The 104273-nt window shown below is 64.0% G+C and carries 104 protein-coding genes, 4 tRNA genes and 1 pseudogene (1 of these 109 cut by a window edge); 46 read left to right on the top strand and 63 right to left on the bottom strand.

Translation table 11 applies throughout. From position 1 onward, the window contains the following. Positions 1-613, bottom strand: the beginning of a protein-coding gene (gene tilS, locus AC1D02_RS13660) for a tRNA lysidine(34) synthetase TilS (protein WP_477317897.1). 704 nt of this gene lie to the left of the window's left edge; only the first 613 of its 1317 coding nucleotides appear in the window; the start codon lies at positions 611-613; its stop codon lies off the left edge, out of view. On the opposite strand from tilS, the gene AC1D02_RS13665 reads away from it, so the two are divergent. Further along, positions 512-721 (top strand): hypothetical protein, encoded by a 210-nt coding sequence (locus AC1D02_RS13665; protein WP_477317906.1) that lies wholly within the window; start codon positions 512-514, stop codon positions 719-721. The genes tilS and AC1D02_RS13665 overlap by 102 nt on opposite strands. Positions 722-840: 119 nt before the next feature. Here the strand turns inward: AC1D02_RS13665 and AC1D02_RS13670 are convergent, their stop codons facing one another. The 3 genes from AC1D02_RS13670 to cysS are packed head-to-tail and all read right to left on the bottom strand — an operon-like array spanning position 841 to position 3919. Continuing rightward, the gene (locus AC1D02_RS13670) at positions 841-1818 is read right to left on the bottom strand and encodes an acetyl-CoA carboxylase carboxyltransferase subunit alpha (protein ID WP_477317695.1); all 978 of its coding nucleotides are present in this window, start codon (positions 1816-1818) and stop codon (positions 841-843) included. Positions 1819-1877: 59 nt separating this feature from the next. Further along, positions 1878-2537, bottom strand: a complete 660-nt coding sequence (locus tag AC1D02_RS13675) for a DNA-3-methyladenine glycosylase family protein (protein ID WP_477317899.1) — start codon at positions 2535-2537, stop codon at positions 1878-1880. Beyond that, complete coding sequence (cysS, locus tag AC1D02_RS13680; RefSeq protein ID WP_477317697.1) at positions 2537-3919, bottom strand: cysteine--tRNA ligase; 1383 nt, start codon at positions 3917-3919, stop codon at positions 2537-2539. Before cysS ends, AC1D02_RS13675 begins: the two co-directional genes overlap by 1 nt. 261 nt (positions 3920-4180) lie before the next feature. On the opposite strand from cysS, the gene AC1D02_RS13685 reads away from it, so the two are divergent. Genes AC1D02_RS13685 through AC1D02_RS13695 form a run of 3 tightly spaced genes read left to right on the top strand, consistent with a single transcriptional unit; the run spans position 4181 to position 6063 of the window. Beyond that, positions 4181-4774: a peptidylprolyl isomerase gene (locus tag AC1D02_RS13685; protein ID WP_477317699.1), complete on the top strand. Its 594-nt coding sequence runs from the start codon at positions 4181-4183 to the stop codon at positions 4772-4774. A 50-nt stretch (positions 4775-4824) separates the two neighbouring features. Continuing rightward, entirely contained in the window at positions 4825-5316 is a 492-nt protein-coding gene (locus AC1D02_RS13690; RefSeq protein ID WP_477317702.1) for a peptidylprolyl isomerase, read from the top strand. Then, the gene (locus tag AC1D02_RS13695) at positions 5317-6063 is read left to right on the top strand and encodes a UDP-2,3-diacylglucosamine diphosphatase (protein ID WP_477317704.1); all 747 of its coding nucleotides are present in this window, start codon (positions 5317-5319) and stop codon (positions 6061-6063) included. It abuts the gene before it with no gap. A 61-nt stretch (positions 6064-6124) separates the two neighbouring features. On the opposite strand, the gene AC1D02_RS13700 is transcribed toward AC1D02_RS13695, so the two are convergent. Beyond that, positions 6125-6676, bottom strand: coding sequence for a DUF488 domain-containing protein (locus AC1D02_RS13700; RefSeq protein ID WP_477317706.1), 552 nt, complete (start codon positions 6674-6676; stop codon positions 6125-6127). A gap of 89 nt (positions 6677-6765) precedes the next feature. Here AC1D02_RS13700 and AC1D02_RS13705 point away from each other — a divergent pair, with 89 nt between their 5' ends. The 3 genes from AC1D02_RS13705 to AC1D02_RS13715 are packed head-to-tail and all read left to right on the top strand — an operon-like array spanning position 6766 to position 8977. Continuing rightward, complete coding sequence (locus AC1D02_RS13705; protein ID WP_477317708.1) at positions 6766-7134, top strand: GntR family transcriptional regulator; 369 nt, start codon at positions 6766-6768, stop codon at positions 7132-7134. Beyond that, the gene (locus AC1D02_RS13710; protein ID WP_477317710.1) at positions 7131-7988 is read left to right on the top strand and encodes an ABC transporter ATP-binding protein; all 858 of its coding nucleotides are present in this window, start codon (positions 7131-7133) and stop codon (positions 7986-7988) included. Before AC1D02_RS13705 ends, AC1D02_RS13710 begins: the two co-directional genes overlap by 4 nt. Further along, on the top strand, positions 7985-8977 hold the full coding sequence (locus AC1D02_RS13715; RefSeq protein ID WP_477317712.1) for a hypothetical protein: 993 nt from the start codon (positions 7985-7987) through the stop codon (positions 8975-8977). Before AC1D02_RS13710 ends, AC1D02_RS13715 begins: the two co-directional genes overlap by 4 nt. A 61-nt stretch (positions 8978-9038) precedes the next feature. Here AC1D02_RS13715 and AC1D02_RS13720 read toward each other — a convergent pair whose 3' ends face one another. The 4 genes from AC1D02_RS13720 to rnr all read right to left on the bottom strand — a co-directional run bounded on the left by AC1D02_RS13720 (position 9039) and on the right by rnr (position 13820). Further along, positions 9039-9713 (bottom strand): YceH family protein, encoded by a 675-nt coding sequence (locus AC1D02_RS13720; protein ID WP_477317714.1) that lies wholly within the window; start codon positions 9711-9713, stop codon positions 9039-9041. 10 nt (positions 9714-9723) lie between these two features. Further along, complete coding sequence (gene cysE / locus AC1D02_RS13725) at positions 9724-10461, bottom strand: serine O-acetyltransferase (RefSeq protein ID WP_477317716.1); 738 nt, start codon at positions 10459-10461, stop codon at positions 9724-9726. Positions 10462-10640: 179 nt separating this feature from the next. Beyond that, the gene (gene rlmB, locus AC1D02_RS13730) at positions 10641-11384 is read right to left on the bottom strand and encodes a 23S rRNA (guanosine(2251)-2'-O)-methyltransferase RlmB (RefSeq protein WP_477317718.1); all 744 of its coding nucleotides are present in this window, start codon (positions 11382-11384) and stop codon (positions 10641-10643) included. A gap of 3 nt (positions 11385-11387) precedes the next feature. Then, the gene (rnr, locus tag AC1D02_RS13735) at positions 11388-13820 is read right to left on the bottom strand and encodes a ribonuclease R (protein WP_477317720.1); all 2433 of its coding nucleotides are present in this window, start codon (positions 13818-13820) and stop codon (positions 11388-11390) included. 342 nt (positions 13821-14162) lie between these two features. Here rnr and AC1D02_RS13740 point away from each other — a divergent pair. From AC1D02_RS13740 to phaP, 6 genes are all read left to right on the top strand, one after another. Further along, positions 14163-14247: transfer RNA gene (locus tag AC1D02_RS13740), tRNA-Leu, on the top strand. A gap of 102 nt (positions 14248-14349) precedes the next feature. After that, a tRNA-Leu gene (locus AC1D02_RS13745) sits at positions 14350-14434 on the top strand. 122 nt (positions 14435-14556) lie between these two features. After that, positions 14557-14754, top strand: a complete 198-nt coding sequence (locus tag AC1D02_RS13750) for a heavy-metal-associated domain-containing protein (RefSeq protein ID WP_477317722.1) — start codon at positions 14557-14559, stop codon at positions 14752-14754. A 32-nt stretch (positions 14755-14786) separates the two neighbouring features. Then, entirely contained in the window at positions 14787-16586 is a 1800-nt protein-coding gene (locus AC1D02_RS13755; RefSeq protein WP_477317724.1) for an ATP-binding protein, read from the top strand. Next, a complete protein-coding gene (locus AC1D02_RS13760; protein WP_477317726.1) occupies positions 16579-16812 on the top strand; it encodes a hypothetical protein in 234 nt (77 codons plus the stop codon). The genes AC1D02_RS13755 and AC1D02_RS13760 overlap by 8 nt, the downstream gene beginning before the upstream one ends. Positions 16813-16876: 64 nt before the next feature. Further along, positions 16877-17416 (top strand): TIGR01841 family phasin, encoded by a 540-nt coding sequence (phaP, locus tag AC1D02_RS13765; RefSeq protein ID WP_477317728.1) that lies wholly within the window; start codon positions 16877-16879, stop codon positions 17414-17416. A 72-nt stretch (positions 17417-17488) separates the two neighbouring features. Here the strand turns inward: phaP and tssA are convergent, their stop codons facing one another. Together tssA and AC1D02_RS13775 are read right to left on the bottom strand one after the other, a co-directional pair. Next, a complete protein-coding gene (gene tssA / locus AC1D02_RS13770; protein WP_477317730.1) occupies positions 17489-18472 on the bottom strand; it encodes a type VI secretion system protein TssA in 984 nt (327 codons plus the stop codon). Positions 18473-18481: 9 nt separating this feature from the next. Then, positions 18482-19027: pseudogene (locus AC1D02_RS13775) on the bottom strand (AAA family ATPase); the annotation flags it as partial. Between the two features lie 108 nt (positions 19028-19135). Here AC1D02_RS13775 and AC1D02_RS13780 point away from each other — a divergent pair. The 3 genes from AC1D02_RS13780 to AC1D02_RS13790 all read left to right on the top strand — a co-directional run bounded on the left by AC1D02_RS13780 (position 19136) and on the right by AC1D02_RS13790 (position 23846). Then, positions 19136-19855, top strand: coding sequence for a hypothetical protein (locus tag AC1D02_RS13780; RefSeq protein WP_477317732.1), 720 nt, complete (start codon positions 19136-19138; stop codon positions 19853-19855). 92 nt (positions 19856-19947) lie between these two features. Then, positions 19948-21597 carry a VRR-NUC domain-containing protein gene (locus tag AC1D02_RS13785; protein ID WP_477317734.1) on the top strand — a complete coding sequence of 550 codons (1650 nt, stop codon included), beginning with the start codon at positions 19948-19950 and terminating at the stop codon, positions 21595-21597. Then, a complete protein-coding gene (locus tag AC1D02_RS13790) occupies positions 21576-23846 on the top strand; it encodes an ATP-dependent DNA helicase (RefSeq protein ID WP_477317736.1) in 2271 nt (756 codons plus the stop codon). The genes AC1D02_RS13785 and AC1D02_RS13790 overlap by 22 nt, the downstream gene beginning before the upstream one ends. Before the next feature lie 48 nt (positions 23847-23894). On the opposite strand, the gene AC1D02_RS13795 is transcribed toward AC1D02_RS13790, so the two are convergent. The 7 genes from AC1D02_RS13795 to AC1D02_RS13825 all read right to left on the bottom strand — a co-directional run bounded on the left by AC1D02_RS13795 (position 23895) and on the right by AC1D02_RS13825 (position 30572). Next, positions 23895-24617, bottom strand: a complete 723-nt coding sequence (locus AC1D02_RS13795; RefSeq protein ID WP_477317738.1) for a LytR/AlgR family response regulator transcription factor — start codon at positions 24615-24617, stop codon at positions 23895-23897. Then, a complete protein-coding gene (locus AC1D02_RS13800) occupies positions 24618-25685 on the bottom strand; it encodes a sensor histidine kinase (RefSeq protein WP_477317740.1) in 1068 nt (355 codons plus the stop codon). Then, positions 25685-26389, bottom strand: a complete 705-nt coding sequence (locus AC1D02_RS13805) for a LiaI-LiaF-like domain-containing protein (RefSeq protein WP_477317742.1) — start codon at positions 26387-26389, stop codon at positions 25685-25687. Before AC1D02_RS13805 ends, AC1D02_RS13800 begins: the two co-directional genes overlap by 1 nt. Then, entirely contained in the window at positions 26379-26762 is a 384-nt protein-coding gene (locus tag AC1D02_RS13810; protein WP_477317744.1) for a LiaI-LiaF-like domain-containing protein, read from the bottom strand. The genes AC1D02_RS13805 and AC1D02_RS13810 overlap by 11 nt, the downstream gene beginning before the upstream one ends. Before the next feature lie 166 nt (positions 26763-26928). Continuing rightward, positions 26929-27102, bottom strand: a complete 174-nt coding sequence (locus AC1D02_RS13815) for a hypothetical protein (RefSeq protein WP_477317746.1) — start codon at positions 27100-27102, stop codon at positions 26929-26931. A 107-nt stretch (positions 27103-27209) separates the two neighbouring features. Then, positions 27210-27368, bottom strand: a complete 159-nt coding sequence (locus AC1D02_RS13820; RefSeq protein ID WP_477317748.1) for a hypothetical protein — start codon at positions 27366-27368, stop codon at positions 27210-27212. A 222-nt stretch (positions 27369-27590) separates the two neighbouring features. Beyond that, positions 27591-30572, bottom strand: coding sequence for a TonB-dependent receptor (locus tag AC1D02_RS13825; RefSeq protein ID WP_477317750.1), 2982 nt, complete (start codon positions 30570-30572; stop codon positions 27591-27593). A gap of 227 nt (positions 30573-30799) precedes the next feature. Between AC1D02_RS13825 and AC1D02_RS13830 the strand changes: the two genes are divergently transcribed. After that, the gene (locus AC1D02_RS13830; protein ID WP_477317752.1) at positions 30800-31735 is read left to right on the top strand and encodes an N-acetylmuramoyl-L-alanine amidase-like domain-containing protein; all 936 of its coding nucleotides are present in this window, start codon (positions 30800-30802) and stop codon (positions 31733-31735) included. Between the two features lie 509 nt (positions 31736-32244). Continuing rightward, complete coding sequence (locus AC1D02_RS13835) at positions 32245-34158, top strand: polysaccharide biosynthesis protein (RefSeq protein ID WP_477317754.1); 1914 nt, start codon at positions 32245-32247, stop codon at positions 34156-34158. 122 nt (positions 34159-34280) lie between these two features. On the opposite strand, the gene AC1D02_RS13840 is transcribed toward AC1D02_RS13835, so the two are convergent. The 8 genes from AC1D02_RS13840 to AC1D02_RS13875 all read right to left on the bottom strand — a co-directional run bounded on the left by AC1D02_RS13840 (position 34281) and on the right by AC1D02_RS13875 (position 44645). Then, on the bottom strand, positions 34281-34802 hold the full coding sequence (locus tag AC1D02_RS13840; RefSeq protein WP_477317756.1) for a polysaccharide biosynthesis/export family protein: 522 nt from the start codon (positions 34800-34802) through the stop codon (positions 34281-34283). Positions 34803-35028: 226 nt separating this feature from the next. Beyond that, complete coding sequence (locus tag AC1D02_RS13845; RefSeq protein WP_477317757.1) at positions 35029-36696, bottom strand: TonB C-terminal domain-containing protein; 1668 nt, start codon at positions 36694-36696, stop codon at positions 35029-35031. A gap of 114 nt (positions 36697-36810) precedes the next feature. After that, positions 36811-37155, bottom strand: coding sequence for a hypothetical protein (locus AC1D02_RS13850; protein WP_477317759.1), 345 nt, complete (start codon positions 37153-37155; stop codon positions 36811-36813). Then, positions 37152-38753, bottom strand: a complete 1602-nt coding sequence (locus AC1D02_RS13855) for a MutS-related protein (RefSeq protein WP_477317761.1) — start codon at positions 38751-38753, stop codon at positions 37152-37154. The genes AC1D02_RS13850 and AC1D02_RS13855 overlap by 4 nt, the downstream gene beginning before the upstream one ends. Positions 38754-38846: 93 nt before the next feature. Next, positions 38847-41183: a putative bifunctional diguanylate cyclase/phosphodiesterase gene (locus AC1D02_RS13860; protein ID WP_477317763.1), complete on the bottom strand. Its 2337-nt coding sequence runs from the start codon at positions 41181-41183 to the stop codon at positions 38847-38849. Between the two features lie 149 nt (positions 41184-41332). Then, on the bottom strand, positions 41333-41710 hold the full coding sequence (locus AC1D02_RS13865) for a CHAP domain-containing protein (RefSeq protein ID WP_477317765.1): 378 nt from the start codon (positions 41708-41710) through the stop codon (positions 41333-41335). A 928-nt stretch (positions 41711-42638) separates the two neighbouring features. Continuing rightward, positions 42639-42902 (bottom strand): hypothetical protein, encoded by a 264-nt coding sequence (locus AC1D02_RS13870; RefSeq protein ID WP_477317767.1) that lies wholly within the window; start codon positions 42900-42902, stop codon positions 42639-42641. A gap of 54 nt (positions 42903-42956) precedes the next feature. After that, complete coding sequence (locus tag AC1D02_RS13875; RefSeq protein WP_477317769.1) at positions 42957-44645, bottom strand: ATP-binding protein; 1689 nt, start codon at positions 44643-44645, stop codon at positions 42957-42959. Positions 44646-44901: 256 nt separating this feature from the next. Between AC1D02_RS13875 and AC1D02_RS13880 the strand changes: the two genes are divergently transcribed. Both AC1D02_RS13880 and AC1D02_RS13885 read left to right on the top strand, forming a co-directional pair. Further along, positions 44902-45534 carry a DUF6088 family protein gene (locus AC1D02_RS13880; protein ID WP_477317771.1) on the top strand — a complete coding sequence of 211 codons (633 nt, stop codon included), beginning with the start codon at positions 44902-44904 and terminating at the stop codon, positions 45532-45534. A gap of 1 nt (position 45535) precedes the next feature. Continuing rightward, positions 45536-46555, top strand: a complete 1020-nt coding sequence (locus tag AC1D02_RS13885) for a nucleotidyl transferase AbiEii/AbiGii toxin family protein (RefSeq protein WP_477317773.1) — start codon at positions 45536-45538, stop codon at positions 46553-46555. Between the two features lie 64 nt (positions 46556-46619). On the opposite strand, the gene AC1D02_RS13890 is transcribed toward AC1D02_RS13885, so the two are convergent. Both AC1D02_RS13890 and mobQ read right to left on the bottom strand, forming a co-directional pair. Beyond that, positions 46620-47273: a hypothetical protein gene (locus AC1D02_RS13890; RefSeq protein ID WP_477317775.1), complete on the bottom strand. Its 654-nt coding sequence runs from the start codon at positions 47271-47273 to the stop codon at positions 46620-46622. Between the two features lie 49 nt (positions 47274-47322). Next, positions 47323-48588, bottom strand: a complete 1266-nt coding sequence (gene mobQ / locus AC1D02_RS13895) for a MobQ family relaxase (RefSeq protein WP_477317777.1) — start codon at positions 48586-48588, stop codon at positions 47323-47325. 117 nt (positions 48589-48705) lie between these two features. On the opposite strand from mobQ, the gene AC1D02_RS13900 reads away from it, so the two are divergent. The 4 genes from AC1D02_RS13900 to AC1D02_RS13915 all read left to right on the top strand — a co-directional run bounded on the left by AC1D02_RS13900 (position 48706) and on the right by AC1D02_RS13915 (position 51002). Beyond that, on the top strand, positions 48706-49044 hold the full coding sequence (locus AC1D02_RS13900) for a mobilization protein (RefSeq protein ID WP_477317779.1): 339 nt from the start codon (positions 48706-48708) through the stop codon (positions 49042-49044). Positions 49045-49089: 45 nt separating this feature from the next. After that, complete coding sequence (locus AC1D02_RS13905; protein WP_477317781.1) at positions 49090-49356, top strand: hypothetical protein; 267 nt, start codon at positions 49090-49092, stop codon at positions 49354-49356. A 371-nt stretch (positions 49357-49727) separates the two neighbouring features. Beyond that, positions 49728-49928 (top strand): DUF4224 domain-containing protein, encoded by a 201-nt coding sequence (locus tag AC1D02_RS13910; RefSeq protein WP_477317783.1) that lies wholly within the window; start codon positions 49728-49730, stop codon positions 49926-49928. Between the two features lie 45 nt (positions 49929-49973). Beyond that, positions 49974-51002 carry a tyrosine-type recombinase/integrase gene (locus AC1D02_RS13915; RefSeq protein WP_477317785.1) on the top strand — a complete coding sequence of 343 codons (1029 nt, stop codon included), beginning with the start codon at positions 49974-49976 and terminating at the stop codon, positions 51000-51002. 89 nt (positions 51003-51091) lie between these two features. On the opposite strand, the gene AC1D02_RS13920 is transcribed toward AC1D02_RS13915, so the two are convergent. The 6 genes from AC1D02_RS13920 to AC1D02_RS13945 form a co-directional block, all read right to left on the bottom strand. Further along, positions 51092-51168, bottom strand: a tRNA-Arg gene (locus AC1D02_RS13920). Between the two features lie 82 nt (positions 51169-51250). After that, positions 51251-51327: transfer RNA gene (locus AC1D02_RS13925), tRNA-Pro, on the bottom strand. Between the two features lie 56 nt (positions 51328-51383). Beyond that, positions 51384-52721, bottom strand: coding sequence for a phosphoglucosamine mutase (glmM, locus tag AC1D02_RS13930; RefSeq protein ID WP_477317787.1), 1338 nt, complete (start codon positions 52719-52721; stop codon positions 51384-51386). A 21-nt stretch (positions 52722-52742) separates the two neighbouring features. Then, positions 52743-53579 carry a dihydropteroate synthase gene (gene folP, locus AC1D02_RS13935; protein WP_477317789.1) on the bottom strand — a complete coding sequence of 279 codons (837 nt, stop codon included), beginning with the start codon at positions 53577-53579 and terminating at the stop codon, positions 52743-52745. A 151-nt stretch (positions 53580-53730) separates the two neighbouring features. After that, entirely contained in the window at positions 53731-55617 is a 1887-nt protein-coding gene (ftsH, locus tag AC1D02_RS13940) for an ATP-dependent zinc metalloprotease FtsH (RefSeq protein ID WP_477317791.1), read from the bottom strand. A 192-nt stretch (positions 55618-55809) separates the two neighbouring features. Beyond that, positions 55810-56496 carry an RlmE family RNA methyltransferase gene (locus AC1D02_RS13945; RefSeq protein ID WP_477317793.1) on the bottom strand — a complete coding sequence of 229 codons (687 nt, stop codon included), beginning with the start codon at positions 56494-56496 and terminating at the stop codon, positions 55810-55812. A 41-nt stretch (positions 56497-56537) separates the two neighbouring features. On the opposite strand from AC1D02_RS13945, the gene yhbY reads away from it, so the two are divergent. After that, entirely contained in the window at positions 56538-57008 is a 471-nt protein-coding gene (gene yhbY, locus AC1D02_RS13950; protein ID WP_477317795.1) for a ribosome assembly RNA-binding protein YhbY, read from the top strand. A gap of 60 nt (positions 57009-57068) precedes the next feature. Here yhbY and AC1D02_RS13955 read toward each other — a convergent pair whose 3' ends face one another. From AC1D02_RS13955 to carA, 4 genes are all read right to left on the bottom strand, one after another. Further along, positions 57069-57497: a DUF4149 domain-containing protein gene (locus AC1D02_RS13955; RefSeq protein WP_477317797.1), complete on the bottom strand. Its 429-nt coding sequence runs from the start codon at positions 57495-57497 to the stop codon at positions 57069-57071. After that, entirely contained in the window at positions 57497-57976 is a 480-nt protein-coding gene (gene greA, locus AC1D02_RS13960) for a transcription elongation factor GreA (RefSeq protein WP_477317799.1), read from the bottom strand. Before greA ends, AC1D02_RS13955 begins: the two co-directional genes overlap by 1 nt. 105 nt (positions 57977-58081) lie before the next feature. Further along, positions 58082-61312, bottom strand: coding sequence for a carbamoyl-phosphate synthase large subunit (gene carB, locus AC1D02_RS13965; protein ID WP_477317801.1), 3231 nt, complete (start codon positions 61310-61312; stop codon positions 58082-58084). A 1-nt stretch (position 61313) separates the two neighbouring features. Further along, entirely contained in the window at positions 61314-62477 is a 1164-nt protein-coding gene (gene carA / locus AC1D02_RS13970; RefSeq protein WP_477317803.1) for a glutamine-hydrolyzing carbamoyl-phosphate synthase small subunit, read from the bottom strand. 290 nt (positions 62478-62767) lie between these two features. Between carA and AC1D02_RS13975 the strand changes: the two genes are divergently transcribed. Continuing rightward, a complete protein-coding gene (locus tag AC1D02_RS13975; RefSeq protein ID WP_477317805.1) occupies positions 62768-63190 on the top strand; it encodes a hypothetical protein in 423 nt (140 codons plus the stop codon). A 138-nt stretch (positions 63191-63328) separates the two neighbouring features. Here the strand turns inward: AC1D02_RS13975 and AC1D02_RS13980 are convergent, their stop codons facing one another. From AC1D02_RS13980 to pstS, 9 genes are all read right to left on the bottom strand, one after another. Beyond that, complete coding sequence (locus AC1D02_RS13980; RefSeq protein WP_477317807.1) at positions 63329-63736, bottom strand: heme-binding protein; 408 nt, start codon at positions 63734-63736, stop codon at positions 63329-63331. A 27-nt stretch (positions 63737-63763) separates the two neighbouring features. Then, entirely contained in the window at positions 63764-64684 is a 921-nt protein-coding gene (locus AC1D02_RS13985; RefSeq protein ID WP_477317809.1) for a patatin-like phospholipase family protein, read from the bottom strand. Between the two features lie 160 nt (positions 64685-64844). Continuing rightward, positions 64845-66125, bottom strand: coding sequence for a phosphate regulon sensor histidine kinase PhoR (gene phoR, locus AC1D02_RS13990; RefSeq protein WP_477317811.1), 1281 nt, complete (start codon positions 66123-66125; stop codon positions 64845-64847). 4 nt (positions 66126-66129) lie between these two features. Further along, positions 66130-66819 carry a response regulator gene (locus tag AC1D02_RS13995; protein WP_477317813.1) on the bottom strand — a complete coding sequence of 230 codons (690 nt, stop codon included), beginning with the start codon at positions 66817-66819 and terminating at the stop codon, positions 66130-66132. After that, positions 66820-67518: a phosphate signaling complex protein PhoU gene (gene phoU, locus AC1D02_RS14000; RefSeq protein WP_477317815.1), complete on the bottom strand. Its 699-nt coding sequence runs from the start codon at positions 67516-67518 to the stop codon at positions 66820-66822. Between the two features lie 26 nt (positions 67519-67544). Then, the gene (pstB, locus tag AC1D02_RS14005) at positions 67545-68306 is read right to left on the bottom strand and encodes a phosphate ABC transporter ATP-binding protein PstB (protein ID WP_477317817.1); all 762 of its coding nucleotides are present in this window, start codon (positions 68304-68306) and stop codon (positions 67545-67547) included. 10 nt (positions 68307-68316) lie between these two features. Continuing rightward, positions 68317-69177, bottom strand: coding sequence for a phosphate ABC transporter permease PstA (gene pstA / locus AC1D02_RS14010; protein WP_477317819.1), 861 nt, complete (start codon positions 69175-69177; stop codon positions 68317-68319). Further along, entirely contained in the window at positions 69174-70163 is a 990-nt protein-coding gene (pstC, locus tag AC1D02_RS14015; protein WP_477317901.1) for a phosphate ABC transporter permease subunit PstC, read from the bottom strand. The genes pstA and pstC overlap by 4 nt, the downstream gene beginning before the upstream one ends. Before the next feature lie 120 nt (positions 70164-70283). Continuing rightward, positions 70284-71327, bottom strand: coding sequence for a phosphate ABC transporter substrate-binding protein PstS (pstS, locus tag AC1D02_RS14020; RefSeq protein WP_477317821.1), 1044 nt, complete (start codon positions 71325-71327; stop codon positions 70284-70286). Between the two features lie 229 nt (positions 71328-71556). Here pstS and ppk1 point away from each other — a divergent pair, with 229 nt between their 5' ends. Beyond that, positions 71557-73647, top strand: a complete 2091-nt coding sequence (gene ppk1, locus AC1D02_RS14025; protein WP_477317823.1) for a polyphosphate kinase 1 — start codon at positions 71557-71559, stop codon at positions 73645-73647. Between the two features lie 21 nt (positions 73648-73668). Continuing rightward, the gene (sixA, locus tag AC1D02_RS14030; RefSeq protein WP_477317825.1) at positions 73669-74127 is read left to right on the top strand and encodes a phosphohistidine phosphatase SixA; all 459 of its coding nucleotides are present in this window, start codon (positions 73669-73671) and stop codon (positions 74125-74127) included. Positions 74128-74522: 395 nt separating this feature from the next. On the opposite strand, the gene AC1D02_RS14035 is transcribed toward sixA, so the two are convergent. The 4 genes from AC1D02_RS14035 to alr form a co-directional block, all read right to left on the bottom strand. Continuing rightward, positions 74523-74816: a GIY-YIG nuclease family protein gene (locus tag AC1D02_RS14035; RefSeq protein WP_477317827.1), complete on the bottom strand. Its 294-nt coding sequence runs from the start codon at positions 74814-74816 to the stop codon at positions 74523-74525. A 39-nt stretch (positions 74817-74855) separates the two neighbouring features. Beyond that, a complete protein-coding gene (locus tag AC1D02_RS14040; RefSeq protein ID WP_477317829.1) occupies positions 74856-75182 on the bottom strand; it encodes a PilZ domain-containing protein in 327 nt (108 codons plus the stop codon). Between the two features lie 61 nt (positions 75183-75243). Further along, positions 75244-76620 carry a DNA repair protein RadA gene (gene radA / locus AC1D02_RS14045; RefSeq protein ID WP_477317831.1) on the bottom strand — a complete coding sequence of 459 codons (1377 nt, stop codon included), beginning with the start codon at positions 76618-76620 and terminating at the stop codon, positions 75244-75246. A 63-nt stretch (positions 76621-76683) separates the two neighbouring features. Continuing rightward, positions 76684-77790, bottom strand: coding sequence for an alanine racemase (gene alr / locus AC1D02_RS14050; RefSeq protein ID WP_477317833.1), 1107 nt, complete (start codon positions 77788-77790; stop codon positions 76684-76686). 128 nt (positions 77791-77918) lie between these two features. Between alr and lplT the strand changes: the two genes are divergently transcribed. Beyond that, positions 77919-79181, top strand: coding sequence for a lysophospholipid transporter LplT (lplT, locus tag AC1D02_RS14055; RefSeq protein WP_477317835.1), 1263 nt, complete (start codon positions 77919-77921; stop codon positions 79179-79181). Here lplT and AC1D02_RS14060 read toward each other — a convergent pair. Genes AC1D02_RS14060 through tsaB form a run of 4 tightly spaced genes read right to left on the bottom strand, consistent with a single transcriptional unit; the run spans position 79178 to position 82071 of the window. Next, complete coding sequence (locus tag AC1D02_RS14060; RefSeq protein ID WP_477317837.1) at positions 79178-80122, bottom strand: DUF1853 family protein; 945 nt, start codon at positions 80120-80122, stop codon at positions 79178-79180. The two genes, lplT and AC1D02_RS14060, sit on opposite strands and share 4 nt — an antisense overlap. Next, complete coding sequence (locus AC1D02_RS14065; protein WP_477317839.1) at positions 80106-80936, bottom strand: uracil-DNA glycosylase; 831 nt, start codon at positions 80934-80936, stop codon at positions 80106-80108. Before AC1D02_RS14065 ends, AC1D02_RS14060 begins: the two co-directional genes overlap by 17 nt. Next, positions 80933-81388: a ribosomal protein S18-alanine N-acetyltransferase gene (gene rimI, locus AC1D02_RS14070; RefSeq protein ID WP_477317841.1), complete on the bottom strand. Its 456-nt coding sequence runs from the start codon at positions 81386-81388 to the stop codon at positions 80933-80935. The genes AC1D02_RS14065 and rimI overlap by 4 nt, the downstream gene beginning before the upstream one ends. Then, the gene (gene tsaB, locus AC1D02_RS14075) at positions 81385-82071 is read right to left on the bottom strand and encodes a tRNA (adenosine(37)-N6)-threonylcarbamoyltransferase complex dimerization subunit type 1 TsaB (protein ID WP_477317843.1); all 687 of its coding nucleotides are present in this window, start codon (positions 82069-82071) and stop codon (positions 81385-81387) included. The genes rimI and tsaB overlap by 4 nt, the downstream gene beginning before the upstream one ends. A gap of 79 nt (positions 82072-82150) precedes the next feature. On the opposite strand from tsaB, the gene AC1D02_RS14080 reads away from it, so the two are divergent. Beyond that, positions 82151-82579 carry a thioredoxin family protein gene (locus AC1D02_RS14080; RefSeq protein ID WP_477317904.1) on the top strand — a complete coding sequence of 143 codons (429 nt, stop codon included), beginning with the start codon at positions 82151-82153 and terminating at the stop codon, positions 82577-82579. 59 nt (positions 82580-82638) lie between these two features. Here AC1D02_RS14080 and AC1D02_RS14085 read toward each other — a convergent pair whose 3' ends face one another. Next, positions 82639-85767, bottom strand: coding sequence for a bifunctional diguanylate cyclase/phosphodiesterase (locus AC1D02_RS14085; protein WP_477317845.1), 3129 nt, complete (start codon positions 85765-85767; stop codon positions 82639-82641). 229 nt (positions 85768-85996) lie between these two features. On the opposite strand from AC1D02_RS14085, the gene AC1D02_RS14090 reads away from it, so the two are divergent. After that, positions 85997-86503: a DUF1993 domain-containing protein gene (locus AC1D02_RS14090; RefSeq protein WP_477317847.1), complete on the top strand. Its 507-nt coding sequence runs from the start codon at positions 85997-85999 to the stop codon at positions 86501-86503. A gap of 87 nt (positions 86504-86590) precedes the next feature. On the opposite strand, the gene AC1D02_RS14095 is transcribed toward AC1D02_RS14090, so the two are convergent. Together AC1D02_RS14095 and AC1D02_RS14100 are read right to left on the bottom strand one after the other, a co-directional pair. Beyond that, entirely contained in the window at positions 86591-86803 is a 213-nt protein-coding gene (locus tag AC1D02_RS14095; RefSeq protein WP_477317849.1) for a DUF1289 domain-containing protein, read from the bottom strand. Next, entirely contained in the window at positions 86790-87359 is a 570-nt protein-coding gene (locus AC1D02_RS14100; protein ID WP_477317851.1) for a DUF1415 domain-containing protein, read from the bottom strand. Before AC1D02_RS14100 ends, AC1D02_RS14095 begins: the two co-directional genes overlap by 14 nt. 476 nt (positions 87360-87835) lie before the next feature. Here AC1D02_RS14100 and AC1D02_RS14105 point away from each other — a divergent pair, with 476 nt between their 5' ends. The 5 genes from AC1D02_RS14105 to AC1D02_RS14125 all read left to right on the top strand — a co-directional run bounded on the left by AC1D02_RS14105 (position 87836) and on the right by AC1D02_RS14125 (position 92598). Then, a complete protein-coding gene (locus tag AC1D02_RS14105; protein ID WP_477317853.1) occupies positions 87836-89218 on the top strand; it encodes a transglycosylase SLT domain-containing protein in 1383 nt (460 codons plus the stop codon). A 772-nt stretch (positions 89219-89990) separates the two neighbouring features. Continuing rightward, complete coding sequence (locus AC1D02_RS14110; RefSeq protein ID WP_477317855.1) at positions 89991-91388, top strand: DEAD/DEAH box helicase; 1398 nt, start codon at positions 89991-89993, stop codon at positions 91386-91388. Between the two features lie 120 nt (positions 91389-91508). Further along, on the top strand, positions 91509-91892 hold the full coding sequence (locus tag AC1D02_RS14115) for a nuclear transport factor 2 family protein (protein WP_477317857.1): 384 nt from the start codon (positions 91509-91511) through the stop codon (positions 91890-91892). 17 nt (positions 91893-91909) lie between these two features. Further along, a complete protein-coding gene (locus AC1D02_RS14120) occupies positions 91910-92323 on the top strand; it encodes a GFA family protein (protein ID WP_477317859.1) in 414 nt (137 codons plus the stop codon). Between the two features lie 26 nt (positions 92324-92349). Next, positions 92350-92598, top strand: a complete 249-nt coding sequence (locus AC1D02_RS14125; protein WP_305509942.1) for a DUF3297 family protein — start codon at positions 92350-92352, stop codon at positions 92596-92598. 48 nt (positions 92599-92646) lie between these two features. Here the strand turns inward: AC1D02_RS14125 and AC1D02_RS14130 are convergent, their stop codons facing one another. Next, positions 92647-92820: a hypothetical protein gene (locus tag AC1D02_RS14130; RefSeq protein WP_477317861.1), complete on the bottom strand. Its 174-nt coding sequence runs from the start codon at positions 92818-92820 to the stop codon at positions 92647-92649. Positions 92821-93041: 221 nt separating this feature from the next. On the opposite strand from AC1D02_RS14130, the gene AC1D02_RS14135 reads away from it, so the two are divergent. The 5 genes from AC1D02_RS14135 (at position 93042) to AC1D02_RS14155 (ending at position 97433) form a co-directional block, all read left to right on the top strand. Then, the gene (locus AC1D02_RS14135; protein WP_477317863.1) at positions 93042-93602 is read left to right on the top strand and encodes an RNA polymerase sigma factor; all 561 of its coding nucleotides are present in this window, start codon (positions 93042-93044) and stop codon (positions 93600-93602) included. Further along, positions 93599-94213: a zf-HC2 domain-containing protein gene (locus tag AC1D02_RS14140; RefSeq protein ID WP_477317865.1), complete on the top strand. Its 615-nt coding sequence runs from the start codon at positions 93599-93601 to the stop codon at positions 94211-94213. The genes AC1D02_RS14135 and AC1D02_RS14140 overlap by 4 nt, the downstream gene beginning before the upstream one ends. Positions 94214-94389: 176 nt before the next feature. Then, positions 94390-95607 carry a S8 family peptidase gene (locus AC1D02_RS14145; protein WP_477317867.1) on the top strand — a complete coding sequence of 406 codons (1218 nt, stop codon included), beginning with the start codon at positions 94390-94392 and terminating at the stop codon, positions 95605-95607. Continuing rightward, entirely contained in the window at positions 95568-96236 is a 669-nt protein-coding gene (locus AC1D02_RS14150) for a TorF family putative porin (protein ID WP_477317869.1), read from the top strand. The genes AC1D02_RS14145 and AC1D02_RS14150 overlap by 40 nt, the downstream gene beginning before the upstream one ends. 78 nt (positions 96237-96314) lie before the next feature. Continuing rightward, positions 96315-97433, top strand: coding sequence for a TIGR03118 family protein (locus AC1D02_RS14155; RefSeq protein ID WP_477317871.1), 1119 nt, complete (start codon positions 96315-96317; stop codon positions 97431-97433). Between the two features lie 16 nt (positions 97434-97449). On the opposite strand, the gene AC1D02_RS14160 is transcribed toward AC1D02_RS14155, so the two are convergent. Together AC1D02_RS14160 and AC1D02_RS14165 are read right to left on the bottom strand one after the other, a co-directional pair. Then, on the bottom strand, positions 97450-97677 hold the full coding sequence (locus tag AC1D02_RS14160) for a hypothetical protein (protein WP_477317873.1): 228 nt from the start codon (positions 97675-97677) through the stop codon (positions 97450-97452). 39 nt (positions 97678-97716) lie between these two features. Further along, positions 97717-98025 carry a hypothetical protein gene (locus AC1D02_RS14165; protein ID WP_477317875.1) on the bottom strand — a complete coding sequence of 103 codons (309 nt, stop codon included), beginning with the start codon at positions 98023-98025 and terminating at the stop codon, positions 97717-97719. Positions 98026-98181: 156 nt separating this feature from the next. Here AC1D02_RS14165 and AC1D02_RS14170 point away from each other — a divergent pair, with 156 nt between their 5' ends. Then, a complete protein-coding gene (locus AC1D02_RS14170; protein ID WP_477317877.1) occupies positions 98182-99312 on the top strand; it encodes an SLC13 family permease in 1131 nt (376 codons plus the stop codon). Here AC1D02_RS14170 and AC1D02_RS14175 read toward each other — a convergent pair. Beyond that, positions 99309-99452: a hypothetical protein gene (locus AC1D02_RS14175; RefSeq protein WP_477317879.1), complete on the bottom strand. Its 144-nt coding sequence runs from the start codon at positions 99450-99452 to the stop codon at positions 99309-99311. The two genes, AC1D02_RS14170 and AC1D02_RS14175, sit on opposite strands and share 4 nt — an antisense overlap. Before the next feature lie 81 nt (positions 99453-99533). Beyond that, positions 99534-100730 carry a selenoneine synthase SenA gene (gene senA, locus AC1D02_RS14180; RefSeq protein ID WP_477317881.1) on the bottom strand — a complete coding sequence of 399 codons (1197 nt, stop codon included), beginning with the start codon at positions 100728-100730 and terminating at the stop codon, positions 99534-99536. Between the two features lie 34 nt (positions 100731-100764). Here senA and senB point away from each other — a divergent pair, with 34 nt between their 5' ends. The 4 genes from senB to AC1D02_RS14200 all read left to right on the top strand — a co-directional run. After that, positions 100765-101739 carry a selenoneine biosynthesis selenosugar synthase SenB gene (senB, locus tag AC1D02_RS14185; protein ID WP_477317883.1) on the top strand — a complete coding sequence of 325 codons (975 nt, stop codon included), beginning with the start codon at positions 100765-100767 and terminating at the stop codon, positions 101737-101739. A gap of 16 nt (positions 101740-101755) precedes the next feature. Beyond that, on the top strand, positions 101756-102808 hold the full coding sequence (selD, locus tag AC1D02_RS14190) for a selenide, water dikinase SelD (RefSeq protein WP_477317885.1): 1053 nt from the start codon (positions 101756-101758) through the stop codon (positions 102806-102808). A 209-nt stretch (positions 102809-103017) separates the two neighbouring features. Next, on the top strand, positions 103018-104025 hold the full coding sequence (gene trpS / locus AC1D02_RS14195) for a tryptophan--tRNA ligase (protein WP_477317887.1): 1008 nt from the start codon (positions 103018-103020) through the stop codon (positions 104023-104025). Positions 104026-104092: 67 nt separating this feature from the next. Further along, positions 104093-104273 (top strand): transposase (locus AC1D02_RS14200; RefSeq protein ID WP_477317889.1); only part of this gene is annotated, 181 nt, incomplete at its 3' end.

Below are 104273 nucleotides of genomic sequence, written 5' to 3' on the forward strand. Positions count from 1 at the left end.
CGGCGCTGCGCGCGAAGCGTTCCTGGAAGCCGGGGAAAGCCTGCGCCAGCGCCGGCATCACCTGCAGGCGCAAGGCGTTGCGGGCGTAGCGCGGGTCGGTGTTCGATTCGTCGTCGATGTGGGCGATGCCGTACGCTTTCACGTACGCGTCGAGCGCCTCGCGCGACACCGGCAGTAACGGCCGCGCCATCACCAGATCGGGATTGTCGAGCAGCTCGGGCGCGCTGTTGGCCGCGTCCATGCCGGACAGGCCCGCGGTGCCCGAGCCGCGCAGCAATTGCAGCAGCACGGTTTCGGCCTGGTCATCCAGATGATGGGCGGTGAGCATCAGCTGCACGCCGTGCTGCGCGCACATGGCGCCGAGCGCGGCGTAGCGCAGCTTGCGGGCAGCCGCTTCGACGCCGGTCTTGCCTTTGGCGAGCGTGACGTGACGTTGGTCGAAGGTCACGCAGAGCGCGGCGCAGCTATCGCGGCAATGCGCCAGCCAGGCGTCTGCGTTCGGGCTCAGGCCGTGATGGACATGGAAGGCGAACAGCGCAAGGCCGTGCTCGCGCGCGTAGGCGTGCGCGAGGTGCAGCAGCGCGGAGGAATCCAGGCCGCCGCTGAGGGCAATTGCAATTGCCCGTCGCTCCTGCGGTGCGACTTCCAGCGCAGGCTGGAACCCATGCTGAGCCTGAGCAAAGTCAGCATGGGTTCCTGCCTTCGCGGGAACGACATCTGAAGCGCCAGTAGCTTTCTCGGTGGATGGGGTTCCTGCCTGCGAGGGAACGACAGCCGAACCGCGCAGGGCGTCAAGCGCCCGCGCGAACGTGTCCGGGAGACTCCCGGCTTGCTGCCGGCTCACTCTTCTGCCGGCGTGGTTTCTTTGAATTTACCGTAGCTCATCAGCTTCTGATGACGCGCTTCCAGCAAGTCCTTGGTCTTCATGCCCTGGAACTGGCGCAGCGAGTCGGCCAGCGCGCGCTTGAGCATGACGGCCATCGCCTTCGGATCGCGATGCGCGCCACCCAGCGGTTCGTTGATGATCTTGTCGATCAGTCCCATCGCCTTCAGGCGGTGCGCGGTCAGGCCCAGTGCGTCGGCGGCGTCGGAAGCGCGCTCGGCCGATTTCCACAGGATCGAAGCGCAGCCTTCCGGCGAAATCACCGAGTAGGTCGAGTATTGCAGCATCAGCACCGCGTCGCCGACGGCAATCGCCAGCGCGCCGCCGGAGCCGCCTTCGCCGATGATGGTGGCGATCAGCGGCACTTTGAGTTCCGCCATCACGTACAGGTTGTGGCCGATCGCTTCCGACTGGCCGCGCTCTTCGGCGTCGATGCCCGGGAACGCGCCTGGGGTGTCGACGAAGGTGAAGATCGGCAGGCCGAACTTCTCGGCCAGTTTCATCAGGCGCATCGCCTTGCGGTAACCTTCCGGCTTCGGCATGCCGAAGTTGCGCATCGCGCGCTCTTTGGTGTCGCGGCCCTTCTGGTGGCCGATGACCATGCAGGACTGGCCGTTGAAGCGGGCCAGGCCGCCGACGATCGACAAGTCGTCTGCATACGAGCGGTCGCCATGCAGTTCGTGGAAATCGGTGAAGATTTCGTTGACGTAGTCCATCGTGTACGGACGCTGCGGGTGGCGCGCGATCTGCGACACTTGCCATGGCGTCAGCTTGGCGTAGATGTCCTTGGTCAGCTGCTGGCTCTTCTTGTCCAGGCGGTCGATCTCTTCGGAGATGTCGACGGCCGAATCGTCTTGCACGAAGCGCAGCTCTTCAATTTTGGAATCGAGCTCGGCAATAGGCTGCTCAAAATTGAGGAAAGTTGTTTTAATCATTGGTCCTCCGAAATTATTATGCTGACCACGCGGGATCCTCAGCGCGGCCGATACAAGCGCTATTCTACCGGAACCGGATCGAGACTACGCCATAAATACCACGTGGCGACGGTGCGCCAGGGCTCCCAGTTGGCCGACACCTCGCGCGCATCGCTGCGCGAGACTGGTTCACCGGAGAAATAGTTGTGGCTGATGCCGCCGATCAGGCCGGGATCGTCGAGCGGCAGCACGTTCGGCCGCAGCAGGTTAAAGATCAGGAACATTTCGGCCGTCCAGCGCGTGATGCCGCGAATCTGCACCAGTTCGGCGATGACGGCTTCGTCGGCCATCTCCGCCCATTGGTTCGCATGCACCCGCTTGGCCTTGAAATGGTCCGCCAGGTCAAGGATGTATTCGGTCTTGCGCTTGGACAGGCCGCAGGCGGACAGCTCGGCGGCGCCGGCCTTGAGCACCTGCGCCGGCGTGATCTTCGGGCAAACGATCATCAGTTTGGCCCAGGCGGCGTCGGCCGCCTTGTTGGTCACCTGCTGGCCGACCACCGAGCGCGCCAAGGTCGTGAACGGATCCGGATGGCCGACCAGGTGCAGGTCGCCAAACTGCGGGATCAGCTTTTTCATGATGCGGTCGCGCTTCATCAGTTCGATCTTCGCCTCTTCCCAGTAGGAAGGGACTTCGATGACCAATGAGGTGGTGCCCACAGCGTCCTTGTTCAGCGCCATCATGCCCGGCGCCAGTTGGTGGAGCCGTCGGGCTTGTCTTCGAGGACGATCCCGGTTGCCAGCAGTTCGGCGCGGATCTTGTCCGATTCGGCGAAGTTGCGGGCCTTCTTGGCCTCGATCCGGCGCGCGATGGCCTCTTCGATGGCGGCATCGCCCTCGCCTGCGCCGCCCTGCAGGTATTCCTGCGGGCTGCGGCCCAGTAAACCGATTACATCGGCCAGCGCGCGGTACTGGCGTGCCAGCTGCGGCGACTTGGTGCGATTGAGCTCATTGGCCATCTCGAACAGCACGGCTACCGCGATCGGCGTGTTGAAGTCGTCGTTCATCGCGTCGGCGAAGCGCACCGCGTACGGCTCGGTCCAGTCGACCGTGCCGGCGGCGCCGGCGTCGATGCCTTCGAGCGCCGTGTACAGGCGGTTCAGCGCGCCCTTGGCGTCGTCCAGGTGCGCATCCGAGTAATTGAGCGGGCTGCGGTAGTGGGCGCGCAGGATGAAGAAGCGCACCACTTCGGCGTCGTACTTTTTCAGCACGTCGCGGATCGTGAAGAAATTGCCCAGCGACTTGGACATCTTCTCGTTATCGACGCGCACGAAGCCGTTGTGCATCCAGTAGTTGACCATCGGCTGGCCGAACGCGCCTTCCGACTGGGCGATCTCGTTCTCGTGGTGCGGGAACTGCAGGTCGGCGCCGCCGCCGTGGATATCGAAATGCTCGCCGAGGTTGGCGCACGACATCGCCGAGCACTCGATGTGCCAGCCCGGGCGGCCGCTGCCCCACTTCGAAGGCCACTTCACTTCGTCGGGCTCGGACTCCTTGGACGCCTTCCACAGCACGAAGTCGAGCGCGTCGCGCTTGCCGGTGTTGACGTCGACGCGCTCGCCGGCGCGCAGGTCGTCGAGCGACTTGCCCGACAGCTTGCCGTAGCCGGGAAAATTGCGCACCGCGTAATTGACGTCGCCGTCGTCCGACTTGTAGGCCAGGCCTTTTTTCTCGAGCAGCTCAATGATGCCCAGCATCTGCGGCACATAGGCGGTCGCGTGCGGCACCACGGTCGGCGCCAGGATGCCCAGCGCCGTCGTGTCTTCGTCCATGTATTTTTCGAAGCGCGATGTCAGCTGCGAGATCGACTCGCCGTTTTCCACGGCGCGCTTGATGATCTTGTCGTCGATGTCGGTGATGTTGCGCACGTAGGCGACGTCGTAGCCGGACGCGGTCAGCCAGCGGAACACCACGTCGAACGCCATCATCATGCGCGCGTGGCCGATGTGACAGTAATCGTAGATCGTCATCCCGCAAACATACATGCCGACTTTGCCGGCAACGATCGGTACGAATTCCTGCTTGTCACGCGCCAGCGTGTTGTAAATCTTAAGTTGGCTCATCGGACTCTTGCTTCATCTTAGCGAGTACGACGTTCGGACAATACCGCGACCAGGCGCAAATGCCGCAAGGGCACGCACCGGAAAACCGGTAATTATTCGATATCGTCGGAACCCGCTGTATTGTTCTTCTTTGATAGAATGGACGTTCTGCGCCAAAGTATAGCATTGATAAAAACCCCACTGGCCGCATATGGGACAGGTTTATTTTTCAGCAAAAGGCTTGACAGCACTTTGCGCGAACTCCACCTACTGAAAGCTACCATGCAAGAATCGACTTCCCTGTTCCGCCCATTACTGACGCGCTTCCTGACCGTTTTCTTCGGCCTGTCCTTCGGCACCGCCGTCATCGCGGCCGAGATGCCGCAGGTCTCGCTGAAGACCTCGATGGGCGAAATCGTCCTCGAACTGGACCAGGAAGCGGCGCCGAAAACGGTCGCCAATTTCCTCCAGTACGTCAAGAGCGGGCATTATAAAGGCACGATTTTCCACCGCGTGATCGACGGCTTCATGATCCAGGGCGGTGGCATGGACAAGAACCTGGTCACCAAAAAAACCAAGCCGCCGGTGAAGAACGAAGCGAATAACGGCCTGAAAAACGTGCCCTACTCGATCGCCATGGCGCGCACCGGCGACCCCAATTCGGCCACCTCGCAGTTTTTCATCAATGTCGCCGCCAATGAGGCGCTCGATTACCCGGGCCGCGACGGCTTCGGCTACACCGTATTCGGCAAAGTCCTGTCGGGCCAGGAAGTGGTCGACAAGATCAAGGGCGTCGTCGTCGACGACGTCAAGGGCCAGCAGAACGTGCCGGTGGTGCCGATCGTGATTCAGTCGGCATCGGTCGTGAAACGGTAAAATACTGGATGCTCACGCATTCCGAACTAACAACACTTAAAGGGCACATCATGACCAAAGTACTGATCACCACCAACATGGGCAACATCACCGCCGAACTGGACGCCGACAAAGCGCCGAAGACGGTTGCCAACTTCCTCGAATACGCCAACAACGGCCACTACAACAACACGATCTTCCACCGCGTGATCGCCGACTTCATGATCCAGGGCGGCGGTTTCGAGCCAGGCATGAAGCAGAAGCCTGCTCCTGCGACGGTCGAGAACGAAGCCAAGAACGGCCTGAAGAACGACAAGTACACGCTGGCGATGGCGCGCACCTCGGATCCGCATTCGGCGTCGGCGCAGTTCTTCATCAACACCAAGAACAACAGCTTCCTCGACTATCCGGGCCAGGACGGCTGGGGCTACGCCGTGTTCGGCAAGGTTACCGAAGGCATGGAAGTGGTCGACAAGATCAACAAGGTCAAGACCGGCCGCAGCGGCATGTTCGCCGACGTGCCGACCGATGCCGTGATCATCGAAAAAGTCGAAGTCCTGTAATTGGTTCTTTTTATTAGCGACCTGCACCTGCAGGAATCGCACCCGCGCACCGCCGCCGCGTTCTTCCGCTTTTTAGCGGAGCACGCAATGGCGGCGCGCGAGTTGTATCTTCTCGGCGACCTGTTCGAATACTGGGCAGGCGACGACGACCTCGATTCTCCCTTCAATCAATCCGTCATCGACGCGATCCGGGCCGTCAGCGACGCCGGCGTGGCGGTGTACTGGATAGCGGGCAACCGCGACTTTCTCGTCGGCGAGCGTTTTGCGCAGGCGGCCGGGCTGACCTTGCTGGCCGAGCCGCACGTCGCCGTCATCGGCGGGCGCCGCATCGCGCTGGTGCATGGCGACGCCGAATGCACCGACGATGTCAGCTACATGGCGTTCCGCCAGCGGGTGCGCGATCCGGCCTGGCAGCAGCAGTTCCTGGCGATGCCGCTGGCGCAGCGCAAGGCGATCATCGCCGGCCTGCGCGAAGGCAGCCGCGAAGCACATACCGGCAAGACGATGGCGATCATGGATGTGACGCCGGCGGCGATCGATGCGCTGCACACGACGACCGGCGCCGACACAATCATTCATGGGCACACCCACCGCCCCGCTTTGCATGAAGACGGCGCGCGGCGGCGCTACGTGCTGCCGGACTGGGAACTCGATGCCGAACCACCCAGCGGCGGCTGGATCGCGATCGACGAAGCCGGCAACATCACGCGCCACGACATCACCGGGGGTCAGGTCCGGCGGACCTGACCCCAGACCTTGGGCCGCGGCTCAAAAAATAGCCGCGCAGGGCTTCGCCGCGTTGGTACTTTCAAGATGGGGTCAGGTCCGCAGGACCAGACCCCGGGTACAGGATGCGTGTGCCGTCGACAACGGCGAACGGCGTCATCCGATGCGGCTTGCGCGCGCCCGGCCCGATGATGTCTTCCACCTCAACGCCCCGCACCAGCAGCGCGTCGCCGATCATCGAGCGATGGCAGCGCCACGGCACCGCTTCGGCGCACATCAGCACGCATCGCTCCGATCGCGCCGTCTCCACCACCCTCCCCACGTTCTCGGCAAACTCCGGCGTCTGCATGTAATCGGCGTAGCCGCGGAATGACGCGTTGCGCCAGCCGGTATTGGGCGAATCGGCGCGCGCATGCCGCAGCCCGCCGAGGCCCGGCAGATGCGTGTAAGCGATCCCCTCGGCATGCAGCGAGTCGGGCAGCACATCCTGCCCGAACTGCGGATTGTGGCGCGAGCGCGGCACCGTCCGCACATCGATCACATGCTCGATCCGATTGCGCTTGAGCAGGTCGATGAACTCGTCCAGCGCGCGATTCGAATGGCCGATCGTGCACACAGGATTTTTCATATGCATCAAATAGTTGTTGACACGTCAAAAGTCACTGTTATACTTCACTACAACACCACTTCATCACACCACCAACAGGCCCAGGAGAGTCAAACATGACGATAGGCTGGAACGACAATACGCCGATTTATCGGCAACTCAAGGATCGGGTCATCGGCATGATGCTCGACGGCGCACTGAAGGCGGGCGACGCCCTGCCCTCGGTGCGCCAGATCGCCGCGGAATACCAACTGAACCCGATCACCGTATCCAAGGCATACCAGGAACTGGTCGACGACAATCTCGTAGAAAAAAGAAGGGGGATCGGCATGTATGTTACCGAAGGCGCCAGCGAGAAACTGCTGGCAAGCGAACGCGAGCGCTTCGTGCGCGACGAATGGCCGGCGATGGTCGAACGGATCCGACTGCTGGGCCTGAACCTCGAACAACTGCTGCGCGCCGCGGCGCCGGGAGGTGCGGCATGAGCGCGGCCATCTCCGCCCGCGGCCTGACCAAGCGCTACGGCAAGCAGGCCGCCGTCGACGACATCACCTTCGACATCCCGGCCGGCCGCATCGTCGGCCTGATCGGGCCCAACGGCTCGGGCAAGACCACCACGCTGAAGGCGGCGCTGGGACTGGTCCCGTTCGACGGCGAACTGCGCGTGCTCGGCCTCGACCCGCGCACCCAGCGCGACGAACTGATGAAGAACGTCTGCTTTATCGCCGACGTCGCCATCCTGCCGCGCTGGCTGAAGGTCAGCGAAGCGGTCGATTTCGTCGCTGGCGTCCACCCGAAGTTCGACCGCGAGAAGGCCGAACGCTACCTCGCCGCGACCAAGCTGAAGCCGTCGATGAAGGTCAAGTCGATGTCGAAGGGCATGATCGTGCAGCTGCACCTGGCGCTGGTAATGGCGATCGACGCCAAGCTGCTGGTGCTCGACGAGCCGACCCTCGGCCTCGACATCATTTACCGCAAGCAGTTCTATCACAACCTGCTGGAAGACTACTTCGACGAAGGCAAGACCATCGTCATCACCACCCACCAGGTGGAAGAAGTCGAGCACATCCTGACCGACCTGATGTTCATCCGCGACGGCAAGATCATCCTGGCCGCCTCGATGGACGAAGTGGGTGAACGCTACACCGAAGTGATGGTGCCGCAGGACAAAGTGAACGCCGCCAACGCGCTGCAGCCGATCGACCGCCGCACCGTGTTCGGCAAGTCGGTCATGCTGTTCGACGGCGTGCCGCGCACGCAGCTGTCCACCCTTGGCGAAACCCGCAACATCAGCGTTGCCGACCTGTTTGTCGCAACCATGAAAGGAAGCTACGCATGAATACGATGAAATGGATGCTCCGCCGCGAATACTGGGAGCACAAGGGCGGATTCTTCTGGGCGCCGGCGATCATCGCGATCGTGATGCTGGCCGTGCTTGGCGCGACCCTCGCCTATGGCACGCTGACCCACGATTTCACCACCAACACGGTAATCGTCAACGGCCACGTGGTCAGCAAGGCGGATGTGCTCAGCTCCCTGCCGCTGCCGGCGCGCCAGCAGATTGCCAACGCCGTCGCCAACAGCTACATGGCAGCGTCCGCGCCGCTGTTCCTGGTGCTGCCGTTCGTCGCCTTCTTCTACTGCCTGGCTGCGCTCTACGACGACCGCCGCGACCGCAGCATCCTGTTCTGGAAGTCGCTGCCGGTGTCGGACCAGGAAACCGTGCTGTCGAAAGTGATCACCGCGCTGTGCGTCGGACCGCTGATCACGATCGCAATCGGCACCGCTACCGCCATGGTCTCGGTGCTGATCGCCCTGCTGGCGGCAAATGCGAACGGCGTGCGCCTGTTTGGACTGGTGCTGTCGAACCCCGAGTTCTGGCTGGCGCCGTTCCGCCTGGTCGGCCTGCTTCCGGTCTACATCCTGTGGGCCATCCCGACGGTCGGCTGGCTGCTGATGGTATCGGCCTGGGCAAAGTCGAAAGTGTTCCTGTGGGCGGTCGGCGTTCCGCTGCTCGGACTGATGCTGGCGAAGTGGCTCAACTTCCTGACGTCGGCCTACATGAACACACAGATCGACGTGCACTGGATCGCGACCAACATCGTCATGCGCGGACTGGCCGGCGTGGTACCGGGATTGTGGCTCCCGTTCGGCAAGGTCGATCCGGAAGCGCTGATCAATCGCGCCGACCACGGTGTGAATGCGGCCGGCATCTTCACCCAGTCGTGGCTGACGCTGACGCAGCCGCAAGTGTGGATCGGGGTGGCGGTTGGCGCGGCGATGATCTTCGCGGCGATGCGCCTGCGCCGCTGGCGCGACGAGGGCTGATGACGTTGCGGTGATGGACGCCGCAGCGACGGGGTCAGGTTCTACGAACCTGACCCCATTTTTATTCGAACTGCTTCTTGAACGACTCGAACTGCGCCTTCAGGTCGTCCACTTCGCCGCGCAGCGCCGCCACTTCCTGCTCCAGCTGCGCCACCCTGCTGCCCTGCGCCGGCGCCGACACCGCTCCGAACGCCGACTCCTGCTGCGCCAGCGCCGCGTCGCCCGACAGCAGGTGGCCGTAGCGCGGCTCCTTGGTGCCGGGCGCCAGCGCGAGGCGCGCAACCAGCGGCGGATATTTGTCGATCAAAAACTGCAGGCAGCTCTCGACATCGGCCACCGTCTTGAATTCGTGCAGGCGCCCGCTGCGGGTGCGGATCTCGCCGGCTGTCTGCAGGCCGCGCAGCATCAGGATCGTCAGCACCGCCAGCTTGTCCTGCTCGAGCGTCCACTTGATGCGCATGCGATGCTCGTACTTGGTGACGCGCGCGCCGGCCTGCGTGATGCCGTTGACGAACTTGCGCTGCATGAGCCGCTGCAGCACATCGGCCACGGTTTCTTCCGACAGCTGCATCACAGGATCGCGGCTCGACAGCTGGTTGCAGCCGTTGGTCAGCGTGTTCAGCGACAGCGGATAATTATCGGGCGTGAGCGCTTCTTTTTCGGCCAGCACCGCCAGCACGCGCACCTCAAACGGGTCGAGCAGGGCCGCGCCGTCGGCGGCGTTTTCATTGGTCATGCCGGAATCCTCAGTCAACCAGCTTGTTCAGCTGCAGGGTGTCGAGTTTATCACCCTCGGGCATGCTCGGGCAGCACAGACCGGCCGCCTTCATCGTGTCCATCATGCGCTCGATCTGCTCGTCCTGGCGGGCGGCGTGGTTGATCAGGCCGTGCAGCGCCTTCGACAGCGGATCGTCGCCGTTCGGCGTCACGCCGTAAGCGGCGAACAGCTGCGCGCTGCGCCCGTCGACGTCCTTTTTAATGATGTGAGCCGGGTTGCCGACCGCGGTGGCGCCGGCCGGCACCGGTTTGACCACCACCGCGTTCGAGCCGACCTTGGCGTACTCGCCGACGGTGAAGGAGCCGAGCACCTGCGCGCCGGCGCCGATGATGACGCCGCGCTCCAGCGTCGGGTGGCGCTTTGCGCCGGAGGTCAGCGAGGTGCCGCCGAGTGTGACGCCCTGGTAAATGGTGCAGTCGTCGCCGACGACCGCGGTCTCGCCGATCACCACGCCGAAACCGTGGTCGATGAACACGCGGCGGCCGATGGTGGCGCCGGGATGGATCTCGATGCCGGTGATGATGCGCGCGATGTAGGAGATGAAGCGGCCGAGCCATTTGAGCTGGTTGACCCAGCAGGCGTGGGCCCAGCGATGCATGACGATGGCCTGGAAACCGGGATAGCAAGTGAACACCTCGAAGCCGTTGCGGGCCGCGGGATCGCGTTCGATGATGCTCTTGATATCGTCAGTGAGGTTGGGAAACATGTGTTGAAGAGGGCAGACAGTTGCAATGGTGCCATGGTAGCGCATTCGCTACGGGGCTGCTTACGGGGGGTCAATTCGGAGGGTGCTGAAGATGATGCGATGGCCGCAGCGCAAGGGCTGGGGTCAGGTCCGTCGGACCTGACCCCGGGTTTGTCGCTGCAGCCGGCTAAAGGGTGACGTCAGCCTTCGAGAGCCAGACGCTGGCGACGCGCTTCGTACAGGCACACGCCCGACGCGACGGACACGTTCAGGCTTTCGACGGAGCCGAACATTGGAATGTTCACCAGAACGTCGCAGGTCTCGCGCGTCAGCCGGCGCATGCCCTCGCCTTCGGAGCCCATCACCAGCGCAGCCGGCCCGGTGAAGTCGGCCTGGTACAAGCCGATCGGCGCATCGTCCGAGGTGCCGATCAGCATAATGTCGCGCTCTTTCAGTTCGCGCATGGTGCGCGCCAGGTTGGTCACCGTGATGTACGGGACCGTCTCGGCGGCGCCGCTCGCCACTTTCGCGGCGGTGGCGTTCAGGCCGACCGCGCGGTCCTTCGGCACGATCACCGCGTGCGCGCCGACGCCGTCGGCTACGCGCAGGCAGGCGCCCAGGTTGTGCGGATCGGTGATGCCGTCGAGGATCAGCAGCAGCGGCGGACCTTCGATGGCATCGAGCAGTTCGTCCAGGTTGCGCGCCAGCGCCAGCTGGCTGGCGAACGCGATCACGCCCTGGTGGCGGCGGGTGCCGACGATCTTGTCGAGGCGCGCCGAATCGACCGGCATCACGCGCACGCCGGCCGCCTTGGCGCCGGCGATCAGGTCCTTCATGCGGCGGTCGTCGCGGCCCGCATCGACAAAGATCTCTTCCACCGACGAAGCCTCGTGACGCAAGCGCGAGGTCACCGCGTGGAACCCAAAAATCATTTTATTCTTCATTGCTTATCGCTTCTTCCTGCTGGTCTTGGTGGCTGGTTTTTCTTCTTTTGGAGCGCGCTTCGGACGCTTGGCCGGCGCCGCGGCGTCGACGCTTTCATCGAGCTCGTAGCGCGACGCCGTATCTGCCTTCGGCTTGCGCGACTTGGGCGGCTTGGCGTCGAGCGCCTTGGCCGCGCCGCTCTTCGGCATGCCGCTGCCGTCGACTTCGCGCGCGCCGTCGGCGAGCACCAGGTCGATCTTGCGCGCTTCCAGGTCCACGCGGGCCACCTTGACGGTGACCCGGTCGGTCAGCTGGTAACGCTTGCCGGTGCGCTCGCCGCGCAGCTCATGGCGCGCGTCGTCGTACTGGAAGAAGTCGGTGCCCAGCTCGGTGATGTGCACCAGGCCTTCGACGTACAGCGCGTCGAGCTGCACGAAGATGCCGAAGGTGGTCACGCCCGACACCACGCCGGTGAATTCCTCGCCCAGCTTGTCCTTGATGAAGTAGCACTTGAGCCACGCTTCGACGTCGCGCGAAGCTTCGTCGGCGCGGCGCTCGTTGGCCGAGCAGTGCACGCCCAGCGCGTCCCAGATCGTCAGGTCTTTTTCCTGCTTGTGGGTGCCGGCGGCCTTTTCCTTGGCCTGGCGCTTGCGCGTCGCGTTCGAGACGGAGGTGTTCAGGCCACCCAGTTCGATGCCCTTCGGGTCATACTTCTTCGACAGCAGGATCGCCTTGATCGCGCGGTGCGTCAGCAAGTCCGGATAGCGGCGGATCGGGCTGGTGAAGTGGGCATAGGCCTCGTACGCCAGGCCGAAGTGGCCGATGTTGTCCGGGCTGTAGACGGCCTGCTGCATCGAGCGCAGCAGCATCGTCTGCAGCAGCGCCGCGTCGGGACGCTCCTTCACCTGTTTCATCAGCACGGCGTAGTCATTGGCGGTCGGCTTGTCGCCGCCGCCCAGGTTCAGCCCGACCTGCTTGAGGAAGGTGCGCACCTGGTTCAGTTTTTCTTCGGTCGGCGACGCGTGGATGCGGTAGGTGCCCGGATGCTTGTGGCGGATCAGCAGGTCGGCCGCGCAGACGTTGGCCGACAACATGCACTCTTCGATCAGCTTGTGCGCGTCGTTGCGGGTGCGCGGGATGATCTTCTCGATCTTGCCCAGCGCGTTGCAGACGATGTAGGTCTCGGTGGTCTCGAAGTCGATCGCGCCGCGCGCCTGGCGCGCCTTGTGCAGCGCGTGGTAGACGTCGTTCAGGTTCAGCAGGTGCGGCACGATGGCCGGACGGCGCTGCGCTTCAGGACCGCCGGTGTTGCCGAGGATGTCGGCCACTTCGTTGTAGGTCAGGCGCGCGGCCGAGTGGATCACGGCCGGGTAGAACTGGTAGGCGGTCACTTCCCCGCCCGACGAGACGACCATGTCGCACACCAGCGTCAAACGATCGACCGCCGGGTTCAGCGAGCACAGGCCGTTCGACAGTTTTTCGGGCAGCATCGGGATCACGCGGCGCGGGAAGTACACCGAGGTGCTGCGCTCGAGCGCGTCGACGTCGAGCGAGTCGTTCGGCTTGACGTAGTGACTGACGTCGGCGATCGCCACCAGCAGGCGGAAGCAGTTCTCGTTGCCGACCTTGACCGGCTCGCAGTACACCGCGTCGTCGAAGTCGCGCGCGTCTTCGCCGTCGATGGTCACCAAAGGCACGTCGCGCAGGTCGACGCGGTCGGCCAGGTCGGCGTCGCGCACTTCGGCCGGCAGCCTGGCTGCCTGCTTCAATGCGGCGTCCGAGAAGATGTGCGGCACGCCGAACTTGCGCACGGCGATTTCGATTTCCATGCCGGGGTCGTCCAGGTCGCCGAGCACTTCGACGATGCGGCCGGTCGGCTGCTTGAAGCGCGACGGCTGCTCGACCAGCTCGACGCTGACGATCTGCCCGGCCTTGGCCTTGCCCGGCGAGCCGGCGACCAGGATGTCCTGGCCGATGCGCTTGTCTTCCGGTGCGATGACCCACACGCCGTTCTCGTTGAGCAGGCGGCCGATCACATGGCTGTTGGCGCGTTCGACGACTTCGACGATGGTGCCTTCCTGGCGCCCGCGGCGATCGACGCCGGTCACCTTGGCCAGCACGCGGTCGCCATGCAGCACTTTCTGCATCTCTTTATCGGACAGGAACAGGTCTTCGCCCGGCTGGTCGGGAATGACGAAGCCGAAGCCGTCGCGGTGGGCGCTGACTTTGCCGGCGACGAAGCCGGAGTGGTCGGCCAGCGCGAAGTGGCCGGCCTTGTCGACGACGATCTGGCCGTCGCGCTGCATCGCGTTCAGGCGCCGCGTGAGCACGTGCACGGCGTCTTCGTCCACTTTGAGTTCGCGCGCCAGGGCTGCTACGTCGAGCGGTGCCTGTGCATCGCGGAATATGCCGAGAATTTCCTCGCGGCTGGGAATGGTGTGGGTAGCTTGGTTCAAATCGGTTTCTATATTGTTTTTGACTGTGCGTAAGGTATGCCGGTCAGTTGGGCCGGCACAGTGATTGGATTGACACGTCGGTATGCGTAGTGTAACGGAGTCCGACTGGATTCGCCTAACGTGCCGTGCTCCGAAAATTGTTCTGCCGGAGCTTTGACATTTGAAAATGTTCCGCTATAATTTTGGTCTTTCGCGGCGGCACAAGCTGCAGCGGAAGGAAGCAGGAGTACGAAGCAGCTGGATCTGCACCGAGGGTAACGAAAGTTAGTCTGGCGCAAAACTCCAAAGGCTAGTATGATAGCAGAAGTCGGCGGCAACGCCGAGTAGTAAAGCAGTTTCAGTGCCCACGTGGCGGAATTGGTAGACGCGCATGGTTCAGGTCCATGTGCCGCAAGGTGTGGGGGTTCGAGTCCCTCCGTGGGCACCACTACCGGATGTACCTCCGCATCGCAGTACATTGCGCCGTGATCGCAGTTCAGATTACGGCGTTTTAGTTTGAGTTGGTTGAAGTAGAAACAGCAGCATCAGTGCCCACGTGGCGGAATTGGTAGACGCGCATGGTTCAGGTCCATGTGCCGCAAGGTGTGGGGGTTCGAGTCCCTCCGTGGGCACCATCTACCGCAGTAACAGCCACAAAACGCCGCAGTCCTTGCAAGAGGAATGCGGCGTTTTGCCATCTGCGCACGGTTCTTGCGATTGTTGTACAGTGTTTGTATCGACCATCCTGGAGCCGCGCATGCTCACCCTCAGTATTCCCGCGATCAGCTGCGGCCATTGCGCCCGCGCGGTCACCGATGCCATCCTCGAACTCGACCCTCAGGCCAAGGTGCAGGTCGACATCGACCAAAAGACCGCCACCATCGACACCCGCGCCGAACCTGCCGCGATCACTGCGCGCCTGACGGAAGAAGGATATCCGCCGGCCGCGGCCTGATCGGACTACACTGGCGGCGAGGAGGCGTGCCCATGGACCTGAACTCGCTCGAGGTGAACTACCACGCGATGCTGGTGCAGTCGCCGGATCCGAGCGTCCTGTTCGATCTCGACAGGGGCCGGATCGCCGACGCCAATGCGCGCGCCGAGGCGCTGCTGGGCATGCCGCGCGAGCGCCTGCTTCAATTTTCCCCCGAACAGTTATGCGCGTCGATCCAGCCGGGAGGCCAGGCGCCGGCCCGGCTGCTCGACCATCACATCGCCCGCGCGCTGCAGGGGCACAGCGAACTGTTCAACATCACCCTGCAGCACGCCGGCGGCGCGCCGGTTCCCTGCGAGGCCCTGCTGATCCGCCTGCCCTGCGACGGCGCCCGCCTGCTCCACGCGCGCCTTATCGACATGTCGCGCCGCGTGCTGGCCGAGCAATTGCGCGACGGCCAGCGCGAAGTGCTCGAACTGATTGCACGCGATGCGCCGCTCAAGGAAGTGTTCGACCGCCTGATGCACCTGGTCGAAGCGCAGTCGCCCGGCGTGCTGTGCTCGGTCCTGTTGCTCGACGCCGACGGCGTCACGGTACGACCGGCTTCCGGCCCCAGTCTGCCGGCGGCCTACATGCAGTCGCTCGACGGCCTGCACATCGGGCCGGACGCGGGCTCCTGCGGTGACGCGATGTTCGAGAACAAGGTGGTGATCGTGCCCGACATCCACGCCGACCCGCACTGGACCAAATATGTCGCGCTGGCCGAGCCGTACGGACTGGTGGCTTGCTGGTCGCACCCGATCAGCCCGGACGGCGAGCATGTGCTCGGTTCGTTCGCGATGTACTACCGGGAGGTGCGCGCACCGACCCGCGCCGAGCTGCAACTGGCCGAAATCGCCACGCACATTGCCGGCATCGCGGTGCTGCGCAACCGGCGGCTGGAGGAACTGACCCTGCACCGCGGCCACCTGGAAGAACTGGTGGCGGCGCGCACCGCGGAGCTCACTGCGCAGATGACGCGCACCGACCAGATCAACCACGAACTAAAAAGCGCGCTCGATACCTTGTCCATGGCCCAGGGCGAGCTGGTGCGGCGCGACAAGATGGCGGCGCTGGGCGCGCTGGTGGCTGGCGTCGCGCACGAGCTGAACACGCCGATCGGCAACAGCCTGGTGGTCGCCACCTCGCTCGCGGAAAAGACCCGGGTGCTGGCCGACACCGTGGCGACCGGCTTGCGCCGCTCCGAGCTGGAGCGCTACTTGGCCGACGCCGGCGAGGCCGGGGCATTGCTGGTGCGCAACCTGAAACGCGCCGCGACCCTGGTGGCCGGCTTCAAGCAGATCGCGATCGACCATTCGCGCCTGGAACGGCGCGCGTTTTCGCTGTCCCAGTTGCTGTCGGACCTGGCCGCGCCGCTGCGGGTCGCCGCCAAGGGCGCCCGCGCGCGCGTCGACGTGACGCTGGAACCTGGCCTGCAGATGGACAGCTATCCGGGACCGCTGTCGCAGGTGGTGACGGAACTGTTCGAAAACTGCCTGGCGCACGCCTTTGCGGACGGGCGCATCGGCACGGTGCGGATTTCGGCGGCGATGCGCACGCGCGACCTGGTGGCGATCTCGGTCGAGGACGACGGCGTCGGCATGGCGCCGGAGGTGCAGCAGCACGTGTTCGATCCCTTCTTCACCACCACCATGGGCGCCGGGCGCTCCGGGCTCGGCCTGCACGTGGCGCACAACATCGTCACCGGCATCCTGGGCGGACGCATCGACCTGCGCAGCGCGCCCGGCGAAGGCGCCTGCTTCACCCTGCTGCTGCCGCTCGAAGCGCCGCAGATGGAGGCCGCGCGTGCTTGACTTGCTGCGCCAACCCGTTATGCTCGGCACCATGAAGACAATGATCGCGATCGCCATGACGCTCCTGCTGACGGCCGCCTGGGCCGCGCCGGCGCCGTGGTACAAGTGGCGCAGCAAGGCCGATGGCCGGCAGGTGTGCGCGCAGACGCCGCTGGGGCCGGGCTGGGAGAAAGCCGCCGGTCCCTATCAGGATAGCCATTGCGAAATGCTGAAGCGTACTAAATAATACACAGAACCAGTTTGGGGAGATTCCGCCAGTCCGTTGCATCCATTCAACCGAGGAGAAGTTAATGTTTACGAATCCCGAACAATTTGCATCCGCCACCAAGACGCTTTTCGAACTCCAGATGATGACGTTCAACGCCCTGACCAGCAAGGCGGTGCAAGGGGTCGAGCAGGTTGTGGCACTGAACATGGCGACCGCAAAGAATTCGATGGCCGGCACGATGGCCGCGGGCAAGGAAATCAGCGAGGCGAAGGATCCGAAAGCGGCGATGGCCGCGGTGGCGTCCGCCGCCAAGCCCGGGATGGCGGGCGCGGTGGAGTACACCGAGCAGGTGAAGGTGATCATCGACGACATCCGCAAGGAATTCAACGAAGCGGCGGATGCGCACCTGGCGGAAGCGAAAAGCGCGCTGACGGCGCTGATCTACGACGTCACGCAGAACGTCAAGCCGGGCTCGGAGAATGCGGTGGAGATCATCAAGACCGCGATCGAGAACGCGTTCAAGGGCTACGAGCAGGTGACGCTGGCGACGCGCCAGGCGGTGGAGACGGTGGAGACGCAAATCGCCAAGGCGACCGAAAAGGTCATTCCGAAGCAGCAGTAAGCAAGATGGGGTCAGGTCCGGCGGACCTGACGCCGGACCCTGGTCCGCGAATTATGCAATATCTTGCATAATTCACTGCACCCCCAGCATTTCCTCCAGCTGCGCAAACACCCCCTCGTCCTTCACCACGCCGCGCAGCCACACGTGCAGCGGCTGCTCGCCCCAATTGGCCGCCTTGTCGGCCAGGTAGGCGACCGGGCTATGCGGCTCGGTCCTGCGAAAGAACTCCGCCACCGCGCGCAACTGCGCCAGGGCTTGCGCGCGCGACTGAAGCGGCCCGCCCACGTTCACGATTGTCACTGCCGCCGACGGTGCGGCCGTTGCCTCATCCTGCCCTGCCTCGGCGCCCGCGCCCGCCCCCGCCTCGCGCGCCGCCGGCGTCACGAAGTGGATCACATCCTGCAGCGCCGCTTTCGCCGCGGTGAAACCCGGCCCGTCGGCGCCCAGCCTAACGTCGACCACGCGTTCCAGTTCCGCCAGCGCCGCCACGCAATGCGCGCAGTCGTCGAGCAGCGCCTGGTAGAAGGCGCGCGAACTGCGCCGCCGCGCCGCCTCGACGTCCGGGCCCTCGCCATCGGCCGCATGGTTGCGCGCGCGCTCGAAGTCGATCATCGAGAAGCCCGCGCCTTCGGTCAGCGCGACCTCGCGCGCCAGCTGCGGCGCGCGCGCGGCGATCCAGCACAGGTTGCCGATGCGCTGCTCGAATCCCCCCTCGTCCGGCTCGGGATACAGACCGTCCCAATAGCGTTCGCACAGCGCGGCGGTGACCAGCAGGCCGTCGCCGAACGCGCGAAAGCCGCCGGTTTTCGCGCTCGCCTCGGCCAGCCAGACCGCCAGCCGCAGGTCCTTGCTGCGCGTCTTGAGCAGCTTCGCGCAGCCGGCGCCGACGAACTTCCAGTCGGCCTCCTTCAGCGCGGTCACCCACTCGCCCTGATCGAGCGACGGATCGTCGGCCTGGCGCGCCTTCGAGATCGCATCGAGCTCGCTGGAAAACGCCAGGTCCTCGCCGCATGGCCGACTGTCGCTGACGGGAGCCAGCAGTTCTTCGATATCCATCGCGCCTCCTTATGCCGCTTCGATCGCGTACTTGAACTTGCCGGCCTTGGTCGCGCTCACCTTGATGCGCGCGATCGCCCCGCCCTCCGCCATCGTCGCCAGCACCGTGTCGGCGATCTCCGGCAGCAGCGTGCCGTTCAGGATCGTGTCGACGTTGCGCGCGCCCGAATCGACTTCGGTGCAGCGCGACAGCACCGCGCTGACCAGCGACTCGTCGTAGTCGAAGCGCGCCTGGTGGTTGCGGTCGATGCGTCCGCGGATGCGATCCAGCTTGAGCCGGATGATCCGCGCCAGCACCTCGTCGCCGATCGGATAGAACGGCACAACCGTCAGGCGCCCGAGAAAGGCCGGCTTGAAGTGCTTCATCAGCGTCGGCCGGATGATCTCGGAGAGCTGCTGCGGCGTCGGCATCTCCGACGCCGGCTTGTTCAGGCAGGCGGCCATCATCTGGCTCGACGCCGCGTTCGAGGTCAGGATGATGATGGTGTTGCGGAAGTCGATCTGGCGCCCCTCGGCGTCGTCCAGCACGCCCTTGTCGAACACCTGGAAGATCAGCATGGCGTTCCCCAGATTGTTTCTAATCGGAATACGAAGGCCAATCTTAGGAGTAATACCGTGCGCCCTACAGACGAACATCAAACCGCCTCCACGCGACCCACTTTCATGTCCGCCGCCCGCCGCGGCGGACCCGGCGACGACAACATCCTCGCCCGGCTCGAGCGCGACGCCAAGCGCGGCAAGCCTGGCGGGGGCGGCCATTCCTGGGTGAGCGCGCGGCTGGCCTGGAGCGCGCTGGCCGGCGTTGCCGTGGTCGGACTGGTCGGCGTGCTGGCCTCGCTGGCGCAGGAAAACGTCACCGTGCACCGCAAGCCCGCGCTGACCGCACCGGCGCCGCTGACGTCCGAGCCGCACAGTTCCGCGCCGGTCAAGGGCGGCTTCGCGCCGCTGCCGGAGCCCTCCCTGTCGCGCGCCGCCGCGGCGATCGTCGACGAGCAGTTCAAGCCGGCGCCGATGGTGATGCTGAAAGACGAAGACGAGGCAGCCGCCGAGCCGGCCCCCGTCAAGCCCGCGCCGAAACGCGCCGCCAAACCGGTCCGCGCGCCATCGTCGATCGCGCCGGCGCAGACGCTGGCTGCCGCCGCACTGGCGCGCCCGGCCCCGCCGCGCCCGATCAACGCCGTCCCGCTGCGGCCGCGCAAACCGTCCCCGGCCCCGTCGGCGCCGCCGCTGGAGGCTCCCGCCGACAGCGACGTTGCCTTGCTGTCAGCGATCATCATGCACGCCGGCCGCCACGACGGCGAACGCGCCCAGATGCAGGCCGCGGCGCGTTGTCCGGCTGGCAAGAAGTGCGCCCCGCCGGCGGACCTGAAAGCCACAGACTAGCGCGCGCCTGCCGATTTCCCTGGGTCGGACCGGCTTCCTGCGATATACTGTATATATAAACAGTAGCGCAATTGGAAGTCCGGCAGTCCGACATGAACAACGTAATCGACAACCAGCTCTACTACCTGGATAACTTCCAGCGCGTGCTGGACTGGATCGGCGAGCGCTACAGCGACTTGCTGGCCGACGAGGAGAAATCCTTCCTCGCGGCATTCGCCACCCTGCCCCAGCCGTCGCGCGCGCTGTTCGTGCGCATGGTCATGCGCAAGGGCACACTGTTCCGCGCAAGCAAGCTCAACTACGCAGAAATCGGCTGCCCGGTCGAGGCCGCGCGCCGCCTGCAGGCCACCGGCTGGATCGAGGCCGACCCCGTGCTCTCGCTCGACACCCTGTTCGAGGTCCTGTCCAAGCCCGAGATCGGCGCCGCCTTCCGCCTCTCGGCGCCCGAACAAGGCGCGCGCAAGGCCGACCAGCTGGCCGCCCTGCGCGCCGGCTTCGGCGACCCGCGCCGCTTCTCGGCCTGGTACCGCGACTGCACCGACCAGGTGTTCCAGATACTGGTCAAACCCCTGTGCGACCGTCTCCGCCTCATCTTCTTCGGCAACTTCCGCCAGGACTGGACCGAATTCGTCCTGTCCGACCTCGGCATGGTGCGCTACGAGCAGGTCGACTTTTCCGCGGCCTCGCGCGGCTTTCGCACGCGCCGCGACATCGACCACTACATCGAGCTGCACCACTGCAAGGAGCGCTTCCGCGCCAGCGCCGCGCCGGAGTCCGTCCTGCGCGAACTGCCGTCGGCGCCGTTCGAGAACGACTGGCTCAACAGCCGGCGCGAGCGCCTGATGTACCAGATCGCCCAGCACTACGAAAAGCGCAAGGACTGGGTCAGCGCCTATCCGCTGTACGAGCGTTGCCGCTTCCCGGGCGCCCGCGCGCGCGCGATCCGCGTCCTCGAAAAAAACAAACAGTACGCCGACGCCTACAAACTGCTGCTGGCCGCCCAGCGCGCGCCCGAAAGCGAGGCCGAGCGCCAGCAGCTGATGCGCATCTCGCCGCGCCTGACGCGCCAGCTGGGCCGGCCCACCACGCGCGCGCCGCGCAGCCCCGTCGTCTCGCGCCTCGAACTGCGCTTGCCGCAGCCGGGCGACAACTGGTGGGTCGAAGGCGTCGTGCGCGACCACCTGGCGCGCGCCGAGGCGCCCGTCTACTACGTCGAGAACACGCTGGTCAACGCGCTGTTCGGCCTGCTGTGCTGGCGCGCCGTATTCAGCGCCATCCCGGGCGCCTTCTTCCACCCCTTCCACCGCGGCCCGGCAGATTTGTACAGCCCCGACTTCGTGCAGCGCCGCGCGGCCGAATTCGACGCCTGCCTGGCCGAACTCGATACCGACGCCTGGCGCGCCACCATCCGCGCCACCGCCGCCGCCAAGCGCGGCATCGCCTCGCCCTTCGTCGCCTGGGACGCCGTCTCCGACGAACTGCTGGAACTGGCGCTCGACTGCATCCCCGCGGCGCACCTGAAGAAAATGTGCGAGCGCATCCTGCAGGACGTGCAGGCCAACCGCACCGGCTTCCCCGACCTGATCCAGTTCTGGCCCGCCGAGCGCCGCTACAACATGATCGAAGTGAAAGGGCCGGGCGACCGCCTGCAGGACAACCAGGTGCGCTGGATCGACTACTGCGCGCAGCACCAGCTGCCGGTGTCGGTGTGCTACCTGCAATGGCAGGAGCCGTCCGCGTGAGTTACGTCGTCGCCGTGCGCGCGCTGTGCGAGTTCACCGCCAAGGCCGGGGACCTCGACCTGCGCTTCACGCCCTCGCCAACCGCACAGGAAGGCATCGCCGGCCATGGCGTCGTCACCTCGCGCCGCGGCGACGGCTACGAAACCGAAGTGAGCCTGTCCGGCGTCCACGGCCCGCTGCTGGTGCGCGGTCGCGCCGACGGCTACGACCCGGCCCAGAACCTGCTCGAAGAAATCAAGACCTACCGCGGGCGCCTCGACAGCATGCCCGAGCGCCACCGCCACCTGCACTGGGCCCAGCTGCGCGTGTACGGCCACCTGCTTTGCCAGCAGCGCGGCCTCGACCAGGTCAACCTGGCGCTGGTCTACTTCGACATCGGCCGCCAGACCGAAACGCTGGTGCGCGAAACCGCCAGCGCCGCGGACCTGGCCGCGCAGTTCGCCGAACAGTGCGAGCGCTTCGTGGCGTGGGCCGCGCAGGAACTGGCGCACCGCGAAGCGCGCGACGCGGCGCTGGGCGCTCTGCAGTTCCCGCATCCCTCGTTCCGCCCCGGCCAGCGCCACCTGTCCGAGACCATCTTCCGCGCCAACAGCAGCGGACGCTGCGTGCTGGCGCAGGCCCCGACCGGCATCGGCAAGACGGTCGGCACCCTGTTCCCGGTGCTGAAAGCGGCGCCCGGCCAGAAGCTCGACAAGATCCTGTTCCTGTCGGCGAAGACGCCGGGCCGCCAGCTGGCGCTGGATGCGATGCAGACGATCCGCGCCGCGGCGCCAATGATGCCGATCCGGATCCTCGAACTGACCGCGCGCGACAAGGCCTGCGAGCATCCCGACAAGGCCTGCCACGGCGACTCCTGCCCGCTGGCGAAAGGCTTCTACGACCGCCTGCCGCGGGCGCGCGCCGCCGCCGCCGCGCTGCCGGTGCTGGACCGCGCCGCCCTGCGCGAGACCGCGCTGGCGCACGACATCTGCCCCTATTACCTGGGCAGCGAGATGGCGCGCTGGAGCGACGTCATCGTCGGCGACTACAACTACTACTTCGACGGCGGCGCGATGCTGTACGCGCTGGCCGCGGCCAACCAGTGGCGCGTCAGCGTGCTGGTCGACGAAGCGCACAACCTGGTCTCGCGCAGCCGCGCGATGTATTCGGCCGAACTGTCGCGCGGCGCGCTGCGGGCCGCGCGCGCCGTCGCCCCGCCGCTGCTCAAGAAAGCGCTGGACCGCGTCTCGCGCAACTGGACCGAGCTGGATAAGGACGCCGAGGCGCCATACCAGGTGATGCCGGAGCTGCCCGACAAGCTGCTGACCAACCTGCAAGGCGCGGCCAGCGAAATCACGGAGTTCGTGGCCGAGAATCCGGCGCCGCTCGATCCGGCGCTGCAGCGCTTCTACTTCGACGCGCTGAATTTTTCGCGCCTGTCCGAATCGTTCGGCGCGCATTCGCTGTTCGACGTCTCGCGCGACGGCGCCAGCGGCACGACGCTGTGCATCCGCAACATCGTGCCGGCGCCCTTCCTCAAGCCGCGCTTCGCGCTGGCCCATTCGAGCGCGCTGTTCTCGGCCACGCTCAGTCCCTGGCATTACTACAGCGACGCGCTGGGCATGCCGGCCGACACCGCCTTCATCGACGTCGAATCGCCGTTCAGTGCGAAGCAGCTCGAAGTGCACGTGGTGAACCGCATCTCGACGCGCTTCCAGCACCGCGCGCGGTCGGTGGCGCCCATCGCGCAGCTGATCGGCCGGCAGTACCGCGATGCGCCCGGCAACTACCTGGCGTTCTTCAGCAGCTTCGACTACTTGGAACAGGCCGCGCAGGCGTTCGCCGAGCAACACCCCGACATCCCGATGTGGCGACAGGAGCGGCGCATGGACGAAGCGGGCCGCGCCGCCTTCCTCGCGCGCTTTTCACTGGATAGCCGCGGCGTCGGGTTTGCGGTGCTGGGCGGCGCGTTCGGCGAAGGGATCGACCTGCCGGGCGCGCGGCTGGTGGGCGCGTTCATCGCCACGCTGGGACTGCCGCAGATGAATCCCGTGAACGAGCAGGTGCGCCAGCGCATGGAGACGACCTTTGGCGCCGGCTACGACTACACCTATCTCTACCCCGGCATCCAGAAAGTGGTGCAGGCGGCGGGCCGGGTGATTCGCACGACGGAGGATCGCGGCGTGGTGTACCTGATCGACGACCGCTTTGCGCAGCCGGATGTGCAGGCATTGCTGCCGCGGTGGTGGGGTCTTGAAGCCGCGGCCTGAACGATGGGGTCAGGTCCGACGGACCTGACCCCGCCCTTTTCGGCGCCGCTAGCCTAGCAAGGCTCTCAGCTTCTGGTATCCGCTGCGGCTGATCGGCACCCGCCTCCCATCCTGCAGCACCGCCGCATGGCTGTCCTTCCCCGCCGGCTCGATGCGCGCCATGCGCTCGATGTTGACGATATAAGAGCGATGGATCCTCACGAACTTGCCGCCGTCGAGCTGTTCCTCCAGCTCCGCCAGCCGCTGGTTCTTCAGCCACGCCTTCCCGTTGGCGCTGATCTCGACGTAATCGTCCTGCGCCTCGATCACGTCGATGTCGGCCGCCGCGATCACGTGCACCTTGGCGCCGTCGCGAATCAGCACCCTCTCCAGCGGCCCGTTGCGCTTCGCCGCATCCATCAGCACCGCGTCGAGCGCCGGTGGCGCGCTCGCGCGCGCATGCGCCAGCGCGACATCGAGCCGCTCCTGGCTGAATGGCTTGAGCAGGTAATCGACCGCATGAACCTCGAACGCCTTGAGCGCATACTGCTCGTACGCGGTCACGAAAATGTAGCGCGTCCCCCGCCCGGCCAGCTCCACCACCTCGAAGCCGTTCAGCTTCGGCATCTGGATGTCGAGGAACACCAGGTCAGGCTGCAGCTCGGTGATCGCCTTCACCGCTTCGAAGCCGTTGGCGCATTCGGCGACGATCTCGATGTCGGCATGCGCGCCCAGGTACTCGCGCATCACCATGCGCGCCAGCTGTTCGTCGTCGACGATGATCACCCGCATTCAGCTTCCTTTCGTTTCAGCGGGCAGCGTCAGCTCGACCCGGAATGTGATCTCGCGCCGCGACCAGTGGATCGCGGCCTGCTCGCCATACGCCGCCGCCAGCCGCTGGCGCACGTTGGCCAGCCCGATCCCGTTGCCGCGCGCCGCCGGCAGGTCGGCATCGATATCGTTCTCCACCGTCAGCCGCAATTGCGATCCAAGCCGCTCGGCGCCGATGCGGATCGTGCCGCCTTCGGTCAGGTTGCCGATGCCGTGCTTGACCGCGTTTTCCACCAGCGGCTGCAGGATCATCGGCGGCAGCAGGCAGGCCGCCGCCTCCGGCGACACCTGCTGCGTCAGCGCCAGCCGCTCGCCGAAGCGCACCTGTTCAATCGCCAGGAAGTCCAGCGCCAGCGTCACCTCGGTGGCCAGTTCCACCTTGCGATGCGCGTCCAGCGCGAGGCTGTGGCGGAAGAACTCGGCCAGTTTCAGCGTCATCGCGCGCGCGCCGGCCGGATTGACCGAGGTGAGCGCGCTGATCGAATTGAGGCTATTAAAAAGGAAGTGCGGGTCGATCTGGGTGCGCAGCATGCGCAGCTCGGCGTCCTGCGCCATCACCCGCGCCTCGAGTTCGCGCCGCTCCGATTCGCGCACCCGCGCCACTTCGATCGCCAGGTAGTGTCCCAGCGCCGACAGCCCGTACAGCACCACGCCGAAGCCGAACATCAATGCCATCAAGGGCGCGAACTGCGCCACGCCGGCCCACTCGACGCCGCCCGACAGCAGCAGCGCGTTCCAGCCGGCGCCCAGCGCGGTCCAGCCGGCCGCCGCCAGCACCGCGCTGACGCAGAACACCGCGACGATCGACATGCCGCGCCGTTGCGCCAGCGGCCAGGCGCGGCACATGTAATACGCGGAGAAGCTGCACGCGAACGCGTACACCAGCATCGGCGGCAGCGCGAACAGCAGGCCGTTGATCCAGCCGGCGCGCGCCACGAACACCACCAGCGTGGCCAGCACCAGCGCCAGCATCAGCCACGCCAGCAGGTACAGGGCCGCGCCGCGCCGGCTGAACAGCGGCCCCTGCATCAGTTGCGCACTTCCACGCCGCCCATGATTGCGTAGCCGCGCACGATCAGCCGCTTGCTGTTGTCCGGAGGCGGCGCCGTCTTCTCGTCGAAGCCGCCCATGATCGGGGTGCCGTGCAGGACGACCGTCCAGTCGGGCGGACACTTCAGGGTGATCCCGCCCCACACCGCGAATACGTTGATGACCGCTTCCGACTCGATCGACGAGCCGCGCAGGTCGAGCGCGCAGCCGCCCATGATCGCCGTGACTTCGCCGCCCCTGAAGTTCGGCGTGGTGATGCGCCGTTCGAAGCCGCCCAGGATGGCGGTGACGTCGACCACGTCCTCCGACGTCGCCACGCCCTTCATCGAGGAGCCGATCAGGCGCCGGCCGGTGACCGCCTTGTACAGAACGGCGCCGCCCAGCGCGATCAACAGCACCGGCCACACCGTGCGCCAGCTGAAGTAGACGACGCCGAGCCGGCTCAGGATCATCAGCACGCCGACCAGGATCAGCACCGAGCCGAGGAAGTAGCCGTCCGAGCTGCTGGTGTCGAACAGCTTGATGGCGCCGACCACGATGAACACCACCGGCCAGAACGCGATCGCGTGGTGGAAGTCCCAGATCGCCAGGTTATCGAGCAGGAACAGCACGCCCATGCCGATCGCCACCATGCCCAGCACCACCTGGCGCGACATGCCCTTGCGTTCGAATTCATTTTTCATCGCTGATCTCCCTGGATGCTGCATTGGCGGCGAAACGCTCGCGAACGAAAGGCCGGATGATCATCGTGACGCCCCAGCCAATGATCACGTACGGCCAGCTGTTGCGGAAGGTCAGCCCGAACATGTGCTCGATGTTTGCGAACAGCCATAGTCCGATGAACATGGTCCACAGCCCGTTGGTGAAATCGCGCGCGGTCGGATACCCGATCACCTTGTTCAGGCCGACGACCACCAAAATCAGCGGCCAATAATGCCACAAGTCGTAGAGGTCTAGCAGGTCGAACTGGTCGAGCAGCAGCACGGCGCCGATCGCGATCAGCATCAGGCCGAACATCAGCTGCTTGCGCCAGTGGTAGGAATCATTGTTGTTCACGTCGCCTCCTTGGTTGGATGAGCACACAGTAGCGGCGCCGCGCGGGCGGCGAAACCGGTTTTCGGTGAACGGCGGCTGGAGGTCGGCGAACGGCGAACGATTCGGCGGACGGACGTAAAAAAGCCCACCTGGTTGCCGAGGTGGGCTGGTGGAAACCGACGAACGGTTATGCCGGTGGCAAGGACATTTCCATCGGCTGGTTCTTGACCTGATTGTGGTACTTGGCACGCGCAATGGCCTGCTTGATCAACTCACGCGCCTTGTTGGTGCGCTTGATGTCTTTCTTCTCTTGCTTGCCGCGATGCTGGGCTTCGTCTTTGTTTCCAATACGTTTGGTCATGGGGTGCGCTCCTTTAGGCTAGTGTTTATATAGTGTTTATATGATGCTATCGGGTGATACGTCGGCAAATAGGACGGAACCACGTCATCGTGTAGGACACGAGGAGGTCAGTTACGGCTGGTCGCCAGCTTGAAATCCGGCAGCAGCATGCCCCATCCGAGCTGCCGGCGAATTTCTTCCGGCGTCGGCGGCGGCTTCGAGTCGCGCTTGCGCCGCTCGAGGTATTCCCGCACAAGGTGTTTCGGTGGGTGGGTGCTGGTGGACATGTGAACCTCCGGTGCGGCTGGTGTCTGGTGCCGGTCCTTGAGGCGACCGGCTTACCTGCTGAGATATTCGCCGGCCGTCGTAGCTTCACGCGGCGCGTCACTCACACGGCTTCATCATAGGCGCGCACGATTGCCTTAACTGTTCGGTGACGCACGTTCGCATTTCACGCGATAAAAAAAAGGGAGCCGAAGCTCCCCTTCCATTCATGCCAGCCTACGCGATCAGAACTTGTATTTCAGGTTCACGTAGAACTGGCGGCCGCTGACGTCCAGCTTCGACTGCTCTTCTTCGCTGTAGCGATATTGAGCGCGACGCACGTTGGTCAGGTTCGTCGCGCTGAACGACGCCACCAGTTTCGGGCTGATGTTATAGCTCGCGTTGAACGCCAGCGTCGCCACCGGCGCCGAGATGGTCGGCGCAGCCGGCATCGAGATGCCGTTGACCACGTACAGGCCCTGGCTGTTGGTGGTCGGCGCCGGCGCGGTGCTGCCGGTGACGTACTCGCTGCGGTAGTTCCACACCAGGCGCGACGAGAACTTGTCGTTCTCGAAGTAGCCGCCCAGGTTGGCGGCCCACTCGGACGCGCCGATCATCGGACGGCCATCGTCGACCTTGGTCTTGGCGCGGCTGATGTTGCTGGTGAAGCCGAAGCCGGTCTTGCCGAACGGCTGCTCGTACGACAGTTCGACGCCGCCGATGCGCGCGCCCTGCTGCGACGACGTGACGATCGAGTAGGTCTTCATCGAGCTGGTGGCCGAATCGAACAGGTCGATGCTCGACGTGCCGCTGTTGCCGGTCTTGGCGTAGCCGTCGATCTTCGAGTAGAACAGGTTGGCCGACACCAGCGAACGCGTGGCGAAATACCAGGCCCACGACGCGTCGATGTTCTTCGACGTCATCGGCTTCAGGTCCGGGTTAGGACCGGTCACGCGGCAGCCCTGCGCATCGCAGACCGGCGCGCCGAAGCCAGCGCCCAGCAGGTTGTAGTTCTGGCGGCCGATGGTCTGGCTGGCGCCGAAACGCAGGATCTGGTCCTTGGTCAGCTCGTAACGCAGGTTCAGGCTTGGCAGCAGGTTGGTGTAGGTGCGGTCGGTCTTCTTGAAGTAGTAGATGTTGCCGGTGGTCGCGACGAACGGGACGTTGTCGTAGTATGGCTGCAGGTCGCCGGCGGTGGTGATCGCATCCGGGAACGCGGCGCAGGTCGTGGCCGGCTTGCCTGGTTCGGTGCGCTGGCAGACGCCGCCCGGAATTGGCGTCGGGATGTCGGCATTGACGCGGGTTTTCACCAGGCGCAGGCCGAGGTTGCCAGACCAGCTCTCGCCTTCCAGGTTGGCCTGCACATACGCCGCGCCCTGGCGTTCACGCATGTGCAGCTCGGAAGCGATGCGGCGCTCGAAGTCGTCGGTGGTGGTCTTGGTGTTGGTCGCGAAGTAGTTCTTCAGCGATTCGGGCGACAAGGTGAAACCGGTGTTGTCCCAGCCCGCGGCGCCGCCGAGGCCAGCGCCGAAGTCCGATGGCCAAGGGGTCGACGTGGTCGGCACTGCGTTGTTCAGGCTGACGCTGGTCGGGCTGCGATAGGCCGGATAGCGACGCTCGCTGTCGCGGTGGTGGTCGGAGTAGCGCACGCCCGATTCAAGCGACTCGATCCAGCCTTTTTGAACCGTGTACTGGGCATCGAACTGGAGACTGTGTTCCTTGTCGGTGGTTTTCAGACCGGAGAGCGTACGCAAGACCAGCAGGTTGCCGCTGCCGTCGGCGTTGCGGCCTGGGGTCATCGGGCCGGCGCCGTAGTACTTGATGTACGGTGCTTCGGTCAGGCCGAGCATCGTGTACGACAGGCCGGTGCCGAAGCGCGCATAGGTCAGGCCCTGGTCGGCGGCGGTCTTGCCGACGCCTTCGGTGGTCGAGAACAGGCCCTTGACGGTGAGGTCGCTGGTGACGCGGTACTTGGCGTCGAGGTCGATGAAGCCGCTGGTGGCGTTGGCGCCTTCGCGGTAGAAGCCTTCATTGTTGCCGATGTACTGAGGCGTGGTGCCGGCCGGGAACAGGATGTCGGCGCTGCGCAGCACGCGCAACTGGTCGCCATACAAGGTCGTTTCGTTGACGATCACCGGATTCTTGATCTGCGCGAAAACTTGCTGACCGTTCGAATTGGTGTTGGGCGCGGTGGCGCCCGTCGCGCCGTCGGGAAGCGACGCTTTGCCCAGCAGCATGCTGTAGATGGCGCCCATGTTGGCGCGGCCGTAGTTATTGGCGTTCATCGACGAATGGAAACCGGTCAGCGTCACGTCCAGGTCCTTGCTGGGCTTGAACTGCATCGAGACCAGGCCGCCCTTGCGGTCGCGCACGCCTTCGACGAATTCGGTCGCCAGGGAGCCGGGCATGCGCACGCCGTTCAGGTCGGACGCCTTGTAACCGGTGCCGGCCAGCGATTGGTCGGTGATGCCCTTCATGGTGGCGGTGTTGATCACGTCCCAGCCGCTGCTGGTGCCGTAGGCCAGGCGCGACGACGAATCGCGGCGAATGTAGCGCTTCTCGGCGAAGCCCTGGGCCATGATGCCGAACGTGGAGGCCTCGTTCTTCCAGTTGATCGTGGCGCTCATGTCGGGCGCGGTCTTGCCCGGCAGGTCGGCGTAGCTCATGCCGCCGCTGACGACGCCGCTGAAACGCGCTTTCTGGTCCAGCGGCTTGCGGGTGGTCACGTTGATGGTGCCGGCCAGGCCGCCATCGGCGATGTTGGCCCGCGAAGTCTTGTAGACGGTCGCCTGGTTCAGGACCGACGACGGCACCAGCGACAGGCTGGTCGAGCGGCTGCTCGAGCTCTGGTCGCCCACGTACCAGTCGCCGCCGCTGACGGTGTGGCCGTTGAACAGGATCAGCGACATGTCGGGGTTGGTGCCGCGCATCGACACTTTTTCCGCTTCATCGTAGTCGGTACGCACGGCCACGCCGGCCAGGCGCTGCAGCGAGTCGGCCAGGTTCTTGTCCGGCATCTTGCCCACGTCTTCGGCCGTGATGACCTCGACGTTGGCGGACGAATTCTTTTTCACGTTCAGCGACTGCGCCATCGACGCGCGGATGCCGGTCACTTCGACTTTTTGCATCTCCATCGGCGCCGCGGTTTGGGCCATCGCCGGCAGCGCTGCCAGGCTCCACATGGCCAGGGATACGGCGGCGGCCACCGGCTTTTGTTTGAACATCATCGATACTCTCCAATATTTTGCGATCAAAGCCGGTGTATCCGACCATTGCGCAGAGTATTGTCGATTGACATTTTCGTGAATAATCACTTGTGCGCTTAGGTGTATAACCTCACGGAATATTGCGAAATGCACCATGCCAAATTGGTTATGCCCGGATAACCTCATTTCATTTCCCCGCTGCGCAAGAAACAAGGTAACGTGAGGTTTTCCTAACCGACAAGCTTTCCATGCGCCTCGTTCCGCTGCTGCTCGTCGCCGCCCTGTCCGGCTGCGCCACCCCTCCCGCTCCCATGGCGCCCGTCGCGCCGAAGCCGCTCAGCGACGAACAGTTGCTGCAAAAGCAGATCTATCAAATGAGCCCGGCCGAAGCGGGGCGCTATATCAGTTATATCCATCAGGCCGAGCCGGACCTGCGCAAGCGCATCGCCGCGATCGGCCGCCGCAACATCGGCCAGCGTTACAAGCTGAACCTGCTCGGCGAGTTTCCGTATCAAATCCACGACACATTGCCGATGTTCAGCCTGGAGGAAAGCGACTGCGTCGTGTTCGCCGAACACACCTATGCGATGGCGCTGAGCAGCTCGTGGGAAGAATTCTTCTGGATGCTGCAGCGCATCCGCTACAAGGACGGCGTGGTCGGCGTCGCCACGCGCAACCATTACACCGAGGTCGACTGGAACATCAACAACAGCTGGCTGGTGACCGACATCAGCGCCCAGCTGGCCGGCGCCGGCGGCCCGTCGTATCCGCTGACGGTCGATCGCGCGCGCTTCCTCAAGACGCGCCACCACACCGACAGCCATTTCGCGGTCCAGAGCAGCCGCGAAGCGTACGTGCCGGCCGAGACGGTCGCGGCGGTCCTGGGGCAGCTGCGCGATGGCGACTTCGTCAACGTCATCTCCACGCGCAACGGCGGCTACTGGGCCTCGCACGTAGGGCTGGTCGTCACCGGCCCGGACGGGCGCCGCAACTTCCTCAATTCGGCCGAACCGCAGGTGCGCGAAGAATCGTTCGACGCCTTCATCGCCCGCACCCGCGCGCGCGAAGAGCGCAACGCCGCCGCGGGCAAGCCGGGCCAGAAGCTGGCGGGCTTCAAGTTCCTGCGCCTGAACGACGACATCGTGGTGCCGCCGGCGCTGCCGCAGCCGCGCCCCGGCTACTAATATATAAGCAAGAGGTCTGGTCCTGCGGACCTGACCCCGTGTCTCCCAGCGAACTCCACTGTTGAAGTTCGCCATCATCCTTTGCGCTGCCCCTTGTTAGCACGCCGCCGATAGCGGAACTGCCCGCCTGCGCGGCGCTCCAATCCATATCCCCAATGCTTTTCGACCCGCCAAATGCGCATCGCCGCAGGATAGCGCATTTCCGAAAGTTATTTAATTCTTAATACCATCATTTCCGAATAAACAGAAAATACGATTTCATCAAACATTGCGCAAAGTTATTCAAATGTCATTCGCGATTTTTGCCTTCCGTTAGCTGTTGACTATTATCAAACCAATCACGATACAGACCCCGATAATAAACTTATGCCTCGGTCAATTATCTAAGCGACGCATTTTCCGAAGCGGATTATCGGGATTTATTTTCTTAATTATTCAAAATAATTGCACGCCCCATGTCCAAGCCAAACGCAATGACTCGCCGCCAGTTGTCCGCCCGGATGGTGTCCATGCACCGCACGGCGAAGATCGCCCTGATGGTCGCGGTCGACCTGCTGGCGCTGCCGTTCTGCATCCTGATCGCGCTGTTGCTGCGCGTGGGCGACCTCAGCCTCGCGATGCATTACGGGCCGCTGTCGTATTTCCTGGTGGCGGTGGTGACCATCGCCGCGTTTTCGATGTCCGACCTGTACCGCGCCGTGATCCGCTTCATCGACCAGCGCATGCTCGCCGTCACCGGCCTCACGCTCGGGGTGGCCGTCGTGTGCGTGTATGTCGTGCTGTTCGCCATCAACGACGAAAAATTCCCCCGCAGCGTGCTGGCAATTTATTGGTTCATCGTGTTTTCCTACGTCGCCGCCTCGCGCATCACGATGCGCAACTTCCTGCGCAGCCAGCTGACCCGCAAGTGCGCCGGCGATACCGTGGCCATTTACGGCGCCGGCGAACCGGGCGCCCACCTGGCCTCGACCATGCGCAGCGGCAGCGAGTACCGTCCGGTCTGCTTCTTCGACGAGAAGCGCGTGCTCAACGAGCGCACCATCGCGGGCCTGCGCGTGTTCCACACCGACCGGCTGGTCGAAATGGTCAGCGCGCTCAACATCCGCTCGGTGGTGATCGCGATCCCGTCGGTATCTCCGGCGCGGCTGCGCAACATCATGCAGCGCCTGGCCGGGGCCGGGGTAACGACCAAGATCCTCAGCCGCCTGGTCGACCTGGCCGACGACAGCCAGGGCAAGCCGGAGGCGATCCGCGCCTTGCGCTTCGAAGACCTGCTGGGGCGGCCGCCCGTTCCGCCGCGGGTCGACCTGTTCAGCCGTTGCGTGCTGGGCAAGAACGTGCTGGTGACGGGCGCCGGCGGCTCCATCGGCGCCGAGCTGTGCCGCCAGATCGTCACCCTGTCGCCCAGCCGCCTGCACCTGCTCGACCACTCCGAATTCGCGCTCTACACGGTGCGCCAGGAGCTCCAGTCGCGCTTCCCCGACCTGCCGATCGAGGCCCACCTGGGCTCGGTGTGCAGCCCGGCGCTGATCGAACGCATCCTGCAGCACGCCCGCATCGACACCATCTACCACGCGGCCGCCTACAAGCACGTGCCGCTGGTGGAGGCCAACATCGTCGAGGGCCTGCGCAACAACGTGCTGGGCGCCCAGGTCATCGCCCACGCCGCCGAGCGCCACAAGGTCGGCACCTGCGTGCTGATCTCGAGCGACAAGGCGGTGCGCCCGACCAACATCATGGGCGCCAGCAAGCGCATCGCCGAACTGATTTTCCAGGCCGCCGCCGCCCGCTACGCCCCGCAGACGACGTTTTGCATGGTGCGCTTCGGCAATGTGCTGGGCTCGTCCGGCTCGGTGATCCCGCTGTTCCAGCGCCAGATCGCGCTCGGCGGCCCCCTGACCATCACCCATCCCGAGGTGTCGCGCTATTTCATGCTGATCGCCGAAGCGGCCCAGCTGGTGATCCAGGCCGGCGCGATGGCCGATGGCGGCGACGTTTTCGTCCTGGACATGGGCGAGCCGGTCAAGATCCTCGATTTGGCCCGTACCATGATCGTGATGTCCGGATTAACCGAAAAAAACGCGATGCATCCGGACGGCGATATTGAAATTAATTATGTCGGCTTATTCCCCGGAGAAAAACTCCACGAAGAATTATTAACCGATGGCGAGATATTCCCCAGCGACCATCCGCGCATCATGCGCATGAAGGAAAACGCCCTGCGTCCCGGCATATTGGAAACCTATATTAATTGCCTGATGCTCGCTTGCGATACCAATGACCGGGCGATGATCGAATCGATGGTGAAAGCCATCGTCAGCGAATATGCGCCGCAAAGCCATCCTGACCTGGCGCCGCTGGCGAAACTGCCGCCGCCGGCGCGTCCGCACCTGCTCAGGCGGCTGGCGTCGTTCCGGATTTAACCATCCACCACAGCTTTCAACGGAGGCAATAACATGCGCGACGAACTGTTCTCAGGCCATTTGAAGCACCTGATCGCGAAATTCCGGGACCGCAGCGCCGTGATCGGCATCGTCGGACTCGGCTAGGCCTGCACGCGCAGGGTGACGTTGGGGCGCGCGATGTAGCGCGCCAGCCGGTTGGCGAGCATGTCGCGCGCCTGGTCCTCGGTCAGCCCGGCCAGCTTGATCGCGCCGGCGAACGGAAACTGCACCTTGCCGTCATGGTCGACCACGAAGCCCGACGGCGGCGCGCCGTTGTTGGCCAGTTCCGCGGCGCCGGAGGCCGGCGTGACCACGGTGCCGCCCAGTTCGGGATGGTCCCACACCACGATCGACAGGATGTCGCCGGCGTCGATGCGGTACGGCGGCGGATTCGGCACTACCAGCCGCGACAGGTCCTGCACCACGACCGACTCGCGCGCGCGCTGCTGGGCGGCGATCAGCTGCGGCGTGATCAGCTCGGTGGGCGGCGCGCCAGGCGCGGAGGCGGGCGAGACGCGGCTTTGCTGGTTGCCGTTGAGGGAGGCGCAGCCGCCCAGCGCGAACCCGGTTGCGAGGGCCAGGCCGGCGGCCGCGGTGCGCATGTGTTTGGTAGGAATATCCATGATTTTTTGCCAATAAGTCGGTTGCGCGCCTGCCAGTTGCGCTCCAGACCAGAGTAAGGCCTGACACCATGCGGGCCTTGCTGCATATCAAAATGACTGCACTGGAAGACTGAGCGATGTCGTTGCGCGCCGGGCGGCAGGCATGTTCAACATCACGACGGGGTGGATGGACAGCGCGGCGACAAGGACCGTGACCAGGCATCCCCGTCGGACCTGACACCGTTCGTCAGCGGACCTCTTCGAGCAGCCGCAGCGTGTCGGCGAAACTCCAGACGCGCCGGATTTCGATCACGTCGTAGCGCGACGCGACGTTCGGCGGGAAGGCGGAATAGCGCGCGTTCAGGCGCACGATCCGCCGCACCATGTTGTCGGTTTCGGCCTGGCCGCTCGAGCGCACGATCGTCACGTCCTCGACGCTGCCGTCGCTGCGGATCGCCACGCTGACGATCGGCTCGATGCGCACCCGCTCGGCCGCCGTCGGCGAAAACGCCACGCCGCCGTTGCGTTCGATTTTCTGGCGGAAGCTGTCCACGTACATCCGCACCGGCACGTCGCGCTCGCCGGGGCCGACCACGATGCGGCGCCCTCCCCGCTCATCGGCCGGACGCGCGCGCGGCGGGTCGCCGCTCAGAAGGTCGATGCCGCGCGCCAGTTCGCGCACGCGGTTGGCGGCATCGCTGCCGAACATGTTCTTCGGCGTGACCGTGCCGGCGCCGCCCGCGCCCGCGCCGCCGATGCCGGCGCCGGAATTGGAGGCCGCTCCCGCGCGGTCGCGGTCGCGCTGGCCGGCTGCGGCGGCCTGCTCCGCCTGTTGGCGCGCGGCCTGCTCCGCCTGCTGCTGCGCCGCGAGCTGCGCGGCCTTCTGGCGCGCCGCGTCCTCGGCCCGCTGCTGCTCCGCGAGCTGCGCCGCCTTCTGGCGCGCGGCCTCCTCGGTCTTCTGCTGCTCCGCGAGCTGCGCGGCCTTCTGGCGCGCGGCCTCCTCGATCTTCTGCTGCTCCGCGAGCTGTGCCGCCTTCTGGCGCGCGGCCTCCTCGATTTTCTGCTGCTCCGCGAGCTGCGCCGCCTTCTGGCGGGCGGCCTCCTCGATTTTCTGCTGCTCCGCGAGCTGCGCCGCCTTCTGGCGGGCGGCCTCCTCTGTCTTCTGGCGCGCCGCCAGTTCCTCGGCTTTCTGCTGCAGCGCCGCCTGCTCCGCATGGCGCTGCTGCGCCACGGTTTCCGCCGCCACGCGCGCCGCCTCTTCCGCCTGCCTGCGGCTCTCATCCTCGGCCTGGCGCGCCGCCAGCATCTTTGCTTGCGCTTCCCGCGCGGCTTTCGCCTCGGCCGCGGCGACGGCTGCCAGCTCCTGCTGGCGCCGGGTCTCGGCCAGCTGCTGTGCGGCGCGCAGGTCGGCGCCGTCGTCGACGCCTTCCTGCGCTTCCTTCGGATCGATGGTCTTCTGAGCCGCTTCCTGCGGCTGCTGGAGCGGCACGACGAATTCGTTGAGGTTCTGGTCCTGCGCGATCACCGGCGTCGGCGCCGCCTCGATCGGCCTGGATGGAGGCAGCGGCCGGCTGATGCGGCGCGGCTTGGCTGGCGTCGGCTTGACCGGCGTCGGCCTGGCGGCGGCCACCGGCGCTGGCCGCGGCGCCGGTGCGACCAGCCGCATGCCGGACGGCGCCGGCGGCAGGAGGGGGTCGGGAATCGGCTCGGCGAACTGCGGCTCCGGCAAGGGCGGCGCCAGCGTGACCGTCACCGCACGCGGCGCGAACGGCGTGGGCAAGCCGAGCCCCGGCACGCCGAACCGGATCAGCAGCAGCATTGCGTGCAGGACGATCGACAGCATCACGCCGGCGGCCAGGCGCCGGTTGACCAGGTCGGTGGACGCGGCGCGGCTGGGGGCGGTGGCAAAACTCATGCGGGCGTGGCGGCGCGGCGGCGGCGAAGTGTTGTCAGGTTATCAGGATATCGTGTTCTCATCCGCAAAGCGAGAGCGAACCCCATGCGCACATCAAACCTTCGGCAAATGAGGTCAGCGCCGCGTGCGCGTGCGCGCCGCCTTGCAGCCGTCGATCCAATCGCGTCCGCCGGCCTGCAGCGCTGCGTCGATCACTTCCCGCGGCAGGCTGTAGACCGACGCCCAGGCCGCGCGCCCGTCGACGGTATTGGTCGGAAAATCGCTGCGCTCGATCGGCCAGCCGTACTTGCGCACCAGCGCGCGAATGACGGTGTTTAGCGTGATCTTGCGATGCTCGAACAGGCTCTCGACGCCGGTCATGTCGTCCGATGCCAGCAGCACGGCCAGGGTCTGCGCGCGCAGCGAGGTGCCCATGGTCGGGAAACGCCCCGGCGCCGGCGTCTTCTGGCGGCCGCTCATGCGCGCTTCAATTCGACGGCGCCGGCGTGCAGCACGCCGCGGCCGCCATCGGGCTGCGCCAGGTAGGCGCCGAGCCAGTCGGCCACCTTTGCCGCCTTCGCTTCGATAGCGGCGCCGAAGCCGCCTTGCGCCAGCAGCGCGATGCCGTTGGTGCGCGCCAGCACGCCGGGCGACAGGGTCAGCGCGCCATCGGCGCCGGCTGCGACGCAGAACGGCGCGAGCCGGTGTTCCAGCAGCGAGGCCAGCACCAGGTTGTGCGACGAAACGATCACCGTGCCGTGCTGCGCCAGCTCGTCGAGCACGGCCGCTGCGGCCGATACCGACTCCAGATGGTTCGTGCCGCGGAAGATTTCGTCGATCAGGCAGACGATCCGCTGCGGGCCCTCGGCGGCCGCGAGCAGCTCTCGCGCGCGCTGCAGCTCGGCGATGTACAGGCTCTCGCCGCCCAGCATCGAGTCCTCGCTCTGCATGCTGGCCAACACCGGCAGCATCGGCACGCTGGCGCCGGTGGCGTAGCAGAAGCCGAAAGCGCGCGCGGCCAGCAGGTTCAGGCCGATCGTGCGCAGCAAGGTGCTCTTGCCGACGCCGTTCTGGCCCGAGATGAACGCGCCCCGTCCGTGCAGCGCGATGGTCAGCGCGGACGGCCGCTCCAGCAAGGGATGCACCGCCTGCTCGATGACGATGTCGCCATCGCTGCGCCCGGCCCAGCAGGTTTGTCCCGCCTCCAGCAGGTGGGCGGCCAGCGCGAGGTCGGCTTCGACGCCGGCGACGCGCAGGTAGCAGTCGCGCAGGAACTCGCGATGCAGTCCGACGATGGCGATGCCCGAGAAGTAATGCTTGACGTTGGCCAGCATGAACCAGTCGCGGTACTCGCGCATGCCGGGAACGCTGTCCAGAACCGGGCGGGAAAGACTGCGATTGATCTTGCCGGCGAGCGCGCGGTCGCGCGCCAGGTCACGCAGCAGCGGGTGATCGATCGCGCCGAGCAGGCTGGCGCTGCGCAGAAGCATCTGCAGCGCGTTGATCGCGCGCGCCCACGCCGCCATGCGATCGTGAAAGCGCATGTGGATCGCGAGCAGGTGGTAGACGAAAAAGCCCGCGGCCAGCCAGGCCATTGGCGACAGCATGACGGCGGCCACCGACGCCGCCAGGCCGGCGCCAAGCAGCCATCCGTGCGCGGCCCATTTGGAGACCGCCGGCAGGGCATCCTCGAACAGCAGCGTGGCGATATCGGTGTCGGCGTGGCGCGCCGGCTTGCAGGCCTGGCGCAGGGTCGCCAGCTGCTCAGGGTGGCGTGTTAGGAGGCGCAGGCGTTGGGCCAGCGCGTCGCGCGCGGCGTCGTCCTGGCCATCGCGCAGGATGCGGTAGATGAACTGCTTGCCGAAGATGCTGACCTGTTCCGTCAGGCGCGCGAAGTACGTCTCCAGCAGCATGCCTTCCCAAGTCGGCTGGTCGACGGCCGCGTGGCCCGGGCCGCCCGCAATCCGATGCAGCTGGGCGATGTCGCTGGGCGCAAAGGGGTAATCGACCGGTTCCGGCTGGTGAACCGAAACCAGCGAGTTCAGGAAAGCGGACACTTTTTGGACCAATGCGGACATGCAGGCTTTCTACAATGTATGTTCTAGAAACATTTTACTGTAGAAACCCGCCGCCGCGGCGGGGTCAGGTTCGGCGAACCTGCCCCCCATTTTTCAGGCAGTGTTGGTCTGGCCCAGGCAATCCAGCAGTTCGGCTAGCGGCATCGGCCGGCCGAACAGGTAGCCCTGCATGCCGGGCGCGCCGTTGGCGGCCAGGAAGCTGGCCTGCTCCGCGGTCTCGACGCCTTCCGCGACGACGCGCAGGCCCAGGTGCGCGGCCATCGCCAGGATCGACTGCACGATCGCCGTGCCGTTCGGGTCGCCCGGCGTGTCGCGGATGAAACTGCGGTCGATCTTCAGTTCGAACAGCGGCATGCGCTTCAAGTAGGACAGGTTGGAGTAACCGGTGCCGAAATCGTCGATCGACAGGCGGATGCCGAGCGCCGCCAGTTCATGCATGCGGCCGATCGTTTCGTCCATGTTCTCGACCAGCAGGCCCTCGGTGACTTCGAAAATCAGCTGGTCGGCCGGCGCCCCGGTTTCGTCGATGATCGCCCGCACCTTGTCGACGAAGTCGGCCTCGCGGAATTGCGGCGGGCTGACGTTGACAGAGATCGGCAGGCGATGGCCGGCCTGCGCCAGCCTCAAGCTCGCCAGGCAGGCTTCGCGCAACGCGAACTGGCCCAGCTTCACGATCAAGCCGCTCTCTTCGGCCACCGGAATGAACACGTCGGGCGCAATCATCGTGCCGTCGGCGCGGCGCCAGCGCATCAGCATCTCGGCGCCGACCGGCACGCCAGCGCTGTTGACCTGCACTTGCATGTGCATCGACAGCTCGCCCTTGTCGAGCGCGGCGGCGAGGTCGCGTTCGAGCGTCAGGCGGCGCTCCATCTCGGCCTGCATGGTCGATTCGAAGAACGCAACGCCATTCCTGCCGTCGGACTTGGCGCGGTACATCGCGGTGTCGGCCTCCCGCAGCAAGTCGTGCACCGTCTGGCCGGGTTTCGGCAGCAGCGTCACGCCGATGCTGGCCGACGAATTGTAGGTCTGGCCGTCGATCTCGAAGCCTTCGGTGATGGTCTGGCGAATCTTTTCGGCGACCACCATCGCCGCTTCGGCGGCGCTGTCGCCGTCGTGGCCCAGCTGGCCAAGCAGCACCACGAACTCGTCGCCGCCGATGCGCGCCACGGTGTCGCCCCTGCGCACCACCAGCAGTAGGCGTGCTGCGGCGTTCTTCAGCATCGCGTCGCCGATCGCATGGCCACGCGCATCGTTGATGTACTTGAAGTGATCGAGGTCGATGAACATCACCGCGCCGAAGCCGGCGCCGGCTTGCGCGTTCGCCAGCAGCTTGTCGAGCCGGTCCATCAACAGGCGGCGGTTCGGCAGGCCGGTCAGGACGTCGAAAAACGCCAGGCGGTGGATCCGGCTTTCCGATTTCTTGCGTTCAGTGATGTCGCGACCGACTGCGACCCAATGCGTGTATTCGCCGCCTTCGCCGGCAAAAGGCATCAGCTCCAGTTCTACCCAATACGACGTGCCCATTTTTGTGTAGTACTGAAGTTCGCCCGACACCGCGTCGGTGCGCGCGACGGCGCTGGCGATGCGCTGGACTTCGGCCGCACTGGAGTCGCGGCCCAGCAGCATGCGCCAGCTTTGGCCGATCACTTCCTCGCGCGAGTATCCGGTACGGCGCAGAAAGGCGTCGTTGACGAAAATGATCGGCTGAACCGCACCTGGCTCGAGCACCACGCGCGCGATCACCACCATGTCGTTCAGGCGCGCCACCGCGGCGGCAGTCAAGCTCAATTCCGCATTCAGCGCACGCAGTTTGTCTTGCCCGTGCTGCAGAGTGACCGCGTTGTCGCGCAAGGCGTTGAGCGAGCGGGCCAGGCGCTGCAGCAGAATCGAGCACGACAGCGTAATGACCGCGCTGATGAACAGGTAATTCACGGCAATCATCGCCGACGGCATCAAGCCTTGCCCCTCCTCGCCGGGCAGGTGAAGGTTCGACAGGCCGCCGTAGGTGAGGAGAAAAATCGTCAGCGCGGACAGGAAGAGCATTCCCAGCGCCGGCCAGGTGCCCAGCAGGACGGCGGCCAGCACCGGGCCGGCAACCATATAGATTTGGCTGACGGGGCCAACCGACAGCATCAGGCCGACGCCGATCATGAATACGATCGCAAGGAAGTTCAGCACGCGGGTGGTGTAAGCAAGCGTCTTGCGCGCCCACACGGCGCTGATCCAGCCGAGCGCGACGACGTCCATCACCACGACCGGCCACCTACCCTCTTTTATCAGGAGGAACATGCTCGGTACGGCAGTGAGCGCTCCCAGCACCAGCACGATGGACAGCAAGGACGAGAAAATCTGCGTGCGCCAATGCGCAATGTTGTCGGACGTTTCCAGAATAGTACCTTTTGATCTCGCGGCCACAACGCGATAGGGCACCTGGGAAGTCGAAGGATTGGTGCAAGGCAACAGGATAGATGGTTACGGGGCGCATGTCACCAACCATCGCCAGGGGTGTGGCCGCTGAGAAACAAAGGATTCAATAAGACAAATTCTCGTCGCATCCGCACGACGCAAGCATGTGACGATTAAATCCGGTAAACGGTGCTGGGCGGCTTCTCCTTGCGATACGCCGGCCCGGGCCAGAACGCCGCCTGCACGAAGTCGGAGATCCAGTTCTTGCCGTCGAAGGCCTGGATATGGCCGTGCGGACAGGTGGAAGTGGGCTGGATCACCGCGACATCGCCCTTCTCCGGGACGAACGCGTCGATGCTTGCGAGCTCGAGCGGCTGGAATCCGTTGAGCAGCAGGAGCGGTCCCCAATCCTTGGCGCTGACCGGATGGCCGGTGGTGTCGGCGCCCCCGCTTTCCAGCGCCTGCCGCACGTACTTGGCGCACATGCCCTTGCCGAAACCGCTGACTGCGCACGCGCGCAGGTGGGTGGCGAATTTGCTGACGTCAACCATGACAATTCCCCTTTGTTATTGCGCCCGCTAACCCGGGCCGATAAGAGAATTGTTGTTTATTTGCTTACGGATCCGTCTGATCGGGATCATGAAGCGGGGCCGGATTATTGCCGCGTACCTCGGCAATAGTTTCCCGTCGTATCTTTTGTACTATTCGTCCTACGCCGCCACGCGAAACATTCTGATTCAAAAGTCACTATTAGCAACCTAACATGAAGTCTCCGCTCAGGTAGAGCGGTACGAAAACCAGACCCAAGGAGACTCTAAATGGCAACTCAAGACAACAGCAAGAGTGGTAGCAGCGGTTCCAGCGATTCTCGGCAGTCAGGATCGCATGGTTCTAGCGGATCGGGCAGCGGCAGTTCTGGCGGAACCCAAGGCGGCACGCGCGAGCAGCACGCCGAAGCAGGACGCCAGTCCCACAAAAACGACGATAGCTCGTCCCGCCAGTCCGGCTCGGGCGGAAGCGGGTCCAGCGGTAGCAGCGGCAGCAAGAGCAGCGACAGCAAAGGGAGCCGCTAGGCGTCGAGCAGCATAACTTCAGGGAATCGTGAAATTAGGACGGCGTGTAGCCGTCCTTTTTTTCGTCAGAAGGAGCAGCGTACATACCGCTTGCATGGACGGTGTAAGCCCCGCTTTAGCACTACAGCGGATGTTGAAGTAGCCCTACTGCTTAGTGGCCTGCCCAACAGGAATCGAACCTGTGACCCTCAGCTTAGAAGTCAGTAGTCTGGATCCCGTTCTTCATAGGAGAAACAGTGTTTTTTTAGTTCCGCAAATGACAAAATGATAAGTCAGGCTGTGCCCCGCGAATTTTCTCCATACAACCCATTTGCGGAACTAAAAACGATGGCTACGGTTCAGTTCGTCGCTATCATTGCGACGCCGAATTAGCATTTATCAATCAGTATCACCATTCTGGAATGCCTTACCTTGCAAAAGGAATTGCACGGTCATGAACACGTCCACACGACTCGCACTTTACATATTCGCGCCCATCCATGCGAACAGGTTGATAAACAAACTTCTGCGGGTGCTTTCCGTCCGAATAGTCCTTGACGAATTCTGTCACGCCACACACAGTGCATTTAATGTGCATGTTATGCCCAGCATATTGAACAAATACGTGGCCAATGTGCGATCCCACTTCCATTGCTGCTTTCGCCGCTCTTATCATATCCTGATCGTGCATATTGCATTCCTCCTGAATACGTGGGATGAGCAAATACGTTTCTTATCCAAATCGCTAAATTACGGACGAGGAGGTGCGAGGACGAAATTCTATTTTTAGCTTTTCACTTAAATACTGCTTCATCACATACACTTCTATTCGATGTGCCGCGCGAGGATTTTCTAGAAAATAGCGTGTATAGTCGTCAGCATCCCTGGGCGGGACTATTTGCATTTTTCGCCCCTCTTTATTGACGTCAACTAGACTATCGTCATGTTTTATATCGGTATCCCAACACACCACGCTATGCAAATTTTGAAACGAATGATTAAAGCCTTTACTTAGCGTCTTCTTAAATTCAACGTAGAATAGTTTCGAATTCACGATGGGTGTGGTGTCGTCACCCTTCGCAATTACGTCAATGCCATCATGCGTATCGTAATCCACAATAAAAAAGGGAAACAGTCCTTTTTCGATTTGAGAAAGCATCAGAAATAAGGAAAGAACTCCGCTTTCGCGATCCGGCTCCACCAGCGTTAATCCCTTGTAAGAAGCAACATTGGACCTGTTAACCTTTCCGATTCTATAGCTGAATTGTTTCTTTTCTCTCTCGGTGGATTGATAGCTAGCCGCTTCGTCTTCCAACCATTCCATGTGCGTCCAAACATCGCTTCCGACAATCTCATCGTAAATTCGCTGGACAGCGTCCTTAATATCGTCCAATACCTCGGACGGAGTATTGTCTACGGAGCCACGATTTGCCGTCAAACGTAAATCTTGGCAATTGAGAAAAGCGTGAAATTTAGTGTACTCGGACCCTTTGAAGGTTATCCACTCGTTTTTCCTCTGGACCGGAATAAAGTCTTTACATAGCCATAATCCGTAACGTTCTTGGATTGTATATGAACCCGCCGGAGCCGAATAGCCAGTTCGGCGAAGCATTTCATTATATTCATATTTCTTATTTCTACCCTCTACGCAAAAAACCGCCTCGTAGTGTATCTCTGGAAAATTCTTCAGAGTTCCCCTTCTGACGATTTTCTTCACATAGTAATCGGGAGCCCTTGTAACAAATTGATCAAACAATTTATTGATATCGACACTGTCTTCCGGAAAAAAATGCCCTTGCCTAATTTGTTCCCACGCATCTGAGCCCAGACCCTTCAACATCAACTGAACTGGACGGGCGTCAGAGGTCGAGGAAGCAATAGCCCCGTGCTTGGTAAACCAAGCGATATAGTCTTTTAAGATCGGATGGGTGAATCTATCGCGGCGATTATTGTTATAACCTAGCAAGGTGATTACCGTGCCTTTTTCCACATCTGAAGTTGAAATATCATCAACAGTTACCGTCGGGATTTCACGATTGTGTAGTTTGGTGAACGGCTCCAACATTACTGCGTGGTGTGCGCTTTGACCATCGGATGTTTCTAATTCCACTCGCCGACTGTTAAAATACACCTTGGTGCCGTGGCCTTTTTCACCAATCGTTGATGGATCGTCGCGACGAGAAGAATTTCCCAAATCGAAAAAATTTTGCAAGCCTTGTGCGCTCATACCCGAGCCGTTATCTTTCAGGACAATGCGCAATACGGCCTCGCCCGCCTGTTTAATTACATCAAACGAGATCCAAATTTCGTTTGCACCCGCATCGTATGCGTTACTTATCGCTTCCCGGACCAAATCAAGAGGATTCGAAAAGTCGTTTGCAATTTCGATAAATTCCTGCGTTGCGTCTACAGTCGGAGTCAGTACAAATCCCATACATTTCCTTAAAGGCTCGTCAAAGAGTAGAGTTGAAATTTTGCGCAGACTTCGGTCTGTCGTCATGCATGTTGGCATGGAAATGGCAGTATTGCAATATTATCGGGAAGAAATTTTTGACAGATAGCGTCGGCATTCCTACGCTTTAGGTTCGATATGAACTTCAACATGCGACAACCTGCCGCTACGCAATTCACCTTGTCAGAAAAACGCGGTATAATTTCTGACATGAGGACTCCGAGGTTCGAATCTTAAAATGGCTACAAAGTCTAAAGCGACACGCCAGACCAACGTAGACACCGCTGTTCGCGCCTGTATCGGCACGGCCGATACAGGGCGGATCTTTAGCGCCAACGATTTTGCTGCCCTGGGAAGTAGACCCGCTATTGACAAAGTACTTTCGCGTCTGGCCGCTAGCGGCGAGCTTCGACGTATAAAGCGAGGTTTGTACGACCGCCCGCGTAATCATGCCTTGCTCGGGCCGTTACTGCCTAACGCCGCGGGAATTGCCGAGGCGCTCGCCGAAAAAGGGAGCTTACGTTTGCAACCGTCCGGCGCCTATGCGGCGAACCTCTTGGGTCTTTCCGATCAGGTTCCGATGAAGCTGGTTTTCCTGACGGACGGCGCTTCCCGCACCGTGCAGATCGGTAACCAGACCATCATGCTCAAACATACGACACCGCGCAACATGGCCACTGCCGGAAAGATAAGCGGCCTGGTCATACAAGCGCTGCGCTATTTGAAGGAATCCAACATCGACGCGCAAATGCTAGACCAGCTGCGCAATCGGCTGTCCGCGGAGGACAAAGCCATATTGCTCGCCGACGCCACGCTCGCGCCGGCCTGGGTCGCTGATCTCATGCGTACGATCGCACGCCAGGAGGATTGAGGTGCCCCAGTTCCTTGAACTTTCATCTGATGATCAGCGATTGACGATCGAGCAGACGGCCGCGCGCAATGGCTGGGCGCCATCGAGCGTCGAGAAGGACTTCTGGGTCTGCTGGGCGCTGCAACAACTATTTGCCATGCCGGACCTAGCGCCCCACCTGACCTTCAAAGGTGGCACATCGCTCTCCAAGGCATGGGGGCTGATCGACAGGTTCTCTGAGGACATAGACCTGACAACCGGCCGGGATGCACTAGGCTTTGGCGGCGCCAACAGCCCCGAGCAAGCGCCGAGTGCGAAGCAGCGTTCCAAGCGCCTCAAGGCGCTCAAGACCGCCTGCAGCGCCTACGTCCGCGATGTGTTGCTTCCGCATTTACAGCAACATTTCGCCGAACGTTTGGGTGTAACGGGATGGACCCTGCAGGTCGATCCCGACGATCCCGATAAACAAACGCTGCTGTTTGCCTACCCAGCCCTGTTCCAGCCGCAGCAATCTGGCTATTTGCGGCCTGTCGTAAAAATGGAATTCGGCGCGCGATCGGATCCTTGGCCCGCGGAAGCAAGGACAGTCCGTCCAGTGATCGCTGATTACTTTCCTCAAGCGGTCGAGGGTTCCGCGACGGTGGTTCATGCACTCGCGCCAGAACGCACCTTCTGGGAAAAGGCAATGCTGCTGCACGAGGAAACTTACCGCCCAGCTGACAAAGTTCGCCGGCCGCGGATGGCACGGCATTATTACGATCTCTTCCGGCTGATCGAACAAGGCGTGGGCGAACGTGCCGGCGGCGACAAAGACTTGTTCGACCAGGTAGCGGCGCACCGCGAGGTGTTTTTTCCCCAGACATGGGTAGACTACACCGCACTGAAAGCTGGGAAACTTCGCTTGTTACCGCTGCCCGAGCAGGAACCTAGCTGGCGCTCCGACTACGCCGCGATGCAAGGCGAAATGTTCAGCACGACACCGCCGGAATTCGATGCCGTGCTTGCCAGCATCGGGACGTTCTCTGCACACCTCAAGCTGTGAAGTTGCGCCAACGTTGCTGCCTCCTCGCGTCCATGCCGCCAGCATCGATAGCCGGACCGCCGCCTTAATATCCCTTCAGCACAAAATAGTCACTGCCCTCCCCGTACGCCGTCCGCTTGTCTACCCGCACGCACAAGCGAGGGATACTTCCGCATGTTTCGAGCTTAGCGCGCCCTCCTCGCTTCGCCCATTCTTCCGACTGCGAACGCAATTGCGCCACTTCAGCCTTCAGCTCGTCACGTTCCTCCATCAGGTTCCGGATTTCGTGGCGCTGCCATTCGGTGTGAACCACACCCGCCGACCACACGGCGATAAGGACCGCCCCTGTGCACGCCCCAGCAAGGCAGATCCATTGCCACGAAAGGCGCGCCATCGCAACGCCCAGCCGGGTCTGCGCTTCGAACGCCATCGTGGCCGAGTTATCCAGTCGTTTAAGGAAGGGGCGCGTCGCGGCGTCAAAAGCACCCGCCACGGCATGCGAGCTATCGTTGATGGATCGCGCCATGGCCACCCTGACGGCATCGCTGGCGGCCGTCTCCATCGCCCTGACGGCATTGTCGGCAGTGCGGGTCAGTTCGCGCAACTGCTTTGAATGGGCGGCACTTTGCTCCCCAAGCGCCTGACGTTCTGAAGCCAGGGCTTCGACCGCAGCCCGCACCGCCGCTTGATGCTCCTCGGCGATCGCCATCAAGCCAAATAGCTGCTCCTGCTTATCCATGTCCTTCCTTCCATTCGACGATTTGATCTGACCTGGGCGCAACGGCGACTCAACGCTCCATCGATGGCCCGCGCTTTGGTACACGTCCCGGATGCGGCTTCTCCTGGGCAGCCAGTCGCTGTCGCTCAAGCTCTTTCGCCCTTGCTTCGTTTCGAGCTCGCTCGGTCTGCTCCTTGCGCTCCTGTTCTGCCTTGAAGTCGAGGAATGCTTTTAGCGCCTCCTGCTTGCGTGTCTCCGCGTCGCGTCGCTGTGCCGCTTGCGCTCGGAAGGCATCGACGCCGGCGCGCGCAGTCCCCTGCATTCCGTGCACGATGTCACGATCACGCTTAGCGGCAGCCAGGTCCGCGCTGGTGTCGATGATCGCGCGGTGGATCTGCGCCGCCTCACGTTCGAGCTCGCCCAATGCGCGCGCACGTTCGAGTCGTTCGTTCACTTCGGCGGCCACCCGCATCGACACCGCACTCGACACACCACGGCGTGCCATGCCCGCCACTGCGGGTCCCATGTGGCTGCTCGGGATACGGTCGATTCCTTGCGCTTCGAGGCTGCGGTGATCGACACGCACCGAATGCCCCGCACGCTCCAGGGCCATATTGGTCAACTCGGCCCAGCGGACACGTTCGCGGTCGGCCATATTCGGCAAGCGATGCTTTTGGCAAAAAATCGGATCGAGCTCGGCCGCCTTCTTCCCCAGCGCGCCGTCCGCCGCGACTGCGCACGCAGACAACATGATGTGCGCGTGATGATTACGCTCATCCCCTGTGCGGCTCGGCGCATGGATCGCAACATCGGCGGCGACTCCGTAGCGCTCGACCAGCTCTCGCGCGAATTCGATCGTCAGCGCGCGCCGCTCGGCCGGCGTCAATTCATCGGGCAGTGCAACCTCGACCTCGCGCGACAGAACGGCATCACCGCGCTTGTGGTGCAGCTCGACCGCGTTCCAAAATTCGGCGCGGCCGGGCTGCAGTTCGCCAGGCAGGATTAGCTCTGTGTGCTCGACGCCACGCTTGCGCGTGAAGTCGTGGATCAGGCCTGTACGCTCATCGAGAATTTTCTCAGCGGCGCGATAGGCGGCCGCGCCGGTCGCGCTGCGCCCGGCTGAGCGGCCAATCACCTTCACCGATAAGTGGTATAGCGACATGAGATTGCGGTTGCGGTTGCGGTTGCGGTTGCGGTTGCGGTTGCGGTTGCGGTTGCGGTTGCGGTTGCGGTTGCGGTTGCGGTTGCGGTTGCGGTTGCGGTTGCGGTTGCGGTTGATTCTGCTGTTGACCTGTCGCGCAGCGACCGCACGCAAGCCACCGAAGGGGGATTGCACTAAGTGCGCCCTTGCTGTTCGCTTCGGGGTCGCGCATCGGGCGTGAACCGCCCTTGCGGTACCTCATCGGCTGCTCAGCCGCTGTCGGCTTTAATTGGCTCAACCGTGGAGAAGCTTATGGATACCATTGAAGGTCGTATTGAGGCAGCCAAGAAAAAGCTCAAACAGCTGACTGCGCAGAAGCAGCAGCTGGAAGCGCGCAAACGGACCGAGGAAACGAAACGCAAGCGCACCGACGATACTCGCCGCAAGATTCTCATCGGCGCTGCCATCCTGGCCAAGGTCGAGCGCGGTGAATGGCCACAGGCCAGGCTTCTCGACATGTTGAACCTGACGTTGACTCGGCCGGACGACCGAGCCTTGTTCGATCTGCCCCATCCAGCGAATGCAACGAGTCCTGCACCGGCCGCGCCAACGCCCCCAAGTTCAGATCCCCAGACTCAGTCGCTCTTCTGATCGCGCAGCATCTTTCTCGCACTTTTTGGATACCCAGGAGCATTCATGGAAAATGACCTGCCCGATCACGCATCCGTCGATCCGCTGCGGCTGCCGCAAGCGACGGATGACAACGGGGAGCGACGCCTCCAATTGACACTCAGTAGCCGCGCTGATTTAGCAATCGATCGATTAGCTCGTCTTCACCAGATCGGCCGACGCGACGTTATCGAGCGCCTGGTGCTCGCAGCCGACGAACGCGTCACCACGCGGATGGACATCGACTCCGATGAGTGGGCTCACTACTTCGGAGTCGGTGTCGTTAGGCTGTAACGGAGCGCCCATCTCGTCGCCGCTCAAGCGGCGCATAGAAACGCTGCCGCCTGTGGGTCGCGCCACGCTTTCGACGGGCTACGGAGTTGGCCGCCCGCGGCCAAGGCCTACCGGCCCGGCTCCTACCGTCGAACTTCGCCTGCGGCGAAGATCGCTACTGGCGCTCGATCACGCCATCCCCACGCTTCGGACGGATAGCCTTCAAGATGGGCTTAAGTTGGCTTTTAGATCGAGGCCAGCACAGTCTTGAAGATTGACATAAAACCAATCAAACAATGCAGGAAACATCAAAATGTAGAGCTAAGCGAGCCCGACAATCCCAGTCGGCTCCATGAACTTCCACCCATCCGCGTAATCGAATCGATAAAACGATGAGCAACATGTTCCTGGCTCGTGATGAAGTCGCCATCCTCACGGGACGCAAGACTAAGCGACACCAGATCGACGCCCTTCGCCGAATGGGAGTGGTCTACTTCGTCAATGCGACCGGGCATCCGATCGTGACTCGTGCGGCGATCGAGGGGAAAACCGACCTCGCTCCGCCGAAACGGGCTTGGTCACCGAAACCTTAATCCGCGCGGCGTTTCGAACCAGGCGACAAAGCCGGAGGTAACGCCATGGAAAAATCACGAATCAGGCAGCATCAACTGCCGCCTCACATGCGCAAGCGCGAGCGCAAATACGGCACCTACTACTACCTCGACACCGGCGCCTTGCCCCGCGTCGAGATCCCTCTCGGTAAAGACTATGTAACGGCGCTGCGGAAATACGCGGAACTACAAGCATTTCCGGAGTCCAACCGCATCCACACGTTTGGCGAAGCAATCCAACGCTACCGCGTGCAGGAGTTACCCAAGAAGTCCCCCAACACGATCCGGGTAATGACGACCGACCTCAACTACCTTGATGCCTATTTCGGCGACGCGCCGTTGGATGAGATCCGGCCGATGCACATACGAATGTTCCTCGACAAGCATCACGACAAGCCGACAACAGCAAATCGCTGCAAGCGCGTGTTCTCGGCGGTGTGGAATGTCGCGCGTGGTTGGGGCTACATCGACAGTCCCACCCCAACCAGCGGGATCGTCGGCTACAGCCTGGGCAAGCGCGACGTCTATGTAACCGATCAGATTTTCAATGCCGTATGGAATGAAGCCACCGGCGAATTACGCAACGCGATGGACCTTGCCTACCTAACCGGCCAGCGTCCTTCCGACGCGCTCCGAATGAATGAGAACGATCTCGTCGACGGGCATCTCGTCGTTAATCAAGGAAAGACCGGAAAAAAACTTCGTATCGTCATTTCGGGTGAGTTGGCCGAACTGCTGAATCGAATAGCGGAGCAGAAGGATGCTTTCGACACCGACCACCTTCAACTGCTCATCAATAAGCGCGGCGCCCCATTAACTCCCCAGGTTCTTCGCAATTTATTCAAACGCGCGAAAAAGGCTGCGATCGAAAAGAATCCAGCACTGGCGGAAGCGGTCAAGAATTTCTGGTTTTATGATTTGCGGGCTAAGGCTGCCGATGATGTCGGCGACGAGCGCGGCGCCCAAGATGCCACCGACTTGCTCGGCCATGACAGTCAGCGAACGACCAGCAGGCACTACCGTAGAAGGGGGAAAATTGTGAGGCCGACGCGGTAATGAGGAACTAAGAAGCCGATTTGCGGAACTAAACGTGCCGCAAGGAAGCCACCTCATCCTCTGAAACCCGCATGGATACTAGCTTTGACTGGCCTGCCCAACAGGAATCGAACCTGTGACCCTCAGCTTAGAAGGCTGATGCTCTATCCAACTGAGCTATGGGCAGTCTGAGATGCGGTGCAAGCGGAAATTCTTGCACGCAATGGAAAACGGGCCGTCATTTTCATGACAGCCCGTCTTTAAAACTGTGGTCGGAGTACAAGGATTCGAACCTTGGACCCCCTGGTCCCAAACCAGGTGCGCTACCGGGCTGCGCCACACTCCGAAGACGACATAATACCTCTTTGCGCCGCCTCCGTCAATGTGACACGCAACTTTCCCTTAGGCCGCGACCTTGTCGGCAATCCGCTGCGCCATGCTGGCCGCGACCTCGGCATCCTTCGCCTCGACCATCACGCGGATCAGCGGCTCGGTGCCCGACGCGCGGATCAGCACCCTGCCCGTCTCTCCGAGTTCGCGCTCCACCGCTTCCTTCTCGGCCACCATGGCGGCGTTCTGGGTCCAGTCGAAACCAGGCGCCACTTTCAGGTTGATCAGCGTCTGCGGGTACAGGGTCAGCTCGCCGCAGCAGGCCGCCAGCGACTTGCCGCTGCGCTTGAGCGCCGACAGCACCTGCAGCGCGGACACGATGCCATCGCCGGTGGTGTGCTTGTCCAGCGCGAGCAAGTGGCCCGAGCCTTCGCCGCCCAGCAGCCAGCCGCGCTCCTGCATCACTTCGAGCACGTAGCGGTCGCCCACCTTGGCGCGCGCGAAGCCGATGCCGAGTTCCTTGAACTTGACCTCGAGCGCCATGTTGGTCATCAAGGTGCCGACGGCGCCCGCCACCGGGCCGGTCGCCATGCGGTCGCGCACCATCATGTAGAGCAGCTCGTCGCCGTTGTACAGGCGCCCTTCCGAGTCGCACATGATCAGGCGGTCGGCGTCGCCGTCGAGCGCGATGCCCAGGTCCGCCTTGTGCTCGACCACCGCCGCCGACAGCGCTTTCGGCGCGGTGGCGCCGAAGCCGGCGTTGATGTTGAAGCCGTCCGGCGTGGCGCCGATCGCGATCACTTCGGCGCCCAGCTCGTGGAACACCGGCGGCGCGATCTGGTAGGCGGCGCCGTGCGCGCAGTCGACCACGATCTTCAAGCCTTTCAGGTCCAGCTCGTTCGGGAAGGTGCCCTTGCAGAATTCGATGTAACGTCCCTGGGCGTCGAACAGGCGCTTGGCGCGGCCCAGTTTCTGCGGCTCCACGCATTCCATCGGCTCGTCGATCGCCGCTTCGATGGCCAGCTCGACCGCGTCCGGCAACTTGGTGCCGTGCTCGGAGAAGAACTTGATGCCGTTGTCCTGGAATGGGTTGTGCGACGCCGAAATCACCACGCCGGCCGACAGGCGTAGCGCGCGCGTCAGGTAGGCGATGGCCGGCGTCGGCATCGGGCCGGCCAGCATCACGTCCACGCCCGCGGCCGCGAAGCCCGCTTCCAGCGCCGCTTCCAGCATGTAGCCGGAAATACGCGTGTCCTTGCCGATCAGCACTGTCGGACGCCCACTCGCGCCCAGGGTCTTGGCAAGCACCTTGCCGGCGGCGTAGCCCAGGCGCATCACGAAATCCGGCGTGATCGGCGCCACGCCGACCAGTCCGCGAACACCATCGGTACCAAAATATTTGCGGCCCATATCACTCTCTTTTTATGTGAATTAATTAATGTTTGCTGCTTGCCAGACTTTCAGCGCGTCCACGGTCTCCGCGACATCATGCACCCGCACAATTTTAGCGCCATGAGCGACCGCAGCCAATGCCCCAGCTAGGCTGCCGGCCAGGCGTTGTTCCACCGGTCGCCCGGTAATCGCGCCGATCATCGACTTGCGCGACAGGCCCGCCAGCACCGGCAAGCCCAGTTCCTGTTCGATCCGCCCGGTCGCCCGCAGCAGCGCGACATTGTGCTCGACCGTCTTGCCGAAGCCGAAGCCAGGGTCGACGCAGATGCGCTTGCGTGCTATGCCGGCGCCAGTCATGGCGTCGATGCGCTCGCGCAGGAAGGCGATCACTTCGTCGACCACGTCGGCGTATTGGGGCTGCTGCTGCATGGTCTGCGGCGTGTTTTGCATGTGCATCACGCACAGGCCGCAGTCGCTCCCGGCCACGGCCTCGATCGCGCCCGGCGCGCGAAAACCGTTGATGTCGTTGATCATGTCGGCGCCGGCGATGATGGCCTCGCGCATGACTTCGGGCTTGTAGGTGTCGATCGACAGCGGCTTGCCGAGACCGCGCAAGGCGTACAGCGCGGGCATCACGCGGCGCAGTTCTTCGTCCAGCGGCACGGCTGGCGAACCGGGCCGGCTCGATTCGCCGCCGATGTCGATCATGTCGGCGCCGTCGGCCACCATTTCCTCGGCGCGCGAGATGGCGAATTCGAGCGACTGGAAACGGCCGCCGTCCGAGAACGAGTCGGGCGTGACGTTGAGGATGCCCATCACGAGCACGTCACGCTCGAGGGTGTAGCCGAAACGGCCGCATTGGAGGAAGTGGCGCATCTTTATTTCAGGCGGAAAATGGAGTGCGATTTTGCCCGCTGCGCCGACAGAACCGGGGTCAGGTCCGGCGGACCTGACCCCATTTTTGCAGCGCGGACGGAAACGAAAAAAGGCAACCGAAGGGTTGCCTTTTCAGACACGCGACGATCGATCAAGCCGGCGCCGTCGCGTTCGGCGATACGCCGCCCGAACCGCTGTCGCCCGGCGGATTGCGCTTGGTCAGGATGCTGGTCGCCGACTGGCGCGGCTCATGCCCCGCCATGATGTCGTTGATCTGCTCGGCGTCGATGGTTTCCCAGTCGAGCAGCGCGCGCGTCATCGCTTCGACCTTGTCGCGGTTTTCTTCAAGCAGGCGGCGCGCCAGGGCGTACTGCGTGTCGAGGATGTTGCGGATCTCGGCGTCGACCTTTTGCTGGGTCGCCTCGGAAATGGTCTTGGTGGCGCCGCCGAAGAAGCCTTCGTTCTCGCTGTCTTCGTACACCATCACGCCCATGCTGTCGCTCATGCCGAACCGCGTGACCATCGCGCGCGCCAGTTTGGTGGCCCGCGAGAAGTCGTTCGAGGCACCGGTCGACATCTGCCCGACGAAGATTTCTTCGGCAATGCGGCCGCCGAACAGGATCGAGATTTCTTCCAGCATCTTGTCCTTGTAGCCGGACAGCGCGTCGTGCTCGGGCAGCTGCCAGGTCAGGCCCAGCGCGAAGCCGCGCGGCATGATCGTGACCTTGTGCACCGGATCGGCCTTCGGCAGCAGCTTGGCGATCACCGCGTGGCCCGACTCGTGATAGGCCGTGTTGCGGCGCTCTTCCTCGCGCATGACCATCGACTTGCGCTCCGGGCCCATGTAGATCTTGTCCTTGGCGTCCTCGAAGTCGATCATCTCGACCAGGCGCTTGCTGCGGCGCGCCGCGAACAGCGCTGCCTCGTTGACCAGGTTGGCCAGGTCGGCGCCCGAGAAGCCCGGGGTGCCGCGCGCCAGGATGTCGGCCTTGACGTCGGTGCCGATCGGCACTTTGCGCATGTGCACGTTGAGGATCTGCTCGCGGCCGCGGATGTCGGGCAGGCCGACCATCACCTGGCGGTCGAAACGGCCCGGACGCAGCAGCGCCTTGTCGAGCACGTCGGCGCGGTTGGTCGCGGCGACCACGATCACGCCGGAGCTCGCTTCGAAGCCGTCCATCTCGACTAGCAGCTGGTTCAGCGTCTGTTCGCGCTCGTCGTTGCCGCCGCCCATGCCGGCGCCGCGATGGCGGCCGACGGCGTCGATCTCGTCGATGAAGATGATGCACGGCGAATGCTTCTTGGCGTTTTCGAACATGTCGCGCACGCGCGACGCGCCCACGCCGACGAACATTTCGACGAAGTCGGAACCGGAGATCGAGAAGAACGGCACCTTGGCTTCGCCGGCGATGGCGCGCGCCAGCAGCGTCTTACCGGTGCCCGGAGGGCCGACCATCAGCACGCCGCGCGGAATGCGCCCGCCCAGTTTCTGGAATTTGGTGGGGTCTTTCAGGAAGTCGACGATCTCGTTGACTTCTTCCTTCGCTTCGTCGCAGCCGGCGACGTCGGCGAAGGTCACGGTGTTGTTGGTTTCGTCCATCATGCGCGCCTTCGACTTGCCGAAGGAGAACGCGCCGCCCTTGCCGCCGCCCTGCATCTGGCGCATGAAGAACACCCACACGCCGATCAACAGCAGCATCGGGAACCACGAAATGAAGACTTGCTGCAGGAACGATGGCTCTTCCGGCGGCTTGATGTCGAAGTGGACGCCGTTGCTGACCAGGTCGCTGACCAGGCCCTTGTCCAGGCCGGTGGCGGTGGCGCGCACCTTGCTGTCGTCGGTCAGCTGGGCGGTGATGTTGGTGCCTTCGATCACCACGTCCTTGACGCGATGGCCCTTCACGGCATCGAGCAGCTCGGAATAAGCAATGGGCTTGCTGCCGCCAGCAACGCTGCCATGGTCGAACTGCTTGAACAGCATGAACAGCAGCAGTGCGACGACCACCCAGATGGCGGATTTGGAAAACATATTATTCACGAAAACTCCTTCGATGCTGCGTGCATCTTGTGCCGAATTTAGAACGCCGATTTTACTCGCAATACGCAGGGGATGCCACGCAAGCCCCGCGCCTTGCCCAAAAAACCACTGAAATTACTGCTCGTCGGCATTTCGCCGTCCAAACTGCACCGGCATTGGGTCCCGTACCCGGCTGATGTGCGGCCGCCGGGCTTAAATATCAAGGGCAGATTCGTCCTCTTCCGCATCAATTCGCGCGCCCGGGTTTTTCAGGCCGCGCCCGAGCAGGAAAATCTCGGACGACTTGTCGCGGCTGGCCTTCGGCTTGACCTGCTTGACCACCTTGAACTCGCCGCGGAACTTTTCGACGATCTGGCTGAAACCCATATCCTTGAAGCACTTCACCAACAATGCGCCACTTGGTTTGAGGTGGAGTTGAGAAAACTCAATTGCCAAATCGATAAGATGCTCCATGCGCGCGGAGTCGGCGCTCGGGATGCCCGACAGGTTTGGCGCCATGTCCGACAGCACCACGTCGACCTTGCGGCCTTCGAGGATCACGTCGAGTTCGCGCAGCACGCGGTTTTCGCGGAAGTCGCCGAGGATGAAGTGGACGTCGGCGATCGGCTCCATCGGCAGCATGTCGAGGCCGATCATGGTGCCGTGGATGCCGCCGCCTTCCTTGCCCGACAGCTTGCGCCGCACGTACTGGCTCCAGCTGCCCGGGGTGCTGCCCAAGTCGACGATGACCTGGCCGGATTTGATCAGTTTTTCGCTTTCGTCGATTTCCTTGAGCTTGAAAGCGGCGCGTGCGCGATAACCCTCTTTTTGCGCCAGTTTGACGTAGGGGTCGTTAATATGGTCGTGTAACCAGTTCTTGTTTAATTTTTTCTTCTTCATTCGCGTAGAATACTGCTTTTAAGGGATTTAACTAAAATATTATGCAAAAACTTACACCCGCCGAGCGCAGCGAACTGCGCGCCGAAGCCCATGCGCTGAAGCCAGTCGTGATGATCGGCGAATCCGGCCTGACCGAATCGGTCATGAAGGAAATCTCGGCCAGCCTGGACTCGCACGGACTGATCAAAGTCCGCGTGGCTGGCGACGACCGCGACGCCCGCGTCGAAATGTACGAACACATCTGTGATCAACTCAAGGCCCAGCCGGTCCAGCATATCGGCAAGCTGCTTGTCGTCTACCGTCCGAAAGTCGAGACGGTCAAGGAACGCAGCAGCAAGGCCGGCAAGGGCATGCGCGAAGTCACCATCGTCAAGGCCAGCGCCAGCGGCACCAAGCGCCCGAGCGTCACCAAGGTCATGATCAAGGGGAATGAACGTGTCACCGAAGGCGGTACGATCAAGCGCGCCAAGCCGCGCCAGACCAGCCCGAAAAAAGGCGCGCTGGGTAGGTAATCAGGCGCCGCCGACAAGATCGGGGTCAGGTCCGTCGGACCTGACCCCTTTTTTTATGCGTTAGCGGAGCTTCACCAGCAGAACGCCTGCCAGCACGCTCTCGACCACGTACACCAGCTGCGACAAGCCGTGCAGCAGTCCGAAATTGGTGCCCGCGAGCCCCGTTGCACCGGCCTGCGCCTTCACCTGCGCCATCATCGGCTGGAAGCCAAAGTAAATCGCCGCCCCGCACAGCAGCATCGCGCCGATCAGGATCTTGATGGTTCGGTCGTTCTCAGTCGGCGCGAGCTTCAGGAACACCTGCAGCAGCCCGGCACAAGGAACCGTCAGCAGGAATTCGGTGCGCAGCAGCGACCCGACGATGGTCCCTGCCAGCACCCTGTCGTGCAAGGTCGCGAACAGCGTGGGCGCCACCACGTAGCCGATCACCCACAGACTGCCGGCCCAGAATGCGGCAACCAGCAGGCGCGCGCGCGGGACGAACAGCATCAGATGTATTTGACTTCGAGGATTTCGTATTCGCGCGGGCCGGACGGCGCCTGCACTTCCACCACGTCGCCGGCGTACTTGCCGATCAGCGCGCGGGCGATCGGCGAGGTCACCGATACCTTGGCCATTTTGAGGTCGGCTTCATCCATGCCGACGATTTGATAAGTGACCTTCTGACCATTCTCCAGGTCTTCCAGGTCGACCGTGGAGGCGAATACTACACGACCTTCGGCATCCAGTGTGGCCGGATCGATGATCTGGGCCGCGCCAAGCTTGCCTTCGAGTTCGGCGATGCGGCCTTCGACAAACGCCTGGCGCTCCTTGGCAGCGTCGTATTCGGCGTTTTCGGACAGGTCGCCATGCGAGCGCGCTTCGGCAATCGCATCGATCACAATGCGGCGTTCTTTGGTTTTCAGCTGGTGCAGTTCTTCCTTCAGGAGTTCTGCGCCGAATTTGGTCAGTGGAACCGATGTGTTCATAGTGTCTGCTTCTACTCTGATTAGTTGGTCGTACCAAGTGAAAACCACAGAGGCACGCGATTGCACGTCGCGCAAACTCTGTGGTCGAGAGGTACTGCTTGCTGCTTAGTTTAAGGTTTTATGCAGGCCTTGTAAATCGTAGACACGCAACTCGTCGAGATGGTGCATGCCTTCGACTGCCGCTTCGGCGCCGGCGATCGTGGTGTAGGTGACAACCCGCGCCGCCAGTGCCGACGTGCGGATCGCCCGCGAATCGACAATCGCGCTGCGCTTTTCTTCCACCGTATTGACGACCAGGCTGATCTCATGGTTCTTGATCATGTCGACCACGTGCGGACGGCCTTCGAGCACCTTGTTCACCGCCTGCACCGGGATCCCGGCCGCGGCGATTACCGCCGCCGTGCCCTTGGTCGCCACCAGCTGGAAGCCAAGCTGCACCAGGTCGCGCGCCACCGCCACCGTGCGCGGCTTGTCGGACGCTTTCACCGACAGGAACACCTTGCCCGACTCCGGCAGCTTGACGCCGGCGCCCAGCTGCGACTTGACGAACGCTTCGCCGAAGGTCATGCCGACGCCCATTACCTCGCCGGTCGACTTCATCTCCGGTCCGAGGATGGTGTCGACGCCCGGGAATTTCACGAACGGGAACACCGCTTCCTTGACGCAGAAGTAAGGCGGGATGATCTCTTTGGTGATGCCCTGCTGCGCGAGGGTCTGGCCGACCATGCAGCGCGCGGCGATCTTGGCCAGCTGCAGGCCGGTCGCCTTCGACACGAACGGCACCGTGCGCGATGCGCGCGGGTTCACTTCCAGCACGAACACGGTATCGACCATCTGGCCGTCGACTTCCTGCTTCTGGATCGCGAACTGCACGTTCATCAGGCCGACCACGTTCAGGCCCTTGGCCATCAGCGAGGTCTGGCGCTTGAGTTCATCGATGGTGTCCTGCGACAGCGAGTACGGCGGCAGCGAGCACGCCGAGTCGCCCGAGTGCACGCCGGCCTGCTCGATGTGCTCCATCACGCCGCCGATGAAGGTGGTCTCGCCGTCGGAGATGCAGTCGACGTCGCACTCGATGGCGTCGTTCAGGAAGCGGTCCAGCAGCACCGGCGAATCGTTCGACACCTTGACCGCTTCGCGCATGTAGCGCTCGAGGTCGCGCTGCTCGTGGACGATTTCCATCGCGCGTCCGCCCAGCACGTACGAAGGACGCACCACCAGCGGATAGCCGATTTCGGATGCCAGTTCGAGCGCCTCTGCTTCGGTACGCGCGGTGCGGTTCGGCGGCTGGCGCAGGCCCAGCGTCTGCAGCATCTGCTGGAAGCGCTCGCGGTCTTCGGCCGCGTCGATCATGTCCGGCGAGGTGCCGATGATCGGCACGCCGTTCTTCTCCAGGTCGAGCGCGAGCTTCAACGGGGTCTGGCCGCCGTACTGCACGATCACGCCGACCGGCTTTTCGATGGCGACGATTTCCAGCACGTCTTCCAGCGTCAGCGACTCGAAGTACAGGCGGTCCGAGGTATCGTAGTCGGTCGACACGGTCTCCGGATTGCAGTTGACCATGATGGTCTCGTAGCCGTCTTCGCGCATCGCCAGCGCGGCGTGCACGCAGCAGTAGTCGAATTCGATGCCCTGGCCGATGCGGTTAGGACCGCCGCCCAGCACCATGATCTTCTTCTTGTCGGTCGGATTGCTCTCGCACTCCTCGTCGTAGGTCGAATACATGTACGCGGTGTCGGTCGAGAATTCGGCCGCGCAGGTGTCGACGCGCTTGTACACCGGACGGATGCCCATCGAGTGGCGCAGTTCGCGCACCTGGGTGTCGGTCACGTGCAGCAGGAACGCCAGGCGGCGGTCCGAGAAGCCTTTTTGCTTCAGCTTGTACAGCATGGCCTTGTCGAGCGATTCGATCTTCTGGTTGTCGAGCCACAGTTCGATGTCGACGATTTCCTTGATCTGCACCAGGAACCACGGATCGATGCGGGTCAGCTGGTGCACTTCTTCCAGCGTGAAGCCCTGGGCGAAGGCGTCGCCGACGTACCAGATGCGGTCCGGGCCCGGCTCGCCGAGTTCTTCTTCGATCTTCTCGCGGTCGCGGGTCTTTTCGTTCAGGCCGTCCACGCCCACTTCGAGGCCGCGCAGGGCCTTCTGGAACGACTCCTGGAAGGTGCGGCCGATCGCCATCACCTCGCCCACCGATTTCATCTGGGTGGTCAGGTGCTGGTCGGCGGCGGGGAACTTCTCGAACGTGAAGCGCGGGATCTTGACGACCACGTAATCGATCGCCGGCTCGAACGATGCCGGGGTCGCGCCGCCCGTGATCTCGTTGCGCAGTTCGTCGAGCGTGAAGCCCACCGCCAGCTTGGCGGCGATCTTCGCGATCGGGAAGCCGGTCGCTTTCGACGCCAGCGCGGACGAACGCGACACGCGCGGATTCATCTCGATGACGATCATGCGGCCGTCTTCGGGATTGATCGCGAACTGCACGTTGGAGCCGCCGGTGTCGACGCCGATCTCGCGCAGCACCGCGAGAGACGCGTTGCGCATGATCTGGTATTCCTTGTCCGTCAGCGTCTGCGCAGGCGCCACGGTGATCGAGTCGCCAGTGTGCACGCCCATCGGGTCGAGGTTCTCGATCGAGCAGATGATGATGCAGTTGTCCGCCTTGTCGCGCACAACTTCCATCTCGTATTCCTTCCAGCCGATCAGCGATTCTTCGATCAGCAGTTCGGTGGTCGGCGACGCTTCCAGGCCGCGCTTGCAGATCGCTTCGAATTCTTCTTCGTTATAGGCGATGCCGCCGCCGGTGCCGCCCATCGTGAACGAGGGACGGATGATGGTCGGGAAACCCATCTCGCGCTGCACCGCCCACGATTCTTCCATGTTGTGAGCCACGCCGGAACGCGCCGAACCCAGGCCGATCTTGGTCATCGCTTCCTTGAACTTGGAGCGGTCCTCGGCCTTGTCGATGGCTTCCGGCGTCGCGCCGATCAGCTCGACGTTGTACTTGGCCAGCACGCCCTGGTTGTGCAGGTCGAGCGCGCAGTTCAGCGCGGTCTGGCCGCCCATGGTCGGCAGGATCGCGTCGGGACGCTCCTTGGCGATGATGCGCTCGACGACCTTCCAGGTGATCGGCTCGATGTAGGTCACGTCCGCCATTTCCGGGTCGGTCATGATGGTCGCCGGGTTGCTGTTGACGAGGATGACTTTGTAGCCCTCTTCGCGCAGCGCCTTGCACGCCTGGGCGCCGGAATAATCGAACTCGCACGCCTGGCCGATGATGATCGGGCCGGCGCCAATGATCAGGATGCTTTTGATGTCACTACGTTTTGGCATATTATTTCTTCTCCGCGGCTTGCATCAGGTCGATGAAGCGGTCAAACAGGTAAGCGACGTCGGTCGGTCCGGGCGATGCTTCAGGGTGGCCCTGGAAGCAGAAGGCTGGCTTGTCGGTGCGGGCGAAGCCCTGCAAGGATCCGTCGAACAACGACACGTGGGTCACGCGGCAGTTGGCCGGCAGGGTCGCGGCGTCGACCGCGAAGCCGTGATTCTGCGAGGTGATCATCACCTTCTTCGAATCGAGGTCCTGCACCGGGTGGTTTGCACCGTGGTGGCCGAACTTCATCTTCATCGTCTTGGCGCCGGAAGCCAGCGCCATGATCTGGTGGCCGAGGCAGATGCCGAAGGTCGGGATGCCCGCCTCGATCAGTTCGCGCGTCGCCTTGATCGCGTAGTCGCACGGCTCCGGGTCGCCCGGGCCGTTGGCCAGGAAGATGCCGTCCGGGTTCAGCGCCATGGCGTCGGCAGCGGTGGCCTGCGCCGGCAGCACGGTGATCTTGCAGCCGCGTTCGGCCAGCATGCGCAGGATGTTGCGCTTGACGCCGTAGTCGAAGGCGACCACATGGTACTTCGGCGTGGTCTGCGCGCCGTAGCCTTTGCCCAGCGCCCATTCGGACTCGGTCCACTCGTAGGCGCTCTTGGTCGACACCACCTTGGCCAGGTCCATGCCGGACAGGCCCGGGAAGGAACGCGCCAGTTCCAGCGCCTGCGCGACCGACGGCTCGTTGCCCTGCACGCCGGTGAGGATGGCGCCGCTCTGGGCGCCCTTCTCGCGCAGGATGCGGGTCAGCTTGCGGGTGTCGATGCCGGCGATGGCGACCACGCCCTCTTGCTTGAGGTAGTCGGCCAGCGTCATGGTGGAGCGGAAGTTCGACGGCAGCAGCGGCAGGTCGCGGATGATCAGGCCGGCGGCGTGGACCTTGGCGGCCTCGACGTCTTCTGCGTTGATGCCGTAGTTGCCCACGTGCGGGTACGTCAGCGTGACGATCTGACGCGAATAGCTTGGGTCGGTGAGGATTTCCTGATAGCCGGTCATGGCGGTGTTGAACACTACCTCGCCGGTGGTGTGACCGGCGGCGCCTATCGAAATGCCTTTAAAGATTGTTCCGTCGGCTAAGGCCAGGATGGCTGGAACAGAAGGGCCCGAAAAAAATGGCGGCAAGGGTAACTCCTGATAAAGTTACCGTAGCTGCGCCACGTCAGACTGACGACCATGATTGCCGGGCCAGATGCGCGCCGGGATGGAAGTCTTTTGAATGATGGGATGGTGGGTAGTCGCTACGGTATGTGTGTGAATGGCTAAACCTCCGAATTATAGCGCAAAGCGCCCTCCTCGGCAATCGCTGGCGGAACATTATCCGAGCGAAACGTCCGTTTTTTGTGGACACCGGCGCTGCGATTCTTTACATTGAACCGGACAAATCTAACAAAAAGCGACAAGGGGACGAGGCAATGCAGACGTTTGGACGAGATACCCCGATGGACCGGCCCAATCCGGGCGGGCGGGCGGCGCTGTTCGTGCCCAGCCAGGATGCGACGGAAGTGGTGACGTCGGTGGTCAACAACGGCTCGGGCATGGTGGGGTTCGGCAACCCCGACGGCACGGTGATGGTGTACTTCGAGAACAACCGGTTTCGCGATCCCGGCCTGCACCTGTGGCAGAGCAAGGTGTTCAAAGCTTACGGGCGCATGGTCGAGCGGGCGCCGACCACCAACAAGCTGTCCTGCGACGCCGGCAACCTGGTGCAAGTTGGCTTCGTCGAGGGTGGCGAGATCCTGGTGCGCAACATGGATCTGCTGGAAGCATGGCTGAAGAAAAGCGGCGCCGAGGATTCGATGCCGGAGTCGGCCGAGATTCACGCCGGCGGCCGCTAGAGCCGCCTGTCGTTCCCGCCACTGGCGGAAACGACTTCCTGCGAAGGCTGGAACCCATGCTGAACCAGATCAGCGCAGAAGTATGTCCTTGCAGGCCCGGCATAGGCTCCTGCCTGCGCAGGAGCGACGGTCTTTAAGTTACAGGCCGAGGGCGGCGATGCCCGCCTTGGCGATCTGCGCGTCTTCGGTCGACTTCACGCCCGACACACCTACGGCGCCCACCACATGGCCGTCCACCACGATCGGCACGCCGCCTTCGAGCATGCCGTCGATCTGCGGCGCCGACAGGAACGACACGCGCCCGCCATTGATCATGTCTTCATAAATCTTCGATTCGCGCTTGCCCAGCGCGGCGGTTTTGGCCTTGGCCGGCGCGATGTACGAGGAAATCGGCGCGGCGCCGTCCAGGCGCTGCAGCCACAGCAGGTGGCCGCCGTCGTCGACGATCGAAATCACCACGCCCCACTTGTTGGCGGTCGCTTCCGCTTCAGCGGCGGCAGCGATCTTCTTGACGTCTTCCAGGGTCAGCACAGGTTTGGTTTGCATCTTTATTGTCCTCTTATAGTTGGGTGATTACAGGTTCTGCTTGGCCTTGAGTTTGGCCTTGATCTGGGGCATGACGGCGGCCGCGGCCTGCTCGCCGGCGAGGATCGCCAGGTTGCGCGACTGGAAATCGCCGCCGCCCATGGATGGCAGGCTCGGCGCGATGACGACGTCGGCGTCCTTCAGCTCGTAGTGGTTCAGGCGCTGGCCCATGATGCTGAAGGTTTGCATCAGCACTTCGAGCGAGCTGAGCGTCGCTTGCGCGTCGGTCTGGGTCGAGATGTTGACCGCGATGATGAAGTCGGCGCCCATCTCGCGCGCGAAGCGCACCGGCACCGGCGCGACCAGGCCGCCGTCGACATAGGTGTGGCTGCCGATCTTGACCGGCTGGAACACGCTCGGCACCGACGACGAGGCGCGCACGGCCTGTCCGGTATTGCCGCGCTGGAACAGGATCGGCTGGCCGCTGTTGAGGTCGGTGGCGACGGCGCCGAACGGAATCTTCAGCTTTTCCATCGGCACGTTGCGCACGGCCTTGTTGACGTAATTCTGCAGCGCCTCGCCTTTCAGCACGCCGGAGACCTTGCCGAACAGCGGCAGCGCCCAGTCGGAGATGGTCGCTTCGTCCATGTCCATGGCCACGCGCTGCAGGGCAAAGCCGTTGTTGCCGGCCGCGTACAGGGCGCCGACCACGCTGCCGGCGCTGGTGCCGACGATCACGTCGGGATAGATGCCCTGGGCTTCGAGCGCTTTGATGACGCCGATGTGGGCGAAGCCGCGCGCGGCGCCGCCGCCGAGGGCCAGGCCGATTTTGATTTTGCGAGGCGCCGGTGTGGCGACGACCGGGGGCGGAACGGCGAGCGGCGCCTGGGGGACGACGGGGGCGCTGCCGCGGCAGCCCGCCAGCAGCAAGGCGCCGAGCGCGATGAGGGAAAGACGACGTGAAGGCATGGGCAGGTATTCAGATTGGATGAGCCGCGATTGTAACGTGTTTGGGGTCAGGTCCGGTGGACCTGACCCCGCAGTTGGACGCAGCAGGTCGAACAAATCCGAGGCCGATCAACTGGCAATAACAAAACCGGGTTCAGGTCCAGCGGCGCTGAACCCAGGTTCAGCGCTTTGGGAACGTCACGGTAAAACAGCTGCCCTCGCCCGGCTTCGACGTGATCGACAAGGTCGCATGGTGCCGCAGCAGCACGTGCTTGACGATCGCCAGCCCCAGCCCGGTCCCCTGCGTCTCGCGCGAGCGGCTCTTGTCGACCCGGTAGAAGCGCTCGGTCAGCCGCGCGATGTGCTGCTGGTCGATGCCGATGCCGGTGTCGCTGACCGTAAACTGCGGCCCCTCGGCGCCCTCTTTCCACGCCAGCTTTACCTTGCCGCCCTCCGGCGTATAGCGCACCGCGTTCGACGCCAGATTGCCGAACGCGCTGCGCAGCTCCTCGGCGCTGCCGACGATGTCCGGCCCCTCGATGGTCGCGGTCACCTCGTGGCGGCCACCTGACAGCGCGCGCGCTTCCTCCAGCACTTCTTTCACGACCATTCCCACGTCGACCGGCTCCGGCCGCAGCGGATAGTCGACCGACTCCAGCCGCGACAAGGTCAGCATGTCTTCGATCAGCCTCTGCATGCGCCGCCCCTGCTCGGTCATCAGCTTGAGGTGCGCCTGGCGGCTGGCCGGATCGAGGTCCGGCGTGCTCGATGCGATTTCGAGGAAGCCGACGATCACGGTCAGCGGCGTGCGCAGTTCGTGCGAGGCGTTGGCGATGAAGTCGCGCCGCATCTCCTCGATGCGCGCGCTCTCGGTGGCGTCGTGCGTCACCAAAATCTGGCGCCGGTTCTCGAACGGGATGATCTGGCACACCAGCTTGCGGTCGCGCAGCGACAAGGTCAGCGGCTGCTCGTAGCGCCCCAGCACGATGTAGTCGATGAAGTCTGGATGGCGCACCAGGTTGGTCACGCGCATGCCCTTGTCGCGTTCGAGCGTCAGCCCGAGGTGGCGCTCGGCGGCCGGATTGCACCATTCGAGGAACAGCACGTCGTCCATGATCGCCACGCCGTCCGGCAGCAGGTGCATGGCCTGGCGGAAGCGCGCCAGCCACTCGGTCAGCTCGGCCTGGCTGCGCTCGTCGTCGCGGCGCAACCGGTACAGGCGCGAGAATACGTCGGTCCAGGCGCCCCACCCGTCCGGCAGCTTGGCGCTGGTGGAATCGTCCAGCCACGCGCTCAGCTGGCTCAGGTAGGACAACTGAATATACAGTTGCGCGATCAACAGCAGGACCGCGACCGACAGGCCGGCCACCGGCCCGGATATCCACCAGCACACCGCGGAAATGGCCAGCAGGATCGCCAGGCGCAGCGCGGCAGGCACCCAGAAAAGCAGTTTGGGATTCATCGGCTCACTTTTCCGACAGCATGTAGCCGACGCTGCGCACGGTCTTGACCAAGCCGTCGGCCGACTTCAGCGCCTTGCGCAGGCGCAGCACGTGGACGTCGACGGTGCGCTCCTCGATCTCGGCGTGGTTGCCCCACACCTTGTCGAGCAGCTGGCCGCGCGAGAACACCCGCTCGGGATGGGCCATCATGAATTTCAACAGCTTGTATTCGGCCTGGCCGATGTCGATGCGTTCGCCTCCGATCGCCACGCTGTTGCTGGCCGGGTCGAGCGTCACCGGGCCCACCGTCAGCGGCGCCTCGGTCAATTCCGGCGCATTCCGGCGCAGCAGCGCGCGCGACCGCGCCAGCAGCTCACGCGGCGAGAACGGCTTGGTGATGTAGTCGTCGGCGCCGTGATTCAGGCCGGCCAGCTTGTCCTCTTCCATGCTCTTCGCGGTCAGCATGATCACCGGGATCTTCTGGAACTGGCGGTCGGCGCGAATGCGCGCCAGCAGGCGCAGCCCGGTCTGGTCCGGCAGCATCCAGTCGAGCAGGATCAGGTTGGGCGCGCGCTGGGTCAGGAACTGCCAGGCCTCGGCCACCGTCTGCACCGAGCACACCTGCCAGCCCGCTTCACGCAGCGAGAACGTCACCAGTTCGATGATGGCCGGCTCGTCTTCGACGACCAGGACGGTCGTTGGATTACTCGCCATTTACGGCTCGCCGGCTTGCGCCGCGGGCTTGGTGTGGCGGATATCCTTGCCTTCGACCACGTAGATCACGTACTCCGCGATGTTCTTGGCATGGTCGCCGATCCGTTCGATCGCCTTGGCGACCCACAGCGTGTCGAGCGACGACGAAATCGTGCGCGGATCTTCCATCATGAAGGTGATCAGGTTGCGCATGATGGTGCGGAACTCGTGGTCGATCACCGCATCCTGCGCGATCAAGGCCATCGCCTGCTTGCCGTCGAGGCGGGCGAACGCGTCGAGCGCGTTGTGCAGCATTTCCGAGGTCTGGGTAGCGATCGAGCGCACCGTCTCGTAATGGTTCACGCCCACCGATGCGCGGCCGTGCAGGTTCTTCGACATGCGCGCGATCTTCGCGGCCTCGTCGCCGATGCGCTCCAGGTCGGTGATCACCTTGATGGTCGCCATCACGGTGCGCAGGTCGTTGGCGGCCGGCTGGCGCCGCACGATCAGGTGGCTGCAGGCGTCATCGAGCGACACTTCGAGTTGGTTGACGGCGTCGTCGTTGGCGATCACGCGGTCCGACTGCTCCATGTCGCCGACGCGGAAGCAGTTCATCGCGTCGGTGAACTGGGTCTCCACGATGCCGCCCATCAGCAGGACCTTGGAACGGATCGCTTCCAGTTCGTGGTCGTATTGTTTGGATGAATGCTCGCCTATCATGCTTCTCTCCGTCTTCTTCGTTTTGGTCAGCCGAAACGGCCGGTAATATAGTCCTGCGTCTCTTTGCGCGCGGGATTCATGAACAGCTGGTCGGTCTCGCCGAATTCCACCAGTTCTCCCAGGTACATGTAAGCAGTGTAATCCGAACAACGTGCCGCCTGTTGCATGTTGTGGGTCACGATGGCGATCGTGTAGTCCTGTTTCAGTTCGCTGATCAGCTCTTCGACCTTGGCCGTCGAGATCGGATCGAGCGCCGAGGTCGGCTCGTCGAGCAGCAGCACGTCCGGCTTGACCGCCACGCCGCGCGCGATGCACAGGCGCTGCTGCTGGCCGCCCGACAGCGACAGCCCACTCTTGCCCAGCTTGTCCTTGACCTCGCCCCACAGCGCCGCCTTGTTCAGGGCCCACTCGACGCGCTCGTCCATCTCGCCCTTCGACAGGTCTTCGTAGAGGCGCACGCCGAACGCGATGTTGTCGTAGATCGACATCGGGAACGGGGTCGGCTTCTGGAACACCATGCCCACCTTGGCGCGCAGCATGTTGACGTCCTGGCCGGCGTCGAGGATGTTCTGGCCGCGGTACATGATCGAGCCTTCGGCGCGCTGGCCCGGATACAGGTCGTACATGCGGTTCAGGGTGCGCAGCAGGGTCGACTTGCCGCAGCCGGACGGGCCGATGAAGGCCGTCACCTGCTTCTCGTGGATGTCGAGGTTGACGTTGGTCAGGCTCTGGGTCTTCCCGTAAAAGAAGTTCAGGCCGGAGATCTCGATGGTCTTGTTGCGGGTCATTTCAAGGCTTTCAATTCGGGGTTTTCTGGCTGAACACGGTGCGCGACAGGATATTGAGCAGCAGCACGCTGAAGGTGACGATCAGCGCGCCGCCCCAGGCCAGGTTGCGCCAGTTGTCGTACGGGCTCATGGCGAAGCTGTAGATCACCACCGGCAGGTTGGCCAGCGGCGCGTTCATGTCGGCGCTGAAGAACTGGTTGTTGAGCGCGGTGAACAGCAGCGGCGCGGTCTCGCCGGAGATGCGGGCCAGCGCCAGCAGCACGCCGGTGATCACGCCGGCTTTCACGGCGCGCAGGCGCACCATGGTCGCGACCTTCCAGCGCGGCGCGCCGAGGGCGAACGCCGCTTCGAGCAGGCTGTTGGGCACCAGGCGCAGCATGTTGTCGGTGGTGCGCACCACCACCGGCACGGCGATCAGCGACAGTGCGATGGTGCCGGCGTAACCGGAGAAATGCTTCACGTGGGCCACGTACAGCGCGTAGACGAACAGGCCGATGACGATCGACGGCGCCGACAGCATGATGTCGGTGACGAAGCGCGTCACCTGGGCGAACTTGTTGCGCTCGCCGTACTCGGCCAGGTAGACGCCGGCCAGGATGCCGATCGGGGTGCTGATCGCTGTCGACAGGCCGACCATCATCAGACTGCCGAAGATGGCGTTGCGCAGGCCGCCGCCGTCGCCGCCCGGCGCCGGCGTGTCCTGGGTGAAGATCGAAGCGGCCAGGCCGCCGAAGCCTTTGAGCAGCAGGGTGCCGAGGATCCAGGCCAGCGCGGCCAGGCCGATCGACATGGCGATCACCGACAGCGCGATGCCGGCGCGGTGGCGCCACAGGCGCTTGCGATAAACGGGGTTGCGTGGGTCGGCGCTCACTTGACGCCCTCCTTGCGGGACATTCCGAGCAGCATCAGCTTGGCTGCGGACAAAACGATGAAGGTAATCGCGAACAGGATCAGCGCCAGCGCGAACAATGAAGATACGTGCAGCGGGTTGGCCGCTTCGGCGAATTCGTTGGCCAGCGTCGAGGAAATCGAGTTACCGGCCGCGAACAGCGACCATGACAGGGTGTTGGCGTTGCCGATGACGAAGGTCACGGCCATGGTCTCGCCCAGCGCGCGGCCCAGGCCCAGCATGACGCCGCCGACCACGCCGGTCTTGGTGTAAGGCAGCACGATCTTGCGCACGACTTCCCACTTGGTGCAGCCGAGCCCGTACGCGGATTCCTTCAGCACCGCCGGCACGATCTCGAACACGTCGCGCATCACCGAGGAAATGAAGGGAATGATCATCACCGCCAGGATCAGGCCGGCGGTCAGGATGCCGATGCCCATGGTCGGGCCGGCGAACAGCTTGCCGATGATCGGCAGGGTGCCCAGGGTCTGCTTGAGGAAAGGCTGGACGTGGTCGCCGAACATCGGCGCGAACACGAACAGGCCCCACATGCCGTAGATGATCGACGGCACGCCGGCCAGCAGTTCGACCGCGGTGCCCATCGGGCGGCGCAGCCAGACCGGGCAGATCTCGGTGAGGAACAGCGCGATGCCGAAGCTGATCGGAAACGCGATCAGCAAGGCGATGAAGGAAGTGACCAGAGTGCCGGTGATGGCGATCAGCGCGCCGTACTGGTCGTTGACCGGATCCCACTCGACGGTGGTGATGAAGCCGGCGCCGAATTCGCGGAAGGCGGGAATCGCGCCGTAGATCAGCGAAACGATGATCCCGACCAGCACCAGCAGCACCGAGGCGGCGAACAGCATCGTCACCTTGTGGAACAGGAAGTCCTGGAAGCGCTGCTTGCGCATGGTCGAATGCATCGCTGCGTGACGCTCGGCCGCGTCCGGCTCCTGCACGGCGGCCATGGCCGCTGGTGGGTTTGCACTCATTCTTGAATCTTTATATAGTTATTGCGCCGCACGGGCGGGGTCAGTCCGACGGACCGACGGGGACGCCTAGTCCCCATATTCCTCACGCCGGATGCGTTACCAGATCGCCTTGCCCGACGCGTCCTTCATATTGGCCTTCCAGCCATCCTGCACCATCTTGACGACGCTGGCCGGCATCGGCACATAATCCAGCTCGGCCGCGGCAGGGCCGCCATTCTTGTAAGCCCAGTCGAAAAACTTCAGCACTTCCTTGCCCTTGACGCCGTCGGCCTGCGCCTTGTACATCAGGATGTAGGAGGCGCCCGTGATCGGCCATGCGGCCTTGCCGGCCTGGTCGGTCAGCACCACGCCGAAGCCCGGGGTCTTGGCCCAGTCGGCGTTGGCGGCGGCGGCCTTGAAGTTGTCGTCGTCCGGCTGGACGAACACGCCGTCCTTGTTCTTCAGCTGGGTGTGCAGCATCTTGTTCTTCTTGGCGTAGGCCCACTCGACGTAGCCGATCGCGCCCTTGATGCGCTGCACGTTGGCGGCGACGCCTTCGTTGCCCTTGCCGCCCACGCCGACCGCCCACTTGACCGCGGTGCCGGCGCCGATCTTGCCCTTGAAGTCGGCGCTGGTCTTCGACAGGAAGTCGGTGAACAGGAATGAGGTGCCGGACGCGTCGGCGCGGTGCACCACGGTGATTTCTTCATCCGGGAACTTGACGCCCGGGTTCAGCGCGGCGATTTCCGGCGCATTCCACTTGACGATCTTGCCGAGGTAGATGTCGGCGATGACCGGCCCGGTCAGCTTCAGCTGGCCTGGCGTCACGCCCGGCAGGTTGACCACCGTGACCACGCCGCCCATGATGGCCGGGAACTGCACCAGGCCGGCCGCGTCCAGCTCCGCTGCCGGCAGCGGCATGTCGGAGGCGCCGAAGTCGACGGTTTTGGCCTTGATCTGCTTGATGCCGGCGCCCGAGCCCACGGATTGGTAGTTCAGGCCGTTACCGGTGGTCTTCTTGTACATCTCCGCCCATTTGGCGTAGATCGGGTACGGGAAGGTGGCGCCGGCGCCGGTCATGTCGGCGGCGAATGCGGCGGACGTCGTCAGGACGGCGGAGGCGCCGATGATCATCGAGGCGAGCAACTTGTTCAAGCGCATATCGGATCCTTTAAGAGAGTGCGGCGGGTGAATGCTGCGCAGTCTAGCCGCCAAATATGACACGTTTATGACACGCACGAAATTGTTGAAATAAATACGAATTTGGCTGCATGATACTCTGGCAGAGCCGAATTGAACGGCGCACGATTGAGCTCATCCGGTCACGCACTTGTCATATTTTCCTATTAGAATAAAGTCGTAATAAATAGTAATTTTTTACAGACTGCCAATGACAACCCGACCCGCGCTGCACGCCGAATCGCCCAAGGCCGCCATCTTCCTCGACAGGGAACTGTCGCAGCTGATGTTCAACCGGCGCGTGCTCGCCCAGGCCGACGACAAGCGCATTCCGCTGCTCGAACGGCTGCGCTATCTTTGCATCGTCAGTAACAACCTCGACGAGTTCTTCGAAGTGCGCGTGGCCAGCCTGCTGGCGCAGGGCGCGCTGCACGCCGACCCGACCCTGGCCGCCACGCTCGAGCGCATCTGCAAGGAGTGCCACGCGCTGGTCAAGCAGCAGTACGAGATCCTCAACACCGAGGTGCTGCCGCAGCTGCGCGCGCATGGCGTGCACCTGGTGCGCCACACCGACCGCAACGAAGCGCAGCGCGCCTGGGTCAAGGAGTATTTCGAGCGCGAGGTACGCCCGTTGCTGACGCCGATCGGGCTCGACCCGGCCCACCCCTTTCCGCAGGTCAGCAACAAGACGCTGAACTTCATCGTCTCGCTGTCGGGCAAGGACGCGTTCGGGCGCGGCACCGCGATCGCCATCGTCAAGGCGCCGCGCGTGCTGCCGCGCGTGATCGAGCTGCCGGCCAAGCTGTCGAAGGGCGGCGGCCAGCTGTTTTGCCTGCTCTCGTCGGTGATCCACTCGCACGTCGAGGACATGTTCACCGGCCGCGACGTGATCGCGTATTCGCAGTTTCGCATCACCCGCGACAGCGACCTGTGGGTCGACGAGGGCGAAGTGAAGAACCTGCGCCAGGCGCTCAAGGGCGAGCTGCAGGGCCGCCAGTTCGGCACCGCGGTGCGGCTGGAGGTGGCCAAGAACTGCCCGCCCGAGCTGTCCCAGTTCCTGCTCGACCAGTTCAACCTCGAGCCGAGCCGGCTGTATGCGGTCGACGGCCCGGTCAACCTGGTGCGGCTGGCCGAGATGATCGAACTGGTGCAGCAGCCGACCCTGCGCTTCCCGCCCTTCATCGCGGGCATGGCGCAAAAGAGCAGCAACCTCGACATCTTCGAGCAGATGCGCAAGCATGACATCCTGCTGCACCACCCGTTCCAGTCGTTCCAGACCGTGATCGACTTCATCTGCGTGGCCGCGACCGACCCGCAGGTGGTGGCGATCAAGCAGACCATTTACCGCACCGGCATGGATTCGGACCTGATGGAGGCGCTGATCAAGGCGGCGCGCCTCGGCAAGGAAGTCATTGTGGTAGTCGAGCTGAAGGCGCGCTTCGACGAAGAGGCCAACATCAACTGGGCCGACAAGCTGGAAGAAGCCGGCGCCCAGGTGGTGTACGGCGTGGTCGGGCTGAAGACGCACGCCAAAGTGGCGCTGGTGATCCGGCGCGAGGCCGAGGGCCTGCAGTACTACTCGCACCTGGGCACCGGCAACTACCACCTGACCACGACGCGGCTGTACACCGACTTCGGCCTGCTGACCGCGCACCAGCAGATCGGCGAAGAGGTCAACGAGGTGTTCATCCACCTGACCAGCCTGACCAAGCCGCACAAGCTGACGCACCTGTGGCTGGCGCCGTTTGCGCTGCAGGACCAGATCGTCAAGGCGATCCGCAACGAGGCGCGCATCGCCCGCGCGGGGCGGCCGGGCCGCATCATCGCCAAGGTCAACGCGCTGGTCGACGAGTCGGTGATCCGCGCGCTGTACGCGGCCTCGCACGACGGCGTCAAAATCGACCTGGTGGTGCGCGGCGCCTGCACCCTGCGGCCGGGCGTGCCGGGACTGTCGGAGAACATCAAGGTGCGCTCGATCATCGGGCGCTTCCTCGAGCACAGCCGGATCTACTATTTCAGGAACGACCTGGCGCATGATGTGTACCTGGCCAGCGCCGACTGGATGAGCCGCAACCTGTTCCGGCGCATCGAGGTGGCGTTCCCGGTGCTCGACAAGGCGCTCAAGCGGCGCGTGATCGCCGAAGGATTGAACCCCTACCTCAAGGACAACTCGAACGCGTGGGAGCTGGAGCCGGACGGGCGCTACCAGCGTCGCCGCGCGCGCGGCAAGCAGACGGAATTTTCGGCGCAGCGGTATCTGATGGAATTGCTTGGCTCGGCGGAGAACGGCGACGGCGGCTAGGCGCAACCAAGGGAGGACGACATGGACCTGATCTTGTGGCGGCACGCGGAAGCGGAAGAAGGCGTGCCCGATTTGCAAAGACCGTTGACGGCGAAGGGCCAGAAGCAGGCGCGCCGCATGGCCGAGTGGCTCGACTCGCAGCTGCCGGACGGCTGCAAAATCCTGGTCAGCCCTGCCCTGCGCACATTGCAGACGGCCGATCCGCTGGGGCGCAAGTACAAGGTGGTGCCGGAGATCGGGCCGGGCGCCTCGGCGCAGGACGTGCTGCGCGCGGCCAACTGGCCCAAGGGCAAGGAGGCGGTGATGGTGGTGGGCCACCAGCCGACCCTGGGGCAGGTGGCGGCGCTGCTGGTGGGCGGGCGCGAGGGCGATTGGGAGATGAAAAAAGCCAACGCCTGGTGGATCGTCCAGAAAGAGGCGGACGACCCGGACAGCCTGTACCTGAAAGCAGTCATGGCGCCCGAGCTAATTGTTAAATAGTTGTCTCGACATCCCTTGAAAGTGTGAAGCCGCCTGCTAGATTTGAGGTGTAATCACAGGGAGGCGCCGGATTCGGCGACAGCGACTATGTTAAATATCCTGGTAATGGCCATCCTTGGCGGCATGGCGGGGCTGGTGCTGTATGAAATCGTGACAGAGATCCGCGGAGGATCGAACCGGTTGCATGACCGGTATCATGAGTAGCATGCTACTCATTCGAAAAAGCGGCGCCGGGTGCGCCGTTTTTGTTGCCTGTCGTTCCAGCGCAGGCTGGAACCCATACTGAGTCTGCCAAATGCGGGGCTGCTTGACTTCAGCATAGGTTCCAGCCTTTGCTGGAACGACAGGCTTGAGGTTGTCGTTCCTGCGTAGGCAGAAACCCATGCTGAGCGTGATCAGCCGACGATCTCATCATATAGGTCACGCCACTGCGGATTGAACGCATGGATCATGTTGATCTTCCACGTTCGATGCCACGCCTTGATCTGTTTCTCGCGCGTGATCGCCTGATAAATCTCTGCATGCACTTCGTACCAGACCAGCTTCTTCACCCCGTAATGTTTGGTAAACCCCTCGACAAACTCCTGCCGATGCTGCCAAACCCTGCGCACGAGATCCGACGTCACGCCCGTATAGAGCGTGCCGTACCTCGATCTAGCAAGAATGTAGACATATCCGGTCCTGGCCATCAGGCGATGATGGCGTACCGCGACGCGAGTTGAGGAGACCTACCTCAGGAATTTAGCCAGCAAAGTCATCGCCGACAGCTCCAGGTTCAGGAACTGGAATCCCACCTTGTACTCGCCGTTGCTGAACACGCAGTGCATCACCTTCGAGCGCGTCTTCACCGGCTTCATCTGCCCATCCAGGAACAGGTCGAACGACAGCTCGCACTCGAGCCCCTGCGGTATCTGGCGATCGACGCTGAGCGAGATGCCATTGCCGCCCACGTCGATCGTGCGCGCGGTGATCGGCGCCATGCCGGTGAATACGGCCACGGCGCGCGTTTTCAGCGGCCGGCGCGCAGAAGTTCTTTGCTCATTAAACACGGACATCTGACATGGTTGTTCCTCGAACCCGCATTATAGAGAAAAAATTGTTGCCGTGCGGCACGAATCAATCCAGCTCGCGCAGCTTATTGAACGCTTCGTCGATGCGCTCGACGGCGACGATCGTCATGCCCTCGATTTTCTGCTTCGGCACGTTCGACTTGGGGATCATCGCAATCGAGAAGCCCAGCTTGGCCGCTTCGCGCAGGCGCTCCTGGCCGCGCGGCGCCGGGCGGATCTCGCCGGCCAGGCCGACTTCGCCGAACACCACCAGCCCGCGCGGCAGCGGCTTGCTGCGCATCGACGAGTTGATCGCCAGCAGTACGGCCAGGTCGGCCGCCGGCTCGGTAATCTTGACCCCGCCGACCGCGTTGATGAACACGTCCTGGTCGAACGCGGCGATGCCGGCATGTCGGTGCAGCACCGCCAGCAGCATCGCCAGGCGGTTCTGCTCCAGGCCGACCGACAGCCGGCGCGCGTTGGGCAGGTGGCTGGTGTCGACCAGCGCCTGGATTTCGACCAGCAACGGGCGCGTGCCCTCCTGCGTCACCATCACGCAGGAACCGGGTACCGCGCTGTCGTGGCTGGACAAGAACAGCGCCGACGGATTCGACACGCCCTTCAGGCCCTTCTCGGTCATCGCGAACACGCCCAGCTCGTTGACGGCGCCGAAGCGGTTCTTGATCGCGCGGACCAGCCGGAAGCTCGATTGGGTATCGCCCTCGAAGTACAGCACCGTGTCGACGATGTGTTCGAGCACGCGCGGGCCGGCCAGCGCGCCCTCCTTCGTCACGTGGCCGACCAGGATGATGGTGATGCCGGTCTGCTTGGCGACGCGGGTCAGCTGCGCGGCGCACTCGCGCACCTGCGCCACCGAACCGGGCGCGGAGCTGAGCGCGTCCGAGTACATGGTCTGGATCGAGTCGATCACGCAGACTTCCGGCTTCAGGTCCGCGAGCGTGCCGAGGATCTTTTCGAGCTGGATCTCGGCCTGCAGTTTCAGCTCGGTCGCTTCGACCGCCAGGCGGCGCGCGCGCAGCGCGATCTGCGCGCCGGATTCTTCGCCGCTGACATACAAGGTGCTCTTGGCGCGCGACATGTTGGCCAGCGCCTGCAGCAGCAGTGTCGATTTGCCGATGCCGGGATCGCCGCCGATCAGCACCACGCCGCCGGCGACCAGGCCGCCGCCCAGCACGCGGTCGAATTCCTCGATGCCGGTGCCGAAGCGCGGCACGTCAACCGCCTCGATGTCGGCCAGCGACAATACCGGCGCGGTCTGCGCCAGGCTGCGGTGGACCGGGTTCGACAGGCGGTTGACGCCGGGCGCTTCGACCACGGTTTCGACCAGCGTGTTCCACTGGTGGCAGGCGGTGCATTGACCGGTCCACTTGGAGCTGATGCCTCCGCAGTCGCTGCAGGTGTAATTTGTTTTTGGTTTTGCCATGGGGTGCTTTAAAAGGTATCATGCAACGGCGGGGTCAGGTCCGGCGGACCTGACCCCATTTTCCTACGCCGGTTGGCCGAGCGCGCCTTCGAGCACCCGCACCCGCGGCGCCAGGGCGCACATCAGCTCATAGCCGATCGTGCCGGCCGACGCGGCCACGTCGTCGATCGGCAGCCCGTCGCCCCACAGCACCACCTTGCTGCCGACCCGCGCATTCGGGATCGGCGTCAGGTCGACCGTCATCATATCCATCGACACCCGCCCGACCAGGGTCGTACGCACGCCGTCCACCAGCACCGGCGTGCCGTGCGGCGCCGAGCGCGGATAACCGTCGGCGTAGCCGCAGGCGACCACGCCCACTGTCATCGGTCCGCTGGCCTGGAAGCTGCTGCCGTAGCCGACCGTGTCGCCCGCCTCCAGGTGCTGGATGCCGATGATCGCCGACGCCAGCGTCATCGTCGGTCGCAGCTTGTATTCGGCCGCGGTCTTGCCGCCCGGCGTGCCGCCGTACAGCATGATGCCCGGACGGACCCAGTCGTTCGACAGTTCGCTGGCCAGCGCCGCCTGCTGCAGCACCCCGCCCGAATTGGACAGGCTGCGCTCGCCGGCCAGGCCCTGCGCGCCCTGCTGGAAGCGCCGCACCTGCTCGTGCACCGTCAGGCGCGGATGCTCCAGTTCGTCGGCATTGGCGAAATGGGTCATCAGGGTGATGTTGCGGATGCCGGGAATCGCGCGCAGCCGCGCGTAGGCGGCGGCGTATTCGTCCGGCCTGAAACCGAGCCGGTTCATCCCGGTGTTCATCTTCAGGTGCACGTCGATCGGGTTGAACAGCTTGGTGTACTCGAGCATCTTGACCTGCTCGATGCAGTGCACCGCGCTGTTGAAGTTGTGCTCGCCCAGCAGCGCGACGTCGGCGGCCTCGAAAATACCCTCCAGCAGCAGGATCGGCCGGGTCCAGCCCAGTTCGCGCAGGCGCACCGCGTTCTCGGTCTCGATCAGCGCCAGGCCGTCGGCATCGGCGAAGCCGCGCATGCCGCGTTCGAGGCCGTGGCCATAGGCGTTGGCCTTGACCACGCTCCAGATGTTGGAGCCCGGCGCGCAGGCGCGGGCGCGCGCCAGGTTGTGGCGCATGGAGTCGAGATGGATGGTTGCGCTGAGCGGCCTTGGCATGGGAGAAATATTGAGTTTCGTGAAGACCGTATTTTACCGGAGCCGGCCTCACCTGCACCGCTGATTTCTTTGGGTTCACGACCGTTCATGGTATAAAGCAACCCAGACCAGACTATTGATATTTACGAATGAATCGTGGTTTCTACACCATCATGGCAGCGCAGTTTTTTTCGTCGCTGGCCGATAACGCCCTCTTCTTCGTGGCGATCGACCTGCTGACCGCCATGAAAGCGCCGGCGTCGCTCACGCCCCTGTTGAAACTGTCGTTCGTTTTGTTCTATGTGTTGCTGGCCGCCTTCGTCGGCGCCTTTGCCGATGCGCTGCCGAAGGGCCGCGTGATGTTCATCGCGAACATGATCAAGGTGTTCGGCTGCTCGCTCATTTTCTTCGACGTCCATCCGCTGCTGGCCTACTCCGTGGTCGGCTTCGGCGCGGCGGTGTATTCGCCGGCCAAGTACGGCATCCTGACCGAACTGCTGCCGCCCGAAAAGCTGGTCGCGGCGAACGGCTGGATCGAAGGGCTGACCGTGACGTCGATCATCCTCGGCACCGTGATGGGCGGCACCCTGGTCGCCCAGCGCACCTCGAGCTATCTGCTCGGCTTCGACGTTCCCTTCATCGACACCGGCATCAATACGCCGACCGAAGCGGCGCTGTGCGTGGTGATGGGGATGTACCTGATTGCCACCCTGTGCAACTGGCGCATTCCCGACACCGGCGCCCGCTACGAGCAGGCCGAGCGCAACCCGATCAAGATGGTCGCCGACTTCGCCAACTGCTCGGCCACGCTGTGGAAGGACAAGCTGGGCCAGATTTCGCTGGCCGTGACGACGCTGTTCTGGGGCGCCGGCGCGACCTTGCAGCTGATCGTGCTGAAGTGGGCCGAGAAGTCGCTGCACATGCCGTACGAGAAGGCCACCAGCCTGGTCGGCGTCGTCGCGGTCGGCATCGCGCTGGGCGCGGCCGCGTCGGCGCGCCTGATCCCGCTGAAAAAATCGCTGACCGTGATCCCGCTCGGCATCGCGATGGGCGTCATCGTGATGGGCATGACGCTGGTGCATTCGGTGGCGCTGGCCTACCCGCTGCTGATCCTGATCGGCATCCTGTCGGGCTTTTTCGTGGTGCCGATGAACGCGCTGCTGCAGCACCGCGGCCACGTCCTGATGAGCGCGGGCCACTCGATTGCGGTGCAGAACTTCAACGAGAACCTGTCGATCCTGACCATGCTGGCGGTGTACGCGATCATGATCTCGATGAACCTCGACCTGAACGTGATCATCGTGCTGTTCGGCTTCTCGGTGGCCGGCACCATGTGGCTGATCAAGCGCAGGCACGCGGCCAACCAGCTCGAACACGATTCGCTCGCCCTGATCGGCGAGCACAAACACTAGGCTTCGCCGGCCTGGCGCCGCGCCGCGCGTGCGCGCCAGTCGTCCGGAACGATGAAGCCGCGCGCGGTTTCCACCAGCACGCCCTGCTCCTCCTTCACCGCCGCCACCAGCACCGGCGCGCGCGTCGATTCGAACTGCGTTGCCACTGCATCGCGCATCTGCTCCAGCGTCATCGCCTCGGCTGTGCCGCGGTAAGGCGCCAGCCATTCCAGCCGCGGCAGCACCACCCAGCCGTCGGCCGGCAACGCGCCGGCGTCGGCCAGCGCGCACCAGAAGCCGCGGCAATGGGCCGAGCCGATGCCGGCCATCGGGTCGCCGCCGGCGGCCGGATAGAACAGCCAGCCCTTCACCAGCGCTTGCGCGCGCAGCACCGGGCGCGGCAGCAGCGCCTGTGCCGCCGGATGATCGGCCAGCGCCAGCTGCTTGTCGACGATCTTGCGCATCTTGGCGCCCAGGCTGTCGGCCAGGTTGGGGCCGACGAAGGTATCGAAGCGCGAAGCTGCGCTGCCCTCTAATAAGTAGAATTTGGTGGCGAACTCGATGTGCTCGACGCCTTCGGGGCCGGCGTCGAGCAGGAAGTCGAACTCGCCGACGGTGTCGTTACGCGCGGCGCGCACCTGCAGGCCGTGCGCGACCAGGCGGCCGTGCTGCTGGTAATAGAAGGCCATCAGCTTTTCGGCGTACAGGCCAAGGCGGGTGTAATTGCGCTCGCCCAGGGCTGCGTCCAGTTCGGAAGGATCGGCGTCGAGCCGCGCCAGCCATGCGGCGACTTGCGGCGTCACCGGCTGCGGCGCGCAGACCTTTCCTTCCCAGTGAGGATCGTCGGGATCGAGCAGGCCGGGCGAATCGAGCAGCCAGGCGAGCGCGCGCACGTGCGGGCGCGCGAGGTGCCCCCAGCGCCGCGCGAACAGCGCTTGGCAGGTGTCAGCCGGGACGGCCATGGCTGGATTTGGCCAGGCACAGGTCGGCCCAGGCCAGCGCCTTGTCGGCGCCGCGGCGCAGCAGCTCGCCCGGGTGCAGGGTCGCGACCAGCGGCACGCCATTGAGGTCGTGCACGGCGCCGCGCGAACCGGCCAGCGGCTCCTGCAGCGGCTTTCCGAGCAGGCCGTTGGCGGCGATCTGGCCCAGCGTCAGCACGGTCCCGGCGCCGCACAGCGCCAGCTCGCGCTCGAGGAAGGGACGGCAGGCCGCCACTTCATCGGCATTGGGGGCGCGGTCGGCGCCGGTGGCAGTCGTCGGGCGGCACTTGATCAGGTTCGTCACGTAGACATTCTCGTCGCGCGAGAGCTGCACCGCGGCCAGCATGTTCGTCAACAACGTGCCGGGATCGCCGGCCAGCGGCTGGCGTTCCTGTTCGTCGGCCGCGGCGGTGGCGCCGGCGGCGACCATCCACACCGCCGCGCGCGCGCCGTTGCCCAGCACCGGCTTGCGTTCGCCCTTGCAGCCACAGCGAGTGCAATTGCCGATGGCGGCGTTCAGCTCGCGCCAGTCCATGCGCGCGATTTCCTCTTCGGTCGCCGGTGGCGGCGGCGCAGTGTCGCCCCATGCGGGGTCGATCTTGCTGCCGGGCGCGGGGGCAGGCGACGGCATTGCCTGGTACGGCGCCGGCGCCGGCCCGGGCGGGATTGCGGCGGGCGCCTCGATGACCGGCGCGAGCGCTTCGGGTTCGGCGGGCTGCGGGGCCGCGCGCACCTGCCACAGGGGGCCGATGCCCATTTCGGCCAGGAAGGCGGTGTCGCGGTCGGAAATGCTCATAAGGTGAACCTCATCACGATGGCGTCCTCGCGTTGGCCGTTGTGGGCCGGGTAGTATGCCTTGCGGCGGCCGATTTCGGCAAAACCATAGCGCTGGTAGACCTTCAGCGCGCGCTCATTGGACGGACGCACTTCCAGCAGCACCGACTCGGCGCCCAAGCCGCGCGCGCAGGCGACGACCTTGTCGAGCAGGTAGCGGCCCATGCCCTGGCCCTGGCGCTCTGCCGCCACCGACACGTTGAGCAGGTGGGCTTCGTCGACGGCCGCCATCAGCAGGAAGTAGCCGGCCAGCCGGCCTTCGTCGCGCAAGGTCCAGGCGCTGTAGCCCGAAGCCAGCGAATCGACGAAATTCCCGCGCGACCAGGGATGCGGATAGACCTGCTGCTCGACGGCGAAGACCTCGTCGAGGTCCGCCATTTGCATCGGCGCGTAATCGAGCCCATCGAACGTCATGCGGCGGCCTTGGCGGCGTTGATGGCCTGGCGCTCGGCGCTGGTGAAGGCGATCTTGTTGCGCAGGTAGAGCGGCTGCGCGTCGGCCGGCGCCACGGTGCGGCCGGCGGCGAATTCCACCGCCGCTAGCTGCGCGACGGCGGCGGCGTGCGGCATCAGGTCGATCAGCGCTTCAACCGAGAACGCATCGGGATAAGCCGAAAAGCCGTTCCCGCAGGCGGTCGCCGGCGACACAGGCGCTACGTCGTTCGGCGCGCACAGCGCGGGCGGCGCGACTACCTGCCAGCCATCCGCGTAGCGGTACTGGGCCCAGTAGACTTCGCCCATGCGCGCGTCGAGCACGGCCAGTACGTCGTCGGCGCCGGTGCGCTCGCGGCACGACTGCGCCATCGCTTCGAGGGTGACGACCGGGATCACGGGCAGCCCGGCGCCGAACGCCAGGCCCTGGGCGATGCCGCAGGCGGTGCGCACGCCGGTGAAGGAGCCGGGGCCGGAGCCGAAGGCGATGGCGTCGCAGTCGCGCAGCTCGATGCCGGCTTCGGCCAGCAGTTCCTGCACCATCGGCAGGATCGATTGGGAATGGGTGCGCACGCCGGACGAGGAGCGCGACAGCAGCTGGTCGCCGTTCAGCAGCGCGCAGGACGCCAGTTCGGACGAGGTTTCAATGGCGAGAATGATAGACATCCCCGTATTTTACCTTGCGCCGCGGGGTCTGGTCCTGCGGACCTGACCCCATTCTGCATGGCGAGGTAAAATGCCGCTCATGCATAGCATCACCCTCACTGAAGACAACCGCGACGCCGTCGCCGAGGCGCTTGCGGGCGACCGCTGGACCGTGGCCTGCCTGTGCGCCGGCTGGTGCGGCACCTGCACTTCGTACCGCGACGCGTTCGAGCAGCTGGCCGCGCGACATCCGGAACAGCAGTTCGTTTGGATCGATATCGAGGACCAGGCCGACGTGGTCGGCGAACTCGATGTCGAGAACTTCCCTACCCTGCTGATTCAGCGCGGCGATACCGTCACGTTCTTTGGCACGATGCTGCCCGACCCAAAGCTCGCCGAGCGCCTGCTGACGGCGCAACTGGCGCACAGCGAAGATGAATTGAAGCGGCTGGCGGGCAGCACGGAGGAGCGCCGCACCTGGCAGCGCGAGTGCAATCTGGTCGAGCTATTGAAAGCGGCCGGAGCGTAGCCTGCGACAAATCCGGGGACCAGGCGTCCCCGTCGCTCCACCGGACCTGACCCCATTTTTCATACGACCGCGGCTTCGCGCCAGCGTTCGAACACCACTTGCGCCAGCTCCGGACGGCTGTACATGTAGCCCTGCGCCTGGTTGCAGCCATGGCGCAGCAGGAACGTCGCCTGCGCTTCCGTTTCCACGCCCTCTGCGATCACCGACAGGTGCAGGCTCTTGCCAAGCTGGATGATCGCGATCGCGATCGCTTCGTCGTTGGCGTCGGTCGAGATGTCCTTGATGAAGCTGCGGTCGATCTTCAGCGTCTGCACCGGCATCTGTTTCAGGTAGGCCAGCGACGAATAGCCGGTGCCGAAATCGTCGATCGCCAGCCCCACACCAATCGCGTGCAGGTCGTTGATGTACACCAGCGCGTCCCCCGTATTCATGATCACGGACTCGGTCACTTCCAGCTGCAGCCGGTGCGGTTCGAGGCCGGTCTCTTTCAGGATGTCGGCCACCATGCCGACGATGCTGCCGCGCTCGAACTGCTTGACCGACAGGTTGACCGCGATTTTCGGCACGTGCAGCCCGGTCTCCTGCCAGCGAATCATCTGGCGGCACGCTTCGTACAGCACCCACTTGCCGAGCGGGTTGATGAACCCCGTGTCCTCGGCCAGCGGGATGAAGCGCGCCGGCGGCACCAGCCCTAGCTCCGGATTCTCCCAGCGGACCAGCGCTTCGACGCCGATCAGGCGGCCGGTGTCGATTTCGACTTGCGGCTGGTAGTTCAGGAAGATCTCGCTCTTCTCGATCGAGCGGCGCAGCATGGTTTCGAGGCGCAGGCGCTCGACGCCCTCGCCGGTCATCGACGGCGCGTAGAACTGGTAGCCGTTGCGACCGCGCGCCTTGGCCTGGTACATCGCCACGTCGGCATTCCGGATCAGCATATTCAGGTCGGTGGCGTCGTTCGGATACACGCTGATGCCGACGCTGCCGGTGACGAACAGCTCGTAGTCGGACACCATGAACGGCTGCTCGAACATCGCCACCAGCTTCTCGGCGACATGGCCGGCGCTCGCCTGGCCGTCGACGTTCTCGAGCAGCACGATGAATTCGTCGCCGCCCAGGCGCGCCAGCGTGTCGCCTTCGCGCAGCTGCGCCGTCAGCGCCGCGGCCACTTGCTGCAGCAACTCGTCGCCGACGTGGTGGCCGAGCGTGTCGTTGACGTTCTTGAAGCGGTCCAGGTCGATGAACAGGATCGCCAGCTGCTCGTCGTCGCGGCCGGCGCGCAGCAAGGCGTGCTGCAGGCGGTCGTGGAACAGCAGGCGGTTCGGCAGCGCGGTCAGCGGATCGTGGTGGGCAAGGTGATCGAGCTTGTCCTGCGATTCCTTCACCTTGGTGATGTCGCTGAACACCGCCACGTAATGGGTGGTGACGCCCTGGTTGTCGCGCACCGCGGACACGGTGAGCCACTCCAGGTATTCTTCGCCGTTCTTGCGCATGTTCCAGATTTCGCCGCGCCAGAAGCCGTGTTCGACCAGCTCTTCCCACAGGCGCTGGTAGAACGAGCCGTCCTGGCGCCCGGAGCGCGTAATGCGCGAATCGCGGCCGATCGCTTCCATTTCGGTGTAGCCGGTGATCTGGGTGAAGGCCGGATTGATGGCGACGATCAGGCCGTCGCCGTCGATCACCATCACGCCGTCGGCGATGTGTTCGAGCACGGTGGCCGACAGGCGCAGCTTTTCCTCGGCCAGCTTGCGCTCGGTGACGTCGGCGAACACCCAGATGCTGCCTTCGTTGGCGCGCAGCGGGTCGAGCGCGTAGCCGCTTACAAGGCACCAGAACACGCTGCCGTCGCGGCGCCTGTATTGACGCTCCTCGGTGACGTATTTGCCGGCGGCGAGCAGCGCGTACTGCGCCTGGCCCGCTTCGACGAAAGCGTCCTCGGACGGGAACACCATCGCGGTCGAGCCGCCGGTCAGCTGGCCGTTGGTGTAGCCGAACAGCTCCTCGCAGCGGCGGTTGGCCGACACCACGCGGCGGTGGCGCACGAACATCACGCCGAACATCACGTTGTCGAGGATGGCGCTCTGCTCGGCCAGCAGGCCTTCGATGCGCATCTCGTTGTGTTTGCGTTCGCTGATGTCGGACAGGATGCCGTCGACCCACAGCGCGCCGCCGTCCTCGGACAGCTGCGGCTGGCCGTTCTCCGAGACCCAGCGTTCGGTGCCGAAGGCGTCGACGATGCGGTATTCGATTTCGTACGGCCGGCCCGAGGCGATCGCTTCGCTGACCTGGCGCCGGTGCATGCGGCGGTCTTCGGGGAAGATCAGGTCGGACCAGGAGTCGGTCGAAGAGCGCATCAGCTGGGCCGCCGGGAAGCCGCAGATGTCCTCGATGGCGTCGCTGACGAATTCGATCGCGCCGCCCGGACGCACGCGGAACACCGCGCCCGGCACCTGCGTGACAATGGTGCGGAAGCGTTCCTCGCGCTGGCCGATGTCTTCGAACAGGTGGCGGATCGCGACCCGCATCTGCTCCATCTGGCTGCCCAGGCGCCCCAGCTCGTCGCGCCCGCGCAGGCCGACGGGCGTTTCGAAGTCGCCGTGCGACAGGCGGTCGGAGAAATTCATCAGCGTGCGCAGCGGCGACAGCAGGCGCTTGTTCAGGAACAGCACGATCAGGATCAGCGAAATGGCCAGCTGGCTGGCCAGCACGAAGGCGTAGTTGGACTGCTTGCCGCGCAGCTCCTGCTGGCTGCGCGCGTCGTCCATCTCGACCAGCACCCGGCCGATGCGCTCGCCGCGCACCACGATGTCGCGCTCGGCGCGGTAGATCTTGCCCGCCTGCGGCTCGGCCGCGCGGATGTTCATGAATTCGGTATCGGACTGGCCGGTGACCAGGATGTGCAGCACGGCCGGGTCGCGCATGACCGACTGGCCGAGCGAGCGGGCCGATTCGGCGTTCATGTTCCACAGCGATTCCTGCATGCCGAGCGCGAGGATGTCGGCGTTGCGCTGCAGCGCGTCGTTGAGCGCGGTGCGCGCCGACTGCTGCTCCTGCACCCCGATCAACAGGTAGCTGCCGACGGTGGCGGGCAGCACCAGGCCGCCGATGACCACCAGCAGCAACGCCCCGTAGATCGACAGCCCGTACAGATTGCCCAGTTTGGCGCGCAACGCGCGCAAGGCGCCCTTACCCATTCAATTGCAATTCATATATGTAAACACCATCCGGGCCGCGGCCCGGGCCTTCTTCAGGAAAGGGAATCGTTGCAGAAAATTGCCCAAGTGTAATTATCACGGAAATTCGCGGCGCCGTCACGAAATAGCGCGGGGGACGGGCGAATAGGAGACAGCGGCGGCGGAGCGGCGCCGAGCAGGAATCGGCCGGGCTTGTTATGATCGCAGCACTTTCAACAAGGGGACCATTATGACGTTTTCCATGTATTCGGCTTCGGCGCCGGTATTCAAGCAAATCCTGACCAGCCTGTCGGCGATCATCGACAAGGCCGAGGCGCACGCGACCGAGAAGAAGATCGAGCCGGCGGCGCTGCTACAGGCGCGCCTGTTCCCGGACATGTTCCCGTTCATCCGCCAGGTACAGATCGCGGCCGATTTCGCGAAGGGCGCTGCGGCGCGGCTGGGCGGCGTCGAGGTGCCGAAGTATGACGACACCGAGCAGAGCTTCGGCGAGCTGAAGGCGCGCATCGCCAAGACGCTGGCGTTCATCGACAGCGTGCCTCAGGACGGCATCGAAGCGAGCGAAGGGCGCGACATCACCACCGGTTCGGGCGAGAAGGCCAAGCAGTGGAAGGGTCAGACCTACCTGATTCACTACGCGCTGCCGCACTTTTACTTCCATGCGACCACCGCCTACGACATCCTGCGCCACAATGGCGTCGAGATCGGCAAGAAGGACTTCATCGGCAGCTTCTAAGCCGCGGACGTAAAAACGGGGACTCGGCGTCCCCGTCGCTCCGCCGGACCTGCCCCCTGATTTTCATACGGCGCAGGTGAAAATCGTTCAGGTGTTGCGCTTCGGGTAGCCCTGCGCCAAAATCCGCTGCCACACCAGCTCCTTCTGCAACTCGCTCATCGACACCCAGTGCGCCACCTCGGCCACCGTCCGCCCGCATCCCCGGCACACGTCGTCGAACGTGGTCGAGCACACGGCCACGCACGGCGTGTCCGGCCGCTCCTGCACCTCGTCGCCCACCGGCGCCTTATTTGGCAGCACCGACATCGAGAGCATCCCAGCCGTCGTAACCCAGCTTTTCCATCGTTTCCATGTTCTTTTCGAAAATCTGCTCCGCTTCGGGGAAGGCCTCGACCGCGCGGTCGATGCTTTCCTCGCGCAGCAGCTGCAAAATCGGATACGGCGCCCGGTTGGTGTAATTGGTGATGTCGTTGACGTCGGTGTCGGCAAACTGGTACTGCGGATGGAAACTGGCGATCTGCAGCTCGCCGTCCAGCTGCATGTCTTCGACCGCGGCATCGGCCACATCGAGAAACTCGTTGAAGTCGAGGAAGTCGTCCAGCACGAACGGATGGATCAGCAAGGTGGTGTCGACTTTTTCCGGATCGGTATCGGACAGCAACTGCAGCTCGTTCATCAGCTGCTCGAGCAAGGCTTCCGGCGTCGTCGCACTTGACACCACGTAACGCACCTGCTTCTTGACGTGCACGGCTTTGGCGAATGGGCACAGGTTCAGCCCGATGACGGCCTTCTCCAGCCAGTTTTCGGTGGCGGCGATGATCTGTTCGTCGTCGGCGCTCAGGTTGGCGGTACTCATGGCGATGCTTTCACTAATATATAGGCGCGGGGCGCGACACCAAATTGTACGGCACCGGCGCCTTGCCAGCCTAATTTGCCTCGTTTTTCATGCCCGAGGGGCAATGTTTTTCGTCAAAGAAATTGTCCAGTCGGAAAAGCAAGAGAATGGACGATTTGGTATTAACCTGTTTTCCACCCTGCAATGCTTAAGCGAAGGCATACCCGCCCAAATCCGGCGTCGCCGCAGGGCTGAGTTCGCTTAGATACTCCCACCAGTATGCCTCCTGCCTCACAATCCTGCATGGCGAGAAAACGCGGTATTTATCGCATACCCCGCGCAAATTCTGTTTTCAAAATTGAACTTTTTTGGTCCGAATGTTGTCAATAAATTTGGTAACCGAACGGTTATAACGCTTGACTCAGCCAATAAGTGGTACGTACACTCCAAACTCATTCATCGTCAGTCCAGCGCACCGGACGCCACAATGGAAGCCCATGCAAAAAATGACCCGCAACACCGCATCGCTGGCAGCACTGGTATTCATGCTCGCCCCTGCCCTCAGCCACGCGAACGATGTCGCCGCGACTGCCCAGTCGCAGGCATTTAGCACTGCGGCGGCGCGCAACGCGCCGCTGGCCCTGGCCGCGCCTGCCATCAAGGCCGAAGACTACAAGGAAGCCGACCTGTGGGCGCGCATCCGTGCCGGCTACGCCATTCCCGACGTCGACAACGCGCTGGTCACCAAGCACGTCACCTGGTACAGCACCCGTCCCGACTACATCGCCCGCACCTCGGCGCGCGCCTCGCGCTACCTGTTCCACGTCGTCACCGAGCTGGAAAAGCGCGGCATGCCAACCGAGCTGGCGCTGCTGCCGATCATCGAGTCCGCCTTCAATCCGCAGGCCAATTCGAGCGCCAACGCCGCCGGCATGTGGCAGTTCGTGCCGGGCACGGGCAAAGATTTCAACCTGAAGCAGAACATGTTCAAGGACGAGCGCCGCGGCGTGCTGGCCTCGACCGACGCCGCCCTGTCCTACCTGCAAAAGCTGTACGGCATGTTCGGCGACTGGCAACTGGCGCTGGCTGCCTACAACTGGGGTGAAGGCAACGTCCAGAAAGCGATCGCCAAGAACCGTGCGCTGGGCAAGCCGACCGATTTCGAGAGCCTGGCCGACCTGATGCCGGCCGAGACGCGCAACTACGTGCCGAAGCTGCAGGCGGTGAAGAACATCATCGCCAATCCGGCCCAGTACGCCGTTGCCCTGCCGCCGATCAGCAACGAGGCCTACTTCACCGCGGTCGACAAGACCAGCGACATCGACCTGACGGTCGCGGCGCAATTGGCCGAGATGTCGATCGACGAGTTCAAGGCGCTGAATCCGCAGTTCAACCGTCCGGTGATCACCGGCGGCGAGCAGACCAAGATTTTGCTGCCGAAAGAGAACGCGGCCAAGTTCACCGCCAACCTGGCGAACTGGGGCCATGCGCTGTCGTCGTGGACGACGCACAAGATTTCGAGCGCCAAAGAAAGCATTGCCAGCCTGGCGTCGCGTTTCCGGACCACGCCTGAAGTGATCCGCCAGGCCAACAACATCCCTGCGCAGACGCACCTGAAGGCAGGATCGACCATCCTGGTGCCGCGCATCGCGACGGCGGCGCACAGCGACATCGCCGAGCAGATCGTCGACAACGCGGTGGTAGCGTTCGAAGCCGACAGCAGCGGCAAGCGCAGCCGCAATGGCCGGCAACTGAGCGGGCCGCAGAAGCTCAAGGTACGCGCCGCTGAAGCGGTAGCGGCCATCAAGAGCAAGGTCAGCGGCAAGAGCGGCAAGACGATGGTGGCCGACAAGCAGGCGCGCCGCAAGCACAACGGCTAAGCGGCCCGTGGCGAACCAGAGCGGACAGCATGCTGTCCGCTTTTTTATTGCCGCATCAACATTTGGGGTCAGACCCGCTTTTCCGCTCGCTAGATGCTCTCGGCGCCGTCGAACAAGGAACTTTGGGGAGCCGACCCCGATTATTAGCTCGCAAAATACGCGCCGCGCCATTGAAAAAGCGGGTCTGACCCCATCGGTTTACGAACATTTGGTGAACCTTTGGGGTCAGACCCGCTTTTCCGATCGTGAACCTTTGGGGTCAGACCCGCTTTTCCGATCGCAAAATGCTGTCGGCGCCGTCGAACAAGGAAAATTTGGGGCGAAGACCCGATTATTAGCTTGCGCAATGCGCGCCGCGCCATTGAAAAAGCGGGTCTGACCCCGTTGGTTTACCGTTGGTTTATGGGGCTGCTCCCAACTGTTTTTGCTGCACCGAAGCAGAGAAAGTCGATTAAGCCGCACGCGCACAGTGAAACTACTGTATAGTGTCGTTTGTGCGCTGCAATACGAATCGCAACCAAGCTGTTGCGATGGCAATTTGAAGCAGTGTCAAAAGAAGTAAAACTAGCAGCTTCGCAAGCCAGGGTATATCTTTCAGATAGCCCTTAAAGCCCTCCCGCCTTGTGTGTCGCACCTGACACCGTCCCGGCGCAAAGCTTTTGTGCCGAAATTTCTTTCATTTCTGAGTCATTTCGTTTGTTGGTTGGCGTTGCTATTTTGCGTCCGCAGCTTTGTGCTCGGGCGCTGATCTATACCGAAAGAAAAGAAAACAATGAGTTTTGAAGCCCTAGGCCTCCACGCGTCAATCGTTAAAGCAGTTACCGAAGCCGGCTACACCGTGCCAACGCCAGTCCAGGCGCAAGCCGTCCCAGCCGCCATCGAAGGCCGCGACCTGCTGGTCTCGTCGCAGACCGGTTCCGGCAAGACCGCGGCATTCATGCTGCCGGCCCTGCACAAATTCGCCGTCGCCGAGCAGTCGCCGGCCGCCAAGACCGCCGCCCAGGAAGCGCAATCGGCGCGCGCCCGCGGCGAGCGCCCACGTTTCAAAGCCGCCCAGCCAAAAATGCTGGTGCTGACCCCGACCCGCGAACTGGCCCTGCAAGTGACCGCCGCGACCGAAAAGTACGGCACCCAGATCCGCCGCATTAAGGCCGTCTCGATCCTGGGCGGCATGCCTTACCCGAAACAGATGCAACTGCTGTCGCGCAACCCGGAAATCCTGGTCGCTACCCCAGGCCGCCTGATCGACCACATGGAATCTGGCAAGATCGATTTCTCGGAACTCGAGATCCTGGTGCTGGACGAAGCCGACCGCATGCTCGACATGGGCTTCATCGACGACATCGAGAAGATCATTGCCGCGACCCCGGCCAACCGCCAGACGATGCTGTTCTCGGCCACGCTCGACGGCATGGTCGGCAACATGGCGCGCCGTATCACGACCGACCCGATGATCATCCAGATCACCAGCTCGCAGTCGCGTCACGACAACATCACCCAGCGCGTCCACTTCGTCGACGACCTGTCGCACAAGAATCGCCTGCTGGACCACCTGCTGCGCGACGAGTCGCTCGACCAGGCCGTGGTGTTCACCGCCACCAAGCGTGACGCCGACACCATCGCCGACCGCCTGAACATCGCCGGTTTCTCGGCCGCCGCACTGCATGGCGACATGCACCAGGGCGCCCGTAACCGTACCCTCGACAGCCTGCGCCGCGGCCAGGTCAAGGTGCTCGTTGCGACCGACGTTGCCGCGCGCGGTATCGACGTGCCGAACATCACCCACGTGTTCAACTACGACCTGCCGAAGTTCCCTGAGGACTACGTGCACCGCATCGGCCGTACCGGCCGCGCAGGGCGCAACGGCCAGGCGATCTCGCTGGTGAACCACGCCGAAGGCATGAACGTCAAGCGCATCGAGCGTTTCACCAAGCAGCTGATCCCGGTGTCGGCGATCGAAGGCTTCGAGCCTAAGCGCAGCGCCTCGGCGCCGCGTTCGGCTTCGCGTCCAGGCAGCTGGAAGCCGGGCGACAACCGCACGGCAGCAGCAAAGCCGGGCCAGCGTACCTTCAGCAAGCCGAACGCACCGCGCAGCGGCGAAGGCGGCGGCTACAAGGGTTCGAACCCGCGTGCCGCCGACGGCGCCCGCCGTTCGTACGGCGACCGTTAATCGGTTCGCGATTCGCTCAGAAACGGCTGCTTCGGCAGCCGTTTTTTTTGCGCGCGCTTCACGCTTGTTACAAAGTGCGTCTTTTCGCAGTCCGCTGTGCGCTAACATCAGGGGATGAACTTGTCCCCATTCAGCCAGCAAGACCTCGTAGACCAGTATTTAACCGCCTACAATGCCTTCGACATTGAAGGCATGCTGGCGCTGCTGTCGCCGTCAGTACGGTTCGAAAACTATTCCGGCGGCGCCCTTACCGCAATGGCAGATGGCATCGACGAATTCCGCAAACTCGCGGAACACGCCAAGACCCTGTTCGCTGAGCGCGAGCAACGCCTCACGGCGCTGCAACTCAATGACGGCGTGGTGATCGCGCAGATCGCCTATCGAGGCCGGCTTGCGGCAGACATCCCCGGCGGCCCCACGGCCGGCACGGTTCTCGACTTGAATGGCGAATCCGAATTTTTCTTCCAGGGCGACAAAATCGCGCGCATTATCGATCGCAGCTGACACCGAGGAGCGAGGCAATGGTCAAAAAAGTCGGAGCGACCGACATCCTGGCAAAACACAAGGCCAGCTGCCATTGCGGCGCTGTCGAACTGGAGTTATCCCTGCCCGACGGCATCGTCGATCCGCGCCGCTGCGACTGCTCGATCTGCCGGCGCAAAGGCGCGATCGTCGCCTCGGTGCCCCTGTCGGGCATGCGCATCGTGCGCGGGCACGACAAACTGCGCCTGTATCAGTTCAATACCGGCACGGCCAAACACTACTTCTGCGAAGTGTGCGGGATCTACACGCATCACCAGCGGCGCTCCAATCCCGGGCAGTACGGCTACAACGTGGGATGCCTGGAAGGCGTCAATCCTTTCGACCTGGGCGACATTCCGACCAACGACGGCGTGCACCACCCTGCCGACCGTGCCGGAACACCGTTGTCCTGAAGCCGATCTTCGTGGATAATTCCGCCATGACCGATACCACCACCCTCCCCCCATTGCCTGACCGGCTGTCCATCGACCCGAGCAGCCCCTTCCACGACCGCGACGTGTTTCAGCACGACATCGGCATCAAGTTCAACGACAAGGAGCGTTTCGACGTCGACGAATATTGCCTCAGCGAAGGCTGGATCAAGGTTTCCGCCGGCAAGACGCTCGACCGCAAGGGCAAGCCCATGCTGATCAAACTGAAGGGCAAAGTTGAAGCGTTTTACAAGTAATTCGCCCGACCAATGAAAAACGGCTACCTCGGTAGCCGTTTTTTGCGTTTAGCGTCGCACTTTCGAAGAGTAGGACGTCTCGCGCGCATCCTTGTGGCGCTCGTCGTCCTCGATGTGCGCCTTGGCGTCGTGATTGAGCGTGTGCTCGTTGCGTTCGCGTTCGACTTCGCGCTCGATGCGGGAATCTCGGACGTTCGATGTTGCGGATTCGTTACGTGGCATGATGACTCTCAGGTAGTTCGTTGCGGGTAAATAGTAGCGCGATTTTTCGGTCACGGGTCGCGCGCTACGAGTGCTGCCAGCATGCCTGATCTGCGCGTTCAGGTACGTTGGATGGCGCACGCAAAACGGCAAAAAAATCGGGCCGCCGTGGGCGTACTATATTGACATTGAACCTCACGGCGCCCGAACGGCATTAACGCCTGACGAGGGAGGATTCGGTAATGCACGGCAGCGTGGACGCGAGCGACGCCCGGCTGGTCGGCCAGGTCGCGGTGGGCGACCGGCAGGCGTTCGAGCGCCTGTACCGCGGCTACTTTCCGCGCCTGACCCGCTTCCTGAACGGCATGACGCGCAGCGTGCCGCTGATCGAGGAGATCGTCAACGACACGATGCTGGTGGTCTGGCAAAAGGCGCAGCGCTACGACGGCAGCTGCAAAGTCTCGACCTGGATCTTCGCGATCGCCTACCGCAAGGCGTGCAAGGCGATCAAGGGTCTCGACGATCCGGTGGACGTCGATCCCGACCAGTTCGAGGGCGACGCCTGCTTCGAGCCGGCGCACGAACTGGACCAGCAGCGCCTGCAGCGCTCGATCGGCGCCGCGCTGGAGGATTTGCCGCCGGCCCAGCGCGCCGTGGTGCAGCTGACCTACCACCACGACATGGGCTACGCCGACATCGCCGCCGTGATGGACTGCCCGGTCAATACGGTCAAGACGCGGATGTTCCATGCGCGGCGCCGGCTCAGGCAACTGCTGGCCGGCCAACTGGAGGAAGGACCATGACGACAGCGACGCACCAACACGCCCAGCCCATGCTGCCCTGGCTGCTGGCCGGCACCCTGGACGACGCCGACCTGGCCGCCATCGAGCGGCACGTGGCCGGCTGCGCCGAGTGCCAGGCCGACCTGGCGTGGCAGCGCCAGCTGCGCGCCGCGTCGGCGCCGCCGGATGCCGGCTGCGACGCCGATCGCGCTTACGCCGCGCTGCTGCCGCGCCTGGACGTCCAGGAGCCGCGCATCGGCGTGCTGGCGCGCTGGCGCGCTGCGGTGGCCGCCAACAACGCCTGGCTGCGCTGGGCCGCCGGTGCGCAGCTGGCCGTGATCGCAGTGATGGCGCTGCTGCTGGCGCATCCGTCGTTCGTCGCCGATTACCGCGCGCTGGGCGCCGCGCCGGCGGCGGGCAGCGTCGTCGTCGCCTTCCGTCCCGACACGCCGGAACGCGAGATCCGCCGCATCCTGCAGGCGAACGGCGCGCGCGTGATCGACGGCCCGACGGTGACCGATGCGTACGTGCTGGCCCTGCCCGCCGCGCAATCCGGTCCCGTCGTCGCGCGCCTGCGCGCCGAGCCCGCGGTGACGCTGGCCGAGCCGCTTGCTCACGGAGGCCGCCCGTGAATTCGCAGATTGTCGTACCAGCGAAGGCTGGCGCCCATACTGACGACGCTTCCACCTTGCTGCCCGCTCAGCGCAGGTACCCGCCTTCGCAAGTACGACGGCTGATAAAGATATGCCGCCGCCTCCTGTCCTTCGGGTCTGACCCGCGGGAGCTCGGCGTCCCCGTCAAGAGCCTGATGTGGCGGCTGATCCTGGCGATCCTGCTGGCCGGCCCCCTCCTCGCATCGGCGCAGCCCCGGCCCGAAGCCGCCGCATCGCGCCAGGTGCTGGTGATGCTGCGCCTGCCGCCCCAGCACTACCATCCCGACGCCGCCTACGCCGGCCGCTACCCCAACGACAGCGGCCGCGCCGCGCGCCGCCGCACCGCGCAGGAACTGGCGCAAAGCCACGGCCTGAAGCTGGTCGACGACTGGCCGATGCCGGTGATCGGCGTCGACTGCTTCGTGATGGAGCAGACCGGCGAGGCCCCGCTCGAGCGCACCCTGCAGGCGCTCGCGCGCGACCCGCGCGTGATGTGGGCGCAGCCGCTGCAGACCTTCCGCGGCCTGGACGCCGGCGACCCGCTCTACCCGGTGCAGCCGGCCGCGAAATTCTGGCGCCTGGCCGACCTGCACAAGGCCAGCACCGGCCGCAACGTGCGCATCGCGGTGGTCGACAGCGGCATCGACGGCGCGCACCCCGACCTGGCCGGCCAGCTCCAGCTGCGCGAGAACTTCGTCGACGGCTCGCCCGACGCCGCCGAGGCGCACGGCACCGCGGTCGCCGGCATCATCGCGGCGAAGGCCGGCAATGGCGTCGGCATCGCCGGCGTCGCGCCGGATGCGCGCCTGCTCGCCCTGCGCGCCTGCTGGAGCGAGAGCGCCGGCACGCGCTGCAACAGCTTCACGCTCGGCAAGGCGATCAATTTCGCGATCATGAACGGCGCCCGCATCGTCAACCTGAGCCTGACCGGCCCACCCGACCAGTTGCTCGGCGCCCTGCTCGACGCGGCGGCGGCGCGCGGGGTGGCGGTGGTGGGCGCCGCCGATCCGGACCGGCCGGACGGCGGCTTTCCCGCGATGTGGCCTGGCGTGATCGCCGTGTCGATAACGACCGGTCCGCTGCGCGCGCCAGGCGCCGACATCCCCACCACCGCGCCCGGCGCGCGCTGGGGCTTCGTCAGCGGCGCGTCGTACGCCACCGCGCACGTCAGCGGACTGGCGGCGCTGCTGGCGCAGCTGCACCCCGGCGCCACGCCGGCGCAATTGCGGCGCGACATGCACACGGCGCACACCGCAACAGTATCGACGGCGCAAGCTGGTAACATCGACGCATGCGCGAGCATCGCGCGCATCACCGGAGCATGCGTGTGTTCATGTACTTCAATCGCCGCAATCAAGGTCAGTACGCCCTAGCCGCCATTGTTTGCTGCATGGCGCCGGCGGCGCACGCGCAAACCAGCGCCACCGTCGCCCTCAGCTCCGAATACAGCGTGCGCGGCGTCTCCCTCAGCGACGGCCGCCCGGCGCCGCAATTCGGGCTCGCATGGGATGGCGCGCAAGGCTGGTACGCCGGCGCCTACGCCGCGCCGCGGCTGACGCTGGGCGAGCGCTCGGACGTGACCTCGCTGGCCGCTTACGGCGGCTATGCGGGCCCCGTGCGTTCGGGCCTCGCGTGGGAGGTAGGCGCCACCAGCACCGCCTTCGCCGGCGCATCCGAATACAACTATCGCGAGCTTTATGCGGGCGTGATGACCGACCGCCTCGCCGCCCGTGTCTACTTCTCGCCCTCCTACTACGGCTATGGCGGGCGCACGCAGTACGCGGAGCTGAACGGGTTCTATCCCTTGCGCGACAAGGTCAAGCTGATCGGCCACGCCGGCATACTGCACGGCCGCGCAAGCCGCAACCGGATCGACCTGCGGCTGGCGGTGGGCGTCGACGTCGGCGACGTCAACCTGCAGCTGGCGTGGCTGCATCACACCAATATGGACGGGCTGCGCTCGCCTCGCGCAGTCGCCCTCAGCGCCTCGTGCTCCTTCTGAATTTTCATTGAACCTCCGATCGCAAAGCGGGAATGAACGAACTGTCATCGTCATCACCGTTTGCAAAGGAGCTGAAAAATGGAAACCACATCCAGAGCAGTTACATGGCTGAAAGCGACCCTGGTAGGCGCATCAATGGCCGCAGGCGTCGTGTCCTGCGGAGGGAGTTATGGCGGAGGCGGGGGCAGCTACATGCCGCCCGTGGTCTCGACCAAATTCGCCGCGACCAACCTGGTCTCGGACGGCGCGCCGGCCGCGCCGCACACCGACGCCAACCTGGTCAACGCCTGGGGCATTGCCTTCAACCCGACCGGCTTCGTCTGGGTCGCCGATAACGGCACCAACAAGTCGACGCTCTACGACGGCAACGGAGTGCCGCAAACGCTGGTGGTGGCCATTCCGCCCGGCGCCGCCGGCGACGCCAGCCCCACCGGCATCGTCTTCAACGGCAGCCAGGACTTCAAGGTCACCCAGAACGGCGTGACCGGCGCCAGCGCCTTCATCTTCGCCGGCGAGGGCGGCACCATCGCGGGATGGTCGCCGGCGGTCAACCGCACCAACGCCATCACCGCGGTCGACACCGGCGCCAACGGCGCGCTGTACAAGGGACTGGCGATCAACGTCTTCGCCGGCGCGAACTTCCTGTACGCCGCCGACTTCCGCCACAACGCCGTCGACGTCTACAACGCCGCCTACACGAAGGTCTCGCTGCCGGGCAGCTTCCGCGATCCCGCCATGCCGGCCGGTTACGCGCCGTTCGGCATCCAGGCGATCGGCGACCGGATCTACGTCGCGTACGCGAAGCAGACCCCCGGCAGCAACGATGAAACCAAGGGCGCGGGCTTCGGCGCGATCGACGTGTTCGACACCGCCGGCGTGTTGATGAAGCGGCTGGTGTCGGATGGCAGGCTCAATGCGCCGTGGGGCATGGCGATGGCGCCTTCCAATTTCGGCACGTTCAGCGGCAAGCTGCTGGTGGCGAATTTCGGCGACGGCAAGATCAACGCCTACGACCCGGAGACCGGCAAGTTCGAGGGCGCGCTGAGCAAGGCTGACGGCACGCCGATCGTGATCGACGGCCTGTGGGGGATCGCGTTCGGCAACGGCATCAATGCGCAGCCGACGAATACGCTGTTCTTCACGGCCGGACCGTCGGATGAAGACCACGGCCTGTATGGCCGCATCGACATGCAGTGATGCGGCGCGAAGCGGCTCAGGTGATTTGCTTGAGCCGCTGGCCGTGGATGCCCCAGGTGCGCTCTTCGCCGTCGACCCGGCCGCGCAGGGCCCAGCCGGTGCCGATCTTCTCGACCCGCACCGGGCTTTCGATTTCCTTGGCCAGCTTTTCGGCCCAGACACTGGCCGCGCCCTGCCCCTTGAACAATTCCTTGCCCTCGAAGATGACGGTGGCGTCGAATACGGATGCTGCGAATATGGTCATGATGTTGTGCCGGCGAAGATGGAAAGCGCCATGTTAGCCCTAATGCGGCAGGTAGCCAAGTTCGCCCATGCAGGCGTACGCGGTGTCGGCCACCATCTGGGAGCCGAGCAGGAAATTGGCCGCCACCTTGCTGATGCACGCCTGGACGTTGCGCGCCTTCGGGGCGGCCGCCACCGGATCCTTGATGTTGAGGACGCGCTCGACCAGGTCCGCGGTGGTCGCGAACTGGTTGGCGGGCGACGCCGTGTGCCACTCGCGCAGCGAGGAACGGTGCAATGTGCCCAGGTTGTTCTGGGCCGCTGCGCCGAAGCAGGTGAGCGCCAGCGCGAGCAATATCGTTGCCTTCATGATGCATCCTTTCCTTTGCCCGCGGCGGCGGCAAACCTGGGGTCAGGTCCGTCGGACCTGACCCCGCCCTTGAACGCGGCGCCGACCAAAGCACGATAGCCGCACGCCGGCGCGAAGCCTTGGCTTCGATCAAACTAACTTATACTCGCGGGCATCATGCCCGTTCACACTCACCCATTGCGCGCCATATTCGATTCGCTGCGCCGCGACACCTTCTTCCTGATCCTGCTGGCCGGCCTGGCGGTGCTGGCGATTGCCGCGCGCAAGCCGCTGTCCGACTATCCGGCGCTGGTCGACTGGCCCACCATCGGCGCCCTCGCCGGCCTGCTGGCGCTGACGAAAGGCCTCGAGATGAGCGGCGCGATGGGCTGGCTCGGCCACCGCCTGGTCGGCGCAATGGCCACCGAGCGCAAGGCCGCGCTATGCCTGGTCGCCGCATCGGCGCTGCTGTCGACGGTGCTGACCAACGACGTTGCGCTGTTCGTCGTCGTCCCGCTGACGCTGGTCGTATGCCGCCTCACCGGGATGGCGTCGACGCGCCTGATCGTGTTCGAAGCGCTGGCCGTGAACGCCGGCTCCGCGCTGACGCCGATCGGCAATCCGCAGAACCTGTTCATCTGGCAGCAGTCGCACGTGCCGTTCGCGCGGTTCGTGCTGCACATGCTGCCGCTGGTGGCGGCAATGATGGCCGCGCTGCTCGCGCTCACCGCCTTCGCCTTCGGCAGCCGCCCCATCGGCCCAAGCGACGAGCATCGGCATCGCCCGATCGACCGCCGCCTGCTCGCCGTCTCGCTCGCGCTCTACATCCCGTTCCTGGCGGCGGCCGACATGCATTACGTCGGCTGGGCGGTGCTGGCGGTCATGGCGACCTTCCTGGTGCTGCGCGCACGCGTGCTGGCCCGCCTCGACTGGGGGCTGCTGATGGTGTTCGTGTTGATGTTTATCGACCTGCGCCTGCTGGCCGGGCTCGGGCCGGTGCGCGAGGCGATGCACGGCCTCGGGCTGAATCAGCCGAAGCACCTCTACCTGGCCGGCATCGCGGCCTCGCAGGTGGTCAGCAACGTGCCGGCGGCGATCGCGCTGGCCGAGTATTCACGCGACTGGCGCGTGGTCGCCTACGCCGTCAGTGTCGGCGGTTTCGGCTTCATGGCGGGATCGCTGGCGAACCTGATCGCGCTGCGCATGAGCGGCGACCGCAAGGCGTGGATTGGCTTCCATGCCTGGTCGGTGCCGTTCCTGGGAGTCGCGGCAGCGCTGGGTTACGCGCTGCTGGTCTGGCTGAATTAGTGCTGACTTGCCCGTTCGGCGGCAACCTGCTGCTGCTCGCCCTTCGGCGCACCCAGCATCTTGACTACCCTCCAGCCGACGTACAGCACGGCCGGGCCCCACAAAATCAACAACATCAACGCAATCAAACCAGTTTCCATTTATAGTCCCCGTGAATTACCGTTATTTGTTTTAGTGATGACACGGAGGCATTGTATCGAGCAATTTGGACAACGTCTACATTAATAAGCACAGGTCCTGAAGCCGGCGAACATGTCGTCGCGGTCCGGCATGTAAAAGTTGCGGAAACGCGCCGATCCGAAGCGCGACGGGGTGGCGAACGAGGCGCCGCGCAGCACCTGGTGGGTCATGAACCACGGTTCAGAATATTCGCCGTAGCGGTCGGGCGCGAAGCCGGGATACGGCTCGAACGGCGACGCGGTCCATTCCCACAGCTGGCCCCAGCCAAATCCCGGCTGCCCCGAGATGGCCGCGAACTCCCACTCCGCCTCGGTCGGCAGGCGCCGGCCGGCCCACATGCCATAGGCCTGCGCCTCGAACAGCGACACGTGGCGCACCGGTTCGGCCGGCGCCAGCGTCGACAGGCGCCCGAAGCGCATCGTGCGCCACTGGGCGCCGTCGCGCTGCCAGTAGCGCGGCGACGAGCGCTCCTGCTTCATCAGCCACGCGTTGCCGGCCTTGCTCCAGAATCGGCCATCCTGGTAGCCGCCATCGGCGATGAACTCCGCGTACTGCGCGTTGGTCACCAGGCCGGCGTCGATCTCGAACGGTGGCACGTAGACCTGCATCGGCGGCTTCTCGTTGTCGAACACGAAGCCGCCCTCCTGCGCGCCGCCCAGCACGATGGTCCCGCCGGGATAGCGGATGCGCGACGACGGCGAACTGGCCGACTCGTCGTGCGTCAGCTGCGGCGGCGCCGGGATGCCCAGCGTCTGCAGCGTGTACAGCAAGGCTTCGCCGTGCATGTCCTCGTGCGCCAGCGCCAGCCGGTACGGATACAGCGCCGCGTCGGTGGCCGCTTCGCGCGTCAGTTTGTCGAGCACGCGGTCGAGCACTTCATGGCAGTAGGTCTTCACCCCGCCCGGCGACGGCAGGTCCAGCGTCCAGCGGGAGCGGTGCGGCACCGTGTTGGAATCGAACCAGTCGTCGCCGCGCATCAGCAGCGAATGGCGTTCGGCCGCGGCGGGATGGGTCGACATGGCCTCGCGCAGGATGAACCACTCGGCGAACCAGGCGATGTGGCCCAGTTCCCACAGCGGCGGATTGATGGTGGGGATGTGCGGCACGCGCGACAGCGTGTCCATGCCGGCGGCGGCCAGGCAGTCGAACAGGCTCAGCGTATAATTTCGGGCAGCCTGGAGCGCTTCGGCCAGTTGTTGCGGCCTGGCGTGCCGGAATGACGCATTGATTGAACTCATGACCAGATTGTAGCGATTTTTCAAAAGGACCTCGGTGGCATTTCAACGCGTGACGATCGTCAGCCCCGCGCGGGCGCAGCAGAACAACGGCAACTGGCAGACCGCGCGTCGCTGGGCCCAGTTCCTGCGCGAGCGTTACGACGTCGACATCGTCCTCGACTGGACCAGCGCCATGGCCGCGCCCGATATGATGATCGCGCTGCACGCGCGCCGTTCGGCGCCATCGCTGGCCGCCTTCGCGCAAGCGCATCCCGGCCGCCCAACCGCGCTGGTGCTGACCGGCACCGACCTGTATCGCGACATCGCCACTGACGGCGCCGCGCAGGCCTCGCTGGAGACCGCATCGGCGCTGGTGCTGCTGCAGGATGCCGGACTTGCGCTGCTGCCGCCGGCCGTGCGCGGCAAGGCGAGCGTGATCTACCAATCGGCGCCCGCGCTGGCGCCCTACCCGCATCCTCCATCGCGCCGCACGTACTCGATCTCGATGATCGGCCACCTGCGCGAGGAAAAAGACCCGCATACTTTCATCGAAGCGGCCGCGCTGGTGCGCCACCCGAAAGCGCGCATGATCCACATCGGCGGCGCGCTCGATCCGCTGCTTGGCGCCGCGGCTGAAGCGGCGCAAGCCTCCAATCCACGCTACCGCTGGCTCGGCAACCTGCCGCACGGCGCCACCCGCCAGCGCCTGAAGCGCAGCCACGCGATGGTGATCGCCTCGCGCATGGAAGGCGGCGCCAACGTCGTCATCGAGGCGGTGACGTCAGGCGTGCCGGTGCTGGCGAGCGACATCAGCGGCAACCGCGGCATGCTGGGCGACGATTACGAAGGCTATTTTGCGCCCGGCGACGCCGCCGCGCTGGCGGCGCTGATCGACCGCAGCATCGCCGACCCGGCGTTTTACCAGCGCCTGCGCGTCCAGTGCGAGGCGCGCGCCCCCTTATTCGCGCCGGCCGCCGAACAAGCGGCGGTGCTCGGTTTAGTGGATAATCTGCTCGATACGCACCAATAACAGGAATGGAACACTCATGAGCACTAGCGACCAGCCAATCAAACTCACTTCCTTCTCGCACGGCGGCGGCTGCGGCTGCAAGATCGCGCCCGGCGTGCTGTCCGAGATCCTCAAGAATTCGACCGGCTTCCCGGTGCCGAAGGAACTGATGGTCGGCATCGAGACCGCCGACGACGCCGCGGTCTATAAACTCAATGACGAGCAGGCTCTGATCGCCACCACCGATTTCTTCATGCCGATCGTAGACGACCCATTCGACTTCGGCCGCATCGCCGCCACCAACGCCATTTCCGACGTGTACGCGATGGGCGGCACGCCGATCATGGCGCTCGCGCTGGTCGGCATGCCGGTCAACAAACTGCCGCTCGATACCATCGGCCAGGTGATCCGCGGCGGTGAATCGATCTGCGCCGAAGCCGGCATCCCGATCGCCGGCGGCCACACCATCGACTCGGTCGAGCCGATTTACGGCCTGGTCGTGCTGGGCCTTGTGCATCCGTCCAAGGTCAAGCGCAACGCCGACTCGAAGGACGGCGATGTCCTCATCCTCGGCAAGCCGCTGGGCGTGGGCGTGCTGTCGGCCGCGCTGAAGAAGGACGTGCTGGGCGCCGAAGGCTACGCGGCCATGATCGAGAACACCACCAAGTTGAACAAGCCGGGCAAGGCGCTGGCCGAGATGCCAGGCGTGCATGCGCTGACCGACGTTACCGGCTTCGGCCTGCTGGGCCACCTGCTCGAACTGGCGCGCGGCGCCAAGCTGACCGCGCATCTGGACATGGCCAACATACCGCTGCTGCCGGGCGTCGAGCAGCTGGCGCACGACGGTTTCTTCACCGGCGCCTCGGGCCGCAACTGGGACGCGTACGGCAAGGAAGTCGAGCTGGCAGCGGGAATCACGCCGGCGCAGCAGGCCTTGCTGACCGATCCGCAGACTTCGGGAGGGCTGCTGGTGGCATGCGATCCGGCCAGCGTCGACGAAGTGCTGGCGCTGTTCGCGAAGGATGGCTTTGCCCACGCCGCCGTCATCGGCAAGATGCACGCCGGCGCGCCAAAAGTCACCGTCGCCTGAAAGATGGGGTCAGGTCCGCCGGACCTGACCCCGAACTTGCGTGCTATACTCGCCCGCATGAAAACCCCACGCACAAACACGTATTGGTGGCGCGCCTGACCTTGGCGGCCCGTTTTCACACGCACGATTAATCACGTGATGCCGCCGGACCAGGCGGCATTGTTGTTTCTGCAGCCCGTTCCGGCGACATCGCAACCACAGGAGTTTCGATGTCCACGCAACCGATCATCCTCACCGGCGACCGCACCACCGGCCCGCTGCACCTCGGCCACTACCTCGGTTCGCTGCGCGCGCGCGTCCAGCTGCAGCATGAAGCGAAGCAGTTCCTGCTGCTGGCCGACGCCCAGGCCATGACCGACAACGTCGGCAAGCACCAGAAGGTCACCGACAACGTGATCGAAGTGGCGCTCGACTACCTCGCCGCCGGGATCGACCCCGAAAAATCGACCATCTTCATCCAGTCGCAGGTGATCGAGCTGGCCGAGCTGACCCAGTACCTGATGAACCTCGTCACCGTCGCCCGCCTCGAGCGCAACCCGACCATCAAGCAGGAGATCGTGCTGCGCGGCTTCGAGCGCGACATCCCGGCCGGCTTCCTGGTCTACCCGGTCAGCCAGGCGGCCGACATCACCGCCTTCAAGGCGACCATGGTGCCGGTCGGCGACGACCAGCTGCCCATGATCGAACAAACCAATGAACTGGTCCGCAAATTCAACGCCACCGTCGACCGCCAGGTGCTGGTCGAATGCAAAGCCGTGCTGTCGGCGGTGACGCGCCTGCCGGGCGTCGATGGCAAGGCCAAGATGAGCAAGTCGATGGGCAATTCGATCGCGCTGGGCGCCACGCCGGACGAAATCAGCAAGGCGGTCAAGATGATGTACACCGACCCGAACCACCTGCGCGTGGACGATCCGGGCCAGGTCGAAGGCAACGTGGTGTTCTCCTTCCTCGACGCGTTCGAGACGGATACGGTCAAGGTCGAGGACTTGAAGGCGCACTACCGCCGCGGCGGCCTGGGCGACGGCGTGCTGAAGAAGATGCTCAACGAGCGTTTGCAGGAAGTGATCGCGCCGATCCGCGCCGAGCGCGAGCGGCTGGCCAAGGACCGCGGCGAGATGCTCAACGTGCTGCGCCGCGGCACCGAGAAGGCGCGCGAAGCGGCGGCGCAGACGCTGTCCGAAGTCAAAGGCGCCCTCGGCCTGAACTATTTTGGCTGAAAAATGGGGTCAGGTCCGCCGGACTGAAGTGCCACCTAAAAGTTGGACGCCAACTTTTAGGTGGTTTATGACAAAGTATGACGAGCAATTCAAGCTGGCCGTCGTCCGTCAGTATCTTGATGGCGATATAGGCTACAAGCAGCTGGCCAGGCAGCGCGGGCTTGCGCATTCGATGGTCCATCGTTGGATTAGCTGGTTCCAGGCTCATGGCACGTTCATCGCGGGCAATCAGGTCGGCCCGTATAGCG

This window comes from Massilia sp. P1_C10 (assembly GCF_056406475.1).

Coding starts and splice junctions, on each gene's coding strand:
- AC1D02_RS13670 (WP_477317695.1), bottom strand. CDS start 1,818: ATGATTAAAACAACTTTCCTCAATTTTGAGCAGCCTATTGCCGAGCTC.
- AC1D02_RS13675 (WP_477317899.1), bottom strand. CDS start 2,537: ATGGCGCTGAACAAGGACGCTGTGGGCACCACCTCATTGGTCATCGAA.
- cysS (WP_477317697.1), bottom strand. CDS start 3,919: ATGAGCCAACTTAAGATTTACAACACGCTGGCGCGTGACAAGCAGGAA.
- AC1D02_RS13685 (WP_477317699.1), top strand. CDS start 4,181: ATGCAAGAATCGACTTCCCTGTTCCGCCCATTACTGACGCGCTTCCTG.
- AC1D02_RS13690 (WP_477317702.1), top strand. CDS start 4,825: ATGACCAAAGTACTGATCACCACCAACATGGGCAACATCACCGCCGAA.
- AC1D02_RS13700 (WP_477317706.1), bottom strand. CDS start 6,676: ATGCATATGAAAAATCCTGTGTGCACGATCGGCCATTCGAATCGCGCG.
- AC1D02_RS13705 (WP_477317708.1), top strand. CDS start 6,766: ATGACGATAGGCTGGAACGACAATACGCCGATTTATCGGCAACTCAAG.
- AC1D02_RS13710 (WP_477317710.1), top strand. CDS start 7,131: ATGAGCGCGGCCATCTCCGCCCGCGGCCTGACCAAGCGCTACGGCAAG.
- AC1D02_RS13715 (WP_477317712.1), top strand. CDS start 7,985: ATGAATACGATGAAATGGATGCTCCGCCGCGAATACTGGGAGCACAAG.
- AC1D02_RS13720 (WP_477317714.1), bottom strand. CDS start 9,713: ATGACCAATGAAAACGCCGCCGACGGCGCGGCCCTGCTCGACCCGTTT.
- cysE (WP_477317716.1), bottom strand. CDS start 10,461: ATGTTTCCCAACCTCACTGACGATATCAAGAGCATCATCGAACGCGAT.
- rlmB (WP_477317718.1), bottom strand. CDS start 11,384: ATGAAGAATAAAATGATTTTTGGGTTCCACGCGGTGACCTCGCGCTTG.
- AC1D02_RS13750 (WP_477317722.1), top strand. CDS start 14,557: ATGCTCACCCTCAGTATTCCCGCGATCAGCTGCGGCCATTGCGCCCGC.
- AC1D02_RS13755 (WP_477317724.1), top strand. CDS start 14,787: ATGGACCTGAACTCGCTCGAGGTGAACTACCACGCGATGCTGGTGCAG.
- phaP (WP_477317728.1), top strand. CDS start 16,877: ATGTTTACGAATCCCGAACAATTTGCATCCGCCACCAAGACGCTTTTC.
- tssA (WP_477317730.1), bottom strand. CDS start 18,472: ATGGATATCGAAGAACTGCTGGCTCCCGTCAGCGACAGTCGGCCATGC.
- AC1D02_RS13780 (WP_477317732.1), top strand. CDS start 19,136: ATGTCCGCCGCCCGCCGCGGCGGACCCGGCGACGACAACATCCTCGCC.
- AC1D02_RS13785 (WP_477317734.1), top strand. CDS start 19,948: ATGAACAACGTAATCGACAACCAGCTCTACTACCTGGATAACTTCCAG.
- AC1D02_RS13790 (WP_477317736.1), top strand. CDS start 21,576: ATGGCAGGAGCCGTCCGCGTGAGTTACGTCGTCGCCGTGCGCGCGCTG.
- AC1D02_RS13795 (WP_477317738.1), bottom strand. CDS start 24,617: ATGCGGGTGATCATCGTCGACGACGAACAGCTGGCGCGCATGGTGATG.
- AC1D02_RS13800 (WP_477317740.1), bottom strand. CDS start 25,685: ATGCAGGGGCCGCTGTTCAGCCGGCGCGGCGCGGCCCTGTACCTGCTG.
- AC1D02_RS13805 (WP_477317742.1), bottom strand. CDS start 26,389: ATGAAAAATGAATTCGAACGCAAGGGCATGTCGCGCCAGGTGGTGCTG.
- AC1D02_RS13815 (WP_477317746.1), bottom strand. CDS start 27,102: ATGACCAAACGTATTGGAAACAAAGACGAAGCCCAGCATCGCGGCAAG.
- AC1D02_RS13820 (WP_477317748.1), bottom strand. CDS start 27,368: ATGTCCACCAGCACCCACCCACCGAAACACCTTGTGCGGGAATACCTC.
- AC1D02_RS13825 (WP_477317750.1), bottom strand. CDS start 30,572: ATGATGTTCAAACAAAAGCCGGTGGCCGCCGCCGTATCCCTGGCCATG.
- AC1D02_RS13830 (WP_477317752.1), top strand. CDS start 30,800: ATGCGCCTCGTTCCGCTGCTGCTCGTCGCCGCCCTGTCCGGCTGCGCC.
- AC1D02_RS13835 (WP_477317754.1), top strand. CDS start 32,245: ATGCACCGCACGGCGAAGATCGCCCTGATGGTCGCGGTCGACCTGCTG.
- AC1D02_RS13840 (WP_477317756.1), bottom strand. CDS start 34,802: ATGGATATTCCTACCAAACACATGCGCACCGCGGCCGCCGGCCTGGCC.
- AC1D02_RS13845 (WP_477317757.1), bottom strand. CDS start 36,696: ATGAGTTTTGCCACCGCCCCCAGCCGCGCCGCGTCCACCGACCTGGTC.
- AC1D02_RS13850 (WP_477317759.1), bottom strand. CDS start 37,155: ATGAGCGGCCGCCAGAAGACGCCGGCGCCGGGGCGTTTCCCGACCATG.
- AC1D02_RS13855 (WP_477317761.1), bottom strand. CDS start 38,753: ATGTCCGCATTGGTCCAAAAAGTGTCCGCTTTCCTGAACTCGCTGGTT.
- AC1D02_RS13865 (WP_477317765.1), bottom strand. CDS start 41,710: ATGGTTGACGTCAGCAAATTCGCCACCCACCTGCGCGCGTGCGCAGTC.
- AC1D02_RS13870 (WP_477317767.1), bottom strand. CDS start 42,902: ATGCACGATCAGGATATGATAAGAGCGGCGAAAGCAGCAATGGAAGTG.
- AC1D02_RS13875 (WP_477317769.1), bottom strand. CDS start 44,645: ATGGGATTTGTACTGACTCCGACTGTAGACGCAACGCAGGAATTTATC.
- AC1D02_RS13880 (WP_477317771.1), top strand. CDS start 44,902: ATGGCTACAAAGTCTAAAGCGACACGCCAGACCAACGTAGACACCGCT.
- AC1D02_RS13890 (WP_477317775.1), bottom strand. CDS start 47,273: ATGGATAAGCAGGAGCAGCTATTTGGCTTGATGGCGATCGCCGAGGAG.
- AC1D02_RS13900 (WP_477317779.1), top strand. CDS start 48,706: ATGGATACCATTGAAGGTCGTATTGAGGCAGCCAAGAAAAAGCTCAAA.
- AC1D02_RS13905 (WP_477317781.1), top strand. CDS start 49,090: ATGGAAAATGACCTGCCCGATCACGCATCCGTCGATCCGCTGCGGCTG.
- AC1D02_RS13910 (WP_477317783.1), top strand. CDS start 49,728: ATGAGCAACATGTTCCTGGCTCGTGATGAAGTCGCCATCCTCACGGGA.
- AC1D02_RS13915 (WP_477317785.1), top strand. CDS start 49,974: ATGGAAAAATCACGAATCAGGCAGCATCAACTGCCGCCTCACATGCGC.
- glmM (WP_477317787.1), bottom strand. CDS start 52,721: ATGGGCCGCAAATATTTTGGTACCGATGGTGTTCGCGGACTGGTCGGC.
- folP (WP_477317789.1), bottom strand. CDS start 53,579: ATGCGCCACTTCCTCCAATGCGGCCGTTTCGGCTACACCCTCGAGCGT.
- AC1D02_RS13945 (WP_477317793.1), bottom strand. CDS start 56,496: ATGAAGAAGAAAAAATTAAACAAGAACTGGTTACACGACCATATTAAC.
- yhbY (WP_477317795.1), top strand. CDS start 56,538: ATGCAAAAACTTACACCCGCCGAGCGCAGCGAACTGCGCGCCGAAGCC.
- AC1D02_RS13955 (WP_477317797.1), bottom strand. CDS start 57,497: ATGCTGTTCGTCCCGCGCGCGCGCCTGCTGGTTGCCGCATTCTGGGCC.
- greA (WP_477317799.1), bottom strand. CDS start 57,976: ATGAACACATCGGTTCCACTGACCAAATTCGGCGCAGAACTCCTGAAG.
- carB (WP_477317801.1), bottom strand. CDS start 61,312: ATGCCAAAACGTAGTGACATCAAAAGCATCCTGATCATTGGCGCCGGC.
- AC1D02_RS13975 (WP_477317805.1), top strand. CDS start 62,768: ATGCAGACGTTTGGACGAGATACCCCGATGGACCGGCCCAATCCGGGC.
- AC1D02_RS13980 (WP_477317807.1), bottom strand. CDS start 63,736: ATGCAAACCAAACCTGTGCTGACCCTGGAAGACGTCAAGAAGATCGCT.
- AC1D02_RS13985 (WP_477317809.1), bottom strand. CDS start 64,684: ATGCCTTCACGTCGTCTTTCCCTCATCGCGCTCGGCGCCTTGCTGCTG.
- phoR (WP_477317811.1), bottom strand. CDS start 66,125: ATGAATCCCAAACTGCTTTTCTGGGTGCCTGCCGCGCTGCGCCTGGCG.
- AC1D02_RS13995 (WP_477317813.1), bottom strand. CDS start 66,819: ATGGCGAGTAATCCAACGACCGTCCTGGTCGTCGAAGACGAGCCGGCC.
- phoU (WP_477317815.1), bottom strand. CDS start 67,518: ATGATAGGCGAGCATTCATCCAAACAATACGACCACGAACTGGAAGCG.
- pstB (WP_477317817.1), bottom strand. CDS start 68,306: ATGACCCGCAACAAGACCATCGAGATCTCCGGCCTGAACTTCTTTTAC.
- pstC (WP_477317901.1), bottom strand. CDS start 70,163: ATGGCCGCCGTGCAGGAGCCGGACGCGGCCGAGCGTCACGCAGCGATG.
- pstS (WP_477317821.1), bottom strand. CDS start 71,327: ATGCGCTTGAACAAGTTGCTCGCCTCGATGATCATCGGCGCCTCCGCC.
- ppk1 (WP_477317823.1), top strand. CDS start 71,557: ATGACAACCCGACCCGCGCTGCACGCCGAATCGCCCAAGGCCGCCATC.
- sixA (WP_477317825.1), top strand. CDS start 73,669: ATGGACCTGATCTTGTGGCGGCACGCGGAAGCGGAAGAAGGCGTGCCC.
- AC1D02_RS14035 (WP_477317827.1), bottom strand. CDS start 74,816: ATGGCCAGGACCGGATATGTCTACATTCTTGCTAGATCGAGGTACGGC.
- AC1D02_RS14040 (WP_477317829.1), bottom strand. CDS start 75,182: ATGTCCGTGTTTAATGAGCAAAGAACTTCTGCGCGCCGGCCGCTGAAA.
- radA (WP_477317831.1), bottom strand. CDS start 76,620: ATGGCAAAACCAAAAACAAATTACACCTGCAGCGACTGCGGAGGCATC.
- alr (WP_477317833.1), bottom strand. CDS start 77,790: ATGCCAAGGCCGCTCAGCGCAACCATCCATCTCGACTCCATGCGCCAC.
- lplT (WP_477317835.1), top strand. CDS start 77,919: ATGAATCGTGGTTTCTACACCATCATGGCAGCGCAGTTTTTTTCGTCG.
- AC1D02_RS14060 (WP_477317837.1), bottom strand. CDS start 80,122: ATGGCCGTCCCGGCTGACACCTGCCAAGCGCTGTTCGCGCGGCGCTGG.
- AC1D02_RS14065 (WP_477317839.1), bottom strand. CDS start 80,936: ATGAGCATTTCCGACCGCGACACCGCCTTCCTGGCCGAAATGGGCATC.
- rimI (WP_477317841.1), bottom strand. CDS start 81,388: ATGACGTTCGATGGGCTCGATTACGCGCCGATGCAAATGGCGGACCTC.
- tsaB (WP_477317843.1), bottom strand. CDS start 82,071: ATGTCTATCATTCTCGCCATTGAAACCTCGTCCGAACTGGCGTCCTGC.
- AC1D02_RS14080 (WP_477317904.1), top strand. CDS start 82,151: ATGCATAGCATCACCCTCACTGAAGACAACCGCGACGCCGTCGCCGAG.
- AC1D02_RS14085 (WP_477317845.1), bottom strand. CDS start 85,767: ATGGGTAAGGGCGCCTTGCGCGCGTTGCGCGCCAAACTGGGCAATCTG.
- AC1D02_RS14090 (WP_477317847.1), top strand. CDS start 85,997: ATGACGTTTTCCATGTATTCGGCTTCGGCGCCGGTATTCAAGCAAATC.
- AC1D02_RS14100 (WP_477317851.1), bottom strand. CDS start 87,359: ATGAGTACCGCCAACCTGAGCGCCGACGACGAACAGATCATCGCCGCC.
- AC1D02_RS14105 (WP_477317853.1), top strand. CDS start 87,836: ATGCAAAAAATGACCCGCAACACCGCATCGCTGGCAGCACTGGTATTC.
- AC1D02_RS14110 (WP_477317855.1), top strand. CDS start 89,991: ATGAGTTTTGAAGCCCTAGGCCTCCACGCGTCAATCGTTAAAGCAGTT.
- AC1D02_RS14120 (WP_477317859.1), top strand. CDS start 91,910: ATGGTCAAAAAAGTCGGAGCGACCGACATCCTGGCAAAACACAAGGCC.
- AC1D02_RS14125 (WP_305509942.1), top strand. CDS start 92,350: ATGACCGATACCACCACCCTCCCCCCATTGCCTGACCGGCTGTCCATC.
- AC1D02_RS14130 (WP_477317861.1), bottom strand. CDS start 92,820: ATGCCACGTAACGAATCCGCAACATCGAACGTCCGAGATTCCCGCATC.
- AC1D02_RS14135 (WP_477317863.1), top strand. CDS start 93,042: ATGCACGGCAGCGTGGACGCGAGCGACGCCCGGCTGGTCGGCCAGGTC.
- AC1D02_RS14140 (WP_477317865.1), top strand. CDS start 93,599: ATGACGACAGCGACGCACCAACACGCCCAGCCCATGCTGCCCTGGCTG.
- AC1D02_RS14145 (WP_477317867.1), top strand. CDS start 94,390: ATGTGGCGGCTGATCCTGGCGATCCTGCTGGCCGGCCCCCTCCTCGCA.
- AC1D02_RS14150 (WP_477317869.1), top strand. CDS start 95,568: ATGTACTTCAATCGCCGCAATCAAGGTCAGTACGCCCTAGCCGCCATT.
- AC1D02_RS14155 (WP_477317871.1), top strand. CDS start 96,315: ATGGAAACCACATCCAGAGCAGTTACATGGCTGAAAGCGACCCTGGTA.
- AC1D02_RS14160 (WP_477317873.1), bottom strand. CDS start 97,677: ATGACCATATTCGCAGCATCCGTATTCGACGCCACCGTCATCTTCGAG.
- AC1D02_RS14165 (WP_477317875.1), bottom strand. CDS start 98,025: ATGAAGGCAACGATATTGCTCGCGCTGGCGCTCACCTGCTTCGGCGCA.
- AC1D02_RS14170 (WP_477317877.1), top strand. CDS start 98,182: ATGCCCGTTCACACTCACCCATTGCGCGCCATATTCGATTCGCTGCGC.
- AC1D02_RS14175 (WP_477317879.1), bottom strand. CDS start 99,452: ATGGAAACTGGTTTGATTGCGTTGATGTTGTTGATTTTGTGGGGCCCG.
- senA (WP_477317881.1), bottom strand. CDS start 100,730: ATGAGTTCAATCAATGCGTCATTCCGGCACGCCAGGCCGCAACAACTG.
- selD (WP_477317885.1), top strand. CDS start 101,756: ATGAGCACTAGCGACCAGCCAATCAAACTCACTTCCTTCTCGCACGGC.
- trpS (WP_477317887.1), top strand. CDS start 103,018: ATGTCCACGCAACCGATCATCCTCACCGGCGACCGCACCACCGGCCCG.